Here is a 115,343-nt window from a genome sequence, read left to right on the forward strand (position 1 = left end):
AGAGGAGATGGTCAAATCCGAGCGTCCGGAGCTGGCCAGCGCCCGCGTCATCATCTCCGGCGGTCGCGGCATGGGCAACGGCGACAACTTCGCCCTGCTCGAGAAAGTGGCCGACAAACTCGGCGCGGCGATCGGGGCGTCGCGTGCCGCGGTCGATGCCGGCTTCGTCAGCAACGATATGCAGGTGGGCCAGACCGGCAAGATCGTCGCCCCCGAGCTGTACATCGCCGTCGGTATCTCCGGCGCGATCCAGCATCTGGCCGGGATGAAGGAGTCCAAGGTGATCGTGGCGATCAACAAGGACGAGGAGGCGCCGATCTTCCAAGTTGCCGACTATGGCCTGGTGGCAGACCTGTTCCAGGCAATGCCTGAACTGGAAGCCAAGCTCTAATTCCAGCGGATGGCTGGCAGCACTAATCAAGAAGGTTGGTTGCCACAGGGAGTGCAGATTTTGCTTGTAGGCGAGTTAAGGGACTTGTGCGGACAAGCCCCTTAACAATCCCAAGCCGCCACTGCAGTTGGGTCGGCTGCGTTAAAGGGGATAGATCGTTCTCCCTCGGAGCGAATACTCGACAGCCAGGTAAGACGTAGGACTGGCACCAAAGGCCACAGTGTCCCAGGCACAGGATGCATTCGTATCGCCGGGGCGGGCGAAAACAGAATACCGAGGTAACTAATGCGCGAATCGATGGAATTTGATGTAGTGATCGTCGGGGCTGGCCCGGCCGGGCTCAGTGCCGCCTGTCGGCTGATGCAGCAGGCCCAGGACGCCGAGCGTGAACTGACGGTCTGCGTGGTGGAGAAGGGTTCCGAGGTCGGCGCCCATATCCTCTCCGGCGCGGTGATCGAATCCCGCGCCCTGGATGAGCTGTTTCCGGACTGGAAAGCGATGGGTGCGCCGTTAAATACCCCGGTGACCGCTGATGAGCTCTACCTGCTCAAGAGTGAGACCGGGGCGACGAAGCTGCCCAACGCGCTGATCCCCAAGACCATGCACAACACAGGTCACGGGCTGAACAACTACGTGGTGAGCCTGGGCAACCTGTGCCGCTGGCTGGCGGAACAGGCGGAAGTCCTGGGTGTCGAGGTGTTCCCCGGCTTTGCCGCTGCAGAGGTGCTCTATCACGAGGATGGGTCTGTCAAAGGCATCGCCACCGGCGATATGGGCATCACCGCCGCCGGCGAGCAGGGCCCCAACTACACCGAGGGAATAGAGCTGCACGCCAAGTACACCCTGTTCGCCGAGGGATGTCGTGGCCATCTTGGCAAGCAACTTATTAGCAAATATGGGTTGGATACTAACGCCGACTCCCAGCACTACGGAATCGGCCTGAAAGAGCTTTGGGATATTGATCCGGGGACGCACCGCCCTGGATTGGTGATCCATGGTTCCGGATGGCCACTTAACGACGGGGTGAGTGGCGGCTTCTTCCTCTACCACCTGGAGAACCACCAGGCGGTGGTCGGCCTGATCGTGGACCTGAACTACACCAACCCCTGGCTCAGCCCGTTCGACGAGTTCCAGCGCCTGAAGCACCACCCAGTTCTGGCGCAACATCTCGAAGGCGGAACCCGCGTCGCTTACGGCGCCCGTGCCATCACCAAGGGCGGTTTCAACGCCCTGCCGAAGATGAGCTTCCCCGGCGGCCTGTTGATCGGTTGCAATGCCGGCACGCTGAACTTCTCCAAGATCAAGGGCACACACACCGCAATGAAGTCGGGTATGCTCGCCGCCGAAGCGGTATTCGAGGCAATCGCATCCAATCAGGCCAATACCGAACTGACCGGCTTCGCCGACAAGTTCGAGCAGAGCTGGGTCTATGACGAGCTGTTCCGCTCACGCAACTTCGGTCCGGCGATGCACAAGTTCGGCCCGATCCTCGGCGGCGCGTTCAATTTCATCGACCAGAACCTTTTCAACGGCAAACTGCCGATCACCCTGCACGACGACAAGCCGGACTATGCGCAGCTGAAACCGGCAGATCAGTGCCCGAAGATCGCGTATCCGAAACCGGATGGCAAACTGAGTTTCGACAAACTCTCCTCGGTGTTCCTGTCCAACACCAACCACGAGGAGAACCAGCCTTGCCACTTGCAGCTGAAGTACACCAGTATCCCGATCAGACAGAACCTGCCCAAGTTCGCCGAGCCGGCGCAGCGCTACTGTCCGGCCGGCGTGTACGAGGTGATCGAGGAGGAAGCCGGTCCCCGATTCCAGATCAACGCGCAGAACTGTGTGCACTGCAAGACCTGCGATATCAAGGATCCGGCACAGAACATCACCTGGGTGGTCCCGGAAGGGGCTGGTGGACCCAATTACTCGAATATGTGATGGTTACGATGAAAACGAATGATTAACTCGTCGCGCTACATTCAAACTCTAGAGTAATATAAAATAGTTCCACGCCGAGCCTGTGGTCATTTATTTCCATATTGTCCCCTACTCGGGCGCGGAACTGTTTATAATTCGCCCCCATAGACTCAGCTGTTACAGTTTCTCTATACTGTGCTGCTGCAACTCGCTTACTGCATTAGTATGACTTTGGTCCCAAGTTGGGTATTCACTAATTCGCTCTGCCAGAAAGTCCACAAAGGATGTTACTTTCGGTGAGAGATGCCGCCGCTGCGGATACACGGCATAGATCGATAATTGATTTTTCCGGTAACGACTAACCACCTCTTGAAGCGTTCCCGTACGAAGTTCATCACCAACGACAAAAGTAGGTGTCAGAGCAATTCCACCTCCCGCGAGTAACACCTGCTTCAGAGCAAGACTGTTATTAACTTGAATTGAACCAGATACTTGTACTGATATGTGAGCCCCATCAGGGTCAATAAAGCGCCAAGAGGTTGGCGAGTCATGATATCGGTAGCATATCGCGTTATGGACTTGCAGCTCTTCAGGTGTACTCGGTATACCGTTCTCTGCAAGGTACGCCGGTGATGCACAAACTACATGGCGGCAAGGCCCTAATCTCCGAGCCACCAGCGAGGAGTCAGTCATCTCGGCAATGCGAATTGCAAGGTCCACCCCTTCGTCGATCAAATCCACCTGGCGGTCTTCAAGGACCATATCTACGGTGACACCCGGATACTTTTGCTGAAACTCCGGTAGCAAAGGAGCGATGTGAAGTATCCCAAAAGACATCGGGACATTGACCCGCAGTACCCCAAGCGGCGCCTTTTGTAATTTTGTGACCTCCGCCTCGGCTCTCTCGATTGCTTCCAGCCCGTACTTGCATTGCTCAAAATAGTTTCGCCCCACTTCAGTCAGGCTTAATCGTCGAGTGCTTCTATTGAGTAATCGTGCTCCCAAACCATTCTCAAGCCGTGTTACATATTTACTTACGACTGACTTGGAAATACCTAACTTCTCTGCTGCCAAAGTGAAGCTGCCACTTTCGACCACCTGAATAAAAACGGTTATATCGTTCAATCTTTCCATTATAACCACCATTATTCGATATTTGTGAACAATATTATTCTATTAACGAGGATTATTAAAATAGGAAACACGTTTATCGTGAGTTTTGCAGTAGGAAAGGTCACACGTACCTATTTAAATTGGAGAGTGAGTATGAAAAATATCCTGCCTAGGCTAGCACTGACATCGCTGCTGGTTGCCGGATCTGTCCATGCAGCCGAAAAACCCGACGTAGGCATCAGCCCTTGGGGACCCAATGACCAAATCGGCCGTTTGAACATGATCACACCCGAGTCCCAAGCGTCTATTCTGTCACGTATCGCTGGCGGCAAATCCTACGATCTGTCTGTCGACTATTTTATTGGTATGCCTAGCTGGCAAGCCGCTGGAGACCCACACTACCGCATCTGGATGACCCACACCCCCCATGGCAATGTTATAGATGATCCCCTGCATTTGGGCGAGGAGATGAACGAACATGTTAGCTATACCGGAGCTGCGATCTCCATGTATACCCATATGGGCACTCATATTGATGCTCTACCCCATTTTGGCCTTAACGGTAAGATCTGGAACGGATTCGAAGCCAGTGAGCACCTCGGTGATCGAGGTTGGAGCGTTGCAGGTGCAGAGAAAATTCCTCCGCTCATCGCACGCGGTGTATTAATTGATGTAGCAGCTTCAAAAGGGGTTGATATGCTGCCTGATGGCTATCGTATCAGTCAGCAGGATCTCATTGATGCTCTCGAAAAGCAGCACGTGAGCTTGCAAGAAGGCGACATTGTGCTGATCCGTACTGGTCGCATGAAGCACTACAACGATGCAGAAGCTTACATGAATAACCCGCCGGGGCTTGGGATAGAAGCAGCACGTTTCCTTGTAGAAGTCAGCGGTGCCATGGTGGTAGGTGCCGATAACCTCAGCTTTGAAGCTTTCCCGTCTGAAGTTGAAAACAACTATGTACCTCTGCACACCTATCTGTTGGCACAGCACGGTGTACCGATTATGGAGCTGGTCTATCTTGAAGACTTGTCAAAAGATCAGACTTACGAGTTCGCATTTATTGGTGGCTCCTTAAAGCTTCGTGGTGCTGACGCTGCCCCGATCCGTCCGATTGCGCTGCCCCTAAATAAAAGCTGAAGACGTCAATAAAAATGGCTTTATCAGTAGCAATTTAATTTTTCTGGGCCGCAGGCTTGATAATTGCTCGAGCCAGTCGGCCCCTTTAATACTTAATCCAAAAAAACACCATGAATAAAAAGATTGATTTTCTAATAAAAAATTCGGTGGCTAGCACTATACTTAATATATCAACTTAAAGAGAATTATCTAACTCCGAATTACTTGAAGTTAAATTCAGATCATTTATATTGGAAATCAATGATAAATGAATAATCTTATTATTCAGGTGATTGGAAACTACAAAAAATCAGATCATACATCATTGTAAAAGCCTCAAGGTTTTTCTAACACTCTAAAGAACGCTTTGAAACAGAAGGAATACTCTCTACCATATTAAAAAACACAAATTGGATTTTATCAGAAGAGTAGAAAAAAGCAGACGAATTACTTGGAAGTAGAAAATGTACCGGGATTATCTTTTACAGCTTACAAAAAATATTTCTAAACGACCAACTATATTGGATCAATTAAACTACTAATATACATATCTTAAAACCTAAACTTCTATCAAAAGTGTTTTTAGAAGAATACACTTTCAATTTATTATAAAAATTAAACTTAGATTAATCGTTCAAGATCTGATTTTTTAAGTAATATATTATATCCATTTCATGATCGTGGAAGATAATTACTCCATCAACTATGCAACAAAAACAAATAAATTGTTGAATATTTTTAAATTAACATGCGTCTATTATCAGTAATTATGCTAGGAACCAGAACAAATAGAAAACAACTTATCTACCAAAAACATAATGACTAGTAGTAGGACGCATATTCAAACCGAAATTATTATATCTAGTATATGAAAATGAGATAGCACATCTTCCTTTATAAGCTTAGTATTATTTTTTATATTAATGAAGTATTCAAAAATTTATTTAGCGATCAAAAAGTTTAGGAAGATATAATGCATCACTTAGCAAGCTCCCAGGAGCATATTGCAGATCGTTATGCGAAAGACCTCTGCGGATCTAGTAACCTATAAAATGAAGATTGGTATAACTGTCGCCATCTATGGTAGTGCTTGATCATGGCTGTGGAACAGGCTCAACTGCGATTTTAATTACCTTTCATATCGTTTTTCATAATTCAATAGATGCCTATAAAAATGATTGCTTCTTAATCAAAAAACGAAAATCAGGTACAAAATAGTTCTTATTCAATTAAGGCAAGATGCCATATTTAAAATCGAGAATATACCATGACCCTCCCAAAACTAGGCTTTAAGCAAAGCTTGCTTCTAGTTGTACTTTTAACAACTTTCGGCTTTTCTTTCCTTGTATATATGTCGATTTCGACCCTAATTCATCAGACAGATGCTGCTAAAAAGGTAGATATTCTTGGAAGCTGGGTAATAAGTGTAAGTAACATAAAGGCTGATGTATCTATTGCTTCTCGCCTTACTCCGGAGGAAGGGCCTGAAAAATTAGATCAGCTTTATAATAATAAGTTTCAAGAACTCGAAAGCCTCAGAGAACTAGGAATGAGAGACGCTGTTACTCTTGAAGCCGATCTAGAAGACTGGACTAATACATACAAACAGCAGCTGACTTTAAAAAAACAGATTGGCACTGGTAATAATGATGGACAACGCGCATTAGTTACACAAGCCCTGAACGAGCTAAAGAACAACTCCTTTTCCTTCATGGATGAGGACCTGCGTACATTATCTGATGTTGTATACCAACTCATTGAACACCGTTCTATGAAAAGTATGGATACGTATGAGCAGGTCAAATCCCACATAGAGAAAAGCCTTGAGACTCGGGGTTTCTTGAAAGCATTTGAACAGTATCTGAGTAAACTAGATCAAGAGATGCTTCAGCTTTCCGGATTGATTTCACAATATCTATTATTAGATGTAAAAAATAACTCAAAGCTTGCAGCGCTTAATAACGATGTGGATAAAATCTTAGATAATGTATTGAAAGAGCTTTCCAGCGCTCGTAAAAGAGCTGAGGAAACAAGTAATTCTGCACGGACGACAATACTCATTGCAGGCATATTAGTCACATCTTTTTGCATGTTGCTTCTGCTGATCACTTGGCGCCGATCCACAAGATCACTTAGTGCAACATTGATTTGCTTGGAGCAAATTGCTTCTGGGGATCTATCATTAAGAATGCCGGTTAGCAATGGAACGCAAGACGAGTTTGATCGTCTTGGTTCGGCCGTTAACCATTTAACGGTAGCACTTGGCAGCATACTGAACAGTGTTAAAGGCAGTAGCGGTCAATTGCTACATATGTCGTCTGAGCTGAACGATACAATGAAACTTCAGGTCCATGAGAGCGAACAGATCGAATCCGAAACAAGCACAGTAGCAGCATCAATCGAAGAAATTAGCCATACCGTTGCGGGTATGGCCCAAGCATCAGAAGAGACAAATAAACTATCAGTAAAGGCTCTTACAGCCACTGAGAATGGTGGCTTGGTTATTACATATGCCCTAGGTTTATTAGAACAGTTATCCAATCTATTCGAGCATATTCATGGTCAGCTGAACGACCTTAACAGTGCATCCACACGAGTGGACAATGTAACTGGAATCATCAACGGGCTTGCTGAGCAAACAAATCTCCTAGCACTCAACGCCGCAATAGAGGCAGCACGTGCAGGTGAGGCTGGCAGAGGATTCTCAGTAGTGGCTGATGAGGTAAGAGCACTAGCCGAAAAAACAGTGGTTGCAACAACAAATATAAATACAATTATTTTAGATATGAAACAGCAGATGCAAAAAATATTGGGCTCGATGGAAGATGGGCGAAGCCAAGTTAGTGCTAGCCGAGATAGCGGAGACAAAGCCATAAGTGAAATGAATCAAATCAGCCAACTATTCAGTCAAGTCAGTGATCGGAATCAGCAACAAGCAGTTAGTATCGAAGAAATTTCCTCAACTGCTCATGCAATTGCAGAAAGCATGAATACCGTACTTAAAAACGTTTCTAAAAGTTCAGATCGGAGCAGAGAAATTGGAAGCTTCTCGACCGATGTACTTGAACATGCAGATAAATTATTGGAGCTAACTAATGAATTTCGCTGTTAACTATTTTCGGAGGCGAAAAATATCTCGACTCTTATAATGATATAAATCAACGTTATAACTTATTATTAAAATATCATCCATTAAGCCAATCAAAACTCAAAATGTTCGACTCACATTATATTTCTCACAAGGAAACCCTATAGCAAAAAATAGAACATTCTATTAACGTGAGCATTAGTAATGATGCGATAAAAATTAGTCAACTGTATGAAATATTAATAAAATATAATGTTATGTCCATTAGTGAAAATTATGTTATTGGAATGTAGAAAGAACTAAAGGATGCGGGTCTTATATCTGCTGAAGAATTTGCCGTGATGAGCTTCCCTCATAGAGCGGCTAGAGTTAAGAAAGGTGCATATACAAATCCAGAAGATAAATTTAGTTTTTAAAAATATTCTACAGATCATGTGGAATTTGCAATTTCAAAGAAAATCAATCCAAAATCAATAAAAATTCAAGAAAATATCGTTGATATATTGTCCAGTTTATTTAGTTCGTCTTAACAACTTTCTCTATTCCATAGGTTTTTTGAGGTGAGCGCCCCATTTTAACCGGACACCTTTACCCCCGAGTCTTAACCACTTAAAACTGTAAAATCTGACATGATGCTGACCTTTCCCCACAAGAAATCGCGCAACAAGGAGGAGCAGATCACCTCCGCGCTCAAGCAGGCGAGCGAGACACGCCCATCCCCTAGGTGTGCTGCAGATGGGTATTTCGGATGCCACCTTTTATACGTAGCGAAAGAAATACGGCGGGCTTGGCCATTCGGAGCTGAAGCGGCTGAAAACAGGGACAGATCATGCACACTCCACATGCCTTCAAACATGAGAAAGTCGCTATCATTACTGGACCCTCTCGCGGTATCGGTGCCGCCATTGGTAAACGCCTTGCAACCGATGGTTTCGCGGTAGTGATGAACTATGCCAGCCGAGCCTCAGACGCTCAGACTGTCGTAAGAGCGATCTAAAACGACGTCGGTCGGGCCATCAATGTTAATTTTCCCCGGAACAGATTGCCCAAGTTTACGATAGCAATGTACTGGGTACACAAAAGGCAAATCGTGCTGTGTTGCCCCATATGCGCACACAAAAAAGAGGCTTGGTAGTCTGGGTTTCCGGCAGCAGCGGATGCCATCGCAGTTAAGAGCTTTCAAGTTGGGATATCGAATCCTCAATGACCGTACCCGGTGCATTCATTAAGGGGACCAATCACTTTGCCAACGCCGGCAGTCCAGCTGATATAGCGCTACTTGATGCCAATAAAACTCGGGGCGATTCAATTTTTAGATTAACTTAAGTGCATCATGCATAGGATAAGCCATGAACTCTGCCAGGTACGCTTGGCTCGTTTTAATGTTAATTATGCAGTTCATGCTTTTGCTTCGCCCAATGTGTAGCCAAATATATGATCCGGCGTCCCATATCACGCGCCAAATTTAGTAATAACAGGCCGAAATCCACAGGCCTTTCACAGTGAAGCGCATAAAAGAGATCGTCAGAAACCTCGAGTACGTAGCTTTCAGTAGCGGCGGTAGCTGTTCCGAGACGTGACGTTAGTGTGATCAGGTTAACAAAGCCTATCAGATCACCATAATTTAGCTCATTAAGTTGTTCGTACCCATCTTCTAAGGCGTGATGGTACTCAATAGTGCCCTTGAGTACGACAAAAAACGAGTTGCCTGAATCGCCAACCCTGAACAGTAAGTCACCGGGCTGGAGTAAATATATGGTGCCTTTGGTCATCAGCTCCTTGATCGCTTCACTTGAGAGCGCGCCAAAAGTGGAAGCTTCCTTCAAGTAATCCATGCCGAGTAGGTTTAATGTAGTCTCGCCGTCTACCTGTTTCATACTTTGCCCCCCTAAAGAAGTCTACGACATAAGGCGCCACTGTCCTAAGTATGGATTAGATTAGGGAAATGAGGAGAAGGTCTGCCACATTGAACCGGCGTGAGTCGGCCTGAGATTCTTAGATTTGCCCCCTACTGGGCTGTCGAAGAAAAATCCGTTGCTAAATAGTTCAGTAACAGGAATTGAAGGTATCTAACGGGACTTGCCTAACATGCGACACATGCTGGAGTGCTTTCTATACAGATCCTGTACGCGGTACGGATCGAGCAAGCTGCATCTACCAGAGGGCTTTATAAATAGTAATAAATTAAGATTTTTAATGGTCGGGACGGCAGGATTTGAACCTGCGACCCCTTGCACCCCATGCAAGAAATTCATAGTCCCACTCAATTCTAGAAAGGCCCATTAACACCCAGCTAACCGAACATTTAATCATTAAATAACAAATACTTGTGCAAATTAAAGTCCCATAACATCCCACTATGTTCCAAGGCATATTTTCCTGTACAGATCCTGTACAAGGGGGCAAAATCCTGTACAGATCCTGTACGAGCAACGGTAGAAACTGATGGCCGATATCAAAATTCCAGCAACGAATCCTGACCAATTCTGCAAAGAAATTAAGGCAAGCAACAAGGTACAGTTTTTCAGTGATAGCAAGTCACCAGGCCTACGGTTGCGTGTTACAACAACCGGAGCAAAATCGTGGATTTATGGATATTCAGTGAAGGTAGCCCCTGAGCCTACTGCTAAGAAAGGTGACAACTACAAAAACCGATCCATGTCGCTTGGCCCTTTCCACACTGGCAAAACAGCCCCTTCTCATGCCCTTACCGTCAAACAGGCTCGTGATAAGGCAGCAGAACTGAAAGTACTGGTTAAAACAGGACATGACCCCGCGACTGAAAATCGCCGACGTATACATGATCGGATTGCAGCAGATGCTGCGCGAAAGACCGTTCGTGAAGTATTTGAGCAATGGCACAGCGAGGAAGCCTCTCGTAGGAAAGATGGAGGCGCAGAGGTTCGCCGCATGATGGAGAAGGATGTGCTTCCTGCATTGGGGAGCTTAGGGATTGATGAGGTTAAAAAACTTCATATCAGCGCTATTAATAGCAAAGTCAAAAAACGCGGAGACCGAATTGCTCATGTTGTATTTAGTCTCATTCGCCAATTGATGAGCTTTGCTGTCGATAAGGATTACATTGAGTTTGATCCATCGTCCGGAATCAAAAAATCAAAGGTTGGCAGCTCAGGTAACGAGCGAGACCGCATACTCTCAGAGCCTGAACTCGTCGAGCTATTCCAAAAGCTACCAACCTCAGGTCTTGTAGAAGTGAACCAACTCGCGGTCCTATTGCAGTTAGTTACTTGCTGCCGCATTGGAGAGTTGTTGAGTGCACAATGGGAACAGATCAACTTTGACCAATGCGAGTGGTTGATACCCGATACGAAAAACGGGAAACCCCATACAGTTCATTTGAGCTCTTTTGCAACTGAATGCCTTGAGAAGCTATACCCCATAAGCGGGCATACCCCTTGGCTTTTTCCAAACCGGACTGAGTCAGATCACCTCGACACCAAAACGATCACCAAACAAATACGTGATCGGCAGCGGGAAGATAGTGAACCCCTAACAGGTCGCAGTGTTCGACAAGCTAAGTCGCTAATACTACTCAAGGGAAGAGGCGACCGTTGGACACCTCATGACTTACGTCGTACAGGTGCTTCACTGATGGCTGAACTGGGTGTGATGCCCGATGTAATTGAGAGATGTTTGAATCATACAGAAGAGAACAGAATCAAGCGGATTTACCAACGCCATGAATATAGGAAAGAAATGAGGAGCGCATGGGATTTACTTGGTGAAAGGCTTTCATGCATCATTTAACTCTAAGATAAGTACCAAAGTTTCTAAAAGGATTGAATCACCATTGTCTACCTCGACGCACTGGCGGTTCGCAGTCTCGACAGCGGCACAGTACGGAACAAATCCTTCTACCTGGCCCTAGGCATCAACCTCGATGGCGAGAAGGAGTTGATGAACTAGTGGATGGCGCGAAAACCGAAGGCGCCAAGTTCTGACTGTCGGTGGTCACCGAACTCACGAATCCTGGCTTGTAGGATATCCTGATCGCCTATGTCGATGGCCTTACGTGCTTCCCAGAAGCGATCAAGGCGGTTTACCCGCTAACAGAGATCCAGTTGTGTATCGTTCACCTGGTACGGCACTCCCTGCGCTATGTGAACTGGAAACCGCACAAGGATGTCTCTGCGGATCTAAAGAGGGTCTACTGCGCCGCCCCGATTAACGAAGCCGAACAGACGTTGGAGGCCTTTACCGAGAAGTTGAACGGCGAGCATCCGACCATCAGTCGATCTTGAAGGGCCTAGTGGGAACGTCGGAGCGTGTTCTTCGATTACCCACCGTAGAATCCCTGCTGGAGTTCGCAGCAGCGCTCCTGAGCCAGCAAACAGAATCAACAGCCGTTACCTACTGACTTCGGATTCGTCCGGGTAAGCCCCTATAAGCCACACCCGAAGTTGATCGAACATGCGGTTATAGAGCAAAGTAAACACCAGCGCCATCAGCAACATCTGAACCTCCAACTGCAACGCTTCCGGCCAGGCCAAATCCATCAGCCAAACAACTACCGGCAGTAACGCTAGCGTCAGACTTAACTCAAAAGCAAGGGCGTGCCACACGCGAAGCTTCCAACCTCTAGCCATGCGGTTTGGTCCAAATACCCAGTCAAACTGGACGTTGAACAGGTAGTTCCACGCCACGGCAATTGCCGATGCAGCCACTGCCAACAATACTCCCGATTCTACCGGCTGCTCCGGATAGGCAAACGAGATAAAGGCGATATCGAGCAAGGTCAGCAGTAGTTCGAACAAAACCGCATGAAAGAGGCGTTCGCGACGTGATACAACTACTACCGATCGATTGGCCGAGACCATAGTTTACAAACCTCGTTATGCCTTAACGGCAAAAAACAGATAGTCCGGCGTTGCTATAGCGCCGAGTATGTAAAAGTTTGATGATGATTCCTGAGACCGAAGTCAGCGACTGAGCCTTTTGGCGCGGAAGCACGCGGAACTGTCTATTCCCGAAACCCAGAGAGTCAGGACAGAATCACGCCCAGAACAAACTAGTTATTTTTTCTACTAAATTGAAGAATATGTAGCCATATATATTAATATTCACTGACAGATATCCTCCTCTTAAAAACGTCCGCCAATGCAGGACCCACAGTCAATCCGTCTCCCTGTGCGGCGGGCATCAGGGTTGCAAAACGCATATCCTTGTAGTGGGTGACCAGAACACCCACCAGATAAAGAGACGCCAAGTTCCAGAAAAGCTTCCATAGTTCAAAAGTAAGAGGAAATGTCTGTCAGTGCCAATTAGACCGTCAAACCAACTAAATACTCCTCAATTGCTCTCACCATCGCCGTCGAACCTTTACCTTGTGGATAGAAAATTTTGGCTTTGGCATTTTGTACGCAGTAAAAGGCTGCATGCTTCGCCTTTGAGGCAGCAAAGAACATCACATCAGTTGTTTTAGCCAACTGCTCCAAAGCAGAGGTGCAGACAGAGTCTGAGTTTTCTCGAATCGTTACTGACGGGTAAATCTTTTTGATAGTCTCCACCACCCGTCCTAGAGCGGTTTTATCCAAGCTATAGACACCGATGTTTGCTTCAACAGCAACTAAGTTTGATGCGCCCATTAGTTCATTTTCTGAAGCAAACGGCACATAGTTTTGCTGGATGTACGCTCCAATAGAATCCAGTATTAATAGATCTGCTCCGGATAGACGTGAATTATTCGAGGCAAATGGCACTACATATCGATTCCATACATTCAAAACGTTCGCATCATAACGTGGTAGTCCGTCGATTAAATATTCCAGGACAGACATAACATCCGGCAAATTGAACACCGTGATGCCACGTGTTTCGATAAAATGCTCTAGTATTTGCCATTGATCGTTCATATCCTGATCGCGGAGGTTACCTCTGAACAACATTTCAAGCATGAACCGGTACAAACGATAGTCTTCAGACGCTCGGTGAGATGTGAGCGCAAATTCTTCAGATAACCGGAGTATCTGGTCTGATGTGAAGCTTTCCTTAGAGAATTGGCGGTGAAGTGATTCAATGAATATCGCAAAGGAGTCATTAATCAACTGCGCGGAAATATCATCGTTCAACGCATCTAAAACAGAAAGATATTTATCTACGACTGCCGCATCAACGTTCCAGTTGAACCCTTCTTCTCGAAGTACTGCAGAATAGTCTGACCAATCCTGCGCTGAACTACCCGCCTCTAGCCATGATTGCCAAGAGTTTATAGCAATACTCTCGAAGACGTCAGTGGTATGGCTACCGGTGGCATTACTAGAATCTGAGTCTTCGATTTGCTCCGCAACTAGTAGATCAACAGAATCTGAGATTGTGTTTTCTTCGTTCGACTCATGCGAAGCCTCATAGCCGAGTATATGACGACCGAAGCTATGAAAAACAATCTCCGATGAATCAAAAACACTTGGGTTGCTGGGGTTTGACTTGAAGACGGGTCTCCAGTCGTCAAGCTTATCCTTTAGTTCTTCAATACTCTTAGGATCTGCCTCGTCGACTCGAGAATAATCCGTATATTTGAGGCCATAGACCGAGTAAAGGCTCTTTAGTACTACCCTATGTACCTCGCTACTCATTCTACCACGCACGATATCACCGATTTCTTCATCAAGAAGAACATCGCTGTACTGACCCAATGCATCCATCTTAAGGAGGCGTAGAAAGCTGATATTCCTGGCATCTAGGTAGCCACCAGTATCTAATTGTTCAAGAGTATTGACTATTTCGTTAATTGAATTGGTTGTATAACTAACAAAGAACCGATTAAGTAGGGTCGCTAATGAGTGCTCCGCAGAAGTCGTCAAAGCGGGCTTCGTTTGAAGCAAAGTCTTAATAAGCAAGGAACGTTCAAGCAACCAATTTATCTTCTTAATACGTTCGCTTTTAGTGAAACTTAATCCCCACCTGCGTTGTAACTCTGCAACACTATAAATTGAGACGCGGAGAATCGCTTTAATTCCACTATCCAGCAAGGCACTAGTGTACTGGGACTTAATCCCTTTGCCGTCGAATAGATCAACATGTGGGTATGAAATCACGGAACCCAAGCCAGCGCTGATTGATCTTTTGAACTGATGCGCTCCGATGAGGGAGGTGAAACAGAAATAAATTTCAACTTTCTCACCAGCATCTTCCCAAACCACACCGATATACGGTTCAGCGTCATTTGAATGCACAATGGATCGTAGAATGGAAAGCGTGTCGCTGCTCTTTGTGGGATTTTCAATCTTAGACAGACTTAATTGAGCCGTCGAGGGGAACAAAAGGCGATTATCCACTGAACTAAGACCTCCAATTTCCCAGTACGTTTTTATAATGCTCTCTGAACTGCTGCCTGCTTAACGATACGATTTCAGGTTCTGTTTCGTAGGTAATGCCTTCGTCATTTATATTCGCTCCACGATAGGTGAAGTTCATGGAGCCTTTTATATAAATTGTTTCAGTCAGCAATCCTTTGATATGTAACTCATCACTCTCGCCGAACCGAGTATTGTCAGGGTCTAAGATAAGATCTCTTAAGCGAGTCAAAAAGGTATCATTTCGATCATCCCGTTTTACAACAAGATTTAAACGGCTACCATTGTTTACAACAATGGAAACCAGATCTGAAAAATACAAAACGGGCTTCTCCCAGCCTATAGCACGAAACGGTTCACTAGGATCTTCTAGTACTGGAAAGTCCTTTATCCAAGGACTTACAACCCAAATTTCAGGAGGTGGACTAATTGTCATAACCACAAACTGGCTTACAAGTAAATCTTTCGCGGTGCGTTTACCTAGATCTCGAAAGGTATGAATTTGTCTACTCGTTATCTGACTCACAGTACCTCCGGCAACTCGAATTTAATAGCAATTCCACGTTCTGAATAACGAACACCTGATAGTTTTGGTGCGAATAGCAGGCCTTTGTGTTCAACCGTACATACAAGCAATTCACTAACTAGTATCTCGAGTTTTTGTTGTTCTGCAGGTGAAAAAATAATTTCTACCGCGCCCTTATTCTTGAGTGCAGCAAGGGCGGCCTCTAAGTCAAACCCATCGATCACCTCTACTCGAGATACGGAGTGTAGTAGGGCTTCAGCGATTACCCTGTCAGTTGAAACAACCCCTACGAACCGATTATAAAAATTAAGTGCGTTACAACGAACCTCGCCGCCATGTGGGTATAGCAAGTCTTGCACTTCGGATTTTATAGCCTGAATATCGTCATTCGAAGAGCCTTGACGAGTCGCAACTGCATATGCAAAAACAGAAAGTGGCCATTCAACTCCTTGCTTTTTGTTAATCGCTCGCCATTGGCCTATTAACTCCAAAGTGCGTTTGTCTGTCTCAGAAGAACTGCCTGCACGAAGAAGTTTCGTATATAGTACGTTCATTAACGTTTGCGAAGGATATCTGCCAAGGTCTAGTAGTTTCCTCTTGATTCCCCTCGAAATCTCCTGCTCTTCTGTAACGGTATTAGCTGCTCGGAACCGTTCCAACAGACCACCCGAAGATGAGTTGATTTCATTCGATAACAGCGCCTCGATTGAGCTTAAGACAAACTCGTTGTCGGTTGGTTTGGCACAAGAAACCAAAATATCAGTGGCTTTACCCGTCTCCCGTACGAGAAGATATCTTAGCCGCTCAAGGTAACCACACCCGCCTGGATCAGATTCAGACATCAACACACAGAGAGGTTCACCTTCTTTTCTGGGCAATACCTCTGAGAGTATCAGATTCTCTGCAAGATCCGGGAGCACACGAAGCGCAAGACTATTAATCAGACCGGCAAGAGTTCGTTCAACTAGCGCTTGGAAAACCCTTTCAGTTTCTGCGTTTGTATCTTCAAACGCTGCGTTGAAAGCCCTGACCAAGATGTCAAAAACGGTCTGATTTGCCAGCAAATCCTTTAGATGCTTGTAAAGTTTCTCGCTTGCTTCATCCTCCTCATCAACAGACTCATCGCGCGCAAACATTCGTTCAGGCGTATCGAGTAGATCGTCTGGGACTTTCTTTCCGACCAGAGATCTTCGGAAAGCTTCAAATGATGAGTATTCCAGCGAACTTGATAAAACGAATCCAAGAAAACAGTCTCGAATCCAGTCTGTATCAAAATTATTTATGAATAATTTCGATTGAGATATTTCTTCTTTTAATAGGTCGACGAACAATGAAAGTCTTAAACTCCTTTTATGGTCATCGCCGAGAGTGGAAAATGCAAACGTATTCGGCAAATCAAAATAGAACTCCATCATGTCATAATAGTTTGTACATCCAAGCGCAAGCGGATTCCCATCGGTCCCCACAAATGAAAACTTAACTGCCAAAGACTCTCGCTTGGTAGTTGTAAATGTCGCCTCCGCAGATCGACTAAAGCGCGTAATCTGTCTCTGCTCACCGTGACGGTGTAGGCTTGAGGTGTACCTGACTCCAACCTTTTCATTATCGCCGAGTATTAAAATTTCCTCCTCTACCTGCTTCTGTCGATTCTCAAGGTATACTTCCCATTGATACATCGAGTGTGAACGATCTGTAATACTCAAATGATTGAATTTTTTGGTGGTACTTGGCCTTAGATTCAGAGGCCGCGCGATGGGGAGACTCTCACTCCCTAATTGAATACGATTGTCGAGAACCAGTTGGTCAGAGAAATCTCCTTTTACTCTAGATATAACAAATTCGCGCTCTGACTGAGCAAATGATGGGTCAAGCTCAAAATCCGTTGGTAAAATCACCCATGAGTCTTTACCCCATTTCGCATAGCGCTTAGAGATTCGGCCCGGAGCAAACTCTTTCAGCGCCTGGAAAAAATCCATTGTTTCATTCTTCGAAATTGCACCGGATTCACTGGGAGGGATTATCGCGATATCCGGAACATTCAAGGCACCAAATAATTGCCCCGTGATGTATTCAGGCGCTGGCGACGATCGGTATAGCGCTGTATTACTAACGCCCCCCTCTGCTACAAAATCAGTATCCAACTCACGTTCAATAGAAGGTAGAAATTCGCTGAAAACCCCTCGAGGAATCGACCATAGAATATTATTTACTTCCTCCTCTTTGGAAATTCTGAGGCTTCTGCGAAGGTAATCCGCGAAGTTATTACGCAAGTCCTCTTCCCGCATCACGCGATTGAGGTAAAGTCGAATTTTTGCCAGATCCTGTGAGTGCCTTTCATTCGTCGGATCTTTCAATGCCCCATAAACCCAAATCGCGCCTGTCATTAAACTCAACCAGTCCAAAAAGGCTCCCGCGCCAGCCATTTTTTGGACATGAGCATTTCGAACTGGAAGGCTTTTAGACTCTACTATCGGCCGGGCAAGTGACTCGTAACGCAGAAACAACTCGCGATCACGACCAAACTCAGATAACACCACCACCATCCATGGACGCGCAGAGATCGATCGACCTGCGCGACCTTTTCGTTGCAGGTATGACGAAGTATCTCGAGGCGCCTTGTGCTGAAAAACCATACCAACGGAAGTATCGTTAAAGCCGACCTCCAAAGAGGCAGTGGCAACCACCACGTTAGCCCTTGGATTCACACCTGAAGCCTGTGAACTAGTTTGATCACCAACTATATCGCTTCTGTCTAATCGATGACCAAAGCGCTTAAGCACCTCCCAGTTTTGCCCCATTTCGGACATGTTTTTCAGGACATTGGAATCATCAATGCGCGAAGGATCCCTCAACACTGCGAGAGAGTTATCTTTGTGTCGATTTATTTCTTGATTTCTTTTCCAAGAGTTCCACCTGTAGCCTTCGGAATCTAGGTAGTCGAAAAATAGTCTGTTTAGAATGTCCAGCGAGTCTGTAAAAGTGAAAACTTTACCCGGCCAAACGCCCTGCTTTTTTCCAGCCTGTATAGAGTCAAGTATTCGGGCGCCAAGCATCATAGCCTGGATAGTAGTTGAAAGAAGAGCAGTTTTAGACGCCGGATCACCTCTAAGACACAAAAGGTATTCAGACCCTACCCGTTTAATTTCACTCTCTAGCGGCGTTACTAACACAACCGATCTATCAATTGATCCAATCAAACTAGCGAAGAAACTTTCAGGCGATTCTAGCGTAGCTGAGAGACCAACAAACTTGGGTCTGACGGACGTTGCCAGCAACTTTCTCCATCGACTAATTAGTAGAGCCGTTTGGGCGCCTGTTACACCCGAATAAGTGTGTATCTCGTCCATCAGCACAAATTGAAGACGGCTTTGACGCTGGACTCCGAACAAATGACGTGCTCTGGTATCCGTAAGCCTTTGAGAAAGCATTTCCGCTGAAGTAAGGAGGATATCCGGCGGTGACTCGCGCATCTGTTGTCTGCTAACGATAACCGTTGCTCCGGTATCGAAACCACATTTCCGACAACAAAGACGCCGAGGATCATTTTTAATTTTTAGTTCAAGATAATGATCGCAATTATCGTTAGGGCACTTATAGATTTTCGAGACCTTGTCAGAATTAGCCGCATCGGACGGATCGAATGGTGTATCTCCAAAATACGCTCCTACAGTAATACCTCGAATCCGTCTTCCGTTCAGGTATTTGTTAAAGGGCACTAGCGCACTTATAAGTTCCCTTAACTGGTCTTTTAACAACTCATTGCGAGGATATATAGAGAGAACTCTAGTGCTTTTGGTTGCATCCGCGCTGATATCATCTGCGAGAGTCGAAAAGATTGGTAAGTAAAATGACAAACTCTTGCCACTACCAGTACCAGCAGTAACAACAACCCCTTCATTTTTGTTCGATCCAGCAATCTCACTGAAAGCTCGGTACTGAAACCCCGCAAGTTCGGTGAAACGACCACTCACATTCAAAAACTGTTGCGCATAACTGAGTACCGAATCAGAGATACCTTCATTCGAAAGGAGTTCGAAAAAAGATTCTGCTTTGATATCACGCTTCGGAACGGTCCTAGGACTTCTGACAAAGCGAAAGTCAGATACAAGGGACGGCGAACTCTGTAAATTTCGTCTCGGTAGCAACTGCCGCAACTCAGTAAAAAGGACTACAGATTCCCCCATACGGGTTCTGAAACGATCGGGCGTACCCCTATGATCGAGTTCAACTACATTACCGTCGTAAATCAGTTGATCGAAAGCGTAGTCTGGGTCATCACAGCCACTTGATAATTCACCGACGTATTCCTCACGACTATAGCTGTAATTAACGTTTCCCCAAGCCAATGCTTTGGAATCAAGAGTCTCTAATATATCGAGTGGCTCCAATTACAATCTCCGTTACATCAGTATTTTGTGGGCGAGACAACAAAATCACTCGCTAACCCGTGCTCAAGTAAATATTTTAGTACTTCTGGTGATAGGTCCTTAAGAGTCGTTCCAGAATACTTATCTCTCGCCCTATCCAAAAATACAGATACCTCATCCGGAATCTCTACCTGATTATCGCGAACTATTTCAGAATACCTCTGAATTATACGTTTAAACTCAGCACCACCTAATTCAATTATCGAACTATCATCGACTACAGTGCGATTTAGCACTCTGTGAAGATCGCTAAATTCTTGCTTTAGTTTTTCAGAGAGAAAACGACATATAAAATCGAACTCTGGTTTCGATTTCATTTTTTTTCTTGCTGCTAATTTCGCTGTTGAAAGCGAATTTCGAAAAATCGAACCTGCGCTTTCCTCCAGACTTTCCAGTGACTTCCTTGCATTCTGCTGTCTAGTCTTAGCCGATTCAAAGTCGGCAGCGTCTAAAGCATTTCTTCCTTTTTCAATTTCGTTAATTGAGCGTTTTAAACGTTTTAAATCGGTCTCATCGAAAATCGCCTGATCCTCGCCAAACTCAATTGGAAACTGAATATACCTATTGATAGCCTTAGCATGTCGAGTGCTTGTGTTTACTAACTGTCTGTATGTAGCCAGTGAAACCACAGACGCATTTGAATTATTCCTAGCGTTGTCATCAAGTCGTATATTCAACTGTCTTGTCTTTGCTATTAGATTCATACCTGACTTCCCTCCAATAAGCTAGAAATAGATCTGAGAGTGTCAGATAAGGCCTCAGCCTCTTCCGTTGCTTGGATCATATCCTTCTCCAGCGTGGATCCGGTACCTTGAGTGTTGGCCTCAAGCACTTCTACTAACTTCATCCATTCATTAACAAACGTCAGGAACGCCAGCAAGGTTTCTCTTTCGAGAGGCATTGCATACTCAAAGTAACTCAGACTCTTTTCGTGCTGCGCTCTACTAGCGTGTATGAGAAGCGATAGTTGTTGCTGGATAGTATTACTGTTGAGATAAGTTGATGATGAACTTTTGAGTAACGCTATATCTACTAGATCAGAAATGTCATGCGATCGTCCAACTCTTCCCGCGTGCTCCAGAAGTCCCTTCAAACTGGCAATAGCCTGTTTGAAATAGTCCTCATCAGACGAGTCACTGAAATTGTTAATAATCGGTGCGAATGGATACAATTCCCTGCCTGAATCGATAAATGTTTGGACAACGACATCATCCTGACTCAATTCTTTTTCAGCATCGCGGATAGCCTTTTTGAGCATTGTGACTGGCACTGTGCCGGTCGTATTCAAAAATACAGTTTTGACTTCGTTGACAGATTTCATTGTGACGCCATCAGCGCGAGCGATGGCAGGATGGAGGTTTTTAAGTGTCCGAACTCTATCAGGGCTCGAAGGCTTTTCACGTATAGCATCAATAAGGCTGTCAAGTTTCTCTTCGCTGCTGCGAGTCGATTGCTTAATTTTTCCCAATAGGATGAAGCGTTTTGCGACTCTTTTAGCAGTATCCAAGGTATGCTTTGTCTGCTCTTGGGTCAGTTTTTCAAAAGCACTTGGGAACCAATTTTCGAGGAAGCTTTCGATAACTCCCAAGTCTTGAGTGAGTTGCGGATATGACTCTCGGCTGCTGTTTTGCCAAACTAAATATCTTACGATTGCTTTTGTGACACTAGAAACGAAATCAAGATTTCCGCTAAGTTGCCTTTCGTCAAAGAAAGTCAATAATGCACCGGATTTAGGATTACCGATCGCTCGCGGTATTACTACCTCATGAGTCTCAACTTTAAATGCCTCAGAACTGAAGTGAAGCCCTGGTATCGCTCTCATCGTGAATGCTTCAGATAGAAACTGCCTTAGAAAGCGCGCTACACGACTGTCCAACTGAACTTTTTTCTCGAGCCATTCATCTATCAACTCGAACTCTTTACGCCCTAATTCGCTCGTAACTGCAGGCTTGGGCCGGTCTGGTTGCGGTTCCGGTTCGGACTCCGGTTGTGTTGGATTCCAAGGTTTTGGAGCAACTGGGATAATATCCAACAATTCTTTGAAACCTAGTTCAGTACAGACTTCATCCGATAAGAGGTTTCGAGCCGCTCCCAGAGTCGAGGGATTACCGCCCCAAATCCTGGCAAAAAGCGCTGTTTTTACCGGTTCGGTGTAGCCATTCATCTGCGACTCATGAATCAAGTCTGGACTCACAATCACGCCCGCATATGAATCTCGGCTTGGGAATCCACCTCCCTCCCAGGGGCGGTGCCTCAAAGTTGGTCTGAGTATCTTTTGAAGTACTTTCCTTGGTGAAAAAGTAAGCAAATTTTTGCTGTTTAAATAGACCTTCGCTAACTCTCGAATCGAGACACGAGTATGGGGGTAAAGGCAATAACCAGCATCCGAGCTATCCCAATCAATATCGTCGCTGTCAACAGAAAAAACTGGCACCTCCGTTTCGCCCATTTCGAGTGACTCATCAAGCGTTCCCCTGCCTACTCGAGCAGCATTTAGATAACGGCCCACCATTTCAATCGTACGGTTAATTAGTTCGTCTTCCGCAACTGATTGCTCATCCACATCCACTACCCACTCACCACCCGAGCGTGAAAGAATCGTGTCTTTAGTTGTTTGATAACCCAATGCGCCAGACGTAGATGCAATAACTGAGTGAACGGGTGCAAGCGCTTCATCAGGATCTTCAAGAAGGCAATCAATTAGAGTCTCGGATATTGCCTTGATAGCAGCTAAATCCTCAACCAATACAAACATATCTTTCCCTGACTGTTTCAGAAAACGACGGATGTCACGGAAAAGATCCTGAAAACTACCACCGCTATACCTAAACGCGTCTTCAAAGTAAGTTTTGACCGCTACTCCAAGTGACTTTGATAGTAAGTCCACAACTTCCGAGGCGACTTTGGAATCCTGGTGCAAATGACTATGCATAAGATAATCTCTTGCCGGTTCCGATAGCTTTGGAATGTCCAGGTTGCTAAAACCAAAGTGCCCTAAATTGAACGAATCAGTAAACTCGTAGATCTCATCATCATCTATACCCGCACCACTGCTTCCGCCAACCAAACGACTAGCGTATTTAAAGACTGGTGTATCCTCCTTCAAGAAAGTGGACTGAAAATAAGGATCCATTATAAGGTGCCGCAATCCGTGCTTGGAGTCACCATGCAATCTGTAGAAATTGGCCTTATCCCTCTCATCTTTTGTTGGGGAAGTTGACCGCTCAGAGACGTGTTGTTTTAGATCAGCGAGTTCCTTCTGACACAACAGTCCGACCTGTTGTCCCATGTGAAAGACCAACTGCTCAGCGACCGTAATCGCTGTTTGATCCTGTTGGAGTAGCGCGACCTCCTTTCTAGTTGCCTCAAACTCTTTTGAATTAAGCCCCTCCAGGATAGATTCGAGGGCTGATCGGAGGCTCGCATTTTTCTTGATGCGAACGATGTGAAACCGCCCTGAATTAGGGGATTGCCGCAGTGCCGAATCAACCCAACGGACCAAATGGGATTTACCAGAACCCGGACTACCCAATACTGGAATGGGTCCGTCAATATTCGCAATTAGTTCTGATAGAAACTCTTTATCTGTTCTGCGAACGGAGGTTCCTTCAGTACTTCGGTACAGTAACTCCATCGGTTCATGAACTGCCCAAAGAGTTCCCGCAGACAACCTCTCCGCCTGAACCGGAATACATTCCTCTACGAACTGTGAGTTTGGCCAATATTCGCGCATACTCATATGACAATCTCCAGCGATGAAGCACGCTCAGTCCCACCGTTGGTGGATATGAACTCCGTAGTATTGGGATCATCGGGAGACAGACTAATTCGAAGCTTCTTCTTTGCTCTCAAACGATAAATTGCTGCACTGAGCACTTCGCTAACTGTGCCATGATTGTTGAGAGGACTGCTGCTGTTCAACCCTCGCGTGACTGAGTTGTATACACCATAATCTAGAAAAGGTAGTACCTTCCCAGTAGCGTCAAGAAAGTCCTCTACTCTGACCATTGTGTGACCAAGTTTTTCGGCGATTTGGGGCAAAGCACTCTCTAGAATAGGAGCTACATCGATGAAGTACCTCCCCTCTAACCATGGCTTCAAAATTTCTAGATGAAGACACCAAGAAATTGTTGGTCCTAGTTCGTCCTGCCGATTAGTCGTCAACTTATTCGGTATGTCTGCTCTGTATTCCTCTGGAATTAAGGGATCATTGCTCAAGTCGGGATATACACTATTTAATTGCGCCAGTATTGCATCCTTGTCGACAGCCTTTCCAAAAAGGATTGTAGACTGCTCAGTCAGAGACAGTGCCGTAATAGCCCTAAGAACTGCTGGTTCATCCCTACTAGTGAAATAGTTTTCCATAGAGGTATTCTTCAAGAACAACGACAAAATTCTCTCTGAGAAACTAATCCCTCTAATCTCTGGATTTCGAATTAGCACTCCATCATCAAAAACCCAGAATTCATGCTCGAGCCACCATTTAAAGAATTTCGGCATCCCGTCTCGGTACTTCTGAGTAGTCGAACTCGGAACAAAATATTCTGCCATTAGTTCATCAGTGCTTCTAAAGGAGGACTCTCCGATCAACTTGTCGAAATAGCGTAAAAGATCTGGTCTGCTCTCTAACGACGTCGTTGCGTTATTACAAAGTGCCAAGATGTGCCCCCTCTAGATCATCAATTACAAAAACATTCTGTAATCTCTCCAACACAGAAGTCCCTCCCGACCAATGCTTGAGATTGGAATCTGTCAATAGAAATCGACTATTGGAAACGATATCATCTCGGGGCAAACCACTTGAATGAGCATCTGTTTCATAGAAGATAGTAAATTCATCAGGGCCAAAATTTGGATCATCAAGATCTTTAAAAACAATAAAAATTGAACTGTTTTCAGGCAGATTTACCAAAATTTCGTACTTTACCGTCTGACTACAGCGAACGAATTTCACTTGGCCTTTTTTACACAACTCACCGAGTAAACGAACTAAAGAACTCAAATCATTAAATAGATTATTCTCGTCCAATTCGAATCCGAATGGCTCACTTCCGTATAGCGTCAGTAAATCCGCAGTGTGCAGGGTTGAGACTGGGAATTTACCAACCTTATGTAACCTCTTCTCTGAGTGACCAGTACAACCCCGGCAGATTACTTCAGGATATGTCTCTGCAAATTTAAAATACTCACCAAATAATCTGCACAATTCAACTTCCGGTTCTAATAATCTGTCGATATGATTTAATTCGGATCTATTGATTTCGGAGAACCGCGATTTCATCAACTTGAAATCAGAACCCCAGAAATCGGCACCGTAAAGAGCATAATCCAATATATCCATCCGAATATATTTCAATCCAACATACGGCGGATCATCTTCTTTTTTAACTGACTCATACTCATCTCGAGATAACAGTTGGAGGCTAATCACCCCCATCCTCTGCAATAGAAGTACTGTCTTCCAGTTCCACGATTTGTTTGTTGCACCGTGATAAACAAGATGAGGTGGAATAGTTTCTGGAGCAATTATGTAACTATCATCTCGCTTGTCTAGAGCACTCTCCAGTAATCCATTAAAACGGTTGCGGGCTTTTTCGCCCGTAAGTATTTTCACGGTGGCTAGACTTTTGGCTACGTCAATATCCTTTACGTCATACAGCATTAGGCAGGATGATGCGTAACCATCACGACCTGATCGGCCGCAGTCCTGATAGTAGCGATCCAGAGTTTCAGGCACGCCATAGTGAATAATCGTCCGCACATCTGGTTTATCCATACCTACCCCAAATGCACTTGTTGCGACCATCACATCGAGATAGTTCTCTTTCCATTGAAACAACAGTTGTTCTCTTTCGATGTAGGATACATCACCATTGAACAAGCCTACCCGAAGCCTACCCTCAGCCTTTAAGAGCTGGAATACTCTTTCACTATCATTTTTCGTTATGCAGTAAATTATCGAGGGAGACGGACGCACTGAAAGTTCGCGCAGCAGTCTTTCCTCTTTATTTCCGAAGCAACGCTCAATTTCATATCGAGGTTCAGCCCTCAGAAACCCTGAACTCACACATTCAATCGTTGAAATTCTCTCAAACAGTTCCTTCACTCGTTGATAAACTCGATTGGACCAAGTCGCGGAGAGTAACGCGATTTTTAGATGTCCGTTCGCTAGCTTTAGTAGCGAGTCAACGATGAGGGGCAAAGTCTCGAAATGCGGGCGAAAATCCGCTCCCCATTGAGCTACCAAGTGGGCTTCGTCTACGACAATACTGTGGAGGTACCTTGATTCAGCCGCTAGCTTTAAACTCTCAAGCAAACGTCCCGTTAAGGCTTCTGGTGAACAAAAAAGAATGGGAAGTCGACCCGACTCAATGAGCGTCAGGATCTCATTCTTATCCTCGTTTGATTGTGAGTCAGGTGACCAAGCGAGATGTTTTCGGCCGTATATCGTGTTTGGTTCGCAGAAGCCTTCAAAATATCGCTGAGCTTGCTCTAACTTCAAAGCGTTAGTAGGTACAACACACAAAAGAGTCCCCCGTCGCTCATTAAATTTTGCAAGAGCCTGCAAGACAAGAGTTTTTCCTCCTCCGGTTGGAAGATTGACAACCAAAGTGCTGCCCTCTTGCATCAGTAAAGCTGCTTGACACGCTTCTCTCTGCCCAGGTGACTGATAATGTGTATAACTGTGATTGCCAAGTTTTTTAACTAAAAGCTCATCAATTTTTCCACCAGGCTCGACTTGCAAATCAGCCTGCCGTAGGCCTATCGACCAAACATCCTCGTCCCTAATCGATTTTTTTAGTTCCAAACAGCGAGAGTAAGGGTTGTAATCCATTAAACTTTGAAATGGTTCAGGCAAACTCTGAAATAAACTGGATTCAACCCGCCAAGATTGCCGAACTGTCACGTACCTTTCGTTGAGAAAGTCATAGGTAGCATTAAAAATATCTACTCTAGATGAACTCTCGTCATCGATTACGCGAAGCAAACGTCTAGCGTAAAACCTTTCAGAATCACCAAGCGCTTGCTTGAGTTCTATTCTCTGCTCAATCGTAACCTCCATCAGTCGAGAACCACCCTTGCGTAACAGGAGATTGGAAGTAATCCTTTTTTATTATCAGCAAAACCGGATGCAAGCAAAAATTCACGGGATTTTTCGAAGGCATTCTCAGAAAAATACCTCCAATCCTTTTCAGACAAATAGTTACCTTGATCAAGACTCACCCAAGTAGAAGGAATAAGATCGAGTTTCGCATACTTTTTGTCTGTGGTTGGAGCGTTAGGGTCATCTTCAGTTACGTTGCCGGCTTGGTCTACCCACGTAACTTTCAAATTATCTGATTGGCTGTTTAATACTTGTGCCTGCCGACTCAAAGTTTTGATTCCACTGACCCATTCGATACGAAATGCTAGTTTCAAGTCCGGGGGAATTCCTCGTTGCGCCTTTTCAATGTCAAAGTAAACTTGACCAGATGTCACACCGCGTGGATCATCGAGCAATAACTCATAAATCGCATCAATAAAGGGCACTCCATATCTGCAGGGTATTGTTCCGGGATTTGCAGACACATAACTTCTCGACATCGACATTGGGAAAGTCGAATCTTCTGATTCACCACTAAAATCTAGTCCGAAGTAACACTTTCGACGAAATGCGCGGTAGTTCAAAAGCGACTGTCGATCGTAATTACTTTTTGCTGTTTTGTAAGCGTACCTAAAAGCTTCCGAGTTCCCTTCCCGCCTTTTCGTCAATTTTAGGGTTTTTGTAATCCAAGGATTAAACTTATTGGACTCTTCGCTACCCTCATCTTCCTCGTAGTCGGACAACGCCAAAGAGAACGCATTTGCGGCTAAGATTTCATTCTCCATTACTAGCAGTACTTCTTGGCCCTGCACTGCCCTCGTCTCGCGTTCGATGATACCATTCTTACCAGATAAAACATCGCTACCCCACGAATCGAGAACCTTGATTCCACTTCTGAGAACCTCTTCCCACATAAGTCCTAGCGATTTTTCAATGGGATTAATTATGCTCGCTAGCGTTTTGTCAAAGACACCTACATGTTTAGATAGTAAGTCTGCCCATTTCCAGTAAACCCCCTCTGTGGACGGCGCGACAATTACACTGGGAACGGCTTTTACTCCTCGTAGATTGGCACTGTACCGATTAACTCGCCCCATACGTTGTTCGAATCGCTGAAGAGTTCGGGGTAAGCTGCCATGAACAACGAGACGATCAACCCCGTGAAAGTTGAAGCCATCTTCCATCGCGCGGCCACCAACATAAACATTAAACTCGGCCAAATCGGCATGTCTGTATCGCTCTTCATTCGTAACCTCGACAGGTCTGAGAATTGACGAGGAACCCAAGCAATCGATGAAGTGTAATCGCTCCCCCTCATCATCAAGATATACCAGTACTAATCCATTCGGACACTTTTCAAGCCAATTTTCAGCAGTCTGTTGCATGGCATGTGATCGCGCTACAACACAAGCCTTAACGATTTTCTCGACTTCCGATGTAGTAAACCCTTGAAATTCGACCTTACCCGTTTTAACTGTCTCCAGCAGTGACAACGGGCCAGAGAAGTAACTATCTATAAGAGCATAAAGTTTCTTAAGGTCGGTCGAAGAATCCTCAATATCTACTATCGACGACTGTTCAAAATACCTAAGGACTAAATCTTCTAAAGACTCACCAGACACTTCGAAATATTCAACGACAGCACCTGCTAGGCCGGGGAAAAGAGAAGCAATATCAGCAACGTCTCTTCGGTTTCGAATCATGCGATGGAACAACTTAAAGTTCCGTTCAATGTAAGAACGGATCGATGAGAGGAGATCCTCTCGTTCTTCAGTATCTTCACCAAAGAACGGATCGTATAGTTCCGATGCTCGCTCAACCATCGAAAGTAATTCCGATTCCTCCGCAATATCACGCAGGCGCGCCAGATTTGTGGCGATTACGGCATCACCAGCCTCATGCCTAAGCGAAGCATAAATACCGCCAACGTTGCATTGTATGTCCAAACGTCGCTTAAACTTCGTCAGACCTATCGAGTCGAACGAATAATCCGAAGGTGATAATAGTGACAAGAGTCCCAGGTACTGAAGTTCATTACCTCCAACAGGGGTACCTGTGAGTAGGAGAGTCTCCTCGGATACATCACAGTAATGCTGATGTGCGCTGTAGATAGGGTCAACACCCTCAGTAGAGGAAGGAACCACTTGATGAGCCTCATCCACCACAAGCATGGTTAGGACTGAATCGTCGTATAAACTCAACTCTTCATGAGAGATAACTTCCAAACTGGACCCATCTGAGAGCGATGAACTGTCAATATAGAAACGAGTAGCGAGTTCGTCTTCCCATTGCTCAACTAAATTTGCCGGGACGCTAATCAGTACATTAACGTTTCCCGTTCGCTCATACAGATGGTTCAAAATCAGAAGGCCGGCTTCGATCGTCTTACCCAAGCCTACTTCATCAGCGAGTAGGTATTTTCGAATGGTATCTTGCTGAATCCTTTTGACTACTGCAATTTGGTGGCTTTCAAGCTCTACAGAACTGGCGAGAAAACCGGGAAAACCGCCTGAAATACTCTTTTGCTTTAGGTAAGTTTCTATGAAGTCTGATCTACGTTTTGCGTGCTTCTTACTTTTGTCTGCGTCTGGATCGATACTTCCATCAAAGACTCGGTTGAGAATCAAGTTTTCTACGTCATGGTAACTGCCCACTGGTATGTTGGGTACGAAGATATGTTGCTCCGACACTTCGACTCCAATTTCACCCGCCAGGAAAACAAGCAACATATTATTCGGACGCGTGCCGCCGAACTGACCACGGCGTAAGATTCCGGTCTCTTCATCCAAAAAATATAGATTTGTTGCTTCTGAGAGCGATGCTTTCCTCAAAGAGGAAAGTGGGACTTCCAAAGTTCTTGCCAGCTTTTTTGCGGGTGATTCGAAGAAGCCAATTGATGCGGTTTTTGCTTCTCTATCGACTCGATAAATTTTTGCAATACCGTCGAAATGATCTGATTGAACAAGCTTTCCCGCGAGTGTATCAGTAGCCATAACAGCCTCAAAGAGCACAAAAGAGTAGACTTCCAGTCTAGCACTCTAACATAGCAGATTTTTTGTGGGTTGAGATGACCTACCCCAACATTTAATCTAACCGGTTCTAGGGAACCTGCGAACAAGTCCTGCCTCGTGAGACCATGTCCGTACCGCCCTCCTAATCGACAACTTACGTTCGCCGATATAGACCGAAGCCAACATTCTGCTGAAAGGGACATTGGTCGATGCCACGCTCATTGAAGCGCCGACGTCCACCAAGAAAGTAGATACCGAGGCGCTGAGAAGCACACAGAACTTAAAGGTGTACGTGCTGACCGGCACATTGCAGAACAGCCTAGAAAGATTCGCACGCTAAGGAAGCCCCCTCGAATCAACAAGTTCAAAATTCGGACTGAGCATCTTAAGACCAGCATCCGCGCCAAAGTTGAGCATCCATTCCGCATCATAAAATTCCATTTTTGATTTGTGAAAGCACGCTATCGATAACTGAATAAAAAGGATATTAATTGGCAATAATGTTCGCACTCGCGAATATTGTTCGGGTCGACCATTATGCTACGTGCCTGGGATAAATCAGCCTGTATGTTGTAAAATCAAAATGCGATCGATGAAATCACCTCCAGTAACACTGAATCAAGTGTCTCGGTCGCTAACCGGGTACTCATTCGTAGATTCCCTAGCATCGTTGGCAATTTTATTACCAGCATTGATTACTATAAATAATAAAAGTCTTATTTTTAGATTTAGGTGAACATCTACTGATGTTCACCTATCGTTCGTTTTATTTCGAAAGCTCGCCCACTGCTTTTCAGCACATAAGCCTTTTCATTGACGGCACGGCGCACTAGCTGGACCAGCAAGTTTATAGTATTATGTGCAATCTAGATGCTGCTCGTGGGGACTGCAGACTCAGAACTCCACGCAAACGCCCTTGTAACAGACATTTTTATACCATAAACCCATATGATTCAAACAGTTAAAAGAGAAAGACGTCACCTAATAACGCCCTGCACATCGCGAAAACGCTGTGCCTACGGCCTGCCCGTCAAAGTCTCTGAACTGTCTGCAGTAGACCACACTACACTTGCTAATCGCTGGTTTGGCCACCTAAAGGCGTCAAAATCCAGAGAAGTTTCTGCAACAGAATTGTATGCCGGCGGTTCTTGGAGTCTAGTAAAGACATTGCGTAATTCATTTGATGAGCAATGGGTTCTATCTGCGGGTTACGGCTTCATCAATGCAAATTCAATCATAAAGCCATACGATATTACTTTTTCAAATGGGCATGATGATTCGGTTCCTACTCTAAAATGTGTATCACAGAGTGAAGCCAATAGAAAATGGTGGTTAGCCATCAATGAGAACAACCAAAACATGGCTAACTTCAGAGGAGGAATAAAAGAATTATTAAAAAATAATTCTAACGATAAGTTCTTGATAATAGGATCAAAGAACTATCTTGACCTTATAACTAACGATATCAACGACTCCATTGAAGGCAAAATAATAAAGCCAGAAAATATTATTGTTATATCAGCCAAAGAAGCTTCAGGCCAATTAAGAAAACAAACATTAAAAGCAAACCCAGAATTAAGACACTATTTTAAGTGCACTATGGCAAATCTTAATTATAGAATTGCCAACGAGATATTAGCGCAAAAAGCTGATTTTGATATAAAATCTTTCCAAAACGTCATTGATAAAATCAAAGTACTCTCGCCCCCCAGGAAGAAAATAGCGAATCTTTCCGACGAGGAGATAAAGGAAAAAGTCATAAAGATACTTACTACTCATGGAAATGACGCCAGCAGCAAAACAAAAGCTCTAAGTATTTTTAGAAACAAATACAATCTCTCATGTTCTGCAGAGCGCTTTACTCCTATATATAAATTCTGCAAATCAAAGCTATATTAATTGAGGTCATCTTTTGTCAGCCATTAAATTTTACTTCCCTGATAGTCACGACTACGTTGACCCAAGCTTTGACTTCATTAAAGAAATTGGAAATGAGCATCGCGTTCGCCAGCGTGACGATCACTATCCTCATGAGGTGTTTAAGCATCGCCCTTATGATGGAATGCTTGTTTCTAAAGCTATTGTCGACGGTACAGAAAAAGGCACATCGAAATATACTATTGCGCAACGCCAACGCTTTTTCAGGCAGGGTGTAAAACGCTTCTTACGATTGCCTCATGACGTTCCAGTCATGGGGGATTGCGGAGCCTTCTCATATGCCAGTGAATACCTACCTCCCTATACCGTAGAAGAAGTTGCAGAGTTCTACGATACATGTGGCTTTGACCTTGGTATCTCTGTAGACCACATAATTTTTGCATTCGAAACGGCAGGTTTAAAATCCAAAAAGGTTCAAGGAGATGAACTGATTGAGTGCAAACGGCGGAAGCAACTTACACTGGACCTTGCTGGCGATTTTCTCAAAGAGTCAAGATCATGCCGCTTTACACCTCTCGGCGTGGCTCACGGTTGGAATCCTGAATCGATGGCAGATTCAGTAGCTGCGTTACAAAAGATGGGTTATGATCGTATTACTCTTGGAGGCATGGTTCCGCTCAAGACATCAGATATCATGCGATGCTTAGAAGCTGTAGATCAAGTAAGGAATCCTAGCACTCAACTTCACTTGCTCGGCATCTCAAGAGTAGAGCATGTAGAAGCCTATAAGCGCTACGGGGTATCTAGTTTTGACAGTACGTCACCGCTCCAACAAGCCTTCAAAGACTCTAAAAAGAATTATCATTCCCTCGACGGCCAAAGCTACATAGCGGTTCGAGTACCACAGGTGGACGGCAATCCCGCTTTGATGAGAGCAATAAAGGCGGGAAAAGTAGATCAAAACAAAGCTAAGGTACTGGAGAAAGAGTGCTTAGAAATTTTACGAAAATACGAAAAAAGGCAAGCCACTCTCTCGGACACCCTTACTGTGCTAAGAGAGTATGAAGTCATCACTGGCATAGTAAAAGGCAAAGCATCCCTGCTCCCCCAGTACGAACAAACGCTAGGAGACCGACCATGGGAAAACTGCTCTTGCGATATATGTCGAACAATAGGTATCGAAACGATAATTTTCAGAGGTGCTGAGAGAAATCGCCGCCGAGGCTTTCATAACATTTTCGTTTTACACGAAAAGCTGAAGAAAGGCCTAGGGTTGCTAGAAAACAAACAACTAGTCTCAGCGTAATTAGGTAACACTAGGCCATGAATATACTTAAAGTTCCAGCACTACGGATCAAGCAAGGTAGCAACCGCTATTTATACAGCGCAGCTATTAACGGTAAGCTGATTTCAGAGATTGCATCCATTTCTAGAATTCGTCGTCACGACACGTTACTAGATGGTTACCAACGACCTGAAGTATCAAGCCACATTACAGAGATCAAAAACTATATTGACTCTGAAAATCCGTTGATACCCAATGCTATCGTCATTGCATTTGATAAAACCGTAACCTTTGAATCCATCACTGACGAATCAGATCACGGATACTTAAATATTCCATACTGTAACGAACAGGATATCATCCCCGGATTTGTAGTCGATGGACAGCAACGTTCTGCTGCACTCAGAGAAGCAGAAAACTCAGACTTCGTGATGCCCGTATCCGCGTTTATTGCATCCTCAGTTGAAGAACAACGTGAGCAGTTCATGTTGGTCAACTCCACCAAACCACTACCGAAAGGGCTTCTCTTCGAACTAGCCCCTCATACTAGTACACGTCTTTCTTCTTCACTGCAAAAAAAGAAGTTCCCCTATGAAATTCTTGAGCGCCTAAACTTTGATAGCGACTCACCCTTTCATGGAAAGATAAATACCCCCACCAATCCAGATGGGGTGGTTAAAGACAATTCAATCTTAAAAATGATTGAAAGTAGCCTGAGTGACGGAGCCCTATATCGATTTAGGGACCCGGCTACCGGCAGGGGTGATATCGACAAAATGGTCGATCTGTTAGTGAACTACTGGCTAGCTGTTCGGGACACCTGGGAAGACCAATGGGACAAGAAACCTAGAGATTCTCGATTACTCCACGGAGTTGGTATTATGTCACTTGGCGCCCTTATGGACGCAATTTCAGACAGACACTATCAGCATGAGATTCCGTCATACGATCAGTTCTATGAAGACCTCCAAAAAATCGTTGAATACTGCAAGTGGGATCACGGTTTTTGGAATTTTGGCCAAAACGATCAACGCAAATGGAATGATTTGCAGAATACATCCAAGGATATTCAACTACTGCTTAACTACCTCGTAGGCCGCTATCTTAGAAGCGCCTAGTTAATGCAAGTTAATCATTCCCCTCGATAAAGGCATCCTGATGTGCAGGTTTCTTTTATCTCTACCATGCTCAACTCCGGGAGCGTCTTTTTAAGACGTTCCCAAATCCACTTTGCCAAGTTTTCACTTGTTGGATTTTCAAGACCTTCTATCTCATTTAAGTAATAATGATCCAACTGATCATACAAAGGCTTAAACGCTGATTTAATATCAGCAAAGTCGATAATCCAACCAGTTTCTTTAGAAACATCACCCTCTACATATATACGCGCCATAAAAGAATGGCCGTGCAAACGACCACATTTATGCCCGTCAGGCACATTGGGTAAAAAATGCGCTGACTCAAAGGTAAAGTCTTTATATATCTGCATATTCACTCTATCCCTAAATATTTGTGCATTTGTAGACTCAACCTCCATTGTGGATTCTTGAGGCAGTAATCAAGTGCTTCAGTTGTGCTAGTCGTTGCAATAAGGTCCGTTGATCCTGGCTGAGCCATCGGTTGTAGGTAAAAGCGGCTGAAATTCAGATTATTGAATCGCTCAGGCCGAGCATCAGGCTGCGGATATACCAGTTTAAGCTCATCGCCTGTAGTCAAAACAATTTCGGATGAGCCTTTCGGGCTAACACAAATCCAATCGATACCTTCTGGCGCTGGCAATGTGCCATTCGTTTCAATCGCTACCTCAAACCCCTGGCGATGAAAAGCTGCTACAAGCACTTCATCTAATTGCAATAGAGGTTCACCACCAGTACAAATTACGTAAGGCACATCGTGAGATTCTGCAGGCCAATAAGCGCGAACTGCAATAGCAAGCTCATCGGCCGAAGCAAATTTGCCTCCACCATTACCATCCGTCCCTACGAAATCGGTATCACAGAAATTACAAATAGCTTTGTGACGATCTTGCTCTCTGCCTGACCACAAGTTGCAGCCACTAAAGCGGCAAAATACTGATGAACGCCCTGCATGGGTTCCTTCTCCTTGCAGGGAGTAAAAAATCTCTTTTACCGAATACACTGTTCTCAAGCTAATTGCTCATAAATCAGGGGATCAACACATCCATTGACCTCGAAAGCTTCTAAGCGCTCCCTACAAGAACCACACTTGCCACACGCTTTTTCTCTACCGTTATAACAGGTCCAGCTTTTGGCGTAATCTAAGCCAATTGCCAAACCATATTTCAATATTCCTGTCTTATCATCATCCAGGAAAGGACTAACAATCTCGACCGGTTCAAAATTGGCAATCTGGGTTACAGAGTTCATAGCATGAACAAACTCGGGACGACAATCGGGGTAGATTGTATGATCCCCCGAATGCGCCCCATAAAAGACCTTACCAGCGCCCAACGATACCGCGTAACCAACAGCAAGCGACAACAGAATCATGTTTCGATTGGGGACCACTGTACTCTTCATGTTCTCAGCAGCATAGTGGCCTTCCGCAACCTCAATATTGCTAGAGGTCAGCGATGAGCCCTGCAAAAGTCCGTTGACTGCTGTGATATCGGTAACCTGATGAGGTACACCTAGCTCTTCACAAACGGACTTCGCATATTCAAGTTCTTTAGAATGCCGTTGTCCATAGTTGAAGCTCAGCGCATACACATCATAACCTTCTCGTACAGCACGATGAAGGACGGTGAATGAGTCCATCCCTCCAGAATAGATAACTACAACTTTTTCTTTCATAAACAACCTATTAGAAAAATAGTCAAAACCAAAACACTTCTGGAAGGCACTTCAAGGCACGTTACTGAGGCATCTCATAACGAATCACTATGCTACCTGATCATCAAGTCAAATACGACGAGACACCCAGTCTGCCGTCGCCCCAGCCGTACAGATATGAACAAATTTAAGCTTCGAATTCCTTCCTAAATCCGATACTGCCGACACTCTCAGTAGACATTGACACATTGCTACCAGTCCGCCCACTCCTTACATCAATCCTTAGTGGCATCTGCTCTTTCAGCTCCGACACATGGGAGATGATGCCAATCGTTCTGCCCGTTGCCTGCAACTCAACCAGCATGTCGATCGCCAACTGCAGCGATTCCTGGTCAAGACTGCCGAAGCCCTCATCAATGAACAACGTATCGAGCTGTATGCCCCCCGAACGCTGCTGCACGACATCAGACAAGGCCAGTGCCAGGGACAGAGATGCCATAAAGGACTCACCACCTGACAAAGTTGCGACAGGACGAGTCTTACCGCTGTAGGCATCATCAATCGCCAGATCGAGACCTGCGGTCATATTGCGCTTCTGATCAACCTCATTTTGCCTGACCAGGCGATACTGCCCTTTACTCATGGCGTAGAGGCGCTGGCTGGCGACGCTGAGTACTGAATCCAACAAGTTGCCCAACACAAAGCGCTCGAGACTGACTCGTACATCCCCTTTCCCGGAGGCTGCTTTCGCCATCTTGCCGACGACCTCGTATTGCTGCTTAACCACCTGCTGCTGTGCTTCGATCGAACGGATTTTGGTTAGTGTCCGGTCCAACAGCCCCTTGTACTGCTGGGCTTCGGACCAGAGTCGTTCCGCTAAAAGATAAGCTGCAACTGCGACTTCGTGATTTTCGGCCAGTACGGCGATATCAGGGGGCTGCTGCCCTGATAGTTGTTGTGCGATCAGCTCCAACTGGGAAATAAGCGCTTTGAGTTTTTCGTCATACTCAGTGATAGTGGCACGCAAGGCTTGGGCTGCGACCTCCTCCAGCACGCTGCTCTCAAAGTCAACCTGGTCTGCAAATTCGCTCGAGGCCAGCGTGTGCTGCCAGGTGGTAAATTGCGCGGTCCGACTAGCCTGCAGCTCTTCCAACAGTTTGATCAGGGCTTGAAGCGTCGAAGTTGTGCCCACGACCTCGTTCGCTGCTGCAACCTGCGCTGCCTGGGCGGCCTGGTAGTTGGCCTCGAGTTTTGCGATGGTCTGACGGGTTTGGTTGATAGCGAGTTTCAGTGCCTCCAGACTTCGATAGGCCTCAGGAAGATTGGCTTCTGCCGCTGTTAGGCGGCTTTCAGCGGCCGCCTTTGCAGCGCTGAGCTGTGGAATCTCTTTACTAAGACGGGCACGCTCCTGATCCAGTGTGACGCGTTGGTTTTCATCCGCCTTCAAATTCTGCCTTGCGGCATCCAGTCGTTTTTCGCTGACTGTGATCTGCTGTAATTGAAGTTCCTGCTCACGGTGCTCAGACGATAGCTCAGCCAGAGTACGCGCAGCATCATCGCCGAGTTCAAGGCTCAACTCCTGGATAAGTTGCTGCTGGTTTTGGACTGCACTTTTGCTCTCAGCCAGCAGCTGTTCGGCGCTATAGCGTTGGTTCAGGCGCGCGCTGGCCTTCCCTCTCGCCTGCTCCACTGCTTCCTGATCAACCAGATCAGCCTGTTCCGGGAGCACAGCTGGATGGGGGTGATCGTGACTGCCACACACCGGGCAGGGATGATCTTCCTCTAGCTTCTGCGCGAGTAGCGCCGCCTGGTTGGCATACCAGAACATCTCCAGTCGATCTGACTCTGTACTCGCTTGGCGATATGCCGCATCGGCTTGTTCAAAAGCCTCAAGAGCCTGCTTTACTACACCCTCTCGCTTAGTCAGTTCTATGGTCGCCGCGTCCAGTTTGGTTCGGGTATTCAGGCGCTGTTTAGCAGCAATCAGTTCCCCGGTGCATTCCGCCTTTTGCCCTACCTGTGTCGCGAGGGTGTCGATCTCGGCGCGCTGAGCCTTAACTGATTCATCCAGCGCGCTTATCTGCTGGTCGAGCGCAGAAAGACTGGATGCGGCGTGAGCATGGCCGGCGTCTGCCTTTTTCACATCGGCCTTTAGCGCCACATAGCCGGCGAGTACTTTTTGGTAGCCGGTCAGACGTGTCTCGTCAGCCTTGAGCGAATCACGTTTCTCGTACTCGACCGCTACGGCTTTCAAGTGTGTGGTTGCAGTTTCGGCGGCCTGTTCGGCCTGAGACCTGGCCTTTTCCGCGTCGGCTTTCTCGATCTCTTTTGCCTGGATCTGTTTATCCAAAGCCTGTAGCGCCTTCCACTCAGGCGCTATCGCGGCAGCCTTCTCCGCACGTCGCAGCTGCACGCGTGCTGTATCGATTTCAGATTGTCGTTCCCGATGAGCCGTCAGGGTCTGCTGCTTGACCGCTTGATCGTCGAACTGCTTCTGCAGTGCCTGCGCTGCCTGGAGCTTTTGCTCTTCAGTGCGTTTAACTGCATCCGCCTTGGCCTTTTGCTCGATTTTTTCATCAAACGCTGTATTGGCCTGTGTAATCGCTTCCAATAAAGCATCGACATCCGGCAGGTGGATCTCGAGCAGTGCTTCCGCCTTACGCTCCTCGAAGGTTTTATTCTGCCGCTCGATATCGCCAGCGCGCTCCTTGAGCAGCTGTTCGATGCGCTTATAGATCTCGGTCTGGAACAGCGTCGACAGGATCTCCTGCCGATCATCGGACTTGGCCAGTAGCAGCTCACGGAATTTGCCCTGCGGCAAAACCATGACTTGGCGGAACTGGTCAGCCGTCAGCCCGAGAATCTCCTTGATTGCTGCATCGGCTTCGGTTTTCTTCTTCGGTACCAGGGTCTCTTCAGTGCCGTCCTCGGCGATACGGATCAGGTGGGCGGATGCCTTCTCTTCAGTCTCACCACCACCCCGTTTCGCTGGGCGCATCTGCGTGGGAATACGGTGAATCCGATAGCGTTGCCCGCGAATGCTGAACTCCAGCGCTATCTCGGTCAGCGTCTCGGGCTCGGCATAGTCGCACCGGATGCCGAGCTCTTTGCGCTCCGCATCGGTGGTTTCACCATAGAGTGCGTAGCACACCGCATGCAGGATCGAGGATTTACCCGCTCCCGTTGGGCCATCGATCAGGAACAGCGGATTGTCGCCAAGGGCAGCGAAGTCGATCTGCTCTTCATTGGCAAAGGGGCCAAATGCCGCAAGCTTCAACGTATGCAGTTTCATTCCTGTCCCTCCATGGCAGCACGTGCTTCTTCAACAACCTCAAGCAACAACTGGCTCTGTGCGTCAGTCAGCTCATCGCCCATCACCTGGCTGAAGAAATCTTTGAACACCTGATCTTCACTGCGTCGGTTACTGACATCCGCCACAAGCTGGCTGCCGCGTGACACGCTGAACTGTGTTCGCTCCAGCTCTAGCGTATTGGGGTAGACTTGTCTCAGCTGCGCCATGGGTTCGAGCAGATCCTGCTTATCCGTCAGACGAGCAAGGATGTAGTCGTCCGCATGCGGATCCTGTCGCCCCTGTTCAATAAGTTGATCAAGCGTCCCCTCAATCACCCGCATGTTCCGTTTGGGAATAAGCGGCAGATGCTCCCAGGTCGCCCCCTGATCGGTAATCTCCACCAGAGTGACACCTTTGCTCTGCTGATGCTCGGAGAAGGAGTATTTCAGCAAGGAACCTGAGTAGCGTATCTGTTCAGCACCCTTGTACTGAGGCGAATGCAGGTGACCCAGGGCCACATAGTCAAACGCCTGCATAGGCTGGTATGACACACGATCAGCGCCCCCGACGGAGAGGCGCCGCTCAGAGTCACTCTCTTCCGCGCCATCGATAAAGCAGTGGCTGATAAGGACAGAGGGTATGCCCCTACTGCGCGCCTGCTCAGCGAGCGATACCAGGTGAGTATGCGCTTCGTCATAGGTTTTAACCTCGACATCAAAGGCTTCACGCACCTCGACCGGATCATGGTAAGGGATACCGAAGAAGTGTACGGGCCCACTCGCCGTTTCAAGCACTACAGGCGTCGACACATTGCGGATATCACCCAAAATATGCAGACCGCTAGCCGACATAAAGGGTGCGCCGAAGCGCAGCCTTTTAGCACTGTCGTGATTACCTGAAATCATGATCACGGGGGTCGATAGATCAGACATAAACTCTGCCAGAAACGCATTCAGTGCATCCACAGCCTCTGCGGGCGGTACCGATCGATCATAGATGTCACCGGCAATCACCAATGCATCCACCTGGTGTTCGGCGGCGTACTTTTTAACCTGCTTTAAGACGTGAAGCTGGTCCTCCAGTAGCGAGATATTTTGAAACAGTCGCCCGATATGCCAATCGGAAGTATGGATAAACTTAGGCATCAACCTTTCCTTTAAAAACTGCTGTAAAACATAGTGATCATCACCCTGAACCCAAGTGAGTTGATCACGGTTCCATGTCTAGTCTGATAGTACGCAGTAGCGGCCCAAAGATTTCAGCGCTTCTGCCCATACGTTTAACTCGATCCACTGATCGTCACCACCCTGAGGCTTTCCGTAGTCGGCCTGCGCTAACCAGTCATTGATACAGGGTTGCAGGAAGCCTTGTCCCTGGGCCTGAAACGACTCTCTATCCACTGCTACGCCGACAATCTCAACCTGATCGGTTGTGGGGTCGTAGCGATTAATAATCTCGCCGCTACACGCGGTTGCGGAGTTGGCCACATCATCATAGGGCTTCCAACCCATGAAAGGCTCAGGCATATCGTTTATGGGCGCCTCATCTCGTCTCATCTGCGCCAGTGCGTTCATGAACGTTGCATATCGCCAGTCATATTCATCCAGCGGGTTCAGCAACCTGAACGGAGTCGCCGCACTACCATAGGTGACAACACCATCGCGGAAGTCGATCAGACGCAGCCAGCCATCATTGCATCGATCGCCTCCAGTGAGTTCCAACAGCGGTTCAATTGCAGCGACTCCGACCTGCTTTTTGAATAACCACAGAGAACTGAAGTGCCCAGTACCGCCGGTATTGTTGGTGATCGACAGCAAGCCGATATCGACACCATCCAGACTGGTCCAACGCCGCTCCACGGTATAACTGATGAAACCCGCATACCAGTCATCCTCCTCATCCCTCGGGTAATCCGCCGAGTAGCTGGTCTCAGTTCCGTCAGCCCCGTCCCAACGTCGCACCTCAATCAGCTGGTGTTCGAGAGCTGGATCACATTCTAGCTGCTCAGGCACCGCCTCCCGCTCATAGGCCAACAGTGGTGCCAAGCAGAGCGGATGTACGTACGCGTCACGTAGATTAGCCAGCACATCATGCGTTTCGGCGTTCGCCTGGCAAATTGAAACACCAACCAGCAACAGGACCCAGGCGCGTAGTAGAATCACCTTCATTGGGACCTCACTGCGTTTGCCGACCGTGAAGCACAGCCCGCGCATTCGAGTATCGAGACTCTGGCGTTAGGGAGGCATAGCGTGGATGGATGACGCCCCTATTGATCAGCGCTGACTTGTCGCCCGTATCCGGATTTTCAAGGAACGATTTTATAGTCGTGTTGCCGTCGTGCTTTTCGTACCAACGGATGTTAAAGGCACACAAATGCTTGAAGAAACACATCTCGTAGTAGCCGGGGACATGATGATGAACCCACCAGGCCAGGGATACCCAGTCGCCTGTACGTTCAAAGTGCTCCAACCAGGCCGGCACCACAATACAAGCAGTCGCCCCCATGCTGCCCTTACTATCCAGCTGATCCCAGATATGCGCAGCACGGTTGGCTTCATTGTTCGAGCAGTTCATCTTCTCCCGGTTGCCGAGCGCATTCACGTCGGGAGAGCGGTAGCCCGAGCGTACAAATATTCTGCCCCAGGCGGCCTGGATCGGCTCGAGGATCTCCTCACAGAGGTGTCTCCCGGTCTCCACCGCCAACTCGGGATTTTCCGGCGCGTTGAGCAGCCCTTTGCTTTGGGCGATCTCCGAATGGAGAAACTCCCTCATGAAGAAGTTCTCTGATAGGCGAGTACGGCCAAAGGTTTCCAACTTTGTGTAGTTCCATTGCGTTGCCATTCGATCACTCTCCCTTGATTGTCAGCTGGGCCTGACCTTGTATCACCAACCCGCGCTGGATAAAGCATCGGCGCATGAGTGCAGTACAAACACCACCGGGATAAGAAGCAAGACCTTCCCGATATCGCTGCTTGTTTGGCCACTTCGATCCGCCATCATCAGTAAACCAACTAACAGCAGCCCTATCCCCCAAAGCGTGTGATCGCCAATCACACTTAAGCCAATCAGCGCGAGTAATACGCCCATTTTGATTGCTCCTAGCGCTCATGATTGACACACCTTAGTGACGGTTTGTTTTGAAGTGAGTGGTTTTATGCCCGACGGTAATCACATGACCGTCCGCCAATACCAGATAACAGTTTCTGAGCTTATCCAGCATCTGTTTTGGACAAGGCTGTTCACGGCACAGGCGACACCACGCCTGTTTATCCAGACAGATCACCTCGGCACCGCGATGGTAGTCGACTGCGCCATAGTCGATCAGCAGATCGACCATCTGGCCTGATACACCGCGCTGCTGCATTCGTTGAATTGCATGTGCTGTATACATGGCATCCTCCGCTCGCATCAGCGTTGTTGTAGGATCCATATTAGTGTACCTTTTCACGACATGTAATATTTGTATACATATACATGTACGATGAATCGTACATGTCGCATAGAAGGGGCAGGTACCGAGATGATCGAGGAAACTGAAAACCTGAAGTGGGAAGTCCTTCTGCGTTACCGCTATATCGAGATCATAGCGCTATGGGAAGGCCGGCTAACCACCAATCATTTGTGCAATACCTTTGGCATCCGCCGCCAGCAGGCCTCCCGAGACATCAGCCACTATAAAACGCTGGCCGAACACAACCTCGACTACGACACCAGCTTGAAAGGCTATACGCCCTCCCCAAGCTTCCAGCCGATCTTTACGAAAGGCTATGTCGATGAGTACCTCAACCTACTCGACTCCCATAGCTTGCTTGATGGATTTGTGCAGCGAATCGATCTACCAAGCGCCAACACCTTTGTCATCCGGGCTCCTCAACGACGCGCTGAGCCAGAGATTGTCCGCAAGGTGGTCGAGGCCTGCCGTACCAAGCAGCGCCTCGAGCTTAACTACGCATCAATGACTAACCCCACAGGTGAAGAGCGAATAATCGTCCCGCACGCCCTGGTCTCCAGTGGCTACCGATGGCATGTGCGAGCCTACTGCGAAAAGAACCGGGATTATCGCGACTTTGTGCTCGGTCGCATCCTTGAATGCGGCGATCTAATGGGTGAAGTGGAATACGAACTTCCAGACGATTCGCTCTGGCATGAACAGATTGAGCTGCGGCTGATTCCGAACCCTCATCTCACGCCAGAGCAACGGACCCTCGTGCGCCATGAACGCTGCTTTCAGGGTGATGTACTGATACTGAAGACCCGTAAAGCAACGGCGGTCTATCTGCTTCAGTTATTGCAGGTCCCGACGAGCCCGCCAAGCAACGAGAGCACTGATCACGTCAATGCCAACCCCATGGTCCTGGAAGACTACGAGGTGATCGAAAACTTACAGTTCAAACGACGTCAACGTTAACGTCACCTAAACAGCTTGGCGGTCAAAGCGGCCAATTTGTAGCGACGGGCAGGTTCCACATCGAAACAAAACACGCCCTCTTTTTCCCATTGCTGCACACCGCCCGCTGAGTTAGGCCCAAGGCTCCATTTCGGCACGGCCTTCTTCCAGTTCACCTCAAGGCGAGAGTCATCTGATTTCGTTACCCGCCCGACATAGTGTGCGATGCCAATCTCGGTCGTTCGGTCAAAGTTTGCGAGCAGGACGAAATCACCGTCTCGTATCGCACCACTGACATTGTCTGGATTGTTGTTTTTTGCCTGAGGCCATCGCGAAAGATCCGGATACACCAGATCATTAGCCGTCACGATCTGCTGCAAACAGTCTTCGTCAAATGCGAAACGCCAAAACTTTGTTCTCATAACTACACTCCCTGTTGACCTGAAAACAGTCATTGATGTTGATCGTTCAGTTCACGAAAACGCCGATAAAAGTTTGCCGTGCCGATGGCTATCTAAAACACCATTGGCATCCGAACGCAACAACTCTCCCAAAAGTTATCATTTCCCTCATCAGAGTTCAGATACTAATGGGAGGCGACTGCTATTCAGACCAATATGTTTCCTGCAATTTTTTCATGCGTCTTTTCGACCAAATCTTCGCCAGGATCACCTAAGGTCAACCAAGATATGTCCCAATTCATAACAGGAGCAAACCGGTGTCAGAGCGCCATCTGTACTGCCTGAGTGTTACTCCATTGTACGCGGATACCACGACACAAGAACGGTGGCTGCCGAGCCTCTGCCTACTCTCCGTAACACCGGCTCTCGCGGAACTGATTGATCGGCTGCGCACGCTGCTGGATGACCACGGACTCGAGGCAGTGGCGCAGCGCACAACCCTGCCCGCCTGGTATTACGCATGTACTGAACTCTACCCACCCACTGCCCGCACCCTGCTCCACGTTGGCCGAGCAGAGATGTGGTTAAGTGGTTGGGTGCCGCCAATGACTTCACCCTGCTTTCGTTCCGCTGCGCTACCGCTGATGGAGGTGCTGGCCGAGCAACGCCCTGCACGCGTAATCGACCTTGCTGCACTGCGAACGGCAAAGATAACCGGATTGTTACGCGAGTTAACGCTGCTGGCGGCCGAGGAGATGCGCGTCGACGAGCGACTCAACGCGTTGGACGCGCTGTATACGTCGGTTACCGCCTGCGAAAGCAAGACCGCCTCACGCTTCAATTCCGACCTAACTGGCTATGCCGATTCGATCACGACAGAGGTCGCGCATATGGAACAGCGATTAGATGAACTGGCGCTTCAAACCAATGCGATTACAGAATCGCTACTGCGGCGAGCCTTGGGCGCCCGACTGGGAGACTGGGTGATTCATGTCGAGCCTGACGGTCGACGTACCCAAATGTGCGTCGAGGCGGTCGACTTTTACCACGGGCATCTAATGTTGAGAGGGCCCAGGATTACGCAACAAGGACGAGTCGGTAAGCGGATCGAAGCCCTGAATATCCCGTTGGTAGCCGAGCTATGAACCTGACACGGTCGCTACGGCAATTAAAGCACACTCGTCCTTTGCGCCCATGCCTGCTGTTTCATGATAGGGTCATCGGCGGCATCGATGTGCCACGCGAAGACTTCGAGCGCGTAATAGCTTTAGTCCGCGTGTGGATCAAGGCATTTGAGGCCAACGGATTTGATGTAGCGGTGAATCACTGGGGTGCCCTATATGCAACGCCTGCCAGCGGCCTAGCAACTTTCGAATTATTTGTCCGTACTGCCTCACCTACACTGGCATTGACCGATCTACAAGGCGAAGCGAAATCCAAGAGGTATATGCGGTTACTGGCTGATAGCCCGGAGCCAAGCCTGAATGCAGGCTTTCGTGTTTACCGCCCGAACACCCAAACAGTGTGGCTGCCCCTAGGTGAGCCCAATGACGACACTGAGTTGGTTCAGAAGTTGATACACACTATGTTCAAGCGCCTCGAACACTTAGTCCCGCGGGTGCGCTTTGCCCTACCGGACTGGCGCCGTGTCGACTTGGAAGATGTACTCTGCGTGTTGCGATATTGTGCACTTGCAACCTACGGCTGCTTCCTTAAACAGGCAGGCTATCCATTTCAGGCTATGCGCTTAGTGAACGGCTGCACACTGACCGGTGAGAGCGCCACCTTGCACTACTGGCCATCGGACAGCATGTCTTACCGCCTGCGAAAAGTAGAGCTGGCATTAATGAGACGACTGGTTCCATCTCTGGATGACGGTCCACTTAATTTTGGTCGCTGTCCCCCAGTCGCCGATCAACCATAGGAGCTTGTCTTTACTGACCTTATTAGCGTGTTGTATTCATGTTTAGCGAACGGTCTTAACGAGCAGCGATCTGACCGCGCCCATATACATTAGCACCTTTGGGTACCTCCAACTGGATCAAGTAATCCAGCTTATTGAGATAGTGGATAAAGCCGATAAGTCGCTCATAGCTCTCCCCTCCCTCGCAACTCACAATACCGTCTGGTAACAAAAAATCGCACTCTTGGCCTGCTGGCAAAACTTGCTCAAACCATGCACCGACGCCTTCCGTCGTCTCCTTGACCCACTTATCTGACAGCAATCGCTTGTCCTGCAGATGTTGCTCTACACGGTCTCCTCGATAAAAAAGAATTAAGTGATAATGATACCCACGTTCCACCCCATCGCTCAGCTTCCAGAGGAAACCTGCAAGGTCATCTTTCCATAGAGGGTTATGCCGCCGCTCCTTCATGAAGTATTCAAAGTCCCGTCGAATTGCGTTGTAGCTTCGACGAGGTTGATATATGTCGTAACCGAGGTTCAAGTACACAACGTACAAGTCGCCATACGATTCCAACAAGCTATCCAGATACCTCTGCTGCTGTAGCCTGTTTCTATTAATCCGTGTCTGTAATCGCTTCGTAGCTGTCGCTATCTCCTGCGAGCGAATAGTTAACTGGAACTCGTCGAATCCCTTCTTAAGCAAGAATCCGAACTCTTCGACAAACACATTCGAAAAATATCCTCCACCACCTACAGTTAAGTCACCCGAATACTTCCTCATCAGAGGTTCGAAGGATTCATAAAAAGCCAGAAACCTCGGCATTATCTTACGCTCAGGTTCACTATCGCCCTTCTTATCACCTCCGTTCAAGATCGCATTTAAGCCTCGCCAATCAGCTCCTAACCGAAGCAACTCATGGCTTGCATCAATGGACATTAGCGGGTCTTCCCCCCTGACTTGGAACCCAGGTGGCGCGTTTTGGTGACTCAACTTCAGCACTAATGACTCAGCACTTAGAACATTTCTTAGAAAACCCTCCTCGCTTGTCTTGATCTTTTCACTAACTTTCAAAGCATTCATACGCAGCACGCCGCTCAGGGTCGGCTGGATAAATCGCTCGATCTCCTCCCGCTCAAAAATTGGTTTTAGGGGTCTTGCCACTGCTCCTCCAAACGCTTAGGCTAACTTTCTAGAATGTGACTCTAAACACATCATAGAAAAGAATTAACGCCTATGCAAGGCGAGAGAGGATTGAAGATGAACAACAGACCAAGCAACACATACAGACAGGAAAACCAACCTTTAACTAAATCTGATCACCGTTCCCAACACGTGACACCTGGCAGGAAAGACTTATACCTAACTGCAACGAGAAGAGTGATCGATGCGCATTTCTTACATTGCCGCACCGCGGAGGGCGGACATTACCTTGTTCACAAAGAAAGCTTATTCGCCTTTCCGCTTCATATCGAAGATGTTGTGGGCATTATTAAGAAAATGGCAGCTGATATGTCAGGTATAGACCTACCCAGAGGCACAATTTCATCTGTAATTGATATTTTAAGGGTAGAGCAACCGGCAAATTGCACGATCGGATACGGTCGGTCGATTCGAGTTCCCGGTGGAACGCTATACCTTCAATGTGTTGAAGGCGTTATTCAATTCCCGCCAAAGCAGAGATTCTATGCATGGGTAAATAACTTCCCGGACATTGCCTTTTTACAGACGCGTCGCGCAGAACCTCTAGATATCACCCCGATACATAACGTTGAAAAAGCAGACGTAATGCGTCTCTTCGAATTTAGCAACCTTCCCAAAGAGCAAGCTCTGCTGATCATCACCTGGCTCATTAGTGTTTGGATGCCTGGTATACAAAAGACACTATTGGAACTGGTCGGTGGCCGACGCAGTGGCAAGTCATGGGCTCAGGATCTTATCAAACAACTTGTTGATCCGAGTTCCGAAAACCTTACATATGACATTCCTACAACCGTCTCTGACACTCAACATTTGGCTCGACTGAATCAAGTTATCAGCCTTGATCAAGTCGAGTCACTAAACGATAAAGTGCAGAAATATCTGCCCCGCCTTCTACAGGGCACGACGATCAAGTGTCTAAAACAACGCGCCCGCGACGACGTCCATTTACGCGTCTCTTGCCCAGTTATTTTGAATGGTCTAACCAGTGTAGTAACGCTAACTGAACTTGCTGAGTCAACCTTGACTGTTGAACTCCCTGAGATTCTGCAGCCAACACTTATCCAAATGCCTCCGATGGAATTAAACGTAATTAGAACCGCGTTACTCTCAATCCTCGGCGATGTTCATGCTGAGCTTGATACTCTATCAGTTTCGATTGAGAACAGGATTCCATCCGCCATACATCACTTCTGCCGAATAGGCTGCCTTGTCGCTCGTAGCCTAGGGTATGAAGTAGAAGTATTCTTGGATCAACTGAACGCTAACCGGCAGTATCGCCACGATATGGAATTGGCTCGTGACCCCACTGCACTTAGCATTCATAAATATGTGATGGATAGTGAGGGCGATTCAATAGAGATTCCGGTGGGTCAATTGCTCTCCGAGTTAAAGGTTTACAAGCCTGATTGGGTGAGTGAAAACGACCTACCTCAAAACCCACAGAGCATGGGTGCCGCTCTCCTGTCCTTGAAGCCTTTAATGCAAACCCATGGAATACAGATAGATAAAAACCCTAAGATTGGGGGTATCCACAAGGTCAAATTGACCAAAATTCCTCAGCAACTCAAAGCTTTCAAAGAGCCCGAATCTTTCAGCAGGTTCACTTCCGATATCTCAGCAGTCTAGTAAATATCAGGACACCAGGACATTGTTACTGTTATATCCGCAAAAAATGGGGCCTCAAGACCCCATTTCTTTGACGTTGCATTGTTGATATGTCCTGATGTCCTGATGCCCTGACTGTACAACCATTCACAGCAGTGTCACCGCTCTCCTCACCAAGAGGGGACAAATAGCAGTGAACTAGATGCCCTGGTAACTGCAGTGTACAGCCAACGTAATCTTTCCTCGGCACTTCCTCTAATATCCGTTGAATCGACAATCACCTGCCCCCACTCTCCGCCCTGCGCTTTGTGACAGGTCAGCGCATATCCGAACCGCACTTGCAGAGCGTTGCCGTACGGTTCAGTCTTGAGCAACTCCCGAAACTCTGCGCTCTCAGGATCAACGTATGGATTCCTTCTTCTCACTAGCTCACGCAAAGCCTGCTGCACAGTTGCGAGGTAATCGCGATCATGACTGAACAGGAGATTTTCCAGCACTAGGCAATGCTTGACCTCACCGTCCCCAGAACCTGTCTGAAGTCGAAGTTCCTTAAACCGCAATTCAATGCGTTGTCCATCCGGATAACGCACCTCTTCAGTTAAAGTCGAGGTCATCACGCTGTTAACCGTCACAAGATCGCCATTGCATAGCCCAGTACTCGGACTATTCCGAGTCACCAGCAGGCAGTCTTTTGGCATTACAGGCGCATAAGGGTCTCCCCTCAGCATCTCTCTAACCCCGAAATTGTATTGGAGCGCGATAGCATTACTATACACAACCGCGACCGATGACCGCTGCTGCCACACATTGTTTGCTATCAACTGAACGGCCTCCCGGAAGTCTATTGGGCTGATGTCCCGTCCGTTAAATGGTATCTGCACACCTGACCCCGTTGGATGGAATATCTCCTCTCGAATCGACCTGGCCAATGCTAAGACTCCACTCCCATCCCCCTGACGCATCACAGTGGTTAACTCATAGCGGCGTGATTGAAGCCCGAAGACTGTGTCGAGGTAAACAGGCGATAATGCAGGAGACGGCATACTGCACACTGGAGGTAACTGGGCTAAGTCGCCCACGAAGAGAAACTTGATCGGCCTACTCACGACACCTGCTTGGTATAGACGCTGAGTGTACTCGATCAAATCCGATAGCAGCTTTCCACTACCAAAATGCACCTCCTGCTGTGGGGAGCATTCATCGCTCACCATGGACGCTTCATCTACGATCAACAAGTCAAAAGACTGCCCGTTCGGCCGTAGCCGGAAGTCCATTTGAAAGGAGTCTAAACTGTCAGTAGATGGTGCACTATGTACGGTCAAATTGGCCATATAGTAGATGGCACTGTGTATCGTCGATACCGTTACCAACTCCCGCCCAAAAGATAACCTTGCGTTGAGCTTGCCTTGCAGAATCTGTGCTGCGCGCCCTGTCGGCGCTACCAGCATACTCTCCATCCCTAAGCTTTTTACCAACTCGATGATCATGGCAACCAGTGTGGTTTTGCCCGTACCGGCACTTCCACAAAGTACAAACGCATCCAAAGAGGGGGTATTGAGGAAGTGCTCTATACGCTTCATGGCTTCGAGTTGATCGGGATTGAGCTGTATCTGTCTGTGCATGTGTTGACGTCCAAAAATTAGCCACAGCTATCCCTAGGCTTGGATTGCCCATCTAAGATGCTGTGGCTAGGATGATGTGGAACAAGTGCAAGCGTTTATTGGCACGCCGCACTCGATTGAGTTGGCTCTATGAAGAAAGCCGATTAGAGGTCGATTTTAGAGCTGGCCTGACTCGATCATTTCGATCAAGTTGAAGACGCCGTAACCCGACATACTGTTGTCACGGGCGTTCCATTTGCCTTTGCCCGGCCAGAAATCGATCAGGCAGTGATGTCCTGAGACGATAAGATGTATGCCATCGTTATTCGTCCGGTACTCTATGTTTCGGCTCTCTAGCAGTTTCCGACTGGACTCGCGGTTCATTCCACGCTTGTTCGACATGGTGCTTTCCTTTGAAAGGTTGATGTTCCAGTCCCTGGTTTGCGGTGACTTACCTGTGCGTATCATCTGTGATGATCAGTCAGAAATTACACACTGAAAGCTCTGCCCCACCCTTCACGCCCCCTACGCCTTGTCTGCCCGATAAGCCCTTAGCGCCAGCTTTAGGTAGTCGGGTCGCTGTGAAGCCCAATACAACAGTGTTCGCGCTGCTCCGCTTGGCTGACGACGCCCCTGCTCCCATTCACCGACCGTCCGAGGACTGATCCCCAGGCAACGCGCAAACGTCGCCTGTGACAGCTTCAGTGACTTCCGGGTCTCAATCGCAGCCAGCACCACTGGGTCATCGACTTTCTTAGCAGGAGGCCCAGATGCGTTCCAAAGACACGCATTACCCCCTGTTTTCGTCACCTCTGACGTAGTTTCGGACGACAAGGAGGAAGGTTGCCAAGCATTCTGATTGGGCTGAGGCCTCCGGAAGCCTTGCGCCAGTACTTCCGGATGCTCCTGCTCGTAGTTCCGCATCCAACGATCGGCAATAGATAGGTGTTCATCTGACATGGTGTACTCTCCTGCTTCATGGCATCTGCGGCATTAGTGCCGCCGTCATACCATTTGCAGGAGATTGCCCTAATGCCCCCAGCTAGTTTCGAGACCCTCCAAAGCACTGTAAGCGTTGACCGAAGGGCTTCGTCTCGGCTTTGCACATGTAACTGGCGTGAGCGAATAGGCCCGGAAGCGCCGCGTACTGATTGCTAGGCTTCAGTTGATATTCTGCATTCAGTGGAACATGTATGAGTCCACGTTTTAGCTCTGGAGGAATTCCCAGCGCTGCGTACCACGCATTCCGAATCATCGCCATCAGACTGCCTGAATCGGCGTGAAACTCCCCAAGCTCAAAGAACACATCCTGATTAAAGAGCAGCAGTACGTGGAAGTGCGGTACATGCGAGTTCTTCTGTTCCCTCGCCCATACCCATCTCACACTTGAGGAGTACACACGTTTTCCGGTCTCTGCCCTCCGTTTCATATAGTCCGCTATTAGCGCATCCAGTTCGTCCTTGAAGTCCTGCATTACCATGTTGCAGGTTGCTATCTCCTGCGTAGGTAGATCGCAATGCAACTCGACGAGCACAGCAAAGGTACGGGGGTATTCTCGAACAGAAGCGTCGATTACTCTCCAGAGCTTGCTCAGGTACTCGGATACAAGGTCGTGGTTAGTATTGACGTTTAAGCCTTGGTACTGAGGTTCAGCCCAAAGTGTCAGGTTGTGGTTGTTTGGGACACGTTTCTTCAGCATGGTGAACTCCATTGTGGTTAGAGTTCCCTGCAGCCACACGTAGCGATGCCTGCTTACTCAGCATTCAGTCATTGTTTCATGCATATAGTATGGAGGCTTGGCACATCAGAGTGCCTAGAGAAGGGGGAGGGCTTTATATTCTTATTACCGCCAGGGTGAGACCGATAGGTCTCGGCGATTTAGAAAAAAGCACCGACAACTCTCGATGATTTTGCGGAGTGACTGCTGGGGAAAACTAGAAGGTCTGCGTTGTATAGAGAAGAGGCGATCGCCTCAGGGTTTCAATTGGTCCGAGCTTCGTGCAGTTAAATATTGTTCGGTGTAGTTCTCTCCTCCATTCGGGACTTGATCCACGCCTGCACCTCTTCCTCCACCCACGCAACAGAGCGTGCGCCCAGACGAGTGGCTCGAGGAAAGGTGCCGCCTTTGATTTTGCGGTAAAGCGTGGTGCGTGACAGTGCGGTCAGTCTAAGGACCTCGGGTAAACGGATGAGTCGCATGAGATTGTCTCCAAGATATTGGCTCATGCGATAACGCAGATATGTAATAAAAGATTTCTGAGGTCCTGCCCGTATCAGGCGGACGCCTATGTCTGCATAATGCTCTTGCAGAAGCATCTCCAAGCCCAACACCATTCCTCGCCGTGGTTACTCTGAATTCCTCCAGTTTAAGACTCTAACACTACCCAACGCCCACCTTGACGCGTACCTTCCCGGGCTATTCGACCACGCATCTTCAACCGGCTCAGCGATCGTTCCACCGTCTTCGGCGACCGCTTCAACTGCTTCCCCATCTTAACCTGAGAGATGAACGCGTCAGCCTCGATCAACGCCAATACCTGTTCATCGAATTGATCAAAACGTGGACTGCTAGCCTCTATCGTCACCGGTTGAGTGTCGGGCCCGGCAATCTCGTTACTCGCCCGCTGCATCCCCTCCCAAAGACACGTCAGTACAAAAATGACTGGTTCTTGAGGCTTTGCGGGGTGGTACAACATTTGTACAAAATCAAATCGGTTTGATAGCACTGAACTCTCAAACTCAACTGCTGTGAACCTAGGCTCATAGTCAGCGAGCAACCTCCTAAACACGAACAGCGCAGCAAAGAGATTTTGATACGCGTAGAAACGGTCACCCCGCTCCTTAGCCCAAATACAGAGCCAGCACACTAGGTCTAATAACCACAGGCCGGGCTCCCTGTGATCGAGATCTGGCCCTTGGTCGACTTTGGAGGCCATCTTCGAACTACGCTGCCTCCCATAATCAACGCCGATGCCCAATGCGTCCGACACAACCGCCCTATACCCATCCAACCACTGTTCTATATCTCGGTGATCTTTCCCTCTTTGATACGCCGCCGCTATCTCGCCCGCAAGGCGATTCGCGATCACTGGGTCCGGTATCCGCTGATCTGTGACAGTGAGCACTCCTTGCCTTCTCAACAGCTCCTCTCTTCCAGCCATGAGCTCCTGCGCAACCGTCGTCGAGAGGCTCTCAATCACCGCAGTCGATAACAACTCAAATGCATCTACCGGCTTGTCCGCCCACTGCCCAAGCATACGTTCGATGCGAGATATTCCTTTCAGGACTTCGAGATCAATGATCTTTTCCAGGTCTGCGTTCGCCATATCACACCCATACTCCCCAAAATAGTGAAGCGATTTACAAACTAAAAATATAACTCCTTTTAACTATTTTATTACGTCATAACAACGTCTTTATATTCATATCCGATTCTAAATTTTTTCAGATATATATCACCTACCTGAGTACAGCCAAGCAATGCCTTCCTAGACATGCCCTGGCTAGTATTTCTTTATCAACTCAGGAGAACAGGCGATGAATCATCAATGTCCCGAATGCGGGTCGAACAAGATCATTGAACGTCATATGGGTCGTAACGTTGCAGCCGCTACAGGCGGAGTGGCCGGCACCATCAGCGGAGTGGCCGGCGCCGCCGCCTCCGGCGCCCGGATCGGGATGGGGCTCGGCATTAGCGCAGGCCCCGTCGCAGCAACGCTCGCTGGAATGGCGGGAGCGCTGATCGCAGGATTGCTCGGGGGCGTTTCCTGTTCCATTGCCGGCGCCGAAATTGGCGACCGGCTCGATGAACACGTACTTGATAACCGCGAGTGCGTCACGTGCGGCCATACCTTCCGTAATGACGACGACTAACCCCACATCCGTTCTATCGCTCACTTGCCATACCTGCACACGCGTTCATCACTTCACCCACTATTGATCACGACTCTCCTAGAGTACCGAGCCCAACACAGGCTCTGCTTGTGCCGCCTGGAGGGTAAGGAGTCTTCTATGTCTACACACAGCAACACCCTTTTGGGTCCAGATAACCTATCAACTGTCCCTGCAACCTCAGCACGCCGTCGCCACGGCTTGGCCCATCGACTGATCGATACTCGCCCACTGGATCGAGAGTCCTGGCTCTCGGTTCGGCAAACCGGTATCGGCAGTTCGGATGCTGCCGCAGCGGTGGGTCTTAACCCTTACAAATCCCGTCTCGAGCTCTGGATGGATAAAACCGGTCGCAGCAAGATGACCGCCCTGGATGAGACACCTGAAGGAAATTCCCCTCTGTATTGGGGTACTGTGCTGGAGCCGATCGTGGCCGAGCACTATGCCAGGCGGACAGGCCATCAGGTACGCCGGGTCAATGCGGTGCTGCAGCACCCTGAGCATCCCTGGATGCTGGCCAACCTGGATCGGGAGGTCCGAGGCTCGGATGAAGTTCAGGTACTGGAGTGCAAAACCGCCGGTATTAACGGCGCCAAACTTTGGCGAGACGGGGTACCGGAGTACGTACAGTTGCAGGTGATGCATCAACTGGCCGTCACCGGACAGCAAGCGGCGGATGTCGCCGTGCTGGTTGGTGGCCATGAGATGAGGATCTTCCGGCTGGAACGGGATGAAGTCCTGATCGAGCAGTTGATCGCGTTGGAGCGTGAGTTCTGGTCATACGTTGAGCAGGATACCCCGCCACCGGCTGATGGCTCCGAGTCAGCAGGGCGTGCGCTATCAGCGCTCTATCCCCGCGATAACCACACTACTCTCGATCTAACCGGGGATGTCGAGTTGTCCGATCTGTTTGCCCAGCTTCAGGAGGTCCGTACTGAACTGGATCTGGCACAGAAGAACGAGCTGAAACTGAAACACAGTTTGCAGCAGGCGATGGGGGACGCCAGCGAAGCGATCTTCAGGACCGGACGTGTGACCTGGAAGCGTAGCAGCGATACCCAGGTATTGGATCAGGCACGGCTTAAGTCCGAGCAGCCTAAGTTGTTGAAAGGCTATATGACAATCAGACCCGGCAGCCGCCGCTTCGTGACTCATCGCAACTGATTGCGGTCGATCAACGATTCGAACGTTCTGCCAATAGCCATACCCGATACTGATCCTTACCCCTTCCAAAGGCCCTGCACACTTGGTCGACTCAGACCCTGTGTCGGGGCCTTCGCCTTTCTATACCGCCATTCAACGACAAGCACTGTTCAGTGCCGTTCTACAGGAGACAGACCATGTTAAAAGGCTTGGCGCTTACACCGCCGACGCTGGGTCGCATTGCCATCGGCAAGGTGATCGAGCGTGACGGAAAACGGCTTCCGCAGAAGGATGATCAATTCACCATTACTACTCAGGTCCAGACCAAGGAGGGCTGGTTACTGCACCCGCTGGATGAACAACTGCGTCAGACACTGGGTGAAAAGCTGAGACGGATCCCGATCCGTCTGTTGTTCAATGATCCTGCCTTAAACCTGAGGGCGGAGTATGCCCTGTTCGACCGGGACACCGCCCGCCCCCTTTGTGTAGGAGATGGGGAGATGTGTAAGCGTAGAACCAGCGAAGGAATGTGCTCACTGCCCTGCCCCTCACCGGATGCTTGCCCCTTAGCCCAAGGCGGTCGGTGTAAACCCTATGCCCGCCTCAACGTGGTCATAGGAGATGAGGATCCGTTTGGCAGTTTTATCTTCCGCACCACTGGCTTCAACAGTATCCGGACCCTAGCTGCTCGGCTGGCTTATTTAAAGGCCGTCTCGGGTGATCGACTAGCGCATCTGCCGCTGGAGCTTAGGCTTCGGGGCAAATCGACCCGGCAGAGCCATGGCGCACCGATCTATTACGTGGACTTGGTGTTACGTGAAGGGATGAGCTTGGTGGAGTGTCTAGCTGAAGCTAAGGAACGGGAAGCGACCTGGACAACATCGGGCTTACAACAAATGGCACTGGATCGTGCGGCCAGGGAGGGTTTTGCCAACGGTGCCTTCGAGGACCAAGACGAGGAGGACAGTCTGGACGTGCTGGAGGAGTTCTACACCGAGTCTCAGGGAAGCAGTAATCGATCGGTTAATACTGCAACACTGACTGAAAAACTGACCACACAAACCGAGACACGGCCTGATCCCAGCATGATGGAGCCCCGCCCTATCCAACGAGGCCGTGCGAATAAGGCGCCAGCCCAAGCACATTCCAGCTCAGCAAACACCGATAAAGCGCACTAACGCTCTGATCAGACTCAGGTACCTGACTCTGCTCTACCACTCACCATTCAGAACCACTCCCATTTCAACCCACGACTCATTAACCAACTACTCAGCACGTCATGACCCGACAGGGGAGTACTGCCCCTGCTGGGGCTCCCTCTGTGGTCACTGCACAGGAGAACACTCATGACTATGCATATTCTTTCGCACGACCAACTCCGTCGTCAGGCTCCCGCAATTTTCGCCACTGCGCCTGACCAGGCTGTATCCGATCGCTACGGTTTCGTCCCTACCATTGAGGTAGTCAACGCCTTGCAGTCAGAGGGCTGGCACCCTGTCAGGGCTCAGCAGACGCTGGCACGCACCCAAGAGCGTCGTGCAGTGTCCCGCCATATGGTCCGCTTCCGCCAAGAGCCCGATCGTCAGATCAAGGTCGGGGACAGCGTGGCCGAACTGGTGCTCACCAACAGCCATGACCGTACCAGTGCCTACCAACTTGATCTGGGGCTGTTCCGGCTAGTCTGCAGTAATGGCATGGTGACGCCCGTCGGCGAGATGGGCGGTATCCGGGTGCGCCACGGTCGCCAAGTGGTGACTGAGATCCTCGAAGGCTCCATAGCGCTAATTGATGAAGCCCCTGAGGTGGCCACCGCCGTCGATCGCTTCCGTTCACTGCGTCTTTCCCCCGATGAAGCACAGCTATTTGCTCAGTCGGCGCTGACACTGCGCTATGGCGAGGACTGGATCAACGTCAGCCCTGTTACACCAGAAGCCGTGCTTCAAGCACGCCGATCAGAGGACAGGGAGGTCGACCTCTGGCATGTGTTTAACCGTACCCAGGAAAACCTGCTCAAAGGCGGCATCCGGGGCCGTAGCACCAACGGGCGCAATACCCGCACTCGCCCTATCCGCTCGGTTAGTGAAGATGTACGGCTGAACCGGGCTCTGTGGCAACTCACCGAACACTTCGCCGCCCTTAAGAGCAAATCGATTGCGGCATAAAAAGGAGATCCACGATGGCAATCGCTAGACTGATAGCGGGTGAGGAGCCGGGTACCTACGTGGTACCCGATGCCGTAACTGAGGCTGAGCTTCTACACCTGGCGAAAATGATTGCTCGTCGGCGCCTTGCCAAGGGACGTCCGATGAGCAAACCTGAGGAGGTCCGCAGGGCCCTACAAACCCTGCTGATCGACTACGAGCATGAGGTGTTCGGGATCTTGATGCTAGATAACCAGCACAAGATCATCAAATTCATCGAGTTGTTCCGAGGTACGATCGACTCCGCCAGTGTGTATCCACGGGAGGTGGTTAAGGAGTCGCTGGCGCTGAACGCAGCAGCAGTGGTTTTGGTCCATAATCACCCGTCGGGCATACTGGAGCCGAGCCATGCCGATAAACAGATCACTCAGCGTCTGTGCCATGCACTCAGCACTGTCGATATCCGCGTGCTGGATCATGTCATCGTCGGCGCTGAAGGTTACTCTTCACTCGCTGAACTGGGGCTATTGTGAACGTACTAGTCAGCGAGGTGGCATACACCACTCCCGTGTCCGAAAGACACGGGAGTGGTGCTATCGCCCATAGCCATTTTTATTTTTTGTAGACAACGGATTAAAACGGCACGTAGCAAACGAGAATAGGATATTGCATAAGCCTAATGATACCCCTTAGCTTTCATAATCAACTCGTAGTCCTGAAAAGCCGCGCGCCCATATCATTATTATGCGATGGGCGAAATTGGCGGCTAGAGATACGAATGCAATGAAATACGACTCTTGGGCCCAGGGTACGAACCTTCTCCATAGCCGCCTCGTTTATCTCTGTGCAAAACACATGGATCTCGAAACGTTTCTGAATAGGTAGTGCATCAATAACGTTTTGGATAGTCACACCACTATGGATAACCGAATCAAAAATGAAAATGCGGTTCGAATCAGTGTCGAGATGAGGAACAACGAATGTCTGGCCGTAAGGTAGCAGTTTTCCGTTCTGATGAACCTCAGTCTGTGCAGACACGGGTACCGGATATGCACTTAGCAAGGGATTATTGCCAAAATCAACGGCGCCTTCTGCCAAGTAACGCCCAGAGCGCTCCACCCCAATAACGGCGGTTTTCGATGGAGATAGATCAACAGAGGATTTACTCATATAGCGCATGAATAGAGCACCGATACGCTTATGCTCTGAAACGAGGTGTTCCCGATACGAGCCATGAATTTTTGATCGAAGGTATGAGCTAACGATCTCCGAGCAAGAGACCCTTCTAATAGACGGGTATTTATCGAGATTAATCATGCCGACCACAAGACTAGTGATAGCTTCAAAAGTCAGTGCATTGGGCCTATCCCGATACCCCTCGACTGACAAATAGAACCAACCGCCCGATCTATCCAACTCCTTTATAAGAGGAGCACTGCCTTTCCCGTCAGGAGTTACAATTGCCAAGTCTGACTCGTTCAGCATGGGAGCATCAATAGGACTATCTCCAGACGCGATGACCCAATAACCCAGTTCTCGCAAACGCTTCACAATGCGACATTTACACTCGGGCGCTATAAGTTCTTTATCAAGATAAGGGTGCGTTCCACCGATTACCCGAACGTTGTCGAAACCATGATTCGTTAAGATCCGCTGCCAAAGCTGAGGAATCCCTGAGGTGACAAGAAACACTGGAACCGCAGTTGGCAGACCTGAAAGCAGTTTGACCCACTCTTCGCGCAATCGGATGTCATCAGCCACAGATCGGATGGTATCCAGGTAATCCCCTACTGACACTCGCTTCCAGTTATCTCTTACCGCTTTAAGGCTCTGCAAGTTGTAGCCAAAGGACTCGAATGCATGCCGGTTTACGTCTCTAAGGCCTAGTGCCTTATCAAGCATCCTAAACGCATCAGATTCGCTTAAGGTTCTGTCTCCATCGAGAACCAATGCTGGCCCCGCCTCTGCGCCAATTGCACATATATGGCGATCGATCTGAGTCGAGAGAGAGTCGATAGTTGCAGCGTCCAATTGCCCTCTACGAGCCAACCGGTCTAGCACTTCCTCAACTGAATACATGTTGTCTTCATTGGATATGATTATCAAAGGAAGACCATGCCGTTCACAAAACGTCTGAGCGGCTCTCAACTCCAGGTTTCTGTGATCTCGAAGAGAGTCCAGAGAGTCTAAGGGCCTTTGGCGGATGCCATTTCTGTTATCATCTGTGATGTTTTTGAACACCGTTTGCGGCGAAGTATCCAAAAAAATGAGCCCATCCATTATCGCGGCGTCTGCATCGTTAAGCGCCACTTCTAATTGATGGGTAATCCGATTCTGGACCAGCATATGGGCATCAGCATAGATTGTTCTATGAAGCATTTTGCAATCACGGAGTTCGTCCGTAACTGCTCTAATGAAGTGCTTGCGTTCTGACGCACTGAGTTCATCAAATTTTGCCCAGCTATCACACCCAGCGTTTTCCCGAATTGTTTTGAGGAGGGCTGAGCAAGATATCCCTATAGAACCTTCGTCCAATAAAGCTAATTTCTTCACCAGTGTGGACTTTCCCGATCCCGGGATTCCTACCACCATGAACAATCTGTGTTCGTCACTCATATCCTGCTCCTTGGATTGTTTGCTGCATGTGGCGCTTAGCGTTCTCCGAAAGCACGATCAGTTTTCCATCTGGCTGGCGCGCCACTTCGACCAGAGGCAGTCCTGCTACCGGCGAGCAAGACGAACACGAAGGCCTTGGGATAGCCGAGTTTAAATAACCTTCTATATCATTCAGGCACTGTATCGATTTGATCTCTAGCCCTTCCTCGTCTTTGAGGTTTTTAGCTATCCGTGAACAGCTAAACAAACGTCCTCGCTCAAGGGTTACATCGTAGTTTCGGTAAAAGCAGGTATCCCACGCCTGTTTAGCCTCTGATGTAGTCATCTGAACAGGCGTAAACCAATCGTCCCAAGAGTCCTTCCGCCGGAAACTCAGATCAACATTATCACTGAGAGATGCGACATACCTTTTCCAGATTGACTCAAAGTTTTCCGTGCGCACGTAGTCGCTGATAACCAGACTATCGATGAGCTCCAACGTTTCACGGTCGAATCCTTGAGGATAAAGACCATTTGTGACCACCTCTATTTGGTCTGCAATAGAGACGGCTTTAATTTGCTTGATATCTGTATTGAGGGTGGGGTGAAACGCAATCTCACCGCCTACGAGCACAACCTTACCGATACGAAGCCCCAGCCCCTTCAGATGAACAAGGCTTTCCACATGCTCATCATTCCCACCGGTAGCACTAGTAGGATGCGGCTGGTTAGGGATGTTAAATCCACAGTTAACGCAGCGAAGGTTGCACTTAGTATTGAGAGAAATCTCCAGTTCCTTGATGTGGAAACTGGTATCAGTGATGAAAGGCCGCGCCGCCTTTTTAACTCGCTGAGGATTATTATTGCCCAGACTGTTGGGTTGTAAGATGTTACTCATGCTGTTCCTTTTCCTTGAACCATATGTAGCGACCAACTAATTCCGGATGCCCCTACCTCCACCGCTCTCCAGAACGATGGATATGCGATGGGGGCTGTTAAGCTCCTAAATCCAACTAAATCTCTTAATCCACGTGCTTCATGAAGTTCTGCAAACTTCGGCGATCGCTTGGAGAGTTCGAAACTGTCAGTATCCGTGAACCGTCAGGATGCGTCAGGCGACCATGCTTACGACCACGGCTATAAATCCAGCCAAGCTTAACCAGGCGCTTAATGCATTCATTCCAGTCTTTATTCGAGCTATACCTCCTCATGCAGCGTCCTCCACCACTCGTCCAGCGTAACAAGCTCGAAAGCTGCCAGGGGTATGGAAAAGGTCACGTGGATCAGGCAGATCCTGCCGATGCGCGCAGCAATACTGGCATCGGTAATAACTAGAGTCGTTACTGTGCCAGTTTATGGTCAGTGCATCGGCCTGACCGGAAGTCGGCGTAAGGTGTGTGCGAACATCGTTCGCGATAACAGATGTTTTCGCGTGCATACGTATACTCCTCGACGGAATCCGTTTTGACGGACCGTGGACTTTTTACATGGCGGACGCCTAGCGTCATGGGAGGAGCATCGGGCTCCAGTACACCAAATGGATTCATTTTTGGGGTAGTAACTTATGGATGACGTAGCAAACGACGTCGGGTCTTGAGAGCCTCTTCATAGTTCACATCCAGGCCGAGTTCGCGCCGCTGGCACAGCAACAGCCACCACTCGGCGGCGATGATTCCGCGTTTCAGATCTTCGACGGAACGTTTTTTCTTCGTGTCACGACGAACCGCACGGTAGCACTCACTGGCAATAGCACGAACATCTTCATCCGGGTCCGATTGCTTGGTGAAATTAACCGTTTTGTGGACCGAGCCATTCAGGTCAAACCCGATCTCAGTTAACGCTTTCAAATACCCCTGACGCCAAATAGATGACCGCTCAGTGATCTGATTGGCGTCGTATTTGTTCTCTTTGGCCTTTTCACCCTTGCGAAGGCGAAGCCTGCTCAGGCAAAACTCCGCCAATTCATGCGAGAAAGCTGTGAGGCATTCTGCTTCCATTCGCTCCGTCGCTTGTCTATCGGCTGTGGGCATAGCATGAAGTTTGTCGACCAGCCTTTGCCTAGCCAGTTCCTTCATTGGAACCTCCCACTCAACGGGATGATCGTAGCTAGTCAGCGAGCGAACCCGCGAGATCGACTCATCCGTTAACGGCACGCTTGAGGAGCGCAGCAACATCAGGCGATGACGAAGGGCCTTGGTCGGCTGGAGGCGATCAAGCTCTTGCAGTAGTTCTGCAAGCTGCTTGTAATACTCAGGTTTCTCTTCCCTGGACAGTTCGCCACGCAGGATCCCGAGACTCTGATCGATGTAGGGGGTTCTAAGTTTGTTGTCTAACTGATATTTAGTCGCAACAGTCCATCGCGGGATGAGTTGCTTTGGAAAGTCATCGTCATTAATCAGGTCACGCAGGCGACCGACCCACCACCCCTTGTAAGCTTGGTATGAAGCATCACTTGAATAAGGTAAACGGGCAGAGAGGACCTTCAGCCTACCCTCTGCATCAAGTTTACCAAGAGCCACTTCGAGTTTTTCTCTATAGAGACCGGAAACCGGGGTGTCCCACCACTTTTCGCCGTGCACGAGGGAGGCCGATCCGGCCAGTGAATCCGAAGACAGCATAGACTGAAAATCTTTGTTGATCGTCCACTGAATCCAGGCCTCCACCTGCATAGGCGTCAGCTGTGAACACAACTCAACAAGGCATTCGTTTTCACGTGCCTGATCTTCCTCCGCCGTTTCGGCAGTATTGTCCCATTTTTCTCTAGTGTAACTGAAGATATGGCTATCCATGCCCCTCGCCCAACGTTCAGTTTCTTCCTCTGACGCGGCGGTCAAATCCGCATGGGTAAACGACAGCGTATTAAGTTCCTGCTGGATTTCATGCAGCCATTTTCCAGCCGCTTTTATCGCCTCGTCCGTCGCATCATAGGCGGCGTCATTGGCACTAAGTCGCCTCTTTAAGCCCCACCAGTAATCATCGATTTTATCGAGCAGGGTTATACCATCGCCAAGCAACCTCCCAGCTTCAGACTCGTACTTTACCCATGCCTTGAGGAACTCGATGCCCCGCAGAAATTCGCGCGCACCTCTCAGCCGATTCTCAGACGTCAAGCTTGAAGACGCGGCTATCAAGTTGTTGAGTTGGAGGTCCCCCCCGTTGCCCGAAGAACCCTGGTTGAATTCCGGTTGCTGGGTTAGTAGCTCAAAAATTTCCCAAAGTATTTCGCTTCTTTCGGACGCATCCAGTGACGTTAGCGCCTCATCATCGAAGAACTCCTTTGAGAAGCAATAAGTCTCTCCGTAGCAAGTGCAGATAAACCAGTAATAAGCCATACGAAATCTGTGTGCAGGCTCTGAAGCGATAGTGGCTTTGTAGAAACGGTAAGGCGATTTTGAAAAGCATTCCCTTGCCACATCGATAGCAAAATCGACGATCGAATCACGTTGACCGAATTCGCCTCTCGCCAACTGAAAGACATACATATCCAAGCGCGACCTAAAACGCTTAGAGGATGGTTCGGCTGATAAAAATGCTGTGCACTTATCCGAGGCTGCTTCATGTTGCTGTGCGCATGCCAGGGCTTCTTCGAAGTTTTCCTCGCCGTGAAAAATACCCTTCCAGTTTTCAGAGAAATGTTTAATTAGTAAATCACGAAAAAGACCATCGGCGCCGTGCTCATCAAGCGCTTGTGTAAAACGTTCGGCCGGTTCATCTTTTTCATCAAGGGTGCGATCGCCGAAAGGCGCATCTATTCTGCACATGGGGTCCTCCAAACAAACGAAGCTAGGTTTCACAAGTAGCGGACCAGATGTCGATCTGAGTCGAAGATCTGGGTTGCAGCTGAAACCTCCCGTGCATCAGAGGGGAGCGGAAAGTGAGCATCAAACTCGTAGCCGACTGCAATTAATCGCCATCCTATGGCAGCTTTTTCGACGCGTCAACCCCGCCTGTCGTCTAACGCGTTCATGGGATGATCGTCAAAATCCGTCCTGCCCTGCCCTTGATGGAGACCTACCATTATGCATTCACCTCACCAGAGTAAGAGGCACGACAAATTCGAAGGAGCGGGATCGAATGAAGCAGCCGAATACGGTTGCTATGGTAAATTCCCCTGCCCTTTATGGCTCCGCCGCCTCCTCAGCATTTCAAGTTGCGAGCTAGAAACAAATTTGGGGTGCCCAAAGTCGACTCCTACCGCAAATCCGCCTTTTGGACATTAAAGACACGAAGGTGACATCTAACCACTTACTTTTTCTTAACCACAAAGAGGACGATCTTTCTGAAGGGCATATTGGAACGCTGGCCAAGATACTCCCTACCAGTCTTCTCAATGACATATTTTAAGTTGGAGACATTGTAGGTCTTACCCCTAATTACAACTGTCTCAAGAACCCGATTAAGGATAATGATGCCTCTGTATTCAGCTTCTAACTCCTCAAGAATGTTCATCAAGGCTTGTTTCTCATAATCACGAACCTCGGCGATAATTTCTGTCAAAGTCACAGCTGCGAGCCCACCTTTAGCTCGTTCTTGGTTGATTTCCGCCAACTTTTTCTGCGTGAAGAAATATCCCACACCAACAGCAACAACACTGGTAGCTACCAGCGCCCAACTAGCAACTGTTAGGCCCAGAAAAGTTGCAGGAGCTAGACCTAGACTCTGAGCGACGCCCGTGAGCCCAATCGCAGATAATCCGCTTCCCAAAACTGCTCCTACACTAGACAGCCCTCCCCCCATAGCGGCCAAAACGCCCGCCGCGGAAGTGATCCCCAAACCAGTGAGAATTCCCGCGTTACCAGCAATAAAGGCACCAACCCAGGTGCTTGACAGGGTAGCCGCGACATAACCCCCTGCCGCAGTTGACGCGATCCAAGCACCAGATGAGTGGAGAACAGGCACAGCTATCAACGGTAGCATTTCTATCGTCCTTGATATCTAGAAGACTTCTTCCAAGTGTAAATTACAAAGTAGCCTAATCCAATGATTACCTTAGGTCGCTACCACCATCTCAGTTCTGGTTTACGATGGTCATTAACCGGCACTGACCGGACATCCTTAATTACTATTCTACCCCCGAATTCTCCGACGGTATCATCAACGTTTAGCACTAAGATTTCTCGTCCAGCGATAGCGCTCAGGATCGACTTGCAAAAGGTGAGCTTGCATCGCCTTTTGGCTGGCGCTATCCGCTCGCATAAAGATACTACGGAGTTCACTATCGATAGCCCGTTCGGTTGCGCCACGCTCGACAGCTTTTTCGTACCACTGTTGCCCTAAGATGTAATTTCCCGTTTCCATATAGACAGCTCCAATAAGGGTGCATGGACGGAAATCTTTATTCATCAATCCATGTGCCTTTTCACCCAATCTGATAGCCTTTTCCTTAAAACCCAGGTCTCGCTTCACACCACCATGAGTCGTAAAAAATGCGGACCTCAATTTTGGAGATTTTTTTGCTTCTATATCAACACTTTTGAGAAGCACATCAGCGACGTTTGCTTTACCGCACTTCCTATAATGACTACTAGCATTCACTGCCATCCAAATATCATGGTTTTTATTAAACTGGGTATTGTAGAACTCTGCCTCAATCTGGTGATAAGCAGTTCTCAAACTATCGCTAAAATACTCTTCACCATCAGTGGATAGCCACAATACATTTTTTTCAGAAAGCCGTTTGCCCGCATCGATACGTCGCAATATATCCATAAGAGGAGCAAAACAATCTTTTTCAATGAACCAGTCAAGGTCGTAACGAGCTCTTAGCTGCTGATTCCTAATTTTTGCTATGTATTTAGGGTCTCGCTCAAGCGCTTGGCGAGCAACTTTGGCTTTCTCTTGAGCCAGTTTCATCTGGGCTTGCCTTGCAGTTTCCCTTTCTTGCCGCTCTTGCTCCTTTGCTACTCTTAATGCCTCGGCTTCTTGTTTTCGCCGTGCTTGTTCAACCTTTGCGTCCTGATGAAATTTATCAGAGGTTGAGCCGCCAGTGGCATGACGAAGCAAGGCTATTAGTCCTTGTTTCTCTAAATAGTTTAATGCGATTTTCGATAGAGGAAGTCCTTGTTGGAGGCGCTCTAAGACTCCATTCAACCGTGTTGCCGGGATATGGGCTCCAGGAAGATCATCTACGCAATAATAGACTGCTAATTCATCCCTATCCTTAGCCAACATATTGATATCCCTTTAAAATGCCGCCTATCTGATAATAACTCACGCTGAATCCTAGTATTCCTATCCATTACGACTGATAAATATACAGCTCTCGGTGTCCGGCTAACATTCTGATGCAACCTGAAAGACCGAAATGGGTCGTCACTCCCTTGCCTCCCTCGATCGGGTCCTGCTCCATACGAGGCGTCAACCGGCACAAAGCGGTCGTTCGCAATGGATACCTTAAGGCCTAAATGTGTTTAGAAAACTCTAGTCTGTTCATTTTAAGGTATTAAGCAGGCAGATTGTCGTCGTAGAGTTTGCAGATCAACCTGCCGTTTTTCATACCCAATTACCAATCCCAAGCTTAACTTACGTTATTTCGCATGGCTTCTACTTCATATTTTGGCAGCCACTCGATAGACAGCCTACTGCCATTAATGTGAATAACACCTTGGCTGGCATTCGGTTGTTTATGCTGCGCTCGATAGGTCATCAGAGTATCCAGCAGCTCCATTACCTGTAGTTTGAAACCAGAACAGGTGAATGCCTCGTAGTCCTCCTCCGTATTAAGCTGCCATGTTGCAAGGTCCAGCCGGTTTTCCGTTGAGCTACCTAAAAATAGTATCCGCCCGGTTACACTGGAGTGCTCGAGGTATTGATCAGCAAGCTGGTTTAACCGGGCCTGGTCAAAGGAAAAATCGTAGTTCATTCAAAACTCCTGCTATTTACTACTCAAATGAGGAGCGAAGGCACTGTTGATAGGCCAAGCCGGTTGAGTGTTGCGGGCGAGAGCTGGCCGGCACGTTCAACAACCCACTCAGCGAATCGCTCTCCATCCATAACACCAATGCCTTGGCTCTCGGCTTCTTCTACCAGTTCAGGTTGGACATCCCCAGTGGTTATGAGCCACCTTTGAACATCGTCCTCATTGTCCATCTGCTGGAGCTGGCGCAATGCATGGTATCCAGTATTACCGTTGTGGTGTTTCACTTGAATCAGCAACTTCTTTGATGTGAAAAGGTCTTCACGAAACGCTTCTACATCTGCGTCAGCTTTTCCCTCAAAAGCCGTTTTAGCCAAAATTTTGGTAGCGTAGCCTTCTGTGCGTAAAAGCTCGGCAACAAGCTTTTCAAGCCCGATGCCGCCGCTCTCAAGGTTGGTTTTGCCACCACGGATGTTGTTCAGAAGCCTTTCGCGGAGGTTCGCCAGTGCTTCTGCTTCCAACTGCTGAACATGGGAATCGAAGTTCGCGCCGCCACTACTCTTAATTTGATCAACTATGCGGATGATGTCGTCTTTGAACTCGCCTAAGGATACAACTGACATGCGAATTCGGAGTCGAGTAGACAACGCCTCAGGCAAGTCTGTCCGAGGAACTCGGACAACAGAGCCGTCCTCGTGACGAAGATATTCAACTCCGATGCGGTTCTCTCCGTATCCAACTCCCTTCCCATAAGAGCGCTTTCCTGTGGCCACCCCAAAGGCAACAGCACGCTGGAGGGGGACGACGACAATATCACCTGAGGAGATTGAGAAGTAGCGCTTAATCTGATTACGGTGACGGCCTGGATCAATACCTTTCTCCGCGAATAGCGACAGAAGACCATCGGTGTCTGCGGCTTCCGAAAAATTGACCTGCGGCCATCCGTAGCCCGCCATTTGCTCGGCAATAAGTTTGGCGGGACTGCGGACGAGATAAATCTTCGAGTTTTCCATTGAGTGCTTCCTGCATTCAGGTAAAGGTCGCCAAGTGTCTCTTAGTCCAGTGACTAGATAACGCTTCGGCCTACTACTGTACCAGTTCAACTTGCTCAGGTGCTTGATTGGTTGAGGTATTCCCGGCGCACTAGCGCGGATCGCCAAAGTTGTTCGAGCCTGTGGCGACTGGCGGGCATCGTCTAAGTGGCGGTCGCCGCTGCAAGCACCTCTCATCTATCCGTTTTTCATCTGCTCTCTGAATCGCGCAAACACTTTACCAACACAGATTGATATCCCCAGTACAACTTGTAAAGACCGCTATTGGTCGTGACCTGTCTCTGAGCTACTGTCCGAACTAGGTCATTCCGACAATGAGGTATAACACACTCCGGAGTGTTCAGCCGTAAGCGTCCCTACCGTATGCGAGACAGTCCAGACTTCATACAGGGCACCAAACATTCATGGCGTGCTCGCCGTTGAAGGAATAGCAGTCGATGGGTCTATCTATCCACATCAGGCGTAGCAATCGCGTTCACGTCTATAAATGCGAAACGCTGCACAATTCGCTCTTGCCCTCAACGGCATAGACGCCTTATAGAACCTCTCGATGGCAAAGCAGTCACATCCCTATCGACGTATCTCCTTAGCTACTATCAGCGCTATAAGGAAAGATTGAAAGCTTCTGAGGTAGCCGGAAAGCTCGTTCTCTCTTAACTAAACCATATGCCGTTAAACGAGACGCTTGGGGAGAGGGAGTAACGTTCTACCAGCGTCCAGCCTTCACTAATCTGGAGGCCCTACGCGCAGTAAGCGTGTAATCATCGGTAGAGTGACTTTCTCAAACACGATGCCTGATCGTACAGGAACCGGTTCCTGTACTGATCCTGTACGATTGAAAAAATCGCCAAAAACAACCCAGGACGGGAGGTGTATAATGCATTGAATATAAAGGATTTTTAATGGTCGGGACGGCAGGATTTGAACCTGCGACCCCTTGCACCCCATGCAAGTGCGCTACCAGACTGCGCTACGCCCCGACTAGGCGGAGACCCTAAGGTCTCGAAGAGAGATGCGAATACTACATTAAGGTTTTGATAATTGGAAGCTTTTATCGAACGGTTTTTAACAGATCACGGATCGATTCAAGCTCGGTAATGGTCTGGCGCAACAACTGGCGATAGCGCTTCGCATCATCCCCCGCCTGCTCCCCCTTGAGCCATTGGCGCGCGCCCACGATGGTGAAACCCTGATCGTAAAGCAGGCTGCGGATCTGCCGAATCAGCAGCAGGTCCTGGCGTTGGTAATAGCGGCGGTTGCTACGTTTGACCGGCTGGATCTGCTCGAACTCCTGCTCCCAGTAGCGCAGCACGTGCGGTTTCAGGTCACAGAGTTTGGCAACTTCGCCGATGGTGAAATAGCGCTTGCCGGGAATCGGCTCCAGCTCAGTCTGCTGAGTTGGACTGCTGTCCGGCATAAGCTTCTACGCGTTCCTTGAGCTTCTGGCCTGGACGGAAGGTCACGACCCGGCGTGCCGAGATCGGGACCTCCTCTCCAGTTTTGGGGTTCCGGCCCGGCCGCTGACGCTTGTCGCGCAGATCGAAGTTGCCGAAGCCGGATAGCTTCACATGCTCGTTTGACGCCAGACTGGCGCGAATTTCTTCAAAGAAGGACTCCACCATCTCTTTCGCTTCGCGCTTGTTGAGCCCCAGTTCGTCGAACAGTCGCTCAGCCATATCTGCTTTAGTCAAAGAGCTCATGACACTCACCCTGTCTTAATCTCTCAATGTTGCTCCGAGCTTTTCGTTCAGAGCAGTGACGACAGCGCTCACTGCGCTGTTTATTTCTTCATCATTAAGAGTGCGTGATGGATGTTGCCAGGTCAAGCCCAGAGCCAGACTTTTTCGTCCCGGTTCAATACCTTGGCCCTGATAGACGTCGAACAGAGTGACCTGTTTGAGGTATTCGCCGGCATTCTCGGAGGCCACTTCACGCAGCTGCGCGAAGGGGGTTTCGGCACTGACAAGGATCGCCAGATCGCGACGCGACTCGGGGAACTTGGACAGTTCGGAGAAACGTGCCACACGGCCATCGACCACCGCATCCAGCGCGATTTCGAACAGATACACCGGACCGGTCAGATCCAGCGACTTCTGCAACGACGGATGCAGGGCACCGATACGACCCACCAGCTCGCCATCCAGCAGGATCGCGGCGCTCTGGCCCGGATGCAGTGCAACATGGCTGTCGGCACGGAAGCTGAATCGGCCGGCATTGCTGCCCAGAGCCAACAGCGTTTCCAGGTCGCCCTTCAGGTCGAAGAAGTCGACCTTATCGTTAGCGGCACTCCACCCCTCCGGCTGACGGCTACCGCAGATGATGCCGGCCACCACGTTCTGCTGCTGCAGGCCATCGGTACCCGGCACGAAGCGCTGGCCGATCTCGAACAGACGTACACGCGACTGCTGACGGTGCTGATTGTACTGTACCGCCTTGGCCAGACCCGGCCACAGGGTGGTCCGCATCACCGCCATCTCGGTGGAGATCGGGTTGGCCAGCGCCATCGGCTGATGCTGGTCGTCAAACTGCTTGGACAGGCCCGCTTCGATGAAGCTGTAGGTGATCGCCTCCTGGTAGCCCAGGGAGATCAGGTGGGCACGGACACGGCTCTGATTCACCTTGGCTTCGGCGATCGGCGGAATCGGCAGCTCAGCACGCGGGGTACGCACCGGCAGATTGTTGTAGCCGTAAACGCGGGCGATCTCCTCGATCAGGTCCATCTCCAGGCTGATATCGAAGCGATAGCTCGGCACGCTGGCCAGCCACTCACGCTCACCGTTGCGCTCCAGGCTCAGGCCCAGACGGGTCAGGATCTCTTCGATCTCTGCAGCCGGGATCTCCAGCGCCAGCATGGAGGTGACCTTGTCGTGACGCAGGCGCACCTTCTCCGCCTTCGGCAGCTGATCTTCAGCCACGGCCTCGGTCACCGGACCGGGTTGACCGCCGACGATCTCGAGCAGCAGCGCGGTGGCGCGCTCCATGGCACGACGCTGCAGCTGCCAGTCGACACCACGCTCAAAGCGGTGGGAGGAGTCGGTGTGCAGACCATAGCTGCGAGCACGACCGGCGATCGCCAGCGGCGCGAAGAAGGCGCTCTCCAGCAGGATATCGCGGGTCTCATCGGTCACCGACGTCGGCTCGCCGCCCATGATACCGGCCATCGCTACGGCGGCTCCGCTGTCGGCAATCACCAGCGTATCGCTGTTGAGTTTGACCTCCTGCCCGTCGAGCAGGGTCAGCGCTTCGTCCTGCTGCGCCATGCGCACCTGGATGCCACCGTTAAGCTTGTTCAGATCAAACGCGTGCATCGGCTGGCCGAGTTCGATCAGCACATAGTTGGTCACATCGACCACCGGATCGATGGAGCGGATACCGGAGCGGCGCAGCTTCTCCTGCAGCCACAGCGGCGACTCCACACCGGGGTTGATGTTGCGGATCACGCGCGCCAGATAACGTGGGCAGCCCTGCGGTGCCACCAGCGTCGCTTCGATCTGATCATCGATCTGCGGCGCTACCGGCGAGCAGTCGATATCGGCCACCGGCACCTTGTTCAGCACACCCACTTCACGCGCCATACCGGCGACGCTGAGGCAGTCACCACGGTTCGGCGTCAGATCCACATCGATGATCTGGTCGTTCAGCTTCAGGTAGTCGCGAATGTCGCTGCCAACCGGCGCATCGGCGGCCAGCTCCATCAGACCGCCATGGTCGTCGGACAGACCCAGTTCATCCTCGGCGCAGAGCATGCCGAAAGACTCGACCTGACGCAGTTTGGCTTTCTTGATCTTGAAGTCGCCCGGCAATACGGCGCCGACCTGGGCGAAGGGCACCTTGATGCCGGCACGTGCATTGGGGGCACCGCATACGACCTGGAAGGTCTCCTTGCCGTCGCTGACCTGACAGACGCGAAGCTTGTCCGCATCCGGATGCTGCTCGGCGCTGAGAATCTCGCCGACCACAACACCGCTGAACGCGCCGGCAACCGGCTCGACGTCGTCCACTTCCAGTCCCGACAGGCTGAGCTGATCGGCCAGGGTCTGGGTATCGATTTCGGGCTGCACCAACTCGCGCAACCAGTGTTCACTGAATTTCATGCTGCTGTCCTGAATTCGTTCAATTCTGGGTGGGGCCGATCAACGGAACTGGCCGAGGAAGCGCAGGTCGTTCTCGAAGAACAGACGCAGGTCGTCAACGCCGTAGCGGAGCATCGCAAAACGCTCAACGCCCATACCGAAGGCGAAGCCGCTGTACTCCTCCGGATCGATTCCGGACATCTCCAGCACCTTCGGGTGCACCATGCCGCAACCCAGCACCTCGAGCCACTTGCCGTCACCGCGGTCGATATCCACCTCGATGGAAGGCTCGGTGAACGGGAAGTAGGAGGGACGGAAGCGGACCTTTACATCCTCTTCGAAGAACTCACGCAGGAACTGCTCCAACGTACCCTTCAGGTCGGCGAAGCTGATGTCCTTGTCGATCAGCAGGCCCTCGACCTGGTGGAACATGGGCGAGTGGGTCTGATCGTAGTCGCAACGGTAGACACGACCCGGGCAGATGATACGGATCGGTGGCTTCTGCGCTTCCATGGTCCGCACCTGAACCGGTGAGGTGTGGGTACGCAGCAGGGTGTGAGCGTCGAAATAGAAGGTATCGTGCATCGCCCGCGCCGGATGGTGAGCCGGAATATTCAGCGCCTCGAAGTTATGATAATCGTCTTCTATCTCGGGCCCCTCTTCGACGGTGTAGCCGATACTGCCGAAGAAAGCTTCGATACGTTCCAGCGTCTTGGTCACCGGATGCAGGCCACCGAGCTGCTGGCCACGGCCGGGCAGCGTGACGTCCAGGGTTTCCGATGCCAGCTTCTGCTCCAGCGCCGCACCTTCGAGCTGCGCCTTGCGGGCATTCAGTGCGTCAGACAGCTCATCCTTGGCCTCGTTGATCTTGGCGCCAGCGGCAGGGCGCTCCTCGGCGGATAGCTTGCCAAGCCCCTTCAGCAACTGGGTAAGATGCCCCTTCTTACCGAGGTACTGAACACGCACATCGTCCAGCGCCTTTACGTTATCGGCCTGAGCGACCGCCTGTTTGCCTTCCTCCAGGAGGGCGTGAAGATTTTCCATGTCCGGCTCCAAACAAAAATAGGGGAAGAGTTGGCACCCTTCCCCTATTCGATTCGATCAATTACCTACTGATAGGCGGGTGTGACTTACGCCAAAGCCGCTTTGGCTTTCTCAACCACCGCAGCAAAAGCCACCTGCTGATGAACAGCCAGGTCAGCCAGTACCTTACGGTCGATTTCGATGTTGGCCTTTTTCAGACCAGCGATAAAGCGGCTGTAGGACAGACCGTTGATGCGGGCAGCAGCGTTGATACGGGCGATCCACAGAGCGCGGAACTGACGCTTACGCTGACGACGGTCGCGGTAAGCATACTGACCAGCTTTGATAACCGCCTGCTTGGCTACACGGAACACACGGCTGCGAGCGCCGTAATAACCTTTAGCCTGTTTCAGGATCTTCTTATGACGGGCACGAGCCTGTACACCACGTTTTACGCGAGGCATAGCAATTCCTTCCTATAAATAAAGTTGATTCAGACTAAAAGCTTACAGATACGGCAGCATGCGCTTGACCAGAGCCTGGTCAGCAGCATTCACCTGCAGCATCGGGCGCAGCTGACGCTTACGCTTGGTGCTTTTCTTGGTCAGAATGTGGCTTTTGAAGGACTGCTTGTGCTTGATGCCGTTAGCAGTTTTCTTGAAACGTTTTGCCGCACCGCGGACAGTTTTAATCTTAGGCATTCTCAATCTCCACGCATTCGTTTGTAATGCGCCAGCCGAAAATCGACAAAACCCACACTCCCGACCACAGGGGTCAACAGCGCGGGTTCAGGCGAAAAAGCTGACTATTTCTTTTTCGGGGCGATGACCATCACCATCTGGCGACCTTCCATCTTCGGCTGCTGTTCTACAGTACCGAGCTCGCCGAGGTCAGCCTCGACACGCTGCAGCAGCTGCATACCCAGCTCCTGATGGGCCATCTCACGACCGCGGAAACGCAAGGTCACCTTGGCCTTATCCCCAGCTTCAAGGAAACGTATCAGGTTGCGCAGTTTTACCTGATAATCCCCTTCTTCCGTACCCGGACGGAATTTCACTTCCTTGACCTGCATCTGAGACTGTTTCTTCTTAGCCTCATTTGCTTTCTTCTTCATCTCATACTGGTGCTTACCATAGTCCATGATTTTACAGACGATGGGATCCGCATCAGAGATCTGTACTAGGTCAAGTTCTGCCTCCTGAGCGAGCTCAAGAGCCTGTTCAATCGTTACGATACCAACCTGCTGGCCATCTGCGCCGATGAGACGGAGTTCGCGAGCACGAATGTTTTCGTTAATTGGCGGCAAATTCTGACGAGCGCCGCGCTTGTTATCACGCCTGATAGTGTTATCTCCTGAAGAATTTTATTGCTGACGCCCTTTACGGGTCACTTCCTGACCCAGCAGATCAAGCAAGGCGTCAACCGGCATGGTGCCGAGGTCCTCACCGGAGCGCGTACGCACTGCAACGGAGCCGGACTCTACTTCTTTATCGCCTACCACAAGGAGGTAGGGCACTTTCTGTAAAGTGCGCTCGCGGATTTTAAAGCCGATCTTCTCGTTTCTCAAGTCCGCAACGGCCCGATATCCCTGATTTTCGAGACGTTCGGTCACCTGCTTGACGAAATCGGCCTGTTTATCGGTGATATTCATCACCGCAACCTGCACCGGAGCCAGCCAAGTCGGCAGCGCACCGGCATAGTGTTCGATCAAAATGCCGATGAAGCGCTCGAAGGAACCGAGGATCGCACGGTGCAGCATCACCGGCGTTTCACGCTCGCCCTGCTCGTTGACGAACTGGGCATTCAGGCGTCCCGGCATCGAGAAGTCGACCTGAATGGTACCGCACTGCCAGACACGGCCCAGGCAGTCACGCAGGGAGAACTCGATCTTCGGCCCGTAGAACGCGCCCTCGCCCGGCAGCTCGTCCCAATCCAGCTGGGCGGTATCCAGAGCGTCGGCCAATGCCTTCTCCGCCTTGTCCCAGCTCTCGTCGGAACCGACACGCTGATCGGGGCGGGTAGAGAGTTTGTAGATGATGTCGGTGAAACCGAAATCTGCATAGACCTCATGCAGGAAGTCGATAAACGCCGCCACCTCGGACTGGATCGAGTTCTCCGCACAGAAGATATGCGCGTCGTCCTGCACGAAGCCACGTACACGCATGATGCCGTGCAGCGCACCGGAAGGCTCGTTACGGTGGCAGGAGCCGAACTCGGCCAGACGCAGCGGCATCTCGCGGTAGGAGCGCAGGCCCTGGTTAAACACCTGAATGTGGCAGGGGCAGTTCATCGGCTTGATCGCGAAATCCTTGCTCTCGGAGTGCGTGGTGAACATCTGCTCATGGAACTTGTCCCAATGGCCGGACTTCTCCCACAGCGTACGTTCCACCACCTGCGGAGTCTTGATCTCCTGATAGCCGTGCTTGCGCTGCTTGGCGCGCATGTACTGTTCGATCTGCTGATACAGGGTCCAGCCGTGCGGGTGCCAGAACACCATACCCGGCGCTTCCTCCTGCAGGTGGAACAGGTTCAGCTGCTTGGCCAGCTTGCGGTGATCGCGCTTTTCGGCCTCCTCCAGACGGTGCAAGTAAGATTTCAGCTCCTTCTTGTCACCCCAGGCGGTACCGTAGATACGCTGCAGCATCTCGTTCTTGGCATCGCCGCGCCAGTAGGCACCGGCCACCTTCATCAGCTTGAACGCTTTGATATGGCCGGTGGAGGGTACGTGTGGACCCCGGCAGAGGTCGATGAAATCGCCCTGACGGTAGAAGGAGAGAGGCTCCTCGCCCGGGATCGATTCGATGATCTCGACCTTGTACTTCTCCCCCATCTGCTGGAACATCGCCACCGCTTCACCGCGGTTCATGATCGAACGGCTGACCTGCAGATCCTGCTTGGACAGCTCGTTCATGCGCTGTTCGATCTTGGCCAGGTCCTCTTGGGTGAACGGACGCTCATAGGCGAAATCATAGTAGAAGCCATCTTCGATCACCGGACCGATAGTCACCTGCGCACCGGGGAACAGCTCCTGTACCGCCATCGCCATCAGATGGGCACAGGAGTGACGAATGATATCCACACCCTCTTCATCCCGTGCGGTGACGATCGCCAGCCGCGCATCCTGCTCGATCAGGTAACTGGTATCGACCAGTGTACCGTCGACCTTGCCAGCCAGGGCGGCCTTGGCCAGACCGGTGCCGATCGACGCCGCAACATCATAAACAGTTACCGGGTTATCGAATTCGCGAGTACTCGCATCGGGGAGGGTAATAACAGGCATCAGAGTTCCTTAAGCTTAGTGGTGGCCCCTACGACAGGTCACATAAGTGCTCTTTTGGCAGCCCCGGAAAGAGCCGCCGTGAAAATAAGACCGCAAAGTATACCGCCCCACCGCGGACAGCTCCAGCCGCAAAGACTGGGATACGGACAAAGTCTGCATGAACGCGTACAATTTAGAGCACAAAGGGTGACAGAAATATAAACAACCATATGCCCCGAATTCGACTTCGCATCAGCACCCGGCTGATGATCGTGCTCTGCCTGTTGGTACTCCTGCAATCAGCCCTGCTCGGGGGGTTCGCGCTGCGGCACCTGGCCGATTCGCTTGAGGACCAGATGGCACAGCGTGCACTACAACTCGCCTCTATGATCGCGCAAACTCCTTCCATCCGCGAAGCGGTAGCGGCCAACGACAGCGAAGCGACGCAACGGGTCGCCAGCGAATTGCGCGACGCCACCGACGCCAGCTTCATCTCGATCGGCAACGCTCAGGGGATACGGTTGGCCCATCCGCTGCCCGATCGCATCGGCAAGCCGATGGTCGGTGGCGACAACGACGAAGTACTCAAGCAGGGTCACACCATCATCTCCCAGGCGGTCGGCAGCATGGGGCCGTCGATTCGCGGCAAGGCGCCGGTATTCAACGACGTCGGCGAGGTGGTCGGCGTGGTCTCGATCGGTTACCTGACCCAGGAGATCGACGATACGGTATTGACCTATCAACGTGTCGTGTTCGCCGTAACGCTGTTACTGCTGGTGCTCTCGGTGCTGGCCGCCAGCTGGATTGCCCGCCGCTTCCGTGCCGCCATATTCGATCTGGAGCCGCACCAAATCGCCGCTCTGTTCGAGGAGCGCAACGCCACGCTGGAGTCGATCCGCGAAGGGATCATTGCGATCAACGCCGAGGGCAAGATCACCACCTGCAACCGGGCCGCGATTGAGACGCTGGGCCTGGAGCAGCGAGATGTGGTCAACCACCCCATCCGTGAAGTTGTACCCGACAGTCGCCTGCCCGACCTGTTAGAGAGTGGTGAACCGGAGTTCGACACTGAGATGGTGATCGGCGGGCGCAGCCTGATCATCAACCGCATACCGATAAGGGTCAAAGGCAAACTGACCGGCGTCGTTGCCAGTTTCCGTATCCGCGACGAGTTGACAATGGTTAGCCGACAACTGACCCGGATCCGCCAGTATGCCGAAACCCTGCGCAGCCAGGCCCACGAATATGCCAACAAGCTGCATACCATCGCCGGGTTGATACAGCTCGACAAGAGTGACGAAGCGCTGGAGCTGATCGGTCAGGAGACGCGCGACCATCAGGCGATGCTGCGCTGGCTGGTCGATTCGGTAGACGACCCGGTGGTCTCCGGCTGTCTGCTCGGCAAGTTCAACCGTGCCCATGAGTTGGGTCTGCAGCTGGTCATAGACCCGGACAGTCACCTGGGCCCGCTACCCGCCAATATCACCCCCGAGCGCCTGGTGACTTTGATCGGCAATCTGATCGACAACGCCCTCGACGCCACGCTCAGCGCCAAGGGGCGGAGCGTATTCCTGTCGATGACCGATATCGGCCAGGACCTGATCTTTGAGGTGGAGGATCAGGGCCCCGGCATCTCCGAAGAGGATATGCCGCGAGTATTTGACCGCGGTTTCAGCCGTAAGGCAGAGGGGCGCGGCATCGGCCTGCACCTGGTTAAAGAGGGTGTCAGCCAGCTTGGCGGGGAGATTGTGGTGGAGAACCTGAGCGCCGGCGGCGCCCGATTTACCCTTTACCTGCCCAGGGAGAGTGTTGGATGAGCACAACGTTAGGCATCGTAATCGCCGAAGACGACCCGCAGATCGCCGAGATCCAGCGACGATTCGTCGAGCGAACACCCGGTTTCGAGATTCGAGGCATCGCCCATACCACGCGGGATGCCCGGGAGCTGATCGAGGTGCTGCGTCCGGATCTGGTGCTACTCGATATCCAGTTTCCCGACGGCAGCGGGTTGGAGTTGCTGCGCGAACTGCGTGCCGCACGCCAACCTACCGATGTGATACTGATCACTGCAGCCAAGGAGGTCGACAGCCTGACCGAGGCGCTGCGTTGCGGGGTGTTTGACTACATCCTCAAACCGCTGGTCTACGAGCGCCTGGAACAGGCACTGCAGAACTACCGGGCTCACCTGGAGCGCTTGCACCAGCTCCAGAGCCTGAGCCAGCAGTCGGTGGATGGGCTGCTGCCTCGAAGCAATACCGGCACACTCTCTTCACCGGGAGCAACCGCGGCGCGCCTGCCCAAGGGGATCGATACCCTGACGCTGGATAAGGTACGCTCGGTCATGCAGGCGACCGCCGACAGCTTCAGCGCCGAGCAGGTGGGGGAGAAGATCGGTTCCAGCCGCACCACGGCGCGACGCTACCTGGAGTATCTGGTCTCCGAACAGGAGCTGGAAGCCGACATCAACTACGGCAGTATCGGACGGCCGGAACGGCGTTACCGACGCCAAACAGGCTGAAGCCAGCCATACCCTGTTGATCGCCGCTCCTACGCCTCGCTACGCTCGCGAGGTACTGTGCATCCTGTACATAAAAAGAAACCACCTGAGGCTTGGCCAAAGGTGGTGAAAAAATGCCGGGTAACAGGAACCTGAGTTACCCGGCAGGTGCAAGATCGTCTAGCGACTGACTCAGTCGGCCTCCTCCTCGATCTCCATGCGAGCACGGGCATTTTCCATGCGCCGACGCAGGACCGGGCCGAGGATGTAGGGCAGTGCCAGACCGGCGATCGCCACCGTCCAGATGCCGATGCTAAGTCCGCTGGAGAACAGGATCGACCAGTCACCGTCGGAGATCGTCAGCGCGTGACGCAGGCTGCGCTCCATCTCAGGGCCCAGCAGCATCCCCAGGATCACCGGTACCAGCGGTACCTCCAGCTTGCGCAGCAGGTAACCCACCAGACCGAAACCGACCATGAAGTAGAGATCCAGCGCGCTGTTGCTGATGGAGTAGATCCCCACCGCCGCGATCAGCGTAACCACCGGCATCAGATACTTGGGCGGAATGCTGAGCAGCTTGACGAACAGACCGACCATCGGGATGTTCAGAATCAACAGCATGATGTTGCCGACCAGCAGCGCCGCGATCACGCCCCAGACCAGTTCCGCGTTCTGGGTGAACAGCATCGGACCCGGTTGCACATTCAGAGAGATCAGCATCGCCAGCAGCACCGCGGTAGTACCGCTACCCGGCACGCCCAGGGTCAGCATCGGCACCAGCGCTCCGTTGGCCGCCGCGTTGTTGCCCGCCTCGGGCGCCGCGATACCACGCGGATCGCCTTTGCCGAAATATCCCTTGGATCCGACGACCTTCTTCTCCAGCGAGTAACTGATAAAGCTACCGAGCGAAGCACCGGCCCCAGGCAATACGCCGGAGATAAAGCCCAGCACCGAACCGCGCAGACTGGTGGGCAGGATGTGCAGGATATCGCTCATCTTCAGGTTGAGCTTGTTCAGCGTCGCGCTGCCCGCACCTTCGCTGATATGGCGTTCGATAAAGAACATCAGCTCGCTGACGGCGAACAGACCGACGATGGCGATAATAAAGTCCACACCCTCGTACAGTTCGAGAATGTTGTAGGTATAGCGCTGGTTGCCGGTGGAGATATCCACACCAACAGTGGAGATCATCAAACCCAGCGCAGCGGCAACCACGGTCTTGACCTGGTTCTTGCCGGTCACCCCACCGAGGGTCGCGAACGCCAGCGAGAACAGTGCGAAATACTCGGCCGGCCCGAAGTGCAGCGCAAAGCGTGCCAGGATCGGCGCCAGAATGATCAGGCCGATAGTGGCCAGCAGACTGCCGATAAACGAGGCGATTGCGGAGATCGCCAGCGCTTCCGCCGCCTTGCCCTGCATCGCCATCGGATAGCCGTCCAGCGTGGTCATCATCGCCGGCTCGTCACCGGGGATGTTGAGCAGGATACTGGAGATACGCCCGCCATACATGGCACCGGCATATACCGAGGTCAGCAGGATCATCGATGCCGCCGGCGAGAGTCCCAGACTGAACGCCAGCGGAATCAGAATCGCCACACCGTTGGCCGGACCAAGGCCCGGCAGGGCACCAATCAGCGTACCGAGCAGCGCACCGATAGCAGCGTACAGCAGGTGCTCCGGCATCAGTGCGACGGAGAAGCCATGCAATAGAAAATTCAACGTTTCCATCAGTTCAGCTCCATCAAGTCAGCTTGAGAATGCCGGCCGGCAAATGCAGCTCAAGCAGGAAGTTGAACAACAGATAGATTGCCACCGCACTGCCCAGGCCGGTCAGGCCAGAAGGTATCGGCTTCGCGCCCATGCGCCAGCAGAGCACACTTACCATCAGCGTGGTTGAGATCACGAATCCAAGCGGCGCCAACAGCGCGGCAAAGATCAGCAGTAGCACCAGCACGAAGGCCAGATCGAACAGTGTCTTCATACCCGGCCACTCCTGATCGGGATCGGGCTTGACGATGAGGTAGATGCTGGAGAACCCGAGAATCACCGCCAGCAGCAGCGGGAAGGTCTCCGGTCCGACAGCCTCGACACCGCCAAAAGGCTCGGGGAACTGACTGGCCTCCCAGCCGTACGCGACGGCCAGGAGGAGCATCAGGATTCCCAGGATGCGATCGCCGATCATTTGATCAGACCGATCTCGGTAGACAGATCACGGATATCCTTCACCTGCTGCTGGACGAAGGCGGTAAACTCCGGACCGGATTTGTGGAAGGGCATCAGGCCGTTCTGCTGCATCACCTGCTTCCAGTTGTCGCTCTCGTAGATAGCGTCGATGGTCTTGGTCCACCAGTCGAAAGCATCGTCCGGAACGCCGGCCGGCAGGTAGAAGCCACGCCAGTTGGGCGCAATCGCATCGATACCCTGCTCTTTTGCAGTCGGCATATCGGCATACTGGCCCGGCAGACGCTCTTCCGACATTACCGCCAGCACACGCAGATCACCGGATTCAACGAAACCCAGCACCTCGGATACGTCACCGGTAAAGCCCTGGATATGGCCACCGACCACCTGGGTGATCGCTTCGCCACCACCACTGTAGGCCAGGTATTTGATCTTCGGCAGGTTACCTACACCGGCAGCCTTGGCTGCGATCAGCACCTTCAGGTGGTCCCAGCCACCGGCCGCGCTACCGCCGCCGAACTTAACCGAACTCGGATCCGCTTTCAGCGCGTCCATCAGCTCGTTCAGAGACTTGTAGGGGGAGTCCTTGGCCACGGCAATAACACCGTAGTCGGCACCGAGTGCGCCAACCCACCTGACCTGATCGGCGTTCATACCGGCGAACTGGCCCTGGGCCAGACGGGTCGTGGTGGCAGTACTGGCCGCTACCAGCAACGCGGTGTCGCCTTCGCGCTTGGACACGGTATGCGCAAACGCCACACCACCGCCGGCGCCCGGCATGTTAACGGTCTGTACGTTGCCATCGATGAACTGCAGATCGGAGATGATCTTGCCGACGCTGCGGCAAGTGAAATCCCAGCCACCGCCCGGGTTGGCCGGTGCGATACACTCGGCGGACCTTGCCGGCTCGAAAGCGAAGGACTGGGAGGTTGCGAAAACGAGAGAGGTAGCAAGCAGCAGCTTGCGAACGGAACGTTGCATCAGCGTAATCTCCAACTTTGTTGTTGTAGTGTTGTCGGCTCGATCTTTTTTGGGGGGAATCGAGCCTTGCGATACCTGTGGCGGTATCCGATCACGCTGAAACGATAGTGTGCTGCACTGTAGTTAGGTAGTTAACGCAATTAAGAAGTTTTTAATACTTAATGCCCTTTTTGTTCATATTGTTCACCGACCGCCAAAAACCGGCGGCCAAGCCCGGTCAGCGTTATGTCAACGGGTCGACCTGGTCGCTGTGAGCAGCCTGTCCAATTGACGTGTCGAATCAATAAGCTGCTGGCGCATTGCCCGCGGTAAGCCGCTGCCTGCGACCCATTCGGTGAAACAGTGGCTGGCCGGGCCTGCGCTGCTCCAGTCCGGGCGGGCGAGATCGCCGCCCAGGAGCAATCTGAGGATGATCAGGTACGCGTACCAATCCATTAACGGATCGATAACGCCAAATCCCTGTTGCTGGCATGGCAGCGAATAGGAGGGACTGAATGAGCGGTAAGGCAGACTGGCAATTTCAACCCCGCAGCACGCTGTACTGGCGAGATCGAGCAGATAGAGTGTGTCGCCGTCGAACAGCAGATTCCCCGGCTTGAGATCACCATGAACGGCACCCTGGCGATGTAATTGGACCAAGGCTTCGAACAGCTGTACCAGCACCTGCTGATGACCAGAAAAGCGCCCGCCCTGCTGTCGAATCAGCGCGGCCAGTGTCTCGCCGGGGAGATAGTCGGTCACCAGCAGCATCCCGTCGCCACAATCGCGCAACGCGTGGCAGCGGGCCAGCGGCAACCCCTGCAAGCGGGACAACCAACGCTCCTCGTTTAACAGAAAGTAGCGACGCCGGTCGTCGCTGGCCCCCTTGAAACGGTGCCAGAGACCGGTGACCCGATGTTGCTGCCGCCATAGATTTTCGCCGATCGCCACTGGCGATCCCTGATACTCCCGGGCCATCGGAAACCGATGCCAGGGAGTTCTGGCTGACCCGGTCAACTCAGAGCTGCTCCGGCAGATCCAGTCGAGCGAAGAAACCGGCGACGAACGGGTTGGTATCCCCCTCTACCCGTATCTGCAATCGCGCGACCTGCTGATTCGAACCCGCAACCAGGTTACTGGTACCGCTATCGGTTGCCAGCGTCCCGTTCAGCGCATCCGCCAGCCGGAACCAGCTCCAGATTCCAGGATAGGTCTGGTGATCCACCACGTAATCACCGCCCGCCACCTTCATCTCGATCTCGCGGGACTGGGTTTCCGGGATAGGCCAGGCCATCTGGGCCCAGAGCGACGGTCCGTTTCGGTAGATATACAGCGGCCCCTCACTGCGCAGTGAGAACTCGGTCACCCCCGCACTCATCCCCTCAGCCCTGAGCGAGAACTGCAAGCCGATACTATCCGCCGTAAAAAAGGTCTTCCGGATCCGTCCCAGCTCTTCTACCGCATTCCAGAACCTCTCATCCAGTATCAGGCTGCGGCCCGGCAGAAAACTGCTCAGCACCGGATCGCTGTTCTCCTGCACGCTGAAATAGATCAGGAAGCTGTCGCTGAACGAGGCTGCCACCCCCTTCGGGCCGAAAAACTCCTTGAACGCCTTAAGTCCCACATCGCTCTGCGCCTGACCGTCAAATGGGAAGAAGGGTTTGATCTGGCTGTTATAGTATCCGAGCACATCGCGAGACCAGGACCTGTTCAGCAACTGACGGACATCCTCCAGCGCCAGCTGATTCAGCTGCTCGGCACTGCCCTGCAACAGTTCGCGCAGCAATAGATCATCGTAGGACTGCGACAAGGTTTGCATCTTGGCCAACGGGCTGACACTCTCCGCCGCTACCAGTTGATCGAGGAAGAAACGGCCGCGCATCTCTCCCTGCGTCGCCTGTCTGACCCATTCCAGCGTCTCACCGATCTGCCGCAACGCCACATCCAGGTTACTGCGGCCGGTGTCATCCAACTTGATCAGCCGGTGATAGGAAACGAAGGGTTTGGCAATGGCATCCGCCATCGTTAGCGCGCTCTGACGCTGCTCCTCCAGTTGCCGCTGCTGCTCCTTGGCACGTTGCTCCTCCAGCGGCCCCATCGCCTTACCGGCGACGGCGCCCAGCTTGCCTTTTACCTTCACCGCCGGCTTCTGGCCAGCGACCTCATCGGTACCCGGCTCGCTGAGCAGTGCGGCCAGATCGGTGTGGTAGCTGATCAGGTTGTAGTAACGCTTAAGCGGTGAAAACAGCGGCTCGGACGCGGCCTCCAACTGCAGCCGGGTATCGCCCCAGCCGCTGGTCGGTAACCAGTGGACATTGTTGGCAAAGCGTTGCCAGTAGCCAATGTAGTCGTCAATGTAGCGCCGCTTCAGTTTGCGATTGATCCGGCTCAGCTCGGTGTCGTTGCTGATGCGGCCAACCACCTCCTCATAATCCTTCAGTGCTTCATTGGTCAACTGGAAACCGGTGCCGGTTACCAGCTCCTGAAACCCCTCGCGGGTGAAGATGTAGGGCACCAGATAGCCGCCAAACCCCTCATTGAAGTCGTACACCTGGCGATAGTTTTGCCCCAGACTGCTGCGCACATCGACGCGGCGACTGAACTCCGGCCGCTGCAGGATATGCTGGTACAGCAGATCGCTGAGATCCTCCGAGCTGAGCGATGCACGTACCAGCTCGATCAGCGGGTCGTCCTCTGTCGGCGGCACCACACCGGGTTTCAGCAGATCACGGATCAGCATACGGAACTGCTCCAGGGTCACCACATCACCCTCGCCCTCCTGCTGCAGGGACTCCACGTAGTAGTCCACCAACGGTTCGACGTCGTCCCGCTGCGGGTTAAACAGGTACTGATGCAGGTTATACAGTTCCAGGCTCTGTACCTTGTCATCAAGACTGTTGTAAACGTACATGTCCTTCTGCAGGTAATCCCGCAGCGCGACCAGAAGCCCCTCCTCCAGCTCATGCTGATAGGCACCGGAAACAGCCCGGCCGATACCGGCATCGGGCAGCCAGGACAGCACATACCAGGGCTTTGACTGGTCATAGATCAGACTGATATCCCGCAGGTCAGACAGGCTGAATATCATCGCCGTCAGGTCATCGGGATTGGGCTTGCTGGCCAGCAGCTTCTGCTTGTAGGTGTCTAGCTGAGCCACCGCCTGTCGATCCTGGGCCTGGTAGTAATCGAAATTTGCTTTTAACAGCCAGATGAACAGCAGGAACAGCATCGCCAGTCCGCCAGTGAAAGCGAAACGGGCCAACTGATAAAGCCCTTCCCGGCGCCGGTTCACCCCCACCAGACCGGCTTCCGGCAGCACGCCGCGACGCAACAGCTGTTTGACGAAAAGACTGCGGCCGACGGCAGTTTCCGGCTCGGACGGCAAACCGGACAGGCCCAACTGAGACGCCAGCAGCATGGTCAGGCGATCGATCGGCACCGCCTGGGTGTCGGCATTGACGAAGAAGTAGCCACGGAAGTTCAGCGGCCGCTCCTCGAACTGGTTACTCAGAAACAGCTGCTGGAAATAATCTTCCAGTTCGGCGCGCAGGAGACTGAACTGGTAAGGCCCCGCCAGTATGGAGCCACGGTATTCGGCACTGAGCTGCGCCTTCAGCGCCGGCGTCACCTGGGCCGCCAGGTTCTGCAGCAGCGCATCAAACGAATCGCGGAACCAGTCGGCATCGTAGCCCGGCTTGGGCTTCGCCGGCATCATGACGCCCAACGGCTCCTCCAACCGCTGGTCGTCAAAGGTAGCGAAATACTGGCAGAAGTCCTTTAGTTGCCCCATGCCGGTAAACAGCGAGTAGATCGGCAGATCCAATCCCAGCCGTTGGTTGAGCTGCTGCAACAACACGCGCTGCCGTTTGGTGATCTGTTCCAGACGATCCTGACTTTTCTCCAACAAATCGCTCACCGGCAGGGCCAGCAGGATACCGTTGGCGGCCTGACGGGGACGTCGGCTGTTGAGCCGTCGCAGCAGCGTCGCCAGACAGGGTTCGAATACGCTTGGGTCATACGCCATATGCAGCCCCACGAGCACCGCATGGTCGCTGAGCCAGAAGCTGACCGGCATCGAGCGGTCGTCACCGATAGTCTCCGATACTACCTGTTCAAAGCCCATCTGCAGCAACATCGAGCGATCGCTCTCCAGTTGCTCGTCCAGCAGAAAATACCAGGGAGTCTCATAGGGGCTGCGACCGCCCCGGTTCTGGTGGCGCCAGGCCTTATCGAAATTGGCCAGTAACAAACGCTGTCGGTAGTGGCGCTGCTGCTTTTCTGCCAGCTCCGCCTCGCTGGGTTTATTCTGCAGTTGGCGGCGACGCAACCACCAGCCCAGCCAACCCGACAATCCCCCGGCCAGGATCGACAACAGGCCGCTGACGGCGGCCGTGACCGGCGCACTCCAGCTCCACCACTCCAGCAGCCAGGCAGCACCCCAGAACAGAGCGAACAGCAGCAGAGCCAATAAGATGAAAGGCCAGACAGCCTGCTTAGGAGAGTCCATCCGAGATAACCGCCTTATCGATTAGAAATAATGAACGCATCACTTATGCCCTTACTCAACGCCTGCGCTATCAGGCGCTTGGCCTGCTGAGCGTCGTCGGCCGGAATCAGCACCCGGAACAGCTTATTCCAGGGCTCGACTCGCGCACCCGACTGCTGCAGGTCATGCTCGGCAATAAACCGCTCAGCAAGCGCCGATTGATCGAAGGTGGCCAGTTGCACCAGCCAGGCGGACCCGCTTGCCGTCCCATCTGTCACATCGGTCGCGGGCGACGAGGTGATCCGTGCCGTTGTTGCTGGCCGGCCGTAGACCCGGGCCGCACTGGACATCTCCTCCGGCGTGCTGGTGTAGACAAACTCCTTCTCTTCGGGCTCGCTCAGGTAGTTCTTGTTGAAATCGGCAAGGCCAATAAAGTCCCGTGCCCGCTGGTCGAAACTGTTCTGGTACCAGTAAGACGCCGCTCCCCAGGAGAGGGCGACGCTCACCAGGAACAGCGCGGCCTGGCGGCCAAAGTGGGCCTGCCGGGCCGGCTTGCGTACCTTCGGCAGCGCAACCGAGCTAACGGCAGTGAATGGGAGTCGCGGCCGTTTACTCAGCACTACCGACTCTATCTGGTAGTAGAGTGCATCCAGACTCTCACGCCCGCTCAGCCGGTATTGTCCGCGGAAGCCGATCTTCAGGAACAGGTAGATCAACTCCAGCAGATCCACCAGCAGGTTCGGCTGACTCAGTGCCTTGTCGGCCACGCGGTAGAACTGCTCACCGCCATCCCGTACCCCGAACAGCTCACTGAGCAGTGTCCGGTTCTCCCAACCGCAGCTCTCGCCCCAGTCGCTGTAGAGGATCATCTCGTCCAATACGATACAGAACAGAAAGCAGGTCTTGTCCGCGACCGACGGTGGGTAATCCAACGCGGCAATGCGCTGTTTCAGCTCACTGATCGACGCGATCAGTCCCTGACGGAAGCGGTGTAGATCCTCCGGTTCCGGCATGCGCGACACCGCCACACAGAGTGACAGCAGCTCGGCGCCGGCATTGATAAGCCGATTTTCAAAGCTGGCAAACTGCTGCAACGCCTGCAGGTTACGCTGCTGATTTTTCAGCGCCGCCGCGCCCGCCAGCGGCACAGTTCGCAAATGTCCTGCCGTCTCCTGTCCGCCGGTGGACTGTTCCACCTCAACGGTCGCTTCATCCAGATAATCCATCGCCATCAGCGTTTACCCCAGCGCATAGAGCTTCACTTTCAGATCCGGAATACGACCGTCCACATGCAGTGCCAGCGGCTCCCGCTTCTCAACCAGCTCCAGCCAGTACGGGTGGTGGGTGTCGATCTCGATATAGGCTACATCCGCGCGCGGTTTGAGTTCGGTCGGCGCCACCGGCAGTGACTTCAGGGCAACCCCTGACATACTGTTGCGCACGAGCTCGGCGATCTGGCTCAAGCCGCTGAGTTTACAGGCACTGGGGACCAACTGTGCCAGGGTCGCGGCACCAATGCTGGACTCGACACAGAGCACGAAACGATGGTTACCCAGAGCATAGATATCGGGAACCGCCACACGCAGCAGGCGACGCTTGTCAAACAGCTGATTATCCCAGTCATACTCGAGCACGCTGTCGCTCTGCACCAGCGACAACTGATCGCGCAGTTTGGAGAACAGCGGATTGAACGCGCTATGCATGGCATGGCTATGCAACGGCGCGGCAGCCTCGGCCACCGCGGGAACGAAACTGCACAGTTCCGCCGACAGCGTGGCCAGTTGCAGATAGACCTCGTCGGTCGGTACCGCCGGATTCTCCAGCGTGGTACTGAACCAGGGTACCCAGCGATTCAATGTCTGCAGCCAAAGATATTCGCGTAGCAGGGTTTGTTCGCTCTTGCGCTCCTGACCGGCGTCGATGCGCTGAACCACCATATTGGCGCGGGTGTCGATCAACACCTGCAGCTCCTTCAGGCGCTCGGTGATCTGAGCCGAGGCACCATATTGGATGCAGGCGGGAATGAAGCCCTGATCCAACACCACGGCGCCGCTCTCGCGTCGCTCCAGCACCCGGGCGATCGGCATCACCGTCAAACCAGTGATATCCTCCCCCTCGATCAGCAGCCGCACGTTGGCCTGGGCCACTTGGGTCTCGATACCGTTGTTCCCCGCCGCACTGGTGTCGAACAGCGTCACCTGATCCTGCACATAACGTCGGTTCTGGCCGTGTTCGCCATACTCGACCTCCCCCTCCACCGCCATCGGCAACGCCAGGTAGATCTTCTTCTCCAGCGTGGCTTCCGGTATCTCCAGCAACACCTCGCGATCACATTCGAAGAAGGTGCCGTCAGGGAAGATCCCCTTACAGCCGGTCACCGCGATCTTGCCGATCTTCAGCCGTTCGCGATCGATCTGCAGCTCGCTCAGGCCATAACGCTTACCCTGCCCCGCAGCCGCCACATACTGCTCAACGTAATGGTGGACATGGCGGTCCTGCTGTTGAAAATGCTGCGGAGCGATAAACATTCCCTCGCTCCAGACTACTTTGCGATGCCGTCTCACGGGATTCCCCTTCAGAAAATTTTCCACCAAGGCTTAGCCGGTTCCCTGCCGATGGAAACCCGCAGTCCGCTTACATGGACTATCATCGGCTCCGATTGCGGGTCCTCGCCCAGCTGCACCAGGGATTTGGCGCTGGCATTGCCGTAATCGGCAAACTCTGCCAATACGGCCAGATAGCGTGTCTGCTGCTGTATGTCGAACTCCATCTGCTGCTGTTGACCCGGTAGCTGCGGGTCCAGATAGATCACATCCACCAGCGAATCGCCGAGCATTTCGCGATCTTTCTTGAACAGATCGAGGAACTGAGCGTTCTGGAACGCACCATTCCCAGTCAGTTGGTAAAGCCGCAGCACAATCGGGTGCGACTCACCCTCGCCATACTGGTTGACCTCCGCGTCCACCGCCACCTTGACCGGCAGCTTGTAAGTCTGGGTGGGCGAGGTCGGCTGCGAAGAGCAGCCCAACAACAGCAAGCAGAGCGCTGCCGTCAGCAGTACCGATCGCGTCATCCTTTACCTCGCATCTCTTCGACAAACAGGGCGGTAAAGCGGTGGTGGAACTCCTTGCGGTCCAACTTGCGATTGAACTGTTTGCGGTAGAGTCGCCAATACTTTTTCTCTTTGCTGCCCCACCCCCCGGTGTAGTCGCTAAACACCTCCTCCAGGTGGGTAGGGCTCAGCTCCTCCAGGAATCGATCCAGGGTGCGTTGCAGACACTCCATCAGCTTGTCCTGGCCATAGGGTGTCGCTTGCATCCGTTGCTGCTGCTCGACCAGTTGAGTCAGTTTTACCAGACTCTCCTTCATCACCCGCTGACTGTTGTCGCTCTGCTCCAGGGTGACCACGTCGGCACGCGATGCGGCGCCCGGCTCCAGCATCTCGAAGTCGTCTTCAAACGGATCTGGGCCGAACTGGTCGTCAGCCATAACGTTCTCGGTGGAGAAGTTCGACGCGCTGCTGGGTTTGGCGGGTTGCCCGCTGCCCTCATCCAGCGGCCAGCCCAGATCATCCGCATTCAAGTCATTAAGATCGAAGGTCGGCTCGCGTCGGCCGCTCGGCTGTTCCGGCTCAGGTTCGGGCCGGTTCTCAAACAGCGACGACATATCGCTGATCAGCAAGGTATAGCCACCCAGCTTGAGGATATCGCCGTCGCCGATCGACACGCGTCGCCCTCGGCCGAGTAGCTGGCCGTTAAGCTGAAGACCGTTGGTACTGTGGTCGGTGACCTGGTATCCACCATGTGGATCCCGGGCGATCTCCGCATGCACCCGGGACAGCTGGCGGTTGAAATCCGGCAACTGCAGCGTGCAGTCGTAGGCCCGGCCTATGGTACCGCCGTTGGCAGGTAACGAAATCTGTCGATTGATCACCTGCTCGTTTGCAGGCACTTCGACCAGCTGTAAATTTATCGTCATGGCACACTCTTTTTGCAGTTACCCAGAGCCTGGTTGAAAGCCCCCAGGAAGCTGGGGTTCTGCTTCAAGAACTCCTTGGAAAAATGCACGTTCTGGTCCTTCCGCTCGTAAGGAATGCGGCGGAAATAGCCAGCCGGGATCCCCAGCTTCTTCATCGAATGCTCGAACACCTTTTCATACTCAAGCGCCACATCCACATCGCCCTGCCATAACATCTGCGCCAGGACGTCAGAATCACGCGGCTTTTTTACCACGTTGTAGCCGTTCTTTTTCAGGAACAGCCATTTGCTGGTGTTGAACTTGGCGCCGTAACGGGCCTGATACTTGGCCGACTCCTCTGCCAGATTCAGGTTCACCCCCGGCGCCACAAACCAGCTCAGCGCCAAAGTGATGACCGGAACCGACGCTTCAGCATAGCGAGCACGCGCCGAGTTGGTGGAGCCGGAGAAGAAGCCCTGCATCTCGTTGGTTTCCACCAGCAGCTGCGCCTTGTCCCAGCGCATCATGTGCAACTCGTACGGCTGCCCCATCCGCCTCAGGGCACACTGCACACGCTCCACGGCAACGCCCGCCATCTGGCCATCCTCGACGGTCTGGTACGGCGGCCAGTCCTGGGTGGCCAGCTTGATCCGTTCCACGGCCAGGGCGCTGGATGCTGACAGCGCCAGCACCCCGGCCGCCGCCAGCAGCCGCCCCCCCTGTTTAATCGCTTTCGTATTCATTCAGCTGTCTTGTCGGCAACGTCATCAGTTTATGGTCAGGGTGATATCGCCGTTATCGGCGCTGACCTGAACCGCGGAAACCGTCAGCCCTTCGCTGAGTCGGGTGATGCACTGCTCCGCCAGGCGCGGCATCAACGAGCGATTGATGATCTGCTCCACCGCCCTGCCCCCGGTAGTCGGATCGGTATTGCGCCCGACCACAAACTCTACCAGCGCCTCATCCCAGTCGAAACTGGCACCGTACTGCTCCGCCAGCTTGCTGCGAATCCGGTTCAAACTGATCTCGGTGATCTGCTTGAGTTCGTCGTCGTTGAGCGGGTAGTACGGCACGATGGTCGCGCGACCGAGGAAGGCGGGCTTGAAGAAGCGCTGCAGCTCCGGACGGATACGCTCTACCAGATCGGCGTTGTCCGGCCGCAGGCCCGCTTCGTCGCAGATATCGCAGATAGCCTGATCCGCGGCGTTGGAGGTCATAATGATGATGGTGTTGCGGAAGTCGACCGTGCGTCCCTCGCTGTCCTTGATACTGCCCTTGTCGAAGATCTGGTAGAACAGATCGTGCACCCCGGGATGCGCCTTCTCCATCTCATCCAGCAGCAGTACCGAGTAGGGATTACGGCGGATCGCCTCGGTCAGCACACCACCCTCGCCGAAGCCGACATAGCCCGCAGGCGAGCCCAGCAGCATGGAGATTTTGTGTTCCTCTTTAAACTCGGTCATGTTGATCACGGTCAGGTTGTCGCCGCCGCCAAACACCTGGTCGGCCAGCGCCATCGCAGTCTCGGTCTTACCGACACCGCTCGGGCCGCACATCAGGAATACACCCACCGGCTTGCGGCTGTCGGTCAGCCCGGCGCGGGAGATACGGATACTCTTGGCCAGCTCGCCAATCGCGGCATCCTGGCCGATCACCCGCTTGTGCAACTCCTGCTCCAGGGTCAGCAGCTTGGCCACCTCATCACGCACCAGGTTGCCGGCCGGGATGCCGGTCCAGTTGGAGATCACCGTGGCGATCGCCTGCTGATCCACCAGCGCATGCACCAGCGGCTGGTCCTGCTGCAGATCCTGCAACTCGTCCATCAATGCCAGCAGCTCGGTCTGTTTACCGGTGTCAACCTGGCCGTCGCTGTGCCCCTGGCGCAGCGCATCCTTCAGCTCCCGGACCTGGTCAACCAGCGCCAGCTCCCGCTCCCAGCGGTCATTCAGCGTCGCCAGCTCCGTCTGTAGCAGCTGGGTCCGCTCCTTCAATGCATTGATCAGCTCGTCGCCGACGGCAAACACCGCCTGCTCGGTTTCCATCGCCGCCAGTTCGTTGTTCAGGTAACGGATCTTCTGTTCCAGCTGCTCAACCGCCTCCGGCTTGGCGCCCTGGGTCAGGGCAATACGCGCACAGGCGGTATCGAGCAGGCTGATCGCCTTGTCCGGCAACTGACGTGAGGGCAGGAAACGGATCGACAGGTTCACCGCCGCATCGATGGCGTCCTCGCGAATGAAGACGCCGTGGTGCAGGCTCAACGATTCGGCAACGCCGCGCAGCATCTGGATCGCATCCTCGGCGCCGGGCTCTTCTACCTTGACCACCTGGAAGCGTCGGGTCAGCGCCGGATCTTTCTCAAAGTACTTCTTGTACTCGGCCCAGGTAGTAGCGGCGATCGACTTGAACTCACCGCGCGCCAGCGCCGGTTTCAGCAGGTTGGCGGCGTCATTTTGTCCCGCGGCACCCCCGGCACCGATCAGGGTGTGGGCCTCGTCGATAAACACCACGATCGGCGTCGGCGAGTTCTTCACCTCGTTGATTACGTCTTTCAGCCGGTTTTCGAATTCGCCCTTGATGCTGGCACCGGCCTGCAGCAGGCCCAGGTCCAGCGAGTGAATCTCCACCCCCTGCAGCGCCGCCGGCACCTCACCGGCCACGACCCGCAGTGCTAGCCCCTCGACCACGGCGGTTTTGCCAACACCGGGCTCACCGACCAGGATCGGGTTGTTCTGGCGCTTGCGACAGAGGATATCGATCGCCTTGCGCACCTCGGCGTTACGGCCGGAGATCGGATCGATCTTGCCGTCGCGGGCCTGCTGGGTCAGGTTGACGGTAAACTTGTCCAGCGCCCCGCCCTCGACATGCGCAGGCATCGCAGGGCTGCCGCCGACAGAGGGTGCTGCGCCCGCCACTTTCACCTTGGCGATCTGCGCTTGCAGCGCTTCCAGCGAAACGTTTTCCAACGCCTTCAGTGTCAGCTTGCGCATGCCGAACGGATCCGGCTGCAGTAGCGCCAACACCAGGTGCAGGCTGATAATTTGTGACTGGTTAAAGTTGACCGACGCCAGCAGCCAGGCGGACTCGATCAGATCGCTGAGAGATTTGCTCAGGGTCGGCTGCCCTTCAGAACCTTTCGGTAGCCGCTCCAGGCGTGTCGTCAACTCCGCCACAAGCCCCTGTTGATCCACCTGCTGCTGGTCCAGAAACTGCGCCACATGGCTATCCGCACGATTGAGGATCTGTACCAGCCAGTGTTCCACCTCGATGGCGGGTACCCGCTGATTCATGGCCGCACCAGCCGCCTGCTCCAGGGCTTCCCTCAGACCAGACTCCAGTTTTCCTACCAGGTTGCTCAGCTTTACCTGCGACATGACGTTATCCCTTACTGAAGAAGAATTTTGTGGAACTCCCCAGGCTTGACCTGAGGCGCGAGACAGTTGCCCTCTCCCAGGCGCACAGCCTGCTCCGGCCGGGAGGAGAGCCTCGGTTGCGTGATAAAGGCACGCTTGACGTACAGATAGAGTTTCAGGTCCGTGGTCTCGCGCAGGTAGGCCTGCACCAGCTCACGTAGCCGCCCGGCAAAGCAGGGGTCGGAGCGCAGGGCGACAAACTCTTGCTGGTCGCGTGGTTCGACCCGCACCTCAAGCCGATGGAAGTGCAGCGTTCCCTGTCGCCCCAGCAATACCCCCTGCCCGAGGCGGTTATTACGGGCATCGGTCCCGCCCAGCCGGGTCAGGGAGGTGGCCGGTAGCCGGTGGCTGCTGCTACCCGTCGCAGAAACCTGGATATTGAGTTCGAAATAATCGCACAACAGCTGACGCAGCCCGCGCAAGCTGGATACCTTCAGCCCCAGCAGCACACTGTAACGCAGCAGGTCGGTGTTGCCCGACCGGAAACCCGGCAGGGCCGCCAGTCGAGGCAGACAGGCGCGCTGCGGCAACCGCACCAGCGCTGCGGCCTCCAGTTGTTCCTGCTCTTCGCGTACCAGCAGGTTGCCCTTCTCCCGCTCGCCGTACAGCAGTTGGTAGTAGCGGTGATTAAAGATATCGAGAAACTGCTGTAACGCCCGGTTTTCCTGATGCAGACTGGCCAACAGCTCCTCATAGAGGTAGTTCGGTATCACGCCGCGCGCACCGGACAGGGCTTCCAACCCCAAGCGGATTCGGCTCTCCCGCCCCAGCTGTTCGATCGCCTGCACCTCGCGGGCGGTACCGTCCGGCATCGGCTCCGCGCTCAGACGCAGTTCCCGGTGCTGCGCCATCCACCGCAGCAGGCGGATCACCTGAATAAAATCGAATCGCTGCGGCTGCCGCTGCAGCTCGGCGCTCAGAGACATAGCTGGCTCCCGTGCACCGGCTTGAAGCTGCGCACATTGGCATCGTCGCCGAAGTGGCGCACATGCAGGCGCATGAAACGATCAAAGCTGCAGAACTGCTGGAAGAAGACGTTCATCACCTCGGCGAACAGCGCCTGCTGGTTGCCGAGGCTCTCGGCATCCAGCGTCAGGGTCACTTCGGTGCCGGTGGCGAAGATGTTGGCGCCACACACATGCATCGCCGCCACCTGCTGCTCATAGCGCACATCGCGGATCGCCTCGGCCTGGCGGCAGGTGCGGCCGTGACTGCACAGCGCCAGCACCTCCTGCAACGCCTGCACCGGACGATCGGTCTGTAGCAGCGATGAAAAATTGGCATTCAACAGGGCAATAAATCGCCAGTTCAGTGAGTTATCCAGCGCCGGATATAGCGGCGCCGTCGGTGCGGTCAGCAGCTTGAGCGGACCAGGCAGATCGATAGCCGACAGACTCTCCACCGCAGTGCCGGCGGTCAGCGTACAGGGGGTTCGGCCATTGCTGCAGCAGAGGTCCATTGCCAGCACGATCGAGCCGGACTGCTGCTCGTCCCCCTGACAGCTGAGCGTCAACTCCACCTGGCGCTGGCCGTTTTCATCCCAGCGTTGACGTGCCTGCCACTGGCGTACGTCGTTGGGCTGGCGATAACGGGCTTCGTACAAGGGTCGCAGGCGGCGCTCGCCATCGGGCAACACCTGGCGCACTTCGGCGACCGACACCACCTCCAGGTTGGAATCGGAGTAGGCATCTGCGACGACCGGTACGCTCAGACGAGAGAAATCGTAGGTCAGCGGCTCACCCTGCTGTTCGAACAGGTTGATCGCCGGCACCGTATTGAGTCGGAACACGCTGACATCGAACAGGCGCAGGAACTCGGCGGGAAGTTGACGCACGAACAAGTTCAACATCACCCGGTTTTCGCTGATACGGCGCAATTCGTCGCCCAGGCCATCGATGCGGAAATAGGCACCTTTATCGGCATAGGTGAAGTAATCCCGCAACAGGTCGAAGCCTTCGAACTGGTTGCCGTAGCGCGGCAACCATTGGAAATCGTCATCGGCGACCCGGCTGTGCATCCGGCCGGCATCGACCAGGCAGTGATTCATCCCCTCGCTATCGGACAGGCTGATCGCTTCAGTCCGGGTCAGCAGCAGCTCGATCAGGCTTGCAGCGCTCTGCTCGAAGCCGCGCACGTAGAACTCGAAGTCACCGACCCGCAACTGACTGAATTGCCCCTCAGGATCGCAACACTCCAGGCTCAGCTGGATCACCGCCTCTGCGTTATTGAGCCGACCCGGCACATTGAAGTTAAACGGCGCCGCCTCGGCGCTCACGGCCGCCAGCGTAAACGGATAGATATTGAGATCGGCACGGGTAGTGAACTGACACTCACCACCATCGGGTAACGGCACCGCCACCCGGCTGCCAGCCGGCAGGCAAACATTCTCGTTGAGCTGCTCCGGATCCGGTTCCAGGGTCAGTGCACAGTAGCTGGGTGCGACCTCGGTGTAGCCCGGATAGAGGATCGACAGCAGACCCTGAACGATCTCCGGCAACTGCGCATCAAGGCGCTGTTCGGTTTTCGCCGTCAACAGCGCCATACCGTCGATGAGTCGGGTAATGTTCGGATCTTCAATGCTGTTCTGGTTGATCTGCAGCTGGGCGGCCTGCTCCGGATAGCGGTCGGCAAAACCCGCCATCGCCTTGCGCACGTAGGCCAGTTCACGCTCGTAGTAACGCATCAACTGATCAGACAAGATCCTGCCCCTCTATATCGACCTTCTGGTCTACCAAGCTCAAATTGGAATCGAACACCAGGGCGTGCTGCCCCCGGTCGGTTTTCAGCCTCGCGACCAACGAGAAGTTGATAGCGTTATTGGTTTCGTCACGCTCATACACCTCGACCCGGACATCAGACAGTCTCGGCTCGAACGCCTTGATCCAGCTCTCAAGCTGGCGGGCGAACTGATCCTTGTCCATCCGGCTGCTGATCGACTGCAGGCAATCCAGCCCAAAGCGCATATTGGACCGCTCGACCTGGGCCAGTTTGGCCGGCAGCGTGGTCAGCGGCGCTTCCGACTCCAGTAACTGCTTCAACTGGTAGCGCACCGACGCCACCAGTGCCTCATACTGATCGGCAACCGGTTCGTCGGCCAGAAAGGTCTGCCAAAAAACCATCCTCAGCTCCCCACTCGTTCCGCCGAGGGCGGCGCCAGATCGGTGGTCAACAGCACCTCGCCGGAGAAATGATCGAACTGGTACTGGGGCTGCACCAGTACCTCGCAGACATAGCGCCCCTGACTGCCGTCGATCTCCTTGACCCGCACCTGCCCCTTCTTCAGCGGGTACCTGGCCAGCACATTCTCATCGTCGGCAACCACGTTGCTGCTGTAGTTGTCCAGCCATCGGCTCAGGAACAGCTCGCACTCGGCGGCGGTATGGAAGTTACCGATCATGCTCCGGATCTGCACCTTCAGGTAATGGGCGATACGGCAGATCATCAACGTGGTCTGCAACTGGCAGACCACTTGATCATCATCCTTCGGCCCCGGTTTCCACACCGAATTGTTGCCATTGAAGTAGTACTTGTCGGTCAACGGACTATGGCAGACCGGCACAAAACCCTGCTTGGCATAGAATCCGGCAAGACTGCCAAACAGGCGCACATCGGGTTGCGGCAGCCGTAGCGGTGAATCCAGACTGGCCGACTCCGGCAGGTTGATCAACGCGCCCTGGTAGCGCTCCTGCCAACGCGACTTCATAAAGCCGAACCAACTGAGCCGGTTGAATTCACGCAGGACAATGCTGGCAAAGGCGAAGGCTGCACTGCCCCAGAGCCCCGGGCGTTTATCCACACGTTCATTGAAGATGAAGCCGATGCGCCGATCGCGGTACGCGGGGCGCAGGCAAATCCTGGGCATCGCCAGGCCGATAAACCGCGCCGATGGCTGTGCACGCAAACGCTGCCAACCGGTAAAATCCGGGCCCTCGAGAATCTTTTCAATACGCTGTACATCGGACAGCCAATCGGCATCGGGCTCACCGAAGAAATCCTGGGCCGGTGTCAATACGAACGGGCAGAGGCAAAGCGAGCCAAGCTGGCCAAGCAGTTCCAGGGTGTAGAGATCATCGTAATCGTCGTCTAGCCCCATCTCCATCGATACATCGTGGTTGACCACCACCATGCCGAACGGCAAGCCACCCAGGGTATTGAGTTCGCGATTGCCGATCAGGTTGTACAGCGTGCTACTGCGCAGGGTCGTGCAGGTGTTCAGGTCCTGCGACAGCTCCTGCCAGCTGATATCCAGTAGTTTCACCCGCGCCCGCTGATAGTTTACCGGCAGCGTGACCAGGGATTTGAGGTTGCGCCAGCCGGCCTCCAGTTCGGTAAATGCCGGCTGATGCAGAATCTCGGACAGCTGTTCAGACAGCTGTCGGTCCAACTCGGCAATCAGACGATTCAAGCTCGCCCGGAGCTGCACCCGGCTTTGCAGGAGCGCGGGATCCCGCTGCGCGAGCAACGCCAGTGCACGGGATAGATAATCCTCCTGCCGAGGATCCAACCCGTTAAACTCATTTTGCCAGTCAGGACTATACATCTGGGTGGTAGACGGTCCGCCCCGAAGGGCGGACCAATTCCTTAGCCAGGAATCTTGGTAACCATACGCACCGAGGTGGTCAGCTCTTCAAGCTGCAACCAGGGACGCAGGTGAGCAACAGCGGAATACGCTCCCGGACGGCCCGGCTGTTCAACCACCTGGATACGTGATTCACACAGCGGGGTCTTGGAACGTTCGGCGTTGCCCATGGCACCGGAGTTGGTGTACTGGTCGATCCAGGCCTGAAGATCGCGCTGGATATCCGGCGCCTCCAGGTTGGAACCCAGCTTGTCGCGGCCCATCACCTTGAGATAGTGGGCGATACGGCTGCTGGCCATGATGTAGGGCAGACGTGCCGAGATCGCGGCGTTGCCGGTGGCATCGGGATCGGTGTAGGTCTTTGGCTTCTGCGCGGTCTGGCTACCGATGAAAACACCGTAGTTGGTGTTTTTGTAGTGTACCAGCGGCAGGAAACCCAGGTCGCTCAGCTCCTTCTCGCGCTCGTCGGTCAGGTTGACCTCGATCGGACACTGCTGCTGCAGATCACCGGCGTCGGACTGGTAGGTCAGGTTGGGCAGGTTCTCCACCTTGCCACCGTTGTCCAGGCCGCGGATCGCGGTGCACCAGCCGAACGCGGTGAACGCCTGCGTCATCTTCAGACCCAGGTCGTACGCAGCATTCGACCAGACCAGCTGGCTATTATCGGTCGGCCGCGGATTGCCGGCCGCATCGGTGCCCAGCTCTTCGTACTGGAACGCCTTGGTGCCCAGTCCCTTGTCGCCGTAGGGCAGGCGTGCCAGGGTTTTCGGCATGGTCAGCACCACGTAGCGGGCGTCGTCGCTCTCACGGAACGAGTTCCAGGCCGCATACGCCGGGGAATCAAAACCGGACGCCACCGGTTTGCCCTCATTGAAGGTTTCGAAGCTGTTGAACTCGAACATCTCCGGACCCGCCGCTGCCAGGAAAGGTGCGTGGCTCGCCGCAGCAACCTCTCCCACATATCGCATCAGCGCCACATCCTCATCCTTGTGGGAGAGGCTGTAATCACCGATCAGCAAGCCGTAGGGCTCGCCACCTGCGGTACCAAACTCTTTCTGGTACAGGGCTTCAAACAGCGGACTGCGATCCACTGCCGGCGCTTCTTCGAACTGTTCCAGCAATTCGTCCTTATTGAAATCCACCATGCGGATCTTCAGGGTCGGGCCCAGTTCGCTTTCACGTACCAGCTTGTTGAGGCCGCGCCAGGAGCCTTCCAGGCGTTTGAACTCATCATGCTGCATGATCGCGGACATCTGCAGGGACATCTGCTTGTCCAGCTCGGCAATCGCATTTTCGATGGTCTGGGTGACGTTCTTATCCCACACCACGGTGCCACTCAGCGCCTGCTCTGCGAGCACGGAGAACAGCTCCTTGGTGGTATCAGCCGGCGTCTGCGAGGTAGCGGCAATCGCGCGATCGAGCAGACTCACACCCGCTTCTGTGGCGACCGCCTGGGATTCGTTGATCTGTTCTTCAGTACTCATTATTCACCTCCCTTCGGCTCAACGCCCAACTCGCTGGACAGGGCATTGATGGTGTCGGCACTCTGCAGCACCTCTTTCAACAGCTTTTCCAGATCACGTGAGCGGTCGGCCTTGGCCAGCAGGGTTTTCAGCTGGGAACGGGTGTCGGCCAGTTTCTGCAACGCATCGACCTGGCCGATAATGGCATCCGGCTCGAAGTCTTTCATGGAGTTGAACTTCAGCGCGGCCTCGAACTGACTACCGTCATTGCTCAAGGTGTTATCGACCTTGAGCTTGAGCTCCGGTCCAACCCGCTTCATGACAGTATCGAAATTGTCCTTGTCGACCTGGTAAAAGGTACGATCCTCCAGCTCTTCACGGTCCTCCTTGTGAGCGGAGAAATCGCCCATCACACCGACCACGAACGGCAGTTCTTTGGTTTCGACAGCACCATTGGTTTCCACGTCGTAGGTGATGCTGACGCGGTTTTTGCTGACGCGTTTGTGTTGTGAATTCAAGGCCACGATCAACCTCCTGGCTTGTTGCTAAGGGTTAGGATGCTTTGGATTCCAGCTTACCGGTGGTGACATCGAACTTGACGGTATCGCCCTTCTCGATCTTGCCGTTGGCGCCTTCCCGGTAATACACATTGCTGATCGTGGTGTAGGTCAGGCTGAACGACTCATGAGGCAGCTGGCCGTCGTTGCAGGAGATGTTGTAGTGCGACATACGCGCGTGCTCGAGCGTGATGATCAGGAACGGATCCAGACCACCGCCATCACGATTCGGCTTGGTCAGCACGAGTTCCACGGTTTTGCCTTCAGCACCCGGCGAAAACAGGTAGGTGGTCAGGTGCGGACTGGCGCCATCGGATGTACGGGAAACCTGGATCTCCGCCATTGCTGCCATACCCCTGTCGGAGTTGTTGGCATTACCGACGTCGATACCCACACCGCGCGCCGCTCCCCAGTTCATATTATCGATGGCGAAGAAGCCTTTCTTGCCGCCGATATCCGCAACGGTCGCTGCACCTTTAATGCTGTCGAGCCCGTCGATTCGCATGAAAATTGAAGCCATATTGTCTCTCCTTGCTGTTTAAAGCGCCGCTTGGGCGACAGATAAAAACTACGGTTATTACCACTCAAAGCTGGCTACGTCGGAACTCTTCGCAACTGACCCGGTTTCGGAAGAGTCACTCTCCGGCACCGGCACAGCTTCCGCCGAGTCATTCACCGCCGACACGCTCGATGCCGCAGCGGGTGCCGGCACCTTCACAGCGGCATCGGACTGCTGTTTACGCATCAAATCCTGTGCGCTTATCTGCGGCACGGGAATCTCGGTCTTGTCGATACTTTCCAGGCCCGCCATCTGGATGATCCGCCCCATCACCGCGCTGTTATCGCCAACCATCTCATTCAGCAGCTCCGGCAACGACAGATAGCCCCAACGGATCGCCCGCTCCAGCAACATGTACACAGGACTATGCGGTTCGGTACGGCAGAAGAAATCGGCGATTTTGCGCAACTCCTGAAACGCCTGATCGCGGTTGTAGATCTCACCGGAGGCGGCCAGGCTAATCATTGCAGGCGCTGCACTCTGTTGAGCCTCAGAGGTGACAGCGGAGGCCGTCGTGCCGGCGGCCCCATTCGCCGCCGGTCCAGCCTCGGTACTGGCAGGCGCTGCCTTATCCAGCGGCCAGGGCGTCAGACTACTCCCCAGCATAAAGCGCAGGGCCGCGATCAGCCGCTCGATACTCTCTTTAACAGATCGGAAGCTCACCCCGCTGGCACCGTCCTGACGGCAATGTTCAGCGATTCGGCTCTCCAGTAGTGCCAAACTGTCGAGAACCCGTCCCAGCGACAGCACCGTCTCGGTCACCTGCGCCTTTTCCGTCGGCAGGGCTTGCTGCGCCTCGGCCTTCAACTGCGACAGTTCGCCCTTTTTCTCCGCCGAATAGTAGCGGGCGTAGTCGATACTGCCGATCAGCGGGATCATCTGCAGCGGCATATAGAGCAGGCCACTGTCCGGGGTATCGCCGATCAACTGCGCCAGTGGCTTGACCCGATTTTCCGCCCACTCCCGCTTGCGGCCAGCATCGTCATCAGCCTTGAGCTTGTCCTCGGGCGGTTTCGGATTCAGGTCATCCCAGTAGGTTTCGACAGCCGCGGCAAAGGCCTCCAGCACGAGCGCCAGATTGGTCAACGGCGAACCGCTAAACAGTTGGGCAGTCGCCAGCCAGCAGAACACCTCCACATCTTTCGAGGTCTCGACCAGGGTCTGTTCACACTCCTGAGCCAGCAGCTGCCAATTGTTCTGGTTGGCCGCCAGCAGCTCTTCGTTGGTTGTCGCATCAGGTGATTCAATCAGTTGCCTAAACGAGGATTGCGCCATATTGAAGCTGTTGCGCAAGCCACGATACAGCGTGCGATTACCCTTCAGATATTCCCCGCAGGGGGTACTGTCCGACACCGGGGCCAGTAAGTGTTCCATCTGCATTCAACTCAATAATAAATTCGTTTCTTCAACCACCGATCATCACTGTCGGGCACCCCGCTACGATGGAACCGCCATGGGCAGTGGTATCCCCCATTCGCGCCGCGGGCTTCTTGCCGATCAACACCGTAGAGCTGCCTTTGACGATACTGTCCGGCGGTCCAACGCAGACACAGCTATCGCCCATACAGGCGGCCGGCATCTTGCCGATCAGCACCTGCGGATTGCCCGGTCCGACAACCGGCCCACCGACATGGGGGATCGGTGGGGTCGCCGGTGTCTGCATCGGACAGGTATGCATATCCGTTAATCTTGCTGCACAGGCCATCTCATCTCTCCTAACCGTTGGCGAGCATGCCGTTACCACCGCGAGCCAGATCCAGGCCCATACTGATCACCTGTCGGCAATACTGCTCGTACCCCTGCCACTCCGGAATCAGTGCTGCTGTATTGATCGCGCCCGCCGCCGCCTTGGCATAGAGAAAATCCGGCGGCAACACCACCGGTTGCCCAGATTCACCCAAGCTGCCGCTGCCATTCCAAAACACCGCCTGAGCCAACCAGCCGGGTGCACACTGGCGCCCCAGGGTTTCCGCCTGCCTCTCAGCCAGGCGACGCTTGGCCTCATCGGGCTCCTGCACCCAGCGCTTGCTGTCGGCAATTGCCCGCTGCTGTTCCGGTGTCCAGTCGGACGCCCGCAACTCCAGTGCCAGGCAGGCCCACCAGATCGCTTCCCGCATGGGCAGCGCATGACAGAAAAAATTGACCAGGTCGATAAACAACCCATTGGCCTGCAGCGCCTCGATAATCTGCGTCGGCGTCATCTCGCCCGCCACGACAGCGGCAGCCTCGTCCGATAGTTCAAAGCGCTGCAGAATCGACCCGCATTGCGGGTATGGCATTTTTTTCAGCATCAGTTGACCATCACCACCGAGCCTTTGACCGTGGTACTGCCACTGGAGGAGACCTCCGCCGAAGCAGAGCCTTTCATCGTGGCCGCCACACTGGCCTTCACTTCCGTATTTAGCCCCGATGCCGAAAGCGAGGAACTCGCCTTCAACGTCATTGAGCCGCTGGATTTGATATCCACCTTGGAGTCGCCGGCAACCTCGACCTTGCCTCCATCCAGCTCAATGCCCGAACTGCCCGAGAGGCTGATCGTCCCACTCTCGATCTCGATCTTGGAGCCGGTCATTTTCAACTTGCTGTCGCCGACCACCAGCTCCAGACTGTCGCTGGCCTCCAGCTTGATCGACTTGCCCTTCACCGCAATCGCTTCCGTAGCGGTGAGGTTGTAGTTCTTTTCCGTTGTGAGATTGATATTCTCTTTGGTTTCCAGGCTGTAATTCTTTTCGCCCTTGACGCTGATATCCTTGGTCACGGCGACACGCTTCTCCGCCGTCACTTTCTCATCAGCATCGTTTTCCACTTCGACCAGAAGATCCTTGGCGGCATGCAGGTAAATCTGCTCACTATCCTTCTTATCGTCAAAGCGCAGCTCGTTCGACTGCCCGCTCAACTGGGTTTTAATACCCGATTGAGTCGTATCGGTGGTCGGATAGGGCGGCTTGTGCTTACTGTTGTACAGGCTGCCTGTTACAAGCGGTTGATCCGGGTCGCCATCCAGGAAGCTGACCAGCACCTCCTGACCGGCCCGGGGGATAAACTGCAAACCGTAACCGTTTCCGGCCATCGACTGCGCCACCCGCACCCAGCAACTGGTCTTGTCGCCACTTGCTTCGGTATCCCAGTGGAACTGAATACGGATCCGCCCCTGATCATCCGAGGCCGGTTCGGCGTCCGTCTTACCCGCAACGACAGCGCTCTGCATGCCGTATACACGCGGTTTTTCCAATCGAGCCGGATAGTAGAGATGGTCCTGCGGCGCACAGGTAAAATGGCAACGCTGGCTAAAAGTACTTCCTTTCTCAACCACAAACTCCTGCTCAAGCGAAACCACCAGATAATCGCCCAACTGGCTACTGTCGTGGTGAGCCGCCAGCTCTATGTAGCGCCCGGCCGCCAATTCGGAACTGTTGGTCTGCCCACTCACCAGATGGTATTCCGAGTCCAGCTGCGCGCGCTGGGTTTCCACCAGCGGTTTGGCCAAGTCATCGATCGCCCCGGTAATGCTGGCCATGGGGTATCGAAAATCGGTCAATTTGGTATTGGAGGACAGCTTGTATTTGGATGATTTGCTCTTGCTGCTGACCAGTTTGCTCTGACTGTAGTCGTAACCGGCCAACTCCAGCGTGGCGGCGTGAAATGCGTGCCGGGAAGCCCAGTTTTCGACAATCTCATTGCTGCCGGTCGGTGAGTCCGCATCGTCCAGCGAACACTTGCCAACCGAGGAAAACGGTTTAGCGGCATCGTGCAGAATCAGGGTGTTGGAATCGTCGTCCACGCCGAAGTGATAATGAACCCCCTCTTCCGCCAGCAGGCGACTGACGAACTCCAGATCGGTTTCATTGAATTGCAGACAATAGGCACGCTTGGTCGACGGCATGTCATCGACCTTGTACTGCCCTTTAAACCCCAGATCATCGAAGATGGAGGTGACGATATCCTTGGTAGACTGCTCCTGAAACACACGGTATTTGCGACTAAAAGCCAGTAGCGCAAACCAGGGTTGAATACGCAGACGGAAGACGGAATAGCGCGGTGGATCATCCGATACCAGCGTTTGCACGCCGGTGACCACGCCTTTAAACGAACGGATGGCGGAACGACTACTGCCAGGACTGCTGAACACTTCACAGGTGAGACTTTCGCCAAGCCAGGAGGATGCGTCTACATCCGTACACTGGACCTCGGCCTCCAAGGTAGCCATCTGCGACAGCGCCGCCCGATAGCTCAACCGCGCCAATACGTAGCTGTTTCCCTTGCTGTCACTGACCACTAAATTACTGCTTTGCGGATCGACCAGCATCCCCATCAACAGTTCCCTTATCCAGACATCGCAGTTTTGTTATTGGTATCTACAGCAACACCCCGCAACGCTTTGATGTTGCTATCAAGCGTCACACGACGCAGAGCATCGACCGAGGGAGTATATCCACCCTCAACAAATAAAATCAGCTAAAAAAACAAAAGTCATCTGATTCTGCACTGAAATGCAAATTCACACCTTCAGTTGACCCTGATCAAAAAAAACTCTGCCAACTTTTCAAAACACCTGACTCATGTGACAGCTTTTAATAATTGTATTCCTGTGCAACCACATTCGGAACAGGATCCCCGGGACAAGACAATATCAGGCACGACGATTAATGCCAAAGCAATTAAAACGATAATTTGAAAGTTAACCCCCGCACAACATTCGCAACACCTATATTAGAAATCACTTAAACCTACGTTCTTTAACAAATTCACCTTATTAGATCAAAAGAGCCATGTTATCCTGCGACGCCTAAGCCGATAGCCGGAGACCCTGTTTCGGTGTATAAACACCCGAAACAGATTCAGCGAGCTGTGGTATTTTTCAGTGCTGATATATGGACGCATACAGGTTATTCAATAACCAACGACCAGAAGAACTAGAAGAACTAGAAGAGCGAATAAGCCATGCCCCCTAGCGGCGAACACCGATGGAAACCTGAAGCGGGCACCATTTGAGCCAGGTACCATACAACGCGGGGGTTTAATCGAAGGGACACTGATGAAAGCATTTCTCGAAGTACATCTTAAGCTGGTCATGACCATTTGGATCATCGTGGCCAGCGTCCTTGGCTTGCTATACCTGATGAACTACATGAAGTTCAGCAGCTTGATGTCGACTGTGATCTCGTCACAACTCGAAGTGATGTCGACGTCGCTGGAACGCTCCATCATTCGAGCGGAGCAACTCGGCCTGCCGTTGAGCGAGATGGACAACCTTCCCGAGTTGATGCAACGAGCCAAGGGGCGCGACGATCAGGTTTCGGCACTGTATGTCATCGACCCACTGGGCAATGTACTGTTCGCAACAGACAGCAAATCACTGAACGCGGAGTACGCGCCGCAGATCTTGCGCAAAGCGCTCAATGGCGACGAGCCCTCCTGGTCACTGGAGAAGAGCGACACGCTATATAGCGGGCTCCAGTTGTTCGATGGTACTCAACAGTTGATGGGCAGCATCATCATCGCTTACGACAAATCCGGGTACGGCAACGTCGTGGCTCAGGTGAAGCTCCACCTGCTCGAGATGACCCTTATGATCTTCGGCTGCTTCGCTTTGCTGATCTTTATCGCCGTGCGCTTCGGTTTCGGCGATGTCAACGATGTATTCAGGTTGATTTCGTCACGGCTCCCAAAGGAGCAGCGCCACCCAGCCTCACAACAGCCTCAGCTCAAGCCCGGCACCATGGCATATCGCTTCGCCGAACAGATAGACCAGAGCAACCGGTTAAAGGCGCAACTGAACCAGGAGCTGGATTCGGTTACGTCGGAGATCAAACGCCCCAGCCTGGAAACCGTTCAATAGCCCGAGTTCGACAAGAAGGAAATATTGATGACTAAGCGCAGCACGGGCCTGACCGGATTTATCAACAACCGCTTGTTTCTGACGACCCTGCTCAGCACTCTGTTGGCCTCTATTATCAGTGCCGTCTACACGCTCACCGAGTTCAACATCGCGCTGAAGCCTCGCTTGCTGCAGAAAGCGGAAGCCATTGCCGAAGTTATTCGCGAAGATGTCGACCTGGCGGTACAGGTAGGGATTCCGTTCAGCCAGATCAAGGGGATGGATCTCTATCTCCAGGAAACAGCGACCAAGTACCCGGAGCTGGTTTACGTTCTGGTTACAGCACCTTCCGGCGAGGTGCTCTACCGTGGCGGCGACTCCGATAATGCCCTGCCCATGACCAGTGCACCGAGTCAGCAGCATCTGCACTCGGATCTGGCTCTGCAGGCAAGCTTTTTCACCCGCCTGATCAACGGCGGTCGCGACTTGCTGCGCCTTTTGCCGCTTGGGGCGCAGGCAGACGGCCAGGCCGAGAATCTCTACTTGCCGTTAACCAGCAACGGGCATAGTTACGGTGCGGTCCAGGTGGGCCTTGACACCGGCTACATTCGGACTCAATTGACCGATGTATTCTTCGATATCGCCATCGTTCTGGTCGCGGTCCTGCTGGTCTCGTTCGAGGTCGTTATGGTGTTGGTGATGTTTTACGTCTCTGGCCCACTGCAGCGCTCGGAAAGCATCCTGGAACGTCAGGCTAGCGGTGACTTCTCAGTCAACGACAATCTGGCCAGCAAGGGCTCCATCGGCAGTTTCATCAGTGAACTCAATAAGGACTCGCGGCAGTTGCAGCAGCGCTTCCGCGCGGCCCTGGACCAGGCCACCAACGGTGGTGGTGCAGTCATCTCCGATCCAGCGGACATCCCCCAGACCGACAACCGAGGGCTCGGCAGCCGACTGCGCACAATGGCCGAACAGTTCAACCTGCTCAAGGTTCTGCGCGAGAAGCAAGGCAGCATCACCGATGCTCGTATTCCGCTGTTCGTCTTTGCTTTCGGTGAGGAGCTGCAAAAGTCGTTCATGCCGCTGTTCGTTTCCGAGTACTACGAACCCAACCCCTGGTTCGACAAGGACATCATGGTCGGATTACCGATCTCGGTATTTATGTTCGTTATTGCTGCCGCGACCCCCTTTGCCGGCAGTTGGGTCGATCGCTGGGGCAACAAGCGACTGTTTCTCTGGGGCCTGATTCCCGCACTGGCCGGCTATCTGGGCTGCGCTCTGGCATCCAGTGTCTACGAAATCATCGCCTGGCGCGCCATCACCGCTTTTGGCTACGCGATCATCACGATCAGTTGTCAGGGGTATATCGCCGCGATCGTCACCTCGGAAAATCGCGCCAAAGGGATGGCCGTGTTCGTCGGCGTATTGATGACCGCCACCATGTGCGGTACTGCCCTGGGCGGTATTATTGCCGACCGGATCGGCTACCAGCCGGTGTTCCTGTTGTCCGCGGCATTGGCTGCTTTCGCTGGCCTGCTGGCGTGGCTGATGCTCTCGGAAGAGGTGGACGGGCAGAGCAAAAAAGCCGCTGCAGGCAGCAAGGGCGGCATCTGGGCACTTGCTAGGAATATCCGCTTTGTCTGTATTATTTTGTTTTGCGCCATTCCAACCAAGATCATCCTGACCGGATTTCTCTACTACCTGGTACCGCTGTATCTGGTCTCTCTGGACGCCAGCCAGTCGGAAATCGGCCGGATCATGATGGTCTACTCCCTCATCATCATCCCGCTCGGCCCTATCGCGTCACAGTTGGCCGACCGTACCGGCAAGATGGTGGAACTGGTCATTCTCGGCACCATACTCTCCGGCGCCATACTGATCTCGCTCTACGGCGAAGCGTCTATCATGACGATGCTGCTGGCCGTGGCGATGATGGGCGCTGCCCACTCTATTCTCAAGGCGCCGCTGATTGCGGCAGCGATGGAAGCGGCCGAAGCCACTCCCGAAGTTGGCCGTACCACTGCACTGGGCGTACTGCGCACCTCGGAGCGGATCGGCAGTGTACTGGGTCCGGTACTGGTCGCCTGCCTGCTGGCGATTTACGACTACGGCGAGGCGATGGTGATTGTCGGTACCGGCATCGTGATTGCCGGCGTAGTGATGGGCTTCTACCTGAAAGCAGCCGACAAGAAGGAAGCGCTTGCAACATGAAATTCAAGCTACTGATTACTGCGGCCCTGTTGTCACTCAGCCTGTCTGCCAGCGCCGCGTTTTCCGATACCCAGCCCGCGCGCATCTATATGGTTCTGTGGCGCGGCTGCGAAGAGGCTTGCCAGGGTTTCACACAATACCTGAAGGATAAGAAGCTGCCGGTTGAACTCATACTGCGGGATGCGGCACGCGACAAGGGCAAACTGGCCGGTTTCCTGAACGAAGCCCACGCGATACAACCGGATCTGGTGGTCACCTGGGGCACCTCTGTAACCAAGGCTATCATCGGCCCGATTAAGGAGGGCAGTGAGCAAACCCTGCTGGGCGACATACCGGCGATGTTTATGGTGGTCGCTGATCCGATCAGTGCGGGTATCGTCACGTCATACGAACAGAGTGGACGGCCTTCGGTTACCGGTATTCGCAACCGCGTTCCGGAAGAGGTGCAAATCCGCGCCATTCAGGACTATATGGACGCGAAGCGGATCGGCGTGATCTACAGCCCCACAGAGCTGAACTCGGTCCTGAACACCGAGCAACTGGAAGCAATGTCTGACAGCCTGGGCTTCACTCTGGTAAAGCGCACCTACGCGGTGGACGACAAAGGTAATCCGCTGGAGGGGCAGCTGCCGGAACTTATGAAGCAGATGGCGGATGAGAGGGTCGATGTGATCTATGTTGGCTCCAGCTCTTACAACCTGCAGAACGGTGACGTATTTACCCAGGCCGCCGCTGATCAGCATCTACCGGTTGCCAGCGCGTATGAGGAGATGGTGACCAAATCCCAAGGCCTGCTGGCGGTCGCCAACCGCTATTACAACGTCGGTCGCCTGGCCGCCAACCAGGCGGAAAAAGTACTGTTTGACGGCAAACAGCCCGGCGCTCTACCTATCTCTGCGCTGAGTCGCTATTCGGTCTTCATCAATATCGACATAGCACGCAAGCTGGAGCTGTTTCCGCCGATCCAGCTTCTGCGTTTCGCCGAACTGGTCGGCGACAGATCGGTCAACTAGCCGCAGGTTTCGGGGGCTGTGGCGTCTGCCGCACCCGTGTGCGTCCCTGCACGGTAGATATGCAAATGTTAGGCAACGATTGTTGGACAATTAAAAAGGAGATAACAAATGCCTAGGTATAGCTTTGCACAAACTCAAGCGAAATCATGTGGGGCAGTTTCGGTAATGGTGAGCATGGCGGAGCTTGGTGTCATTACAGCGCCCGAAATTAACGCTGCTACCGAGATGAAGATATGGCAGAACATTTGGCAAGCGAAAAAAGAGGAATCCCCCATTGCCTATGTCGCGAACTTCTTCATCGGTAATGGCAAGAAAGCCCAGCTCTACGAAGATCAGGCCAGAATTGTCGATCTTATGGACGGCAACCCTGACGCGATGGCCCAGGCGTACGGTGCGCATCGGGATCAATTGGCCAGCACCGGAATGACCGGGCAGATCAGCGCCCTTAATGCATCGCATTTCGATAATGACGCCCGCATTCTTCTGGTGGTGCTGATTGCGAGTACTGGTCAAGGGCATTACCTGCTTGCTCGAAAAGATGGGGGCAACATTTGGGTCATGAATCCGGACGGCGGACGTGACACCCAACAGCCCAACCTGTATGCATGGACAAGTGGCAAAGTAGGCTCAGTCGCGAACGTCGGCGGCGTGGATTATATCTTCACCGGGATATTTGTCCGCGTTACGTCATGATCGTTGCTCATCACCATCGGCAGTATGACTGGCCGCGTAAGCGGCCAATCAAAACACCGGACTTTGGCTTCGCCGAGTCGATCAGAAAAGATCCTTAACCCGGTAATAGAGCATCCCCAGCGCCAGCAACGGCGAGCGCAGTGCCGGGCCGCCGGGAAAGGTCATATGCTTGACCCGGTCGAAGATATCGAAGCGCTCGGCTTGCCCGCTTAACAGCTCGGCGATCACCCGCGCGGCCATATGGGTGGCATTGACGCCATGGCCGGCATAGGCCTGGGCATAGAGGATATTGGGCGCATCGGGCAGACGGCCGATCTGCGGCAGACGGTTGGCGCCGATACCGATCATACCGCCCCACTCATACTCCACCCGGACACCTTTCAGCTGCGGAAACACCCGCTCCAGATTGGGCATCAAGGCGCCGGTGATATCGCGCGGATCGCGGCCGGAATAGTTGCACAGGCCGCCGAACAGCAGACGTCGGTCCGCTGACAGGTGGAAGTAATCCAATGCCACGCTGAGATCGGCAAACGCCATGTTCTGCGGAATGATATCCCGGCATTGCGCGTCGCTCAGCGGTTCGGTGGCGATCAGGTAACTGCCGGCGGGCAGTACCTTGCCACCGATATGGGGCTCCAGCTTATGGCCGATATAGGCGTTGCCGCACAGCGCCAGGTAGCGGCAATTCACCTCGCCTGAGGGGGTCACCACCTTCGGCTTGTCACCCTTGACGATCTTCTCAGCCGGGGTGTACTCGAAGATCTGCACACCGGCTTCACGGGCAGCTCTCGCCTCTCCCAGCACCAGATTCAGCGGGTGCAGATGGCCGCTGCCCATATCGATCATACCGCCCAGGTAGCGATCAGAACCGATCACCTCATGCATCTGCTCACGCTGCAGGATACGGGTTTCAGGTTGATAGCCCAGGCTGTGCAGGAACGCCTGATCCTCCTCCAGTTCGCGCATGTGGCGCGGTTTCAATGCCAGGTCGCAATACCCCATCTGCAGGTCGCAATCGATAGCGTAACGAGATACCCGATCCCGTACGATCTCAACCGCTTCGATCCCCATCTGGGCAATGGCGTTGATCCCCTGCTGGCCGATCTCACCGGCAAACTGCTCGATACCGTGGCCGATACCGCGAATCAGCTCACCACCGTTACGCCCGGAAGCCCCCCAGCCGATGCGCCGCGCCTCCAGCAGGGCGACGCTGAAACCGCGTTCAGCCAGCTCCAGGGCGGTATTGACGCCACTGAAGCCGCCGCCGACGACGCAGACATCGACGCTGATGCTGCCCTCCAGCCGCGGATGCTCGACCATCTCGCGTGCGGTCGCGGTGTAGAAGGATTCCGGATGACGTGCCGTGTGCACGGGCGTGTTCATAGCTGACTCCACAGTCATGGATGTAAATTATATTTTACGATTTAAAAGAGAATTGCGTAAATAACGACCTTTTAAGCGGTATACCTGATAAAATACGTTCTTTATTTCACACACCTCAATTTAGAGATACCAGCACCCTTCACCTGTACTTAAGGAGGCCGAAGACCTTGGACATTGGTGGCAACCTGAAAGCGTTCCGTAAAGCCCACGGTCTATCCCAGCGCGAGCTGGCCAAAAGAGCCGGCGTCACCAACAGCACCATATCCATGATCGAGAAGAACAGTGTCAGTCCGTCGATCAGTTCGCTGGAAAAAGTTCTGGCCGGTATCCCGGTCACGCTGACCGAGTTTTTCGCATCAGGCCAGCTGGACGAATCCACCCCCTGTGCCATCTATCGTGCCGAGGAGCTGCCCGACGTCGGCAGCGCCGGCATTATCCGCAAGCTGATCGGCAGCAAGCTCAACGAGCGTATGCTGAATATGCTCGACCACTATTATCCTCCGCGCAGCGTTCCGGATCAGCCCTTTGCGATCGACAGCGACATTGCCGGTATTGTCGTGTCCGGAAAGATCGAAATGAACGTCGATCTTGAACCCTTCACTTTGGAGGCCGGCGATGCCTTCTATCTCGAACCCGGCCAAGACTACCAGATAAGCAACCCCTTCGATCTGCCCTGCCGGCTGGTTACCGCCGCCATCCGACGCTAATGATGAAGGGGCGCTGCGCGGACGCAGAGCCCCTTCATTAACACCTGATCAGGGCAGCGGCTGCTGCTGCGTTATGCAATGAATATTACCGCCGCCGAGCAGGATCTCCCGCCCCGGCACGGTTACCACCCGACGCTCCGGGTAGAGCTTCTGCATCAACTCCTGCGCCGCCGCGTCGGCAGGGTCACCGAAGCGCGGCATAATCACGCCGCCGTTGACCAACAAGTAGTTGATATAGGAGCCGGCCAGGCGGATCGACGGATCGCGCGGCTGGCTACCATCATGGTGGTCGACGCCGGCACACTCCTCGGCGCTGGCATAGAGCGGACCGGGGATCGGCATACGGTGCACGGTCAGCGTACGCCCGGAGGCATCTGTGGTGTTGGCCAACCTGTCCAGGGCCGCATGACAACGCTCATAGTTCGGATCGGTCTGGTCGTCGGTCCAGGCCAGCGCCACCTCTCCCGGCCGCACGAAGCAGCAGAAGTTATCCACATGGCCGTCGGTCTCGTCGCTGTACAGCCCGTCCGGCAGCCAGATGGTTTTACTAATGCCCAAGTAGTGCTGCAGCTTCTGCTCGATCTGCTCGCGGCTCATCTCCGGGTTACGGTTGGCGTTGAGCAGGCACTCCTCGGTGGTCAGCAGGGTGCCTTCGCCGTCCACGTGGATAGAGCCTCCCTCCAAGATGAACCCCTCGGTACGGTAGCGGGCGCAGCCCTCCACTCCTGCTACCTTGGCCGCCACCTGCTCGTCCAGGTCCCAGGGGAAATACAGGCCACCGCGCAAACCGCCCCAGGCGTTGAACTCCCAGTCAATGGCACGCACTTCAGCGCCATTGGTGACGAAGGTCGGTCCGGTATCGCGCATCCAGGCATCGTTGCTGGAGATCTCCAACACGCGGATGCGCGGGTGTGCCAGCTGGCGGCAGGCGTTCTCGTACTGCGAGGCGCTGACGCCTATACTGACCGGCTCGAACTCGGCGATGGCGCGTGCCACAGCGGTAAACGCCGCCTGTGCCGGCTTGGCTCCCAAGCGCCAGTTATCGGGACGCTCCGGCCAGAGCATCCAGATCTGTTTCTGTGGCGCCCACTCCGCCGGCATATAAAAGCCGTCGGCGGCGGGTGTGCCATTGAGTATGTTCATGCTGCTGCCTCTCTATTTGGCACTATAGCCGGTTAAACCGCTTGAGCAGCCATCCAGACTGCTGATGGCGCCGTACAGCTCCGGACGGCGATCGCGGAACACGCCCCAGCCCCGGCGCACGGCAGCCAGCTGATCCAGGTCGAAGCTGTGTACCAGTACCGCCGTGCCTTCACGCGGCGCCTCTTCGACCAGCTCGCCGTGCTGGTTGGCGATGAACGAGGAGCCGTAAAAGGTTATCCCCACCTCCTCTTCCTCCTCACTGCCGACCCGGTTGGAGGCGATCACCGGCGTCAGGTTGGCCGCCGCATGCCCCTGCTGGGTGCGCTGCCAGTGGCGGCGGGAATCCAGGGTCGCATCCTGCGGCTCGCTGCCGATGGCGGTCGGATAGAAGATCAGCTCGGCCCCGTTCAGTGCCAGGCAGCGTGCGGTTTCCGGGAACCACTGATCCCAGCAGATGCCGACGCCGATGCGGGCATAACGGGTGTTCCAGACCTGGAACCCGGTATCGCCCGGGGTGAAGTAGAACTTCTCGCTGTACCCCGGTCCATCCGGGATATGGCTCTTGCGATAAAGATTCGGCAACAGACTGCCGTCGGCATCGATCACCACCACCGAATTGAATCGCGTCTGCCCCTTGCGTTCGTAGAAGCAGATCGGCAGCACCACCTGCAGCTCGGCAGCAATGCGTGAAAAGTGCTGTACCGCCGGGTTCTCCTCCAGTGTGGTTGCCAGCGCCAGATGCTCCGCCTTCTGCTTTTTGCAGAAATAGGGGGTCTCGAACAGCTCCTGCAGCAAAATAATCTGTGCACCCTGGGCGTGAGCCTGGCGCACCAGCGCCTCGGCACGCTCTATATTGTCGTTGCGATCAGCGCTACAGGCCATCTGTGTTGCGGCAACACATACTACACGGGACATTTTTATCTCCTCTATCAGACAGTATGCAGGTACCAGGAGTACTCCAGGTCGGAGATGGTACGTTCAAATTCGGCCAGCTCGCTCTCCTTGCAGGCGATGAACACATCAAGGAAATCGCTGCCAAGATACTCGTTCATCACCGTTGAGCCTGCCAGCGAGCGCAGTGCATCGCGCAGGTTGTTGGGCAGCGTCGCCGGATACTGCTCGTAGGCGTTGCCGACAACACTGGGCGGTGGCTCGATCTTGTTGGAGATGCCGTAATGCATCGCCGACAGCATCGCGGCCATCATCAGGTAGGGGTTGGCGTCGGTGCCGGCTACGCGGTGCTCGATACGGGTCGCGGCCGGATCGCCGCCGGGGATACGCAGCGCCGTGGTACGATTCTCAACCCCCCAGGTGGGCGCCATCGGTACGAAGAACTCCTTGCTGAAACGACGG

95 protein-coding genes, 2 tRNA genes and 2 pseudogenes (1 of these 99 cut by a window edge) are annotated in these 115,343 nt (G+C 52.6%); 26 read left to right on the forward strand and 73 right to left on the reverse strand.

What is annotated here, in order from left to right; genetic code table 11:
- Positions 1-391, forward strand: a 391-nt coding sequence (locus tag IEX40_RS02280; RefSeq protein ID WP_195826147.1) for an FAD-binding protein, incomplete at its 5' end; no start/stop codon positions are given.
- A gap of 297 nt (positions 392-688) precedes the next feature.
- Positions 689-2,332: an electron transfer flavoprotein-ubiquinone oxidoreductase gene (locus tag IEX40_RS02285; RefSeq protein ID WP_229680496.1), complete on the forward strand. Its 1,644-nt coding sequence runs from the start codon at positions 689-691 to the stop codon at positions 2,330-2,332.
- 156 nt (positions 2,333-2,488) lie between these two features.
- Here IEX40_RS02285 and IEX40_RS02290 read toward each other — a convergent pair whose 3' ends face one another.
- Positions 2,489-3,445, reverse strand: coding sequence for a LysR family transcriptional regulator (locus IEX40_RS02290; RefSeq protein ID WP_188745474.1), 957 nt, complete (start codon positions 3,443-3,445; stop codon positions 2,489-2,491).
- A 132-nt stretch (positions 3,446-3,577) separates the two neighbouring features.
- Between IEX40_RS02290 and IEX40_RS02295 the strand changes: the two genes are divergently transcribed.
- From IEX40_RS02295 to IEX40_RS02305, 3 genes are all read left to right on the forward strand, one after another.
- A complete protein-coding gene (locus tag IEX40_RS02295) occupies positions 3,578-4,564 on the forward strand; it encodes a cyclase family protein (RefSeq protein ID WP_188745475.1) in 987 nt (328 codons plus the stop codon).
- Positions 4,565-5,810: 1,246 nt separating this feature from the next.
- Positions 5,811-7,655, forward strand: a complete 1,845-nt coding sequence (locus tag IEX40_RS02300; protein ID WP_188745476.1) for a methyl-accepting chemotaxis protein — start codon at positions 5,811-5,813, stop codon at positions 7,653-7,655.
- A gap of 805 nt (positions 7,656-8,460) precedes the next feature.
- A complete protein-coding gene (locus IEX40_RS02305) occupies positions 8,461-8,628 on the forward strand; it encodes an SDR family NAD(P)-dependent oxidoreductase (protein ID WP_229680498.1) in 168 nt (55 codons plus the stop codon).
- 388 nt (positions 8,629-9,016) lie between these two features.
- On the opposite strand, the gene IEX40_RS02310 is transcribed toward IEX40_RS02305, so the two are convergent.
- Positions 9,017-9,508, reverse strand: a complete 492-nt coding sequence (locus IEX40_RS02310; RefSeq protein ID WP_188745477.1) for a Crp/Fnr family transcriptional regulator — start codon at positions 9,506-9,508, stop codon at positions 9,017-9,019.
- Positions 9,509-9,828: 320 nt separating this feature from the next.
- A tRNA-Pro gene (locus tag IEX40_RS02315) sits at positions 9,829-9,924 on the reverse strand.
- Between the two features lie 152 nt (positions 9,925-10,076).
- Between IEX40_RS02315 and IEX40_RS02320 the strand changes: the two genes are divergently transcribed.
- Together IEX40_RS02320 and IEX40_RS22070 are read left to right on the forward strand one after the other, a co-directional pair.
- Complete coding sequence (locus tag IEX40_RS02320) at positions 10,077-11,399, forward strand: tyrosine-type recombinase/integrase (RefSeq protein ID WP_188745478.1); 1,323 nt, start codon at positions 10,077-10,079, stop codon at positions 11,397-11,399.
- Between the two features lie 42 nt (positions 11,400-11,441).
- Positions 11,442-11,890, forward strand: a pseudogene (locus tag IEX40_RS22070) (transposase); the annotation flags it as partial.
- A 108-nt stretch (positions 11,891-11,998) separates the two neighbouring features.
- On the opposite strand, the gene IEX40_RS02335 reads toward IEX40_RS22070, so the two are convergent.
- The 9 genes from IEX40_RS02335 to dpdE all read right to left on the reverse strand — a co-directional run bounded on the left by IEX40_RS02335 (position 11,999) and on the right by dpdE (position 29,974).
- Complete coding sequence (locus IEX40_RS02335; RefSeq protein ID WP_188745479.1) at positions 11,999-12,469, reverse strand: PACE efflux transporter; 471 nt, start codon at positions 12,467-12,469, stop codon at positions 11,999-12,001.
- A 444-nt stretch (positions 12,470-12,913) separates the two neighbouring features.
- Positions 12,914-14,926 carry a hypothetical protein gene (locus IEX40_RS02340; protein ID WP_188745480.1) on the reverse strand — a complete coding sequence of 671 codons (2,013 nt, stop codon included), beginning with the start codon at positions 14,924-14,926 and terminating at the stop codon, positions 12,914-12,916.
- A gap of 4 nt (positions 14,927-14,930) precedes the next feature.
- Positions 14,931-15,470 (reverse strand): phospholipase D-like domain-containing protein DpdK, encoded by a 540-nt coding sequence (gene dpdK / locus IEX40_RS02345; protein WP_188745481.1) that lies wholly within the window; start codon positions 15,468-15,470, stop codon positions 14,931-14,933.
- Positions 15,467-19,858 (reverse strand): protein DpdJ, encoded by a 4,392-nt coding sequence (gene dpdJ / locus IEX40_RS02350; protein ID WP_188745482.1) that lies wholly within the window; start codon positions 19,856-19,858, stop codon positions 15,467-15,469. Before dpdJ ends, dpdK begins: the two co-directional genes overlap by 4 nt.
- A gap of 17 nt (positions 19,859-19,875) precedes the next feature.
- A complete protein-coding gene (locus IEX40_RS02355; RefSeq protein WP_188745483.1) occupies positions 19,876-20,601 on the reverse strand; it encodes a hypothetical protein in 726 nt (241 codons plus the stop codon).
- Positions 20,598-23,636, reverse strand: a complete 3,039-nt coding sequence (gene dpdH / locus IEX40_RS02360; protein ID WP_188745484.1) for a protein DpdH — start codon at positions 23,634-23,636, stop codon at positions 20,598-20,600. The genes IEX40_RS02355 and dpdH overlap by 4 nt, the downstream gene beginning before the upstream one ends.
- Entirely contained in the window at positions 23,633-24,397 is a 765-nt protein-coding gene (locus IEX40_RS02365) for a hypothetical protein (RefSeq protein ID WP_188745485.1), read from the reverse strand. The genes dpdH and IEX40_RS02365 overlap by 4 nt, the downstream gene beginning before the upstream one ends.
- 145 nt (positions 24,398-24,542) lie before the next feature.
- Positions 24,543-26,960, reverse strand: a complete 2,418-nt coding sequence (gene dpdF, locus IEX40_RS02370) for a protein DpdF (RefSeq protein WP_188745486.1) — start codon at positions 26,958-26,960, stop codon at positions 24,543-24,545.
- Positions 26,960-29,974: a protein DpdE gene (gene dpdE / locus IEX40_RS02375; protein WP_188745487.1), complete on the reverse strand. Its 3,015-nt coding sequence runs from the start codon at positions 29,972-29,974 to the stop codon at positions 26,960-26,962. Before dpdE ends, dpdF begins: the two co-directional genes overlap by 1 nt.
- A 270-nt stretch (positions 29,975-30,244) precedes the next feature.
- Between dpdE and IEX40_RS22235 the strand changes: the two are divergent.
- The 4 genes and pseudogenes from IEX40_RS22235 to dbpB form a co-directional block, all read left to right on the forward strand.
- A pseudogene (locus tag IEX40_RS22235) lies at positions 30,245-30,549 on the forward strand (IS5/IS1182 family transposase); the annotation flags it as partial.
- A 391-nt stretch (positions 30,550-30,940) separates the two neighbouring features.
- A complete protein-coding gene (locus IEX40_RS02380) occupies positions 30,941-31,891 on the forward strand; it encodes a hypothetical protein (protein WP_188745488.1) in 951 nt (316 codons plus the stop codon).
- Positions 31,892-31,904: 13 nt separating this feature from the next.
- Positions 31,905-33,176 carry a tRNA-guanine transglycosylase DpdA gene (gene dpdA / locus IEX40_RS02385; RefSeq protein WP_188745489.1) on the forward strand — a complete coding sequence of 424 codons (1,272 nt, stop codon included), beginning with the start codon at positions 31,905-31,907 and terminating at the stop codon, positions 33,174-33,176.
- Positions 33,177-33,193: 17 nt separating this feature from the next.
- Positions 33,194-34,273, forward strand: a complete 1,080-nt coding sequence (dbpB, locus tag IEX40_RS02390; RefSeq protein WP_188745490.1) for a DGQHR domain-containing protein DpdB — start codon at positions 33,194-33,196, stop codon at positions 34,271-34,273.
- Between the two features lie 14 nt (positions 34,274-34,287).
- Here the strand turns inward: dbpB and queD are convergent, their stop codons facing one another.
- The 9 genes from queD to IEX40_RS02435 all read right to left on the reverse strand — a co-directional run bounded on the left by queD (position 34,288) and on the right by IEX40_RS02435 (position 42,669).
- Complete coding sequence (gene queD, locus IEX40_RS02395) at positions 34,288-34,644, reverse strand: 6-carboxytetrahydropterin synthase QueD (protein ID WP_229680500.1); 357 nt, start codon at positions 34,642-34,644, stop codon at positions 34,288-34,290.
- Between the two features lie 2 nt (positions 34,645-34,646).
- Positions 34,647-35,294 carry a 7-carboxy-7-deazaguanine synthase gene (gene queE / locus IEX40_RS02400; RefSeq protein ID WP_188745855.1) on the reverse strand — a complete coding sequence of 216 codons (648 nt, stop codon included), beginning with the start codon at positions 35,292-35,294 and terminating at the stop codon, positions 34,647-34,649.
- Between the two features lie 5 nt (positions 35,295-35,299).
- Complete coding sequence (queC, locus tag IEX40_RS02405; protein WP_188745492.1) at positions 35,300-35,968, reverse strand: 7-cyano-7-deazaguanine synthase QueC; 669 nt, start codon at positions 35,966-35,968, stop codon at positions 35,300-35,302.
- 166 nt (positions 35,969-36,134) lie between these two features.
- The gene (locus tag IEX40_RS02410) at positions 36,135-39,239 is read right to left on the reverse strand and encodes an AAA family ATPase (protein ID WP_188745493.1); all 3,105 of its coding nucleotides are present in this window, start codon (positions 39,237-39,239) and stop codon (positions 36,135-36,137) included.
- The gene (locus IEX40_RS02415; protein WP_188745494.1) at positions 39,236-40,384 is read right to left on the reverse strand and encodes an exonuclease SbcCD subunit D; all 1,149 of its coding nucleotides are present in this window, start codon (positions 40,382-40,384) and stop codon (positions 39,236-39,238) included. The genes IEX40_RS02410 and IEX40_RS02415 overlap by 4 nt, the downstream gene beginning before the upstream one ends.
- Positions 40,385-40,462: 78 nt before the next feature.
- Complete coding sequence (locus IEX40_RS02420; RefSeq protein WP_188745495.1) at positions 40,463-41,407, reverse strand: hypothetical protein; 945 nt, start codon at positions 41,405-41,407, stop codon at positions 40,463-40,465.
- A 7-nt stretch (positions 41,408-41,414) separates the two neighbouring features.
- Positions 41,415-42,080 (reverse strand): peptidase M15, encoded by a 666-nt coding sequence (locus IEX40_RS02425; RefSeq protein WP_188745496.1) that lies wholly within the window; start codon positions 42,078-42,080, stop codon positions 41,415-41,417.
- 42 nt (positions 42,081-42,122) lie between these two features.
- Complete coding sequence (locus IEX40_RS02430; RefSeq protein ID WP_188745497.1) at positions 42,123-42,326, reverse strand: hypothetical protein; 204 nt, start codon at positions 42,324-42,326, stop codon at positions 42,123-42,125.
- 34 nt (positions 42,327-42,360) lie between these two features.
- On the reverse strand, positions 42,361-42,669 hold the full coding sequence (locus IEX40_RS02435) for a DUF4258 domain-containing protein (RefSeq protein WP_188745498.1): 309 nt from the start codon (positions 42,667-42,669) through the stop codon (positions 42,361-42,363).
- A 90-nt stretch (positions 42,670-42,759) separates the two neighbouring features.
- On the opposite strand from IEX40_RS02435, the gene IEX40_RS02440 reads away from it, so the two are divergent.
- The gene (locus IEX40_RS02440; RefSeq protein WP_188745499.1) at positions 42,760-43,647 is read left to right on the forward strand and encodes a WYL domain-containing protein; all 888 of its coding nucleotides are present in this window, start codon (positions 42,760-42,762) and stop codon (positions 43,645-43,647) included.
- Positions 43,648-43,649: 2 nt separating this feature from the next.
- On the opposite strand, the gene IEX40_RS02445 is transcribed toward IEX40_RS02440, so the two are convergent.
- Positions 43,650-44,048, reverse strand: a complete 399-nt coding sequence (locus IEX40_RS02445) for a hypothetical protein (protein WP_188745500.1) — start codon at positions 44,046-44,048, stop codon at positions 43,650-43,652.
- A gap of 296 nt (positions 44,049-44,344) precedes the next feature.
- On the opposite strand from IEX40_RS02445, the gene IEX40_RS02450 reads away from it, so the two are divergent.
- Both IEX40_RS02450 and IEX40_RS02455 read left to right on the forward strand, forming a co-directional pair.
- A complete protein-coding gene (locus IEX40_RS02450; RefSeq protein ID WP_188745501.1) occupies positions 44,345-45,172 on the forward strand; it encodes a hypothetical protein in 828 nt (275 codons plus the stop codon).
- Positions 45,169-45,951, forward strand: coding sequence for a hypothetical protein (locus tag IEX40_RS02455; protein WP_188745502.1), 783 nt, complete (start codon positions 45,169-45,171; stop codon positions 45,949-45,951). The genes IEX40_RS02450 and IEX40_RS02455 overlap by 4 nt, the downstream gene beginning before the upstream one ends.
- A gap of 55 nt (positions 45,952-46,006) precedes the next feature.
- Here IEX40_RS02455 and IEX40_RS02460 read toward each other — a convergent pair whose 3' ends face one another.
- A complete protein-coding gene (locus tag IEX40_RS02460) occupies positions 46,007-47,095 on the reverse strand; it encodes a YagK/YfjJ domain-containing protein (RefSeq protein WP_188745503.1) in 1,089 nt (362 codons plus the stop codon).
- A gap of 96 nt (positions 47,096-47,191) precedes the next feature.
- On the opposite strand from IEX40_RS02460, the gene IEX40_RS02465 reads away from it, so the two are divergent.
- Positions 47,192-48,760, forward strand: a complete 1,569-nt coding sequence (locus IEX40_RS02465; RefSeq protein WP_188745504.1) for a hypothetical protein — start codon at positions 47,192-47,194, stop codon at positions 48,758-48,760.
- A gap of 149 nt (positions 48,761-48,909) precedes the next feature.
- Here IEX40_RS02465 and IEX40_RS02470 read toward each other — a convergent pair whose 3' ends face one another.
- From IEX40_RS02470 to IEX40_RS02500, 7 genes are all read right to left on the reverse strand, one after another.
- Positions 48,910-50,361, reverse strand: a complete 1,452-nt coding sequence (locus tag IEX40_RS02470; protein ID WP_188745505.1) for an ATP-dependent DNA helicase — start codon at positions 50,359-50,361, stop codon at positions 48,910-48,912.
- A 156-nt stretch (positions 50,362-50,517) separates the two neighbouring features.
- Positions 50,518-50,742 carry a hypothetical protein gene (locus tag IEX40_RS02475; protein WP_188745506.1) on the reverse strand — a complete coding sequence of 75 codons (225 nt, stop codon included), beginning with the start codon at positions 50,740-50,742 and terminating at the stop codon, positions 50,518-50,520.
- 123 nt (positions 50,743-50,865) lie between these two features.
- Positions 50,866-51,300, reverse strand: coding sequence for a helix-turn-helix domain-containing protein (locus IEX40_RS02480; RefSeq protein WP_308421586.1), 435 nt, complete (start codon positions 51,298-51,300; stop codon positions 50,866-50,868).
- Between the two features lie 82 nt (positions 51,301-51,382).
- The gene (locus IEX40_RS02485; RefSeq protein WP_188745507.1) at positions 51,383-52,039 is read right to left on the reverse strand and encodes an inovirus Gp2 family protein; all 657 of its coding nucleotides are present in this window, start codon (positions 52,037-52,039) and stop codon (positions 51,383-51,385) included.
- Between the two features lie 305 nt (positions 52,040-52,344).
- Positions 52,345-52,539 carry a helix-turn-helix transcriptional regulator gene (locus IEX40_RS02490; protein ID WP_188745508.1) on the reverse strand — a complete coding sequence of 65 codons (195 nt, stop codon included), beginning with the start codon at positions 52,537-52,539 and terminating at the stop codon, positions 52,345-52,347.
- Positions 52,540-52,706: 167 nt separating this feature from the next.
- On the reverse strand, positions 52,707-53,666 hold the full coding sequence (locus tag IEX40_RS02495) for a winged helix-turn-helix transcriptional regulator (RefSeq protein WP_188745509.1): 960 nt from the start codon (positions 53,664-53,666) through the stop codon (positions 52,707-52,709).
- A 196-nt stretch (positions 53,667-53,862) separates the two neighbouring features.
- Positions 53,863-54,237 (reverse strand): hypothetical protein, encoded by a 375-nt coding sequence (locus tag IEX40_RS02500; RefSeq protein ID WP_188745510.1) that lies wholly within the window; start codon positions 54,235-54,237, stop codon positions 53,863-53,865.
- 114 nt (positions 54,238-54,351) lie between these two features.
- Between IEX40_RS02500 and IEX40_RS02505 the strand changes: the two genes are divergently transcribed.
- The 4 genes from IEX40_RS02505 to radC all read left to right on the forward strand — a co-directional run bounded on the left by IEX40_RS02505 (position 54,352) and on the right by radC (position 58,048).
- Positions 54,352-55,395: a YqaJ viral recombinase family nuclease gene (locus tag IEX40_RS02505; RefSeq protein WP_188745511.1), complete on the forward strand. Its 1,044-nt coding sequence runs from the start codon at positions 54,352-54,354 to the stop codon at positions 55,393-55,395.
- A gap of 176 nt (positions 55,396-55,571) precedes the next feature.
- Positions 55,572-56,552, forward strand: coding sequence for a recombination directionality factor (locus IEX40_RS02510; RefSeq protein WP_229680502.1), 981 nt, complete (start codon positions 55,572-55,574; stop codon positions 56,550-56,552).
- A gap of 168 nt (positions 56,553-56,720) precedes the next feature.
- Positions 56,721-57,536 carry a DUF932 domain-containing protein gene (locus IEX40_RS02515; protein WP_188745512.1) on the forward strand — a complete coding sequence of 272 codons (816 nt, stop codon included), beginning with the start codon at positions 56,721-56,723 and terminating at the stop codon, positions 57,534-57,536.
- A gap of 14 nt (positions 57,537-57,550) precedes the next feature.
- The gene (gene radC / locus IEX40_RS02520) at positions 57,551-58,048 is read left to right on the forward strand and encodes a RadC family protein (RefSeq protein WP_188745513.1); all 498 of its coding nucleotides are present in this window, start codon (positions 57,551-57,553) and stop codon (positions 58,046-58,048) included.
- A 169-nt stretch (positions 58,049-58,217) separates the two neighbouring features.
- On the opposite strand, the gene IEX40_RS02525 is transcribed toward radC, so the two are convergent.
- The 17 genes from IEX40_RS02525 to thrS form a co-directional block, all read right to left on the reverse strand.
- Complete coding sequence (locus tag IEX40_RS02525; RefSeq protein WP_188745514.1) at positions 58,218-60,131, reverse strand: AAA family ATPase; 1,914 nt, start codon at positions 60,129-60,131, stop codon at positions 58,218-58,220.
- A complete protein-coding gene (locus IEX40_RS02530; RefSeq protein WP_188745515.1) occupies positions 60,124-61,008 on the reverse strand; it encodes a hypothetical protein in 885 nt (294 codons plus the stop codon). The genes IEX40_RS02525 and IEX40_RS02530 overlap by 8 nt, the downstream gene beginning before the upstream one ends.
- Before the next feature lie 124 nt (positions 61,009-61,132).
- Positions 61,133-61,321, reverse strand: a complete 189-nt coding sequence (locus IEX40_RS22240; protein WP_188745516.1) for a type II toxin-antitoxin system HicA family toxin — start codon at positions 61,319-61,321, stop codon at positions 61,133-61,135.
- 351 nt (positions 61,322-61,672) lie between these two features.
- A complete protein-coding gene (locus IEX40_RS02540) occupies positions 61,673-63,871 on the reverse strand; it encodes a hypothetical protein (RefSeq protein WP_188745517.1) in 2,199 nt (732 codons plus the stop codon).
- Positions 63,872-64,355: 484 nt separating this feature from the next.
- Positions 64,356-65,027 carry a hypothetical protein gene (locus tag IEX40_RS02545; protein WP_188745518.1) on the reverse strand — a complete coding sequence of 224 codons (672 nt, stop codon included), beginning with the start codon at positions 65,025-65,027 and terminating at the stop codon, positions 64,356-64,358.
- Between the two features lie 177 nt (positions 65,028-65,204).
- On the reverse strand, positions 65,205-66,281 hold the full coding sequence (locus IEX40_RS02550; RefSeq protein WP_188745519.1) for a flotillin family protein: 1,077 nt from the start codon (positions 66,279-66,281) through the stop codon (positions 65,205-65,207).
- Between the two features lie 346 nt (positions 66,282-66,627).
- Complete coding sequence (locus IEX40_RS02555) at positions 66,628-66,972, reverse strand: hypothetical protein (RefSeq protein ID WP_188745520.1); 345 nt, start codon at positions 66,970-66,972, stop codon at positions 66,628-66,630.
- Positions 66,973-66,995: 23 nt separating this feature from the next.
- Positions 66,996-67,979 carry a restriction endonuclease gene (locus IEX40_RS02560; protein WP_188745521.1) on the reverse strand — a complete coding sequence of 328 codons (984 nt, stop codon included), beginning with the start codon at positions 67,977-67,979 and terminating at the stop codon, positions 66,996-66,998.
- Between the two features lie 942 nt (positions 67,980-68,921).
- A tRNA-Pro gene (locus tag IEX40_RS02565) sits at positions 68,922-68,998 on the reverse strand.
- A 71-nt stretch (positions 68,999-69,069) separates the two neighbouring features.
- Complete coding sequence (locus tag IEX40_RS02570) at positions 69,070-69,435, reverse strand: MerR family transcriptional regulator (RefSeq protein WP_188745522.1); 366 nt, start codon at positions 69,433-69,435, stop codon at positions 69,070-69,072.
- Complete coding sequence (ihfA, locus tag IEX40_RS02575) at positions 69,404-69,718, reverse strand: integration host factor subunit alpha (RefSeq protein WP_188745523.1); 315 nt, start codon at positions 69,716-69,718, stop codon at positions 69,404-69,406. The genes IEX40_RS02570 and ihfA overlap by 32 nt, the downstream gene beginning before the upstream one ends.
- Before the next feature lie 15 nt (positions 69,719-69,733).
- Complete coding sequence (pheT, locus tag IEX40_RS02580; RefSeq protein ID WP_188745524.1) at positions 69,734-72,112, reverse strand: phenylalanine--tRNA ligase subunit beta; 2,379 nt, start codon at positions 72,110-72,112, stop codon at positions 69,734-69,736.
- Between the two features lie 39 nt (positions 72,113-72,151).
- Complete coding sequence (pheS, locus tag IEX40_RS02585; RefSeq protein WP_188745525.1) at positions 72,152-73,135, reverse strand: phenylalanine--tRNA ligase subunit alpha; 984 nt, start codon at positions 73,133-73,135, stop codon at positions 72,152-72,154.
- Between the two features lie 86 nt (positions 73,136-73,221).
- Positions 73,222-73,578, reverse strand: coding sequence for a 50S ribosomal protein L20 (rplT, locus tag IEX40_RS02590; protein WP_036189018.1), 357 nt, complete (start codon positions 73,576-73,578; stop codon positions 73,222-73,224).
- Positions 73,579-73,620: 42 nt separating this feature from the next.
- Positions 73,621-73,815: a 50S ribosomal protein L35 gene (gene rpmI / locus IEX40_RS02595; RefSeq protein WP_036189021.1), complete on the reverse strand. Its 195-nt coding sequence runs from the start codon at positions 73,813-73,815 to the stop codon at positions 73,621-73,623.
- 104 nt (positions 73,816-73,919) lie between these two features.
- Positions 73,920-74,420, reverse strand: coding sequence for a translation initiation factor IF-3 (gene infC / locus IEX40_RS02600; protein WP_229680504.1), 501 nt, complete (start codon positions 74,418-74,420; stop codon positions 73,920-73,922).
- A gap of 57 nt (positions 74,421-74,477) precedes the next feature.
- The gene (gene thrS, locus IEX40_RS02605; RefSeq protein WP_188745526.1) at positions 74,478-76,394 is read right to left on the reverse strand and encodes a threonine--tRNA ligase; all 1,917 of its coding nucleotides are present in this window, start codon (positions 76,392-76,394) and stop codon (positions 74,478-74,480) included.
- Between the two features lie 209 nt (positions 76,395-76,603).
- Between thrS and IEX40_RS02610 the strand changes: the two genes are divergently transcribed.
- Both IEX40_RS02610 and IEX40_RS02615 read left to right on the forward strand, forming a co-directional pair.
- Positions 76,604-78,190 carry an ATP-binding protein gene (locus tag IEX40_RS02610; RefSeq protein WP_188745527.1) on the forward strand — a complete coding sequence of 529 codons (1,587 nt, stop codon included), beginning with the start codon at positions 76,604-76,606 and terminating at the stop codon, positions 78,188-78,190.
- A complete protein-coding gene (locus IEX40_RS02615) occupies positions 78,187-78,891 on the forward strand; it encodes a response regulator (RefSeq protein WP_188745528.1) in 705 nt (234 codons plus the stop codon). Before IEX40_RS02610 ends, IEX40_RS02615 begins: the two co-directional genes overlap by 4 nt.
- A 171-nt stretch (positions 78,892-79,062) precedes the next feature.
- On the opposite strand, the gene IEX40_RS02620 is transcribed toward IEX40_RS02615, so the two are convergent.
- The 22 genes from IEX40_RS02620 to IEX40_RS02725 all read right to left on the reverse strand — a co-directional run bounded on the left by IEX40_RS02620 (position 79,063) and on the right by IEX40_RS02725 (position 105,334).
- A complete protein-coding gene (locus IEX40_RS02620) occupies positions 79,063-80,598 on the reverse strand; it encodes a tripartite tricarboxylate transporter permease (protein WP_188745529.1) in 1,536 nt (511 codons plus the stop codon).
- A 13-nt stretch (positions 80,599-80,611) separates the two neighbouring features.
- A complete protein-coding gene (locus IEX40_RS02625; protein WP_188745530.1) occupies positions 80,612-81,052 on the reverse strand; it encodes a tripartite tricarboxylate transporter TctB family protein in 441 nt (146 codons plus the stop codon).
- Positions 81,049-82,032, reverse strand: a complete 984-nt coding sequence (locus IEX40_RS02630; RefSeq protein ID WP_188745531.1) for a Bug family tripartite tricarboxylate transporter substrate binding protein — start codon at positions 82,030-82,032, stop codon at positions 81,049-81,051. Before IEX40_RS02630 ends, IEX40_RS02625 begins: the two co-directional genes overlap by 4 nt.
- A 228-nt stretch (positions 82,033-82,260) precedes the next feature.
- Positions 82,261-82,962 (reverse strand): protein kinase domain-containing protein, encoded by a 702-nt coding sequence (locus IEX40_RS02635; protein WP_188745532.1) that lies wholly within the window; start codon positions 82,960-82,962, stop codon positions 82,261-82,263.
- 67 nt (positions 82,963-83,029) lie between these two features.
- The gene (tssM, locus tag IEX40_RS02640) at positions 83,030-86,518 is read right to left on the reverse strand and encodes a type VI secretion system membrane subunit TssM (RefSeq protein ID WP_188745533.1); all 3,489 of its coding nucleotides are present in this window, start codon (positions 86,516-86,518) and stop codon (positions 83,030-83,032) included.
- 14 nt (positions 86,519-86,532) lie between these two features.
- Positions 86,533-87,729, reverse strand: a complete 1,197-nt coding sequence (gene icmH, locus IEX40_RS02645; protein WP_188745534.1) for a type IVB secretion system protein IcmH/DotU — start codon at positions 87,727-87,729, stop codon at positions 86,533-86,535.
- A 6-nt stretch (positions 87,730-87,735) separates the two neighbouring features.
- Positions 87,736-89,088: a type VI secretion system baseplate subunit TssK gene (gene tssK / locus IEX40_RS02650; RefSeq protein ID WP_308421587.1), complete on the reverse strand. Its 1,353-nt coding sequence runs from the start codon at positions 89,086-89,088 to the stop codon at positions 87,736-87,738.
- A complete protein-coding gene (tssJ, locus tag IEX40_RS02655; RefSeq protein ID WP_188745536.1) occupies positions 89,073-89,570 on the reverse strand; it encodes a type VI secretion system lipoprotein TssJ in 498 nt (165 codons plus the stop codon). The genes tssK and tssJ overlap by 16 nt, the downstream gene beginning before the upstream one ends.
- The gene (locus IEX40_RS02660) at positions 89,567-90,475 is read right to left on the reverse strand and encodes an FHA domain-containing protein (protein ID WP_188745537.1); all 909 of its coding nucleotides are present in this window, start codon (positions 90,473-90,475) and stop codon (positions 89,567-89,569) included. The genes tssJ and IEX40_RS02660 overlap by 4 nt, the downstream gene beginning before the upstream one ends.
- Positions 90,472-91,197 (reverse strand): substrate-binding periplasmic protein, encoded by a 726-nt coding sequence (locus tag IEX40_RS02665; RefSeq protein WP_188745538.1) that lies wholly within the window; start codon positions 91,195-91,197, stop codon positions 90,472-90,474. The genes IEX40_RS02660 and IEX40_RS02665 overlap by 4 nt, the downstream gene beginning before the upstream one ends.
- A gap of 24 nt (positions 91,198-91,221) precedes the next feature.
- A complete protein-coding gene (gene tssH / locus IEX40_RS02670) occupies positions 91,222-93,825 on the reverse strand; it encodes a type VI secretion system ATPase TssH (RefSeq protein ID WP_188745539.1) in 2,604 nt (867 codons plus the stop codon).
- 11 nt (positions 93,826-93,836) lie between these two features.
- Positions 93,837-94,790 (reverse strand): type VI secretion system baseplate subunit TssG, encoded by a 954-nt coding sequence (locus IEX40_RS02675; protein ID WP_188745540.1) that lies wholly within the window; start codon positions 94,788-94,790, stop codon positions 93,837-93,839.
- Positions 94,781-96,562 carry a type VI secretion system baseplate subunit TssF gene (gene tssF, locus IEX40_RS02680; RefSeq protein WP_188745541.1) on the reverse strand — a complete coding sequence of 594 codons (1,782 nt, stop codon included), beginning with the start codon at positions 96,560-96,562 and terminating at the stop codon, positions 94,781-94,783. Before tssF ends, IEX40_RS02675 begins: the two co-directional genes overlap by 10 nt.
- The gene (tssE, locus tag IEX40_RS02685; RefSeq protein WP_188745542.1) at positions 96,555-96,983 is read right to left on the reverse strand and encodes a type VI secretion system baseplate subunit TssE; all 429 of its coding nucleotides are present in this window, start codon (positions 96,981-96,983) and stop codon (positions 96,555-96,557) included. Before tssE ends, tssF begins: the two co-directional genes overlap by 8 nt.
- Before the next feature lie 2 nt (positions 96,984-96,985).
- Positions 96,986-98,368 (reverse strand): type VI secretion system contractile sheath domain-containing protein, encoded by a 1,383-nt coding sequence (locus tag IEX40_RS02690; RefSeq protein WP_229680510.1) that lies wholly within the window; start codon positions 98,366-98,368, stop codon positions 96,986-96,988.
- Positions 98,369-98,445: 77 nt separating this feature from the next.
- Positions 98,446-99,927 (reverse strand): type VI secretion system contractile sheath large subunit, encoded by a 1,482-nt coding sequence (gene tssC / locus IEX40_RS02695; RefSeq protein WP_188745544.1) that lies wholly within the window; start codon positions 99,925-99,927, stop codon positions 98,446-98,448.
- Positions 99,927-100,430, reverse strand: a complete 504-nt coding sequence (gene tssB, locus IEX40_RS02700) for a type VI secretion system contractile sheath small subunit (protein ID WP_188745545.1) — start codon at positions 100,428-100,430, stop codon at positions 99,927-99,929. The genes tssC and tssB overlap by 1 nt, the downstream gene beginning before the upstream one ends.
- Before the next feature lie 28 nt (positions 100,431-100,458).
- Positions 100,459-100,983: an Hcp family type VI secretion system effector gene (locus IEX40_RS02705; RefSeq protein WP_188745546.1), complete on the reverse strand. Its 525-nt coding sequence runs from the start codon at positions 100,981-100,983 to the stop codon at positions 100,459-100,461.
- 57 nt (positions 100,984-101,040) lie between these two features.
- On the reverse strand, positions 101,041-102,396 hold the full coding sequence (locus IEX40_RS02710) for a type VI secretion system protein TssA (protein ID WP_188745547.1): 1,356 nt from the start codon (positions 102,394-102,396) through the stop codon (positions 101,041-101,043).
- 31 nt (positions 102,397-102,427) lie between these two features.
- Positions 102,428-102,727, reverse strand: coding sequence for a PAAR domain-containing protein (locus IEX40_RS02715; RefSeq protein ID WP_188745548.1), 300 nt, complete (start codon positions 102,725-102,727; stop codon positions 102,428-102,430).
- 10 nt (positions 102,728-102,737) lie between these two features.
- Positions 102,738-103,313 carry a DUF6931 family protein gene (locus IEX40_RS02720; protein ID WP_188745549.1) on the reverse strand — a complete coding sequence of 192 codons (576 nt, stop codon included), beginning with the start codon at positions 103,311-103,313 and terminating at the stop codon, positions 102,738-102,740.
- A complete protein-coding gene (locus tag IEX40_RS02725; RefSeq protein ID WP_188745550.1) occupies positions 103,313-105,334 on the reverse strand; it encodes a type VI secretion system Vgr family protein in 2,022 nt (673 codons plus the stop codon). Before IEX40_RS02725 ends, IEX40_RS02720 begins: the two co-directional genes overlap by 1 nt.
- Before the next feature lie 723 nt (positions 105,335-106,057).
- Between IEX40_RS02725 and IEX40_RS02730 the strand changes: the two genes are divergently transcribed.
- The 4 genes from IEX40_RS02730 (at position 106,058) to IEX40_RS02745 (ending at position 110,757) form a co-directional block, all read left to right on the forward strand.
- Positions 106,058-106,861 carry a hypothetical protein gene (locus IEX40_RS02730; protein ID WP_188745551.1) on the forward strand — a complete coding sequence of 268 codons (804 nt, stop codon included), beginning with the start codon at positions 106,058-106,060 and terminating at the stop codon, positions 106,859-106,861.
- 27 nt (positions 106,862-106,888) lie between these two features.
- The gene (locus tag IEX40_RS02735; RefSeq protein WP_188745552.1) at positions 106,889-109,051 is read left to right on the forward strand and encodes an MFS transporter; all 2,163 of its coding nucleotides are present in this window, start codon (positions 106,889-106,891) and stop codon (positions 109,049-109,051) included.
- Positions 109,048-110,064, forward strand: coding sequence for an ABC transporter substrate-binding protein (locus IEX40_RS02740; protein ID WP_188745553.1), 1,017 nt, complete (start codon positions 109,048-109,050; stop codon positions 110,062-110,064). The genes IEX40_RS02735 and IEX40_RS02740 overlap by 4 nt, the downstream gene beginning before the upstream one ends.
- A 108-nt stretch (positions 110,065-110,172) precedes the next feature.
- Positions 110,173-110,757, forward strand: coding sequence for a hypothetical protein (locus tag IEX40_RS02745; RefSeq protein ID WP_188745554.1), 585 nt, complete (start codon positions 110,173-110,175; stop codon positions 110,755-110,757).
- Between the two features lie 81 nt (positions 110,758-110,838).
- Here IEX40_RS02745 and IEX40_RS02750 read toward each other — a convergent pair whose 3' ends face one another.
- Positions 110,839-112,140: an NAD(P)/FAD-dependent oxidoreductase gene (locus IEX40_RS02750; RefSeq protein WP_188745555.1), complete on the reverse strand. Its 1,302-nt coding sequence runs from the start codon at positions 112,138-112,140 to the stop codon at positions 110,839-110,841.
- Between the two features lie 167 nt (positions 112,141-112,307).
- Here IEX40_RS02750 and IEX40_RS02755 point away from each other — a divergent pair, with 167 nt between their 5' ends.
- A complete protein-coding gene (locus IEX40_RS02755) occupies positions 112,308-112,847 on the forward strand; it encodes a helix-turn-helix domain-containing protein (RefSeq protein WP_188745556.1) in 540 nt (179 codons plus the stop codon).
- 48 nt (positions 112,848-112,895) lie between these two features.
- On the opposite strand, the gene aguA is transcribed toward IEX40_RS02755, so the two are convergent.
- The 3 genes in view from aguA to IEX40_RS02770 are tightly spaced (at most 14 nt apart) and all read right to left on the reverse strand, a layout consistent with a single transcriptional unit that may run on beyond the window.
- On the reverse strand, positions 112,896-113,990 hold the full coding sequence (gene aguA, locus IEX40_RS02760; protein WP_188745557.1) for an agmatine deiminase: 1,095 nt from the start codon (positions 113,988-113,990) through the stop codon (positions 112,896-112,898).
- A 12-nt stretch (positions 113,991-114,002) separates the two neighbouring features.
- The gene (gene aguB, locus IEX40_RS02765; RefSeq protein ID WP_188745558.1) at positions 114,003-114,905 is read right to left on the reverse strand and encodes an N-carbamoylputrescine amidase; all 903 of its coding nucleotides are present in this window, start codon (positions 114,903-114,905) and stop codon (positions 114,003-114,005) included.
- A 14-nt stretch (positions 114,906-114,919) separates the two neighbouring features.
- Positions 114,920-115,343, reverse strand: the 3' portion of a protein-coding gene (locus tag IEX40_RS02770; RefSeq protein WP_188745559.1) for a glutamine synthetase family protein. The gene runs 968 nt beyond the window's last position; only the last 424 of its 1,392 coding nucleotides appear in the window; the start codon falls outside the window, past its right edge; it ends in the stop codon at positions 114,920-114,922.

Source organism: Marinobacterium zhoushanense (genome assembly GCF_014641945.1).
Classification (GTDB): Bacteria; Pseudomonadota; Gammaproteobacteria; order Pseudomonadales; family Balneatricaceae; genus Marinobacterium_D; species Marinobacterium_D zhoushanense.

What these genes read in the sequence shown, in the direction of transcription:
- IEX40_RS02320 (WP_188745478.1), top strand. Translation starts at nt 10,077, where the DNA reads ATGGCCGATATCAAAATTCCAGCAACGAATCCTGACCAATTCTGCAAA.
- IEX40_RS02540 (WP_188745517.1), bottom strand. Translation starts at nt 63,871, where the DNA reads ATGTGCAGAATAGATGCGCCTTTCGGCGATCGCACCCTTGATGAAAAA.
- IEX40_RS02720 (WP_188745549.1), bottom strand. Translation starts at nt 103,313, where the DNA reads ATGCTGAAAAAAATGCCATACCCGCAATGCGGGTCGATTCTGCAGCGC.
- thrS (WP_188745526.1), bottom strand. Translation starts at nt 76,394, where the DNA reads ATGCCTGTTATTACCCTCCCCGATGCGAGTACTCGCGAATTCGATAAC.
- IEX40_RS02285 (WP_229680496.1), top strand. Translation starts at nt 689, where the DNA reads ATGGAATTTGATGTAGTGATCGTCGGGGCTGGCCCGGCCGGGCTCAGT.
- IEX40_RS02715 (WP_188745548.1), bottom strand. Translation starts at nt 102,727, where the DNA reads ATGGCCTGTGCAGCAAGATTAACGGATATGCATACCTGTCCGATGCAG.
- dpdH (WP_188745484.1), bottom strand. Translation starts at nt 23,636, where the DNA reads ATGAGTATGCGCGAATATTGGCCAAACTCACAGTTCGTAGAGGAATGT.
- IEX40_RS02495 (WP_188745509.1), bottom strand. Translation starts at nt 53,666, where the DNA reads ATGGCGAACGCAGACCTGGAAAAGATCATTGATCTCGAAGTCCTGAAA.
- dpdF (WP_188745486.1), bottom strand. Translation starts at nt 26,960, where the DNA reads ATGGAGGTTACGATTGAGCAGAGAATAGAACTCAAGCAAGCGCTTGGT.
- IEX40_RS02510 (WP_229680502.1), top strand. Translation starts at nt 55,572, where the DNA reads ATGTTAAAAGGCTTGGCGCTTACACCGCCGACGCTGGGTCGCATTGCC.
- tssH (WP_188745539.1), bottom strand. Translation starts at nt 93,825, where the DNA reads ATGTCGCAGGTAAAGCTGAGCAACCTGGTAGGAAAACTGGAGTCTGGT.
- tssE (WP_188745542.1), bottom strand. Translation starts at nt 96,983, where the DNA reads ATGGTTTTTTGGCAGACCTTTCTGGCCGACGAACCGGTTGCCGATCAG.
- IEX40_RS02300 (WP_188745476.1), top strand. Translation starts at nt 5,811, where the DNA reads ATGACCCTCCCAAAACTAGGCTTTAAGCAAAGCTTGCTTCTAGTTGTA.
- tssJ (WP_188745536.1), bottom strand. Translation starts at nt 89,570, where the DNA reads ATGACGCGATCGGTACTGCTGACGGCAGCGCTCTGCTTGCTGTTGTTG.
- IEX40_RS02745 (WP_188745554.1), top strand. Translation starts at nt 110,173, where the DNA reads ATGCCTAGGTATAGCTTTGCACAAACTCAAGCGAAATCATGTGGGGCA.
- IEX40_RS02505 (WP_188745511.1), top strand. Translation starts at nt 54,352, where the DNA reads ATGTCTACACACAGCAACACCCTTTTGGGTCCAGATAACCTATCAACT.
- tssC (WP_188745544.1), bottom strand. Translation starts at nt 99,927, where the DNA reads ATGAGTACTGAAGAACAGATCAACGAATCCCAGGCGGTCGCCACAGAA.
- IEX40_RS02290 (WP_188745474.1), bottom strand. Translation starts at nt 3,445, where the DNA reads ATGGAAAGATTGAACGATATAACCGTTTTTATTCAGGTGGTCGAAAGT.
- IEX40_RS02515 (WP_188745512.1), top strand. Translation starts at nt 56,721, where the DNA reads ATGACTATGCATATTCTTTCGCACGACCAACTCCGTCGTCAGGCTCCC.
- dbpB (WP_188745490.1), top strand. Translation starts at nt 33,194, where the DNA reads ATGAATATACTTAAAGTTCCAGCACTACGGATCAAGCAAGGTAGCAAC.
- IEX40_RS02725 (WP_188745550.1), bottom strand. Translation starts at nt 105,334, where the DNA reads ATGGGGATGCTGGTCGATCCGCAAAGCAGTAATTTAGTGGTCAGTGAC.
- IEX40_RS02365 (WP_188745485.1), bottom strand. Translation starts at nt 24,397, where the DNA reads ATGCCGAAATTCTTTAAATGGTGGCTCGAGCATGAATTCTGGGTTTTT.
- pheT (WP_188745524.1), bottom strand. Translation starts at nt 72,112, where the DNA reads ATGAAATTCAGTGAACACTGGTTGCGCGAGTTGGTGCAGCCCGAAATC.
- IEX40_RS02295 (WP_188745475.1), top strand. Translation starts at nt 3,578, where the DNA reads ATGAAAAATATCCTGCCTAGGCTAGCACTGACATCGCTGCTGGTTGCC.
- IEX40_RS02415 (WP_188745494.1), bottom strand. Translation starts at nt 40,384, where the DNA reads ATGCCTAAGTTTATCCATACTTCCGATTGGCATATCGGGCGACTGTTT.
- IEX40_RS02465 (WP_188745504.1), top strand. Translation starts at nt 47,192, where the DNA reads ATGAACAACAGACCAAGCAACACATACAGACAGGAAAACCAACCTTTA.
- IEX40_RS02625 (WP_188745530.1), bottom strand. Translation starts at nt 81,052, where the DNA reads ATGATCGGCGATCGCATCCTGGGAATCCTGATGCTCCTCCTGGCCGTC.
- IEX40_RS02435 (WP_188745498.1), bottom strand. Translation starts at nt 42,669, where the DNA reads ATGGATCCTACAACAACGCTGATGCGAGCGGAGGATGCCATGTATACA.
- IEX40_RS02675 (WP_188745540.1), bottom strand. Translation starts at nt 94,790, where the DNA reads ATGTCTCTGAGCGCCGAGCTGCAGCGGCAGCCGCAGCGATTCGATTTT.
- IEX40_RS02550 (WP_188745519.1), bottom strand. Translation starts at nt 66,281, where the DNA reads ATGTTGGCTAAGGATAGGGATGAATTAGCAGTCTATTATTGCGTAGAT.
- IEX40_RS02705 (WP_188745546.1), bottom strand. Translation starts at nt 100,983, where the DNA reads ATGGCTTCAATTTTCATGCGAATCGACGGGCTCGACAGCATTAAAGGT.
- IEX40_RS02555 (WP_188745520.1), bottom strand. Translation starts at nt 66,972, where the DNA reads ATGAACTACGATTTTTCCTTTGACCAGGCCCGGTTAAACCAGCTTGCT.
- IEX40_RS02660 (WP_188745537.1), bottom strand. Translation starts at nt 90,475, where the DNA reads ATGACGATAAATTTACAGCTGGTCGAAGTGCCTGCAAACGAGCAGGTG.
- rplT (WP_036189018.1), bottom strand. Translation starts at nt 73,578, where the DNA reads ATGCCTCGCGTAAAACGTGGTGTACAGGCTCGTGCCCGTCATAAGAAG.
- aguB (WP_188745558.1), bottom strand. Translation starts at nt 114,905, where the DNA reads ATGTCCCGTGTAGTATGTGTTGCCGCAACACAGATGGCCTGTAGCGCT.
- IEX40_RS02455 (WP_188745502.1), top strand. Translation starts at nt 45,169, where the DNA reads ATGAACCTGACACGGTCGCTACGGCAATTAAAGCACACTCGTCCTTTG.
- IEX40_RS02410 (WP_188745493.1), bottom strand. Translation starts at nt 39,239, where the DNA reads ATGAAACTGCATACGTTGAAGCTTGCGGCATTTGGCCCCTTTGCCAAT.
- IEX40_RS02335 (WP_188745479.1), bottom strand. Translation starts at nt 12,469, where the DNA reads ATGGTCTCGGCCAATCGATCGGTAGTAGTTGTATCACGTCGCGAACGC.
- queD (WP_229680500.1), bottom strand. Translation starts at nt 34,644, where the DNA reads ATGCAGATATATAAAGACTTTACCTTTGAGTCAGCGCATTTTTTACCC.
- dpdE (WP_188745487.1), bottom strand. Translation starts at nt 29,974, where the DNA reads ATGGCTACTGATACACTCGCGGGAAAGCTTGTTCAATCAGATCATTTC.
- IEX40_RS02440 (WP_188745499.1), top strand. Translation starts at nt 42,760, where the DNA reads ATGATCGAGGAAACTGAAAACCTGAAGTGGGAAGTCCTTCTGCGTTAC.
- IEX40_RS02445 (WP_188745500.1), bottom strand. Translation starts at nt 44,048, where the DNA reads ATGAGAACAAAGTTTTGGCGTTTCGCATTTGACGAAGACTGTTTGCAG.
- IEX40_RS02710 (WP_188745547.1), bottom strand. Translation starts at nt 102,396, where the DNA reads ATGGAACACTTACTGGCCCCGGTGTCGGACAGTACCCCCTGCGGGGAA.
- rpmI (WP_036189021.1), bottom strand. Translation starts at nt 73,815, where the DNA reads ATGCCTAAGATTAAAACTGTCCGCGGTGCGGCAAAACGTTTCAAGAAA.
- IEX40_RS02420 (WP_188745495.1), bottom strand. Translation starts at nt 41,407, where the DNA reads ATGAAGGTGATTCTACTACGCGCCTGGGTCCTGTTGCTGGTTGGTGTT.
- IEX40_RS02750 (WP_188745555.1), bottom strand. Translation starts at nt 112,140, where the DNA reads ATGAACACGCCCGTGCACACGGCACGTCATCCGGAATCCTTCTACACC.
- IEX40_RS02610 (WP_188745527.1), top strand. Translation starts at nt 76,604, where the DNA reads ATGCCCCGAATTCGACTTCGCATCAGCACCCGGCTGATGATCGTGCTC.
- IEX40_RS02355 (WP_188745483.1), bottom strand. Translation starts at nt 20,601, where the DNA reads ATGAATCTAATAGCAAAGACAAGACAGTTGAATATACGACTTGATGAC.
- queC (WP_188745492.1), bottom strand. Translation starts at nt 35,968, where the DNA reads ATGAAAGAAAAAGTTGTAGTTATCTATTCTGGAGGGATGGACTCATTC.
- pheS (WP_188745525.1), bottom strand. Translation starts at nt 73,135, where the DNA reads ATGGAAAATCTTCACGCCCTCCTGGAGGAAGGCAAACAGGCGGTCGCT.
- IEX40_RS02305 (WP_229680498.1), top strand. Translation starts at nt 8,461, where the DNA reads ATGCACACTCCACATGCCTTCAAACATGAGAAAGTCGCTATCATTACT.
- IEX40_RS02620 (WP_188745529.1), bottom strand. Translation starts at nt 80,598, where the DNA reads ATGGAAACGTTGAATTTTCTATTGCATGGCTTCTCCGTCGCACTGATG.
- IEX40_RS02475 (WP_188745506.1), bottom strand. Translation starts at nt 50,742, where the DNA reads ATGTCGAACAAGCGTGGAATGAACCGCGAGTCCAGTCGGAAACTGCTA.
- aguA (WP_188745557.1), bottom strand. Translation starts at nt 113,990, where the DNA reads ATGAACATACTCAATGGCACACCCGCCGCCGACGGCTTTTATATGCCG.
- IEX40_RS02545 (WP_188745518.1), bottom strand. Translation starts at nt 65,027, where the DNA reads ATGCTACCGTTGATAGCTGTGCCTGTTCTCCACTCATCTGGTGCTTGG.
- IEX40_RS02730 (WP_188745551.1), top strand. Translation starts at nt 106,058, where the DNA reads ATGAAAGCATTTCTCGAAGTACATCTTAAGCTGGTCATGACCATTTGG.
- IEX40_RS02570 (WP_188745522.1), bottom strand. Translation starts at nt 69,435, where the DNA reads ATGCCGGACAGCAGTCCAACTCAGCAGACTGAGCTGGAGCCGATTCCC.
- IEX40_RS02490 (WP_188745508.1), bottom strand. Translation starts at nt 52,539, where the DNA reads ATGCGACTCATCCGTTTACCCGAGGTCCTTAGACTGACCGCACTGTCA.
- IEX40_RS02740 (WP_188745553.1), top strand. Translation starts at nt 109,048, where the DNA reads ATGAAATTCAAGCTACTGATTACTGCGGCCCTGTTGTCACTCAGCCTG.
- icmH (WP_188745534.1), bottom strand. Translation starts at nt 87,729, where the DNA reads ATGGCGATGGATTATCTGGATGAAGCGACCGTTGAGGTGGAACAGTCC.
- IEX40_RS02470 (WP_188745505.1), bottom strand. Translation starts at nt 50,361, where the DNA reads ATGCACAGACAGATACAGCTCAATCCCGATCAACTCGAAGCCATGAAG.
- IEX40_RS02480 (WP_308421586.1), bottom strand. Translation starts at nt 51,300, where the DNA reads ATGTCAGATGAACACCTATCTATTGCCGATCGTTGGATGCGGAACTAC.
- ihfA (WP_188745523.1), bottom strand. Translation starts at nt 69,718, where the DNA reads ATGAGCTCTTTGACTAAAGCAGATATGGCTGAGCGACTGTTCGACGAA.
- IEX40_RS02525 (WP_188745514.1), bottom strand. Translation starts at nt 60,131, where the DNA reads ATGAGTGACGAACACAGATTGTTCATGGTGGTAGGAATCCCGGGATCG.
- IEX40_RS02735 (WP_188745552.1), top strand. Translation starts at nt 106,889, where the DNA reads ATGACTAAGCGCAGCACGGGCCTGACCGGATTTATCAACAACCGCTTG.
- IEX40_RS22240 (WP_188745516.1), bottom strand. Translation starts at nt 61,321, where the DNA reads ATGAGGAGGTATAGCTCGAATAAAGACTGGAATGAATGCATTAAGCGC.
- IEX40_RS02430 (WP_188745497.1), bottom strand. Translation starts at nt 42,326, where the DNA reads ATGGGCGTATTACTCGCGCTGATTGGCTTAAGTGTGATTGGCGATCAC.
- IEX40_RS02310 (WP_188745477.1), bottom strand. Translation starts at nt 9,508, where the DNA reads ATGAAACAGGTAGACGGCGAGACTACATTAAACCTACTCGGCATGGAT.
- IEX40_RS02560 (WP_188745521.1), bottom strand. Translation starts at nt 67,979, where the DNA reads ATGGAAAACTCGAAGATTTATCTCGTCCGCAGTCCCGCCAAACTTATT.
- IEX40_RS02665 (WP_188745538.1), bottom strand. Translation starts at nt 91,197, where the DNA reads ATGAATACGAAAGCGATTAAACAGGGGGGGCGGCTGCTGGCGGCGGCC.
- IEX40_RS02630 (WP_188745531.1), bottom strand. Translation starts at nt 82,032, where the DNA reads ATGCAACGTTCCGTTCGCAAGCTGCTGCTTGCTACCTCTCTCGTTTTC.
- IEX40_RS02615 (WP_188745528.1), top strand. Translation starts at nt 78,187, where the DNA reads ATGAGCACAACGTTAGGCATCGTAATCGCCGAAGACGACCCGCAGATC.
- IEX40_RS02530 (WP_188745515.1), bottom strand. Translation starts at nt 61,008, where the DNA reads ATGAGTAACATCTTACAACCCAACAGTCTGGGCAATAATAATCCTCAG.
- IEX40_RS02485 (WP_188745507.1), bottom strand. Translation starts at nt 52,039, where the DNA reads ATGCTGAAGAAACGTGTCCCAAACAACCACAACCTGACACTTTGGGCT.
- radC (WP_188745513.1), top strand. Translation starts at nt 57,551, where the DNA reads ATGGCAATCGCTAGACTGATAGCGGGTGAGGAGCCGGGTACCTACGTG.
- IEX40_RS02380 (WP_188745488.1), top strand. Translation starts at nt 30,941, where the DNA reads ATGATTCAAACAGTTAAAAGAGAAAGACGTCACCTAATAACGCCCTGC.
- IEX40_RS02425 (WP_188745496.1), bottom strand. Translation starts at nt 42,080, where the DNA reads ATGGCAACGCAATGGAACTACACAAAGTTGGAAACCTTTGGCCGTACT.
- tssM (WP_188745533.1), bottom strand. Translation starts at nt 86,518, where the DNA reads ATGGACTCTCCTAAGCAGGCTGTCTGGCCTTTCATCTTATTGGCTCTG.